Source organism: Streptomyces sp. MUM 2J (genome assembly GCF_022414535.1).
Lineage (GTDB): Bacteria > Actinomycetota > Actinomycetes > Streptomycetales > Streptomycetaceae > Streptomyces.
Genome location: NZ_JADWYM010000005.1, coordinates 113,263 through 224,114 on the forward strand (window position 1 = coordinate 113,263; position 110,852 = coordinate 224,114).

115 protein-coding genes and 1 tRNA gene (2 of these 116 only partly in view) are annotated in these 110,852 nt (G+C 71.2%); 49 read left to right on the forward strand and 67 right to left on the reverse strand.

The features are described 5' to 3' along the window. From I3F54_RS06900 to I3F54_RS06925, 6 genes are all read right to left on the reverse strand, one after another. A protein-coding gene (locus I3F54_RS06900; RefSeq protein ID WP_240117720.1) for a substrate-binding domain-containing protein crosses the window boundary here: on the reverse strand, positions 1 to 469 show its 5' end (the start). 638 nt of this gene lie to the left of the window's left edge; the window shows 469 of its 1,107 coding nt (coding positions 1-469); its start codon is at positions 467 to 469; the stop codon falls past the left edge of the window. A 489-nt stretch (positions 470 to 958) separates the two neighbouring features. Next, positions 959 to 1,432, reverse strand: coding sequence for a heat shock protein transcriptional repressor HspR (locus I3F54_RS06905; protein ID WP_240117721.1), 474 nt, complete (start codon positions 1,430 to 1,432; stop codon positions 959 to 961). A gap of 5 nt (positions 1,433 to 1,437) precedes the next feature. Then, positions 1,438 to 2,604, reverse strand: coding sequence for a molecular chaperone DnaJ (dnaJ, locus tag I3F54_RS06910; RefSeq protein WP_240117722.1), 1,167 nt, complete (start codon positions 2,602 to 2,604; stop codon positions 1,438 to 1,440). Between the two features lie 39 nt (positions 2,605 to 2,643). Further along, on the reverse strand, positions 2,644 to 3,294 hold the full coding sequence (grpE, locus tag I3F54_RS06915) for a nucleotide exchange factor GrpE (RefSeq protein ID WP_240117723.1): 651 nt from the start codon (positions 3,292 to 3,294) through the stop codon (positions 2,644 to 2,646). Beyond that, complete coding sequence (gene dnaK / locus I3F54_RS06920) at positions 3,294 to 5,138, reverse strand: molecular chaperone DnaK (protein WP_240117724.1); 1,845 nt, start codon at positions 5,136 to 5,138, stop codon at positions 3,294 to 3,296. The genes grpE and dnaK overlap by 1 nt, the downstream gene beginning before the upstream one ends. A 94-nt stretch (positions 5,139 to 5,232) precedes the next feature. After that, complete coding sequence (locus I3F54_RS06925) at positions 5,233 to 6,276, reverse strand: MraY family glycosyltransferase (RefSeq protein ID WP_240117725.1); 1,044 nt, start codon at positions 6,274 to 6,276, stop codon at positions 5,233 to 5,235. A 212-nt stretch (positions 6,277 to 6,488) separates the two neighbouring features. On the opposite strand from I3F54_RS06925, the gene I3F54_RS06930 reads away from it, so the two are divergent. After that, complete coding sequence (locus I3F54_RS06930) at positions 6,489 to 8,795, forward strand: (Fe-S)-binding protein (protein ID WP_240117726.1); 2,307 nt, start codon at positions 6,489 to 6,491, stop codon at positions 8,793 to 8,795. Positions 8,796 to 8,978: 183 nt separating this feature from the next. Here the strand turns inward: I3F54_RS06930 and I3F54_RS06940 are convergent, their stop codons facing one another. Next, a complete protein-coding gene (locus I3F54_RS06940; RefSeq protein ID WP_240117727.1) occupies positions 8,979 to 9,950 on the reverse strand; it encodes a linear amide C-N hydrolase in 972 nt (323 codons plus the stop codon). Between the two features lie 65 nt (positions 9,951 to 10,015). Here I3F54_RS06940 and I3F54_RS06945 point away from each other — a divergent pair, with 65 nt between their 5' ends. Then, positions 10,016 to 10,213: a hypothetical protein gene (locus I3F54_RS06945; protein ID WP_240117728.1), complete on the forward strand. Its 198-nt coding sequence runs from the start codon at positions 10,016 to 10,018 to the stop codon at positions 10,211 to 10,213. A gap of 160 nt (positions 10,214 to 10,373) precedes the next feature. Here the strand turns inward: I3F54_RS06945 and I3F54_RS06950 are convergent, their stop codons facing one another. After that, a complete protein-coding gene (locus I3F54_RS06950; protein WP_240117729.1) occupies positions 10,374 to 10,700 on the reverse strand; it encodes an antibiotic biosynthesis monooxygenase in 327 nt (108 codons plus the stop codon). 223 nt (positions 10,701 to 10,923) lie between these two features. Between I3F54_RS06950 and I3F54_RS06955 the strand changes: the two genes are divergently transcribed. Beyond that, entirely contained in the window at positions 10,924 to 11,994 is a 1,071-nt protein-coding gene (locus tag I3F54_RS06955) for a YIP1 family protein (protein ID WP_240117730.1), read from the forward strand. A 449-nt stretch (positions 11,995 to 12,443) separates the two neighbouring features. Here the strand turns inward: I3F54_RS06955 and I3F54_RS06960 are convergent, their stop codons facing one another. The 13 genes from I3F54_RS06960 to I3F54_RS07020 form a co-directional block, all read right to left on the reverse strand. After that, the gene (locus tag I3F54_RS06960) at positions 12,444 to 13,865 is read right to left on the reverse strand and encodes a recombinase family protein (RefSeq protein ID WP_240117731.1); all 1,422 of its coding nucleotides are present in this window, start codon (positions 13,863 to 13,865) and stop codon (positions 12,444 to 12,446) included. Between the two features lie 123 nt (positions 13,866 to 13,988). Continuing rightward, complete coding sequence (gene repSA, locus I3F54_RS06965) at positions 13,989 to 15,386, reverse strand: replication initiator protein RepSA (protein WP_240117732.1); 1,398 nt, start codon at positions 15,384 to 15,386, stop codon at positions 13,989 to 13,991. Further along, complete coding sequence (locus tag I3F54_RS06970) at positions 15,383 to 15,688, reverse strand: SpdD protein (protein ID WP_240117733.1); 306 nt, start codon at positions 15,686 to 15,688, stop codon at positions 15,383 to 15,385. Before I3F54_RS06970 ends, repSA begins: the two co-directional genes overlap by 4 nt. 24 nt (positions 15,689 to 15,712) lie before the next feature. Further along, on the reverse strand, positions 15,713 to 15,868 hold the full coding sequence (locus I3F54_RS06975) for a hypothetical protein (RefSeq protein ID WP_240117734.1): 156 nt from the start codon (positions 15,866 to 15,868) through the stop codon (positions 15,713 to 15,715). A 15-nt stretch (positions 15,869 to 15,883) separates the two neighbouring features. Beyond that, positions 15,884 to 16,066, reverse strand: a complete 183-nt coding sequence (locus I3F54_RS06980) for a mobile element transfer protein (RefSeq protein ID WP_240117735.1) — start codon at positions 16,064 to 16,066, stop codon at positions 15,884 to 15,886. After that, positions 16,066 to 16,248, reverse strand: coding sequence for a hypothetical protein (locus I3F54_RS06985; RefSeq protein WP_240117736.1), 183 nt, complete (start codon positions 16,246 to 16,248; stop codon positions 16,066 to 16,068). The genes I3F54_RS06980 and I3F54_RS06985 overlap by 1 nt, the downstream gene beginning before the upstream one ends. A 16-nt stretch (positions 16,249 to 16,264) precedes the next feature. Then, on the reverse strand, positions 16,265 to 16,945 hold the full coding sequence (locus I3F54_RS06990) for a DUF2637 domain-containing protein (protein ID WP_240117737.1): 681 nt from the start codon (positions 16,943 to 16,945) through the stop codon (positions 16,265 to 16,267). An 85-nt stretch (positions 16,946 to 17,030) separates the two neighbouring features. After that, positions 17,031 to 18,398, reverse strand: a complete 1,368-nt coding sequence (locus I3F54_RS06995; RefSeq protein WP_240117738.1) for an FtsK/SpoIIIE domain-containing protein — start codon at positions 18,396 to 18,398, stop codon at positions 17,031 to 17,033. A gap of 5 nt (positions 18,399 to 18,403) precedes the next feature. Beyond that, on the reverse strand, positions 18,404 to 18,751 hold the full coding sequence (locus tag I3F54_RS07000; RefSeq protein ID WP_240117739.1) for a hypothetical protein: 348 nt from the start codon (positions 18,749 to 18,751) through the stop codon (positions 18,404 to 18,406). A gap of 178 nt (positions 18,752 to 18,929) precedes the next feature. Continuing rightward, positions 18,930 to 19,751 carry an integrase gene (locus I3F54_RS07005; RefSeq protein WP_240117740.1) on the reverse strand — a complete coding sequence of 274 codons (822 nt, stop codon included), beginning with the start codon at positions 19,749 to 19,751 and terminating at the stop codon, positions 18,930 to 18,932. Beyond that, positions 19,748 to 20,599: a sigma-70 family RNA polymerase sigma factor gene (locus tag I3F54_RS07010; protein WP_240117741.1), complete on the reverse strand. Its 852-nt coding sequence runs from the start codon at positions 20,597 to 20,599 to the stop codon at positions 19,748 to 19,750. The genes I3F54_RS07005 and I3F54_RS07010 overlap by 4 nt, the downstream gene beginning before the upstream one ends. A 175-nt stretch (positions 20,600 to 20,774) precedes the next feature. Next, complete coding sequence (locus I3F54_RS07015) at positions 20,775 to 21,176, reverse strand: ATP-binding protein (protein WP_240117742.1); 402 nt, start codon at positions 21,174 to 21,176, stop codon at positions 20,775 to 20,777. 97 nt (positions 21,177 to 21,273) lie between these two features. Beyond that, a complete protein-coding gene (locus tag I3F54_RS07020; protein ID WP_240117743.1) occupies positions 21,274 to 22,101 on the reverse strand; it encodes a helix-turn-helix transcriptional regulator in 828 nt (275 codons plus the stop codon). A gap of 983 nt (positions 22,102 to 23,084) precedes the next feature. Between I3F54_RS07020 and I3F54_RS07025 the strand changes: the two genes are divergently transcribed. Further along, positions 23,085 to 23,252 carry a hypothetical protein gene (locus tag I3F54_RS07025; protein ID WP_240117744.1) on the forward strand — a complete coding sequence of 56 codons (168 nt, stop codon included), beginning with the start codon at positions 23,085 to 23,087 and terminating at the stop codon, positions 23,250 to 23,252. A gap of 515 nt (positions 23,253 to 23,767) precedes the next feature. After that, the gene (locus tag I3F54_RS07030) at positions 23,768 to 24,823 is read left to right on the forward strand and encodes an HNH endonuclease (RefSeq protein ID WP_240117745.1); all 1,056 of its coding nucleotides are present in this window, start codon (positions 23,768 to 23,770) and stop codon (positions 24,821 to 24,823) included. 259 nt (positions 24,824 to 25,082) lie between these two features. Here the strand turns inward: I3F54_RS07030 and I3F54_RS07035 are convergent, their stop codons facing one another. Both I3F54_RS07035 and dcd read right to left on the reverse strand, forming a co-directional pair. Continuing rightward, entirely contained in the window at positions 25,083 to 25,592 is a 510-nt protein-coding gene (locus I3F54_RS07035) for a phosphoribosyltransferase (protein WP_240117746.1), read from the reverse strand. 8 nt (positions 25,593 to 25,600) lie between these two features. Further along, a complete protein-coding gene (dcd, locus tag I3F54_RS07040; RefSeq protein ID WP_205386557.1) occupies positions 25,601 to 26,176 on the reverse strand; it encodes a dCTP deaminase in 576 nt (191 codons plus the stop codon). Between the two features lie 574 nt (positions 26,177 to 26,750). Between dcd and I3F54_RS07045 the strand changes: the two genes are divergently transcribed. After that, positions 26,751 to 26,824: transfer RNA gene (locus tag I3F54_RS07045), tRNA-Gly, on the forward strand. A 79-nt stretch (positions 26,825 to 26,903) separates the two neighbouring features. Here the strand turns inward: I3F54_RS07045 and I3F54_RS07050 are convergent. From I3F54_RS07050 to I3F54_RS07105, 12 genes are all read right to left on the reverse strand, one after another. Continuing rightward, positions 26,904 to 27,191, reverse strand: a complete 288-nt coding sequence (locus tag I3F54_RS07050) for a DUF6221 family protein (RefSeq protein ID WP_240117747.1) — start codon at positions 27,189 to 27,191, stop codon at positions 26,904 to 26,906. Next, positions 27,184 to 28,371: a site-specific integrase gene (locus I3F54_RS07055; protein WP_240117748.1), complete on the reverse strand. Its 1,188-nt coding sequence runs from the start codon at positions 28,369 to 28,371 to the stop codon at positions 27,184 to 27,186. Before I3F54_RS07055 ends, I3F54_RS07050 begins: the two co-directional genes overlap by 8 nt. Further along, positions 28,371 to 28,583 (reverse strand): excisionase family DNA-binding protein, encoded by a 213-nt coding sequence (locus tag I3F54_RS07060; protein WP_240117749.1) that lies wholly within the window; start codon positions 28,581 to 28,583, stop codon positions 28,371 to 28,373. Before I3F54_RS07060 ends, I3F54_RS07055 begins: the two co-directional genes overlap by 1 nt. Further along, positions 28,580 to 29,896, reverse strand: coding sequence for a replication initiator (locus tag I3F54_RS07065; protein WP_240117891.1), 1,317 nt, complete (start codon positions 29,894 to 29,896; stop codon positions 28,580 to 28,582). Before I3F54_RS07065 ends, I3F54_RS07060 begins: the two co-directional genes overlap by 4 nt. 116 nt (positions 29,897 to 30,012) lie before the next feature. Beyond that, positions 30,013 to 30,261 carry a SpdD protein gene (locus I3F54_RS07070; RefSeq protein ID WP_240117750.1) on the reverse strand — a complete coding sequence of 83 codons (249 nt, stop codon included), beginning with the start codon at positions 30,259 to 30,261 and terminating at the stop codon, positions 30,013 to 30,015. 14 nt (positions 30,262 to 30,275) lie between these two features. After that, positions 30,276 to 30,470, reverse strand: a complete 195-nt coding sequence (locus tag I3F54_RS07075) for a hypothetical protein (RefSeq protein ID WP_240117751.1) — start codon at positions 30,468 to 30,470, stop codon at positions 30,276 to 30,278. Between the two features lie 10 nt (positions 30,471 to 30,480). After that, positions 30,481 to 30,672: a mobile element transfer protein gene (locus tag I3F54_RS07080; protein ID WP_240117752.1), complete on the reverse strand. Its 192-nt coding sequence runs from the start codon at positions 30,670 to 30,672 to the stop codon at positions 30,481 to 30,483. Beyond that, entirely contained in the window at positions 30,672 to 30,872 is a 201-nt protein-coding gene (locus I3F54_RS07085; protein WP_240117753.1) for a hypothetical protein, read from the reverse strand. Before I3F54_RS07085 ends, I3F54_RS07080 begins: the two co-directional genes overlap by 1 nt. A gap of 18 nt (positions 30,873 to 30,890) precedes the next feature. Continuing rightward, on the reverse strand, positions 30,891 to 31,538 hold the full coding sequence (locus I3F54_RS07090; protein ID WP_240117754.1) for a DUF2637 domain-containing protein: 648 nt from the start codon (positions 31,536 to 31,538) through the stop codon (positions 30,891 to 30,893). Beyond that, positions 31,538 to 31,744, reverse strand: coding sequence for a hypothetical protein (locus tag I3F54_RS07095; RefSeq protein ID WP_240117755.1), 207 nt, complete (start codon positions 31,742 to 31,744; stop codon positions 31,538 to 31,540). The genes I3F54_RS07090 and I3F54_RS07095 overlap by 1 nt, the downstream gene beginning before the upstream one ends. A gap of 81 nt (positions 31,745 to 31,825) precedes the next feature. Continuing rightward, entirely contained in the window at positions 31,826 to 33,217 is a 1,392-nt protein-coding gene (locus tag I3F54_RS07100) for an FtsK/SpoIIIE domain-containing protein (protein ID WP_240117756.1), read from the reverse strand. 5 nt (positions 33,218 to 33,222) lie between these two features. After that, positions 33,223 to 33,573, reverse strand: a complete 351-nt coding sequence (locus I3F54_RS07105; RefSeq protein ID WP_240117757.1) for a hypothetical protein — start codon at positions 33,571 to 33,573, stop codon at positions 33,223 to 33,225. A 337-nt stretch (positions 33,574 to 33,910) separates the two neighbouring features. Here I3F54_RS07105 and I3F54_RS07110 point away from each other — a divergent pair, with 337 nt between their 5' ends. Continuing rightward, positions 33,911 to 34,153 (forward strand): hypothetical protein, encoded by a 243-nt coding sequence (locus I3F54_RS07110; RefSeq protein ID WP_240117758.1) that lies wholly within the window; start codon positions 33,911 to 33,913, stop codon positions 34,151 to 34,153. 39 nt (positions 34,154 to 34,192) lie between these two features. Here I3F54_RS07110 and I3F54_RS07115 read toward each other — a convergent pair whose 3' ends face one another. The 3 genes from I3F54_RS07115 to I3F54_RS07125 form a co-directional block, all read right to left on the reverse strand. Next, positions 34,193 to 34,921, reverse strand: coding sequence for a GntR family transcriptional regulator (locus I3F54_RS07115; RefSeq protein WP_240117759.1), 729 nt, complete (start codon positions 34,919 to 34,921; stop codon positions 34,193 to 34,195). 89 nt (positions 34,922 to 35,010) lie between these two features. Beyond that, complete coding sequence (locus I3F54_RS07120; RefSeq protein WP_240117892.1) at positions 35,011 to 35,394, reverse strand: ATP-binding protein; 384 nt, start codon at positions 35,392 to 35,394, stop codon at positions 35,011 to 35,013. 334 nt (positions 35,395 to 35,728) lie between these two features. Next, a complete protein-coding gene (locus tag I3F54_RS07125; protein ID WP_240117760.1) occupies positions 35,729 to 36,469 on the reverse strand; it encodes a GntR family transcriptional regulator in 741 nt (246 codons plus the stop codon). Positions 36,470 to 36,549: 80 nt separating this feature from the next. On the opposite strand from I3F54_RS07125, the gene I3F54_RS07130 reads away from it, so the two are divergent. Beyond that, positions 36,550 to 37,653 (forward strand): DUF1152 domain-containing protein, encoded by a 1,104-nt coding sequence (locus I3F54_RS07130; RefSeq protein ID WP_275675802.1) that lies wholly within the window; start codon positions 36,550 to 36,552, stop codon positions 37,651 to 37,653. 250 nt (positions 37,654 to 37,903) lie between these two features. Here I3F54_RS07130 and I3F54_RS07135 read toward each other — a convergent pair whose 3' ends face one another. The 11 genes from I3F54_RS07135 to I3F54_RS07185 all read right to left on the reverse strand — a co-directional run bounded on the left by I3F54_RS07135 (position 37,904) and on the right by I3F54_RS07185 (position 51,118). Continuing rightward, a complete protein-coding gene (locus I3F54_RS07135; protein WP_240117761.1) occupies positions 37,904 to 39,553 on the reverse strand; it encodes an AAA family ATPase in 1,650 nt (549 codons plus the stop codon). After that, the gene (locus I3F54_RS07140) at positions 39,553 to 40,062 is read right to left on the reverse strand and encodes a hypothetical protein (protein ID WP_189931141.1); all 510 of its coding nucleotides are present in this window, start codon (positions 40,060 to 40,062) and stop codon (positions 39,553 to 39,555) included. The genes I3F54_RS07135 and I3F54_RS07140 overlap by 1 nt, the downstream gene beginning before the upstream one ends. A 683-nt stretch (positions 40,063 to 40,745) precedes the next feature. Beyond that, complete coding sequence (gene rplS / locus I3F54_RS07145) at positions 40,746 to 41,087, reverse strand: 50S ribosomal protein L19 (protein WP_240117762.1); 342 nt, start codon at positions 41,085 to 41,087, stop codon at positions 40,746 to 40,748. A 93-nt stretch (positions 41,088 to 41,180) separates the two neighbouring features. Beyond that, positions 41,181 to 41,669, reverse strand: coding sequence for a hypothetical protein (locus I3F54_RS07150; protein ID WP_240117763.1), 489 nt, complete (start codon positions 41,667 to 41,669; stop codon positions 41,181 to 41,183). Between the two features lie 1,133 nt (positions 41,670 to 42,802). Beyond that, positions 42,803 to 43,174 carry a hypothetical protein gene (locus I3F54_RS07155; RefSeq protein WP_240117764.1) on the reverse strand — a complete coding sequence of 124 codons (372 nt, stop codon included), beginning with the start codon at positions 43,172 to 43,174 and terminating at the stop codon, positions 42,803 to 42,805. A gap of 272 nt (positions 43,175 to 43,446) precedes the next feature. Next, complete coding sequence (locus I3F54_RS07160) at positions 43,447 to 45,480, reverse strand: TerD family protein (protein WP_240117894.1); 2,034 nt, start codon at positions 45,478 to 45,480, stop codon at positions 43,447 to 43,449. A gap of 575 nt (positions 45,481 to 46,055) precedes the next feature. Then, positions 46,056 to 46,793 (reverse strand): SUMF1/EgtB/PvdO family nonheme iron enzyme, encoded by a 738-nt coding sequence (locus tag I3F54_RS07165; RefSeq protein WP_240117765.1) that lies wholly within the window; start codon positions 46,791 to 46,793, stop codon positions 46,056 to 46,058. Between the two features lie 340 nt (positions 46,794 to 47,133). Continuing rightward, positions 47,134 to 48,351, reverse strand: a complete 1,218-nt coding sequence (locus I3F54_RS07170) for an FG-GAP-like repeat-containing protein (RefSeq protein ID WP_240117766.1) — start codon at positions 48,349 to 48,351, stop codon at positions 47,134 to 47,136. A gap of 186 nt (positions 48,352 to 48,537) precedes the next feature. Further along, the gene (locus tag I3F54_RS07175) at positions 48,538 to 49,212 is read right to left on the reverse strand and encodes a response regulator transcription factor (RefSeq protein ID WP_240117767.1); all 675 of its coding nucleotides are present in this window, start codon (positions 49,210 to 49,212) and stop codon (positions 48,538 to 48,540) included. After that, positions 49,209 to 50,366 (reverse strand): sensor histidine kinase, encoded by a 1,158-nt coding sequence (locus I3F54_RS07180; protein ID WP_240117768.1) that lies wholly within the window; start codon positions 50,364 to 50,366, stop codon positions 49,209 to 49,211. Before I3F54_RS07180 ends, I3F54_RS07175 begins: the two co-directional genes overlap by 4 nt. Positions 50,367 to 50,464: 98 nt before the next feature. Further along, complete coding sequence (locus tag I3F54_RS07185) at positions 50,465 to 51,118, reverse strand: hypothetical protein (protein WP_240117769.1); 654 nt, start codon at positions 51,116 to 51,118, stop codon at positions 50,465 to 50,467. A 270-nt stretch (positions 51,119 to 51,388) separates the two neighbouring features. On the opposite strand from I3F54_RS07185, the gene I3F54_RS07190 reads away from it, so the two are divergent. Further along, positions 51,389 to 51,916, forward strand: a complete 528-nt coding sequence (locus I3F54_RS07190; protein ID WP_240117770.1) for a hypothetical protein — start codon at positions 51,389 to 51,391, stop codon at positions 51,914 to 51,916. Here the strand turns inward: I3F54_RS07190 and I3F54_RS32345 are convergent. Beyond that, entirely contained in the window at positions 51,843 to 52,145 is a 303-nt protein-coding gene (locus tag I3F54_RS32345; RefSeq protein ID WP_374205867.1) for a replication initiator, read from the reverse strand. The two genes, I3F54_RS07190 and I3F54_RS32345, sit on opposite strands and share 74 nt — an antisense overlap. A 52-nt stretch (positions 52,146 to 52,197) precedes the next feature. On the opposite strand from I3F54_RS32345, the gene I3F54_RS07200 reads away from it, so the two are divergent. Continuing rightward, on the forward strand, positions 52,198 to 52,980 hold the full coding sequence (locus tag I3F54_RS07200) for a hypothetical protein (RefSeq protein WP_240117771.1): 783 nt from the start codon (positions 52,198 to 52,200) through the stop codon (positions 52,978 to 52,980). Positions 52,981 to 53,111: 131 nt separating this feature from the next. Here the strand turns inward: I3F54_RS07200 and I3F54_RS07205 are convergent, their stop codons facing one another. After that, positions 53,112 to 54,320 carry a glycosyltransferase gene (locus tag I3F54_RS07205; RefSeq protein ID WP_240117772.1) on the reverse strand — a complete coding sequence of 403 codons (1,209 nt, stop codon included), beginning with the start codon at positions 54,318 to 54,320 and terminating at the stop codon, positions 53,112 to 53,114. A gap of 479 nt (positions 54,321 to 54,799) precedes the next feature. Here I3F54_RS07205 and I3F54_RS07210 point away from each other — a divergent pair, with 479 nt between their 5' ends. From I3F54_RS07210 to I3F54_RS07275, 14 genes are all read left to right on the forward strand, one after another. After that, positions 54,800 to 56,248: an NAD(P)-binding protein gene (locus I3F54_RS07210; RefSeq protein ID WP_240117773.1), complete on the forward strand. Its 1,449-nt coding sequence runs from the start codon at positions 54,800 to 54,802 to the stop codon at positions 56,246 to 56,248. A gap of 280 nt (positions 56,249 to 56,528) precedes the next feature. After that, a complete protein-coding gene (locus I3F54_RS07215; protein ID WP_240117774.1) occupies positions 56,529 to 56,849 on the forward strand; it encodes a DUF427 domain-containing protein in 321 nt (106 codons plus the stop codon). 105 nt (positions 56,850 to 56,954) lie between these two features. After that, complete coding sequence (locus tag I3F54_RS07220) at positions 56,955 to 57,527, forward strand: SRPBCC family protein (protein ID WP_240117775.1); 573 nt, start codon at positions 56,955 to 56,957, stop codon at positions 57,525 to 57,527. Positions 57,528 to 57,693: 166 nt separating this feature from the next. Next, positions 57,694 to 58,149 carry a MauE/DoxX family redox-associated membrane protein gene (locus I3F54_RS07225; RefSeq protein WP_240117776.1) on the forward strand — a complete coding sequence of 152 codons (456 nt, stop codon included), beginning with the start codon at positions 57,694 to 57,696 and terminating at the stop codon, positions 58,147 to 58,149. Positions 58,150 to 58,220: 71 nt separating this feature from the next. After that, positions 58,221 to 59,861, forward strand: coding sequence for a radical SAM protein (locus I3F54_RS07230; protein WP_240117777.1), 1,641 nt, complete (start codon positions 58,221 to 58,223; stop codon positions 59,859 to 59,861). Then, positions 59,858 to 60,661 (forward strand): class I SAM-dependent methyltransferase, encoded by an 804-nt coding sequence (locus I3F54_RS07235; protein ID WP_240117778.1) that lies wholly within the window; start codon positions 59,858 to 59,860, stop codon positions 60,659 to 60,661. Before I3F54_RS07230 ends, I3F54_RS07235 begins: the two co-directional genes overlap by 4 nt. Positions 60,662 to 60,781: 120 nt before the next feature. Continuing rightward, positions 60,782 to 60,928 carry a hypothetical protein gene (locus tag I3F54_RS07240; protein ID WP_240117779.1) on the forward strand — a complete coding sequence of 49 codons (147 nt, stop codon included), beginning with the start codon at positions 60,782 to 60,784 and terminating at the stop codon, positions 60,926 to 60,928. Positions 60,929 to 61,116: 188 nt separating this feature from the next. Continuing rightward, positions 61,117 to 61,836: a Crp/Fnr family transcriptional regulator gene (locus I3F54_RS07245; protein WP_240117780.1), complete on the forward strand. Its 720-nt coding sequence runs from the start codon at positions 61,117 to 61,119 to the stop codon at positions 61,834 to 61,836. An 88-nt stretch (positions 61,837 to 61,924) separates the two neighbouring features. Continuing rightward, positions 61,925 to 62,515 (forward strand): redoxin domain-containing protein, encoded by a 591-nt coding sequence (locus I3F54_RS07250; protein WP_240117781.1) that lies wholly within the window; start codon positions 61,925 to 61,927, stop codon positions 62,513 to 62,515. Positions 62,516 to 62,522: 7 nt separating this feature from the next. Continuing rightward, entirely contained in the window at positions 62,523 to 63,365 is an 843-nt protein-coding gene (locus tag I3F54_RS07255; RefSeq protein WP_240117782.1) for a cytochrome c biogenesis CcdA family protein, read from the forward strand. A gap of 160 nt (positions 63,366 to 63,525) precedes the next feature. Further along, a complete protein-coding gene (locus I3F54_RS07260) occupies positions 63,526 to 64,545 on the forward strand; it encodes a chitinase (RefSeq protein ID WP_240117783.1) in 1,020 nt (339 codons plus the stop codon). A gap of 214 nt (positions 64,546 to 64,759) precedes the next feature. Beyond that, positions 64,760 to 65,098: a MerR family transcriptional regulator gene (locus tag I3F54_RS07265; RefSeq protein ID WP_240117784.1), complete on the forward strand. Its 339-nt coding sequence runs from the start codon at positions 64,760 to 64,762 to the stop codon at positions 65,096 to 65,098. A gap of 231 nt (positions 65,099 to 65,329) precedes the next feature. Further along, positions 65,330 to 65,533 (forward strand): cold-shock protein, encoded by a 204-nt coding sequence (locus I3F54_RS07270; protein WP_240117785.1) that lies wholly within the window; start codon positions 65,330 to 65,332, stop codon positions 65,531 to 65,533. Positions 65,534 to 65,763: 230 nt separating this feature from the next. Continuing rightward, positions 65,764 to 67,305 (forward strand): DEAD/DEAH box helicase, encoded by a 1,542-nt coding sequence (locus tag I3F54_RS07275; RefSeq protein ID WP_240117786.1) that lies wholly within the window; start codon positions 65,764 to 65,766, stop codon positions 67,303 to 67,305. A gap of 58 nt (positions 67,306 to 67,363) precedes the next feature. Here I3F54_RS07275 and putP read toward each other — a convergent pair whose 3' ends face one another. Further along, entirely contained in the window at positions 67,364 to 70,960 is a 3,597-nt protein-coding gene (gene putP / locus I3F54_RS32350) for a sodium/proline symporter PutP (RefSeq protein ID WP_308373211.1), read from the reverse strand. Between the two features lie 299 nt (positions 70,961 to 71,259). On the opposite strand from putP, the gene I3F54_RS07290 reads away from it, so the two are divergent. Continuing rightward, entirely contained in the window at positions 71,260 to 72,261 is a 1,002-nt protein-coding gene (locus I3F54_RS07290) for a TIGR00341 family protein (RefSeq protein ID WP_240117787.1), read from the forward strand. 198 nt (positions 72,262 to 72,459) lie between these two features. On the opposite strand, the gene I3F54_RS07295 is transcribed toward I3F54_RS07290, so the two are convergent. Together I3F54_RS07295 and I3F54_RS07300 are read right to left on the reverse strand one after the other, a co-directional pair. Then, positions 72,460 to 73,821: an anaerobic sulfatase maturase gene (locus I3F54_RS07295; RefSeq protein ID WP_240117788.1), complete on the reverse strand. Its 1,362-nt coding sequence runs from the start codon at positions 73,819 to 73,821 to the stop codon at positions 72,460 to 72,462. Positions 73,822 to 73,933: 112 nt separating this feature from the next. After that, positions 73,934 to 74,347 (reverse strand): hypothetical protein, encoded by a 414-nt coding sequence (locus I3F54_RS07300; protein WP_240117789.1) that lies wholly within the window; start codon positions 74,345 to 74,347, stop codon positions 73,934 to 73,936. Between the two features lie 198 nt (positions 74,348 to 74,545). Between I3F54_RS07300 and I3F54_RS07305 the strand changes: the two genes are divergently transcribed. Beyond that, positions 74,546 to 75,901: a cation:proton antiporter gene (locus I3F54_RS07305; RefSeq protein WP_240117790.1), complete on the forward strand. Its 1,356-nt coding sequence runs from the start codon at positions 74,546 to 74,548 to the stop codon at positions 75,899 to 75,901. A gap of 222 nt (positions 75,902 to 76,123) precedes the next feature. Continuing rightward, on the forward strand, positions 76,124 to 78,478 hold the full coding sequence (locus I3F54_RS07310; protein ID WP_240117791.1) for an arylsulfatase: 2,355 nt from the start codon (positions 76,124 to 76,126) through the stop codon (positions 78,476 to 78,478). 140 nt (positions 78,479 to 78,618) lie between these two features. On the opposite strand, the gene I3F54_RS07315 is transcribed toward I3F54_RS07310, so the two are convergent. Together I3F54_RS07315 and I3F54_RS07320 are read right to left on the reverse strand one after the other, a co-directional pair. Beyond that, complete coding sequence (locus I3F54_RS07315) at positions 78,619 to 79,860, reverse strand: hypothetical protein (protein ID WP_240117792.1); 1,242 nt, start codon at positions 79,858 to 79,860, stop codon at positions 78,619 to 78,621. Continuing rightward, positions 79,857 to 81,560: a serine/threonine-protein kinase gene (locus tag I3F54_RS07320; protein WP_240117793.1), complete on the reverse strand. Its 1,704-nt coding sequence runs from the start codon at positions 81,558 to 81,560 to the stop codon at positions 79,857 to 79,859. The genes I3F54_RS07315 and I3F54_RS07320 overlap by 4 nt, the downstream gene beginning before the upstream one ends. 356 nt (positions 81,561 to 81,916) lie before the next feature. Between I3F54_RS07320 and I3F54_RS07325 the strand changes: the two genes are divergently transcribed. Beyond that, positions 81,917 to 82,291 (forward strand): metalloregulator ArsR/SmtB family transcription factor, encoded by a 375-nt coding sequence (locus I3F54_RS07325; RefSeq protein WP_240117794.1) that lies wholly within the window; start codon positions 81,917 to 81,919, stop codon positions 82,289 to 82,291. 110 nt (positions 82,292 to 82,401) lie between these two features. Here the strand turns inward: I3F54_RS07325 and I3F54_RS07330 are convergent, their stop codons facing one another. Beyond that, complete coding sequence (locus tag I3F54_RS07330; RefSeq protein WP_240117795.1) at positions 82,402 to 83,241, reverse strand: aquaporin; 840 nt, start codon at positions 83,239 to 83,241, stop codon at positions 82,402 to 82,404. Between the two features lie 85 nt (positions 83,242 to 83,326). After that, positions 83,327 to 83,641 carry a metalloregulator ArsR/SmtB family transcription factor gene (locus I3F54_RS07335; protein ID WP_240117796.1) on the reverse strand — a complete coding sequence of 105 codons (315 nt, stop codon included), beginning with the start codon at positions 83,639 to 83,641 and terminating at the stop codon, positions 83,327 to 83,329. Between the two features lie 169 nt (positions 83,642 to 83,810). Between I3F54_RS07335 and I3F54_RS07340 the strand changes: the two genes are divergently transcribed. The 3 genes from I3F54_RS07340 (at position 83,811) to I3F54_RS07350 (ending at position 85,988) form a co-directional block, all read left to right on the forward strand. Further along, on the forward strand, positions 83,811 to 84,233 hold the full coding sequence (locus I3F54_RS07340; protein WP_240117797.1) for an arsenate reductase ArsC: 423 nt from the start codon (positions 83,811 to 83,813) through the stop codon (positions 84,231 to 84,233). A gap of 421 nt (positions 84,234 to 84,654) precedes the next feature. Continuing rightward, positions 84,655 to 85,239: a sigma-70 family RNA polymerase sigma factor gene (locus I3F54_RS07345; RefSeq protein ID WP_240117798.1), complete on the forward strand. Its 585-nt coding sequence runs from the start codon at positions 84,655 to 84,657 to the stop codon at positions 85,237 to 85,239. Then, positions 85,236 to 85,988 (forward strand): anti-sigma factor domain-containing protein, encoded by a 753-nt coding sequence (locus I3F54_RS07350; RefSeq protein ID WP_240117799.1) that lies wholly within the window; start codon positions 85,236 to 85,238, stop codon positions 85,986 to 85,988. The genes I3F54_RS07345 and I3F54_RS07350 overlap by 4 nt, the downstream gene beginning before the upstream one ends. Positions 85,989 to 86,082: 94 nt before the next feature. On the opposite strand, the gene I3F54_RS07355 is transcribed toward I3F54_RS07350, so the two are convergent. Both I3F54_RS07355 and I3F54_RS07360 read right to left on the reverse strand, forming a co-directional pair. Then, positions 86,083 to 86,430 (reverse strand): hypothetical protein, encoded by a 348-nt coding sequence (locus I3F54_RS07355; RefSeq protein ID WP_308373213.1) that lies wholly within the window; start codon positions 86,428 to 86,430, stop codon positions 86,083 to 86,085. Beyond that, the gene (locus tag I3F54_RS07360; protein WP_240117800.1) at positions 86,427 to 87,023 is read right to left on the reverse strand and encodes an RNA polymerase sigma factor; all 597 of its coding nucleotides are present in this window, start codon (positions 87,021 to 87,023) and stop codon (positions 86,427 to 86,429) included. Before I3F54_RS07360 ends, I3F54_RS07355 begins: the two co-directional genes overlap by 4 nt. Positions 87,024 to 87,258: 235 nt before the next feature. Here I3F54_RS07360 and I3F54_RS07365 point away from each other — a divergent pair, with 235 nt between their 5' ends. The 5 genes from I3F54_RS07365 to I3F54_RS07385 all read left to right on the forward strand — a co-directional run bounded on the left by I3F54_RS07365 (position 87,259) and on the right by I3F54_RS07385 (position 91,563). Beyond that, on the forward strand, positions 87,259 to 88,923 hold the full coding sequence (locus I3F54_RS07365) for a molybdopterin-dependent oxidoreductase (protein WP_240117801.1): 1,665 nt from the start codon (positions 87,259 to 87,261) through the stop codon (positions 88,921 to 88,923). Positions 88,924 to 88,990: 67 nt separating this feature from the next. Then, a complete protein-coding gene (locus tag I3F54_RS07370; protein WP_240117802.1) occupies positions 88,991 to 89,647 on the forward strand; it encodes a fasciclin domain-containing protein in 657 nt (218 codons plus the stop codon). Positions 89,648 to 89,850: 203 nt separating this feature from the next. Further along, positions 89,851 to 90,354 (forward strand): Asp23/Gls24 family envelope stress response protein, encoded by a 504-nt coding sequence (locus tag I3F54_RS07375; protein WP_240117803.1) that lies wholly within the window; start codon positions 89,851 to 89,853, stop codon positions 90,352 to 90,354. 69 nt (positions 90,355 to 90,423) lie between these two features. After that, the gene (locus tag I3F54_RS07380) at positions 90,424 to 90,612 is read left to right on the forward strand and encodes a hypothetical protein (protein WP_240117899.1); all 189 of its coding nucleotides are present in this window, start codon (positions 90,424 to 90,426) and stop codon (positions 90,610 to 90,612) included. A 24-nt stretch (positions 90,613 to 90,636) separates the two neighbouring features. Further along, positions 90,637 to 91,563, forward strand: coding sequence for a YihY/virulence factor BrkB family protein (locus I3F54_RS07385; protein ID WP_240117804.1), 927 nt, complete (start codon positions 90,637 to 90,639; stop codon positions 91,561 to 91,563). Between the two features lie 49 nt (positions 91,564 to 91,612). Here I3F54_RS07385 and I3F54_RS07390 read toward each other — a convergent pair whose 3' ends face one another. The 3 genes from I3F54_RS07390 to I3F54_RS07400 form a co-directional block, all read right to left on the reverse strand. Beyond that, the gene (locus tag I3F54_RS07390; RefSeq protein WP_240117805.1) at positions 91,613 to 92,185 is read right to left on the reverse strand and encodes a dihydrofolate reductase family protein; all 573 of its coding nucleotides are present in this window, start codon (positions 92,183 to 92,185) and stop codon (positions 91,613 to 91,615) included. A 317-nt stretch (positions 92,186 to 92,502) separates the two neighbouring features. Further along, positions 92,503 to 93,006 carry a MarR family winged helix-turn-helix transcriptional regulator gene (locus I3F54_RS07395; RefSeq protein ID WP_240117806.1) on the reverse strand — a complete coding sequence of 168 codons (504 nt, stop codon included), beginning with the start codon at positions 93,004 to 93,006 and terminating at the stop codon, positions 92,503 to 92,505. Between the two features lie 231 nt (positions 93,007 to 93,237). Then, entirely contained in the window at positions 93,238 to 94,680 is a 1,443-nt protein-coding gene (locus I3F54_RS07400; RefSeq protein WP_240117807.1) for an MFS transporter, read from the reverse strand. 277 nt (positions 94,681 to 94,957) lie between these two features. Between I3F54_RS07400 and I3F54_RS07405 the strand changes: the two genes are divergently transcribed. Next, positions 94,958 to 95,188 carry a hypothetical protein gene (locus I3F54_RS07405; protein WP_240117808.1) on the forward strand — a complete coding sequence of 77 codons (231 nt, stop codon included), beginning with the start codon at positions 94,958 to 94,960 and terminating at the stop codon, positions 95,186 to 95,188. Positions 95,189 to 95,312: 124 nt separating this feature from the next. Continuing rightward, complete coding sequence (locus I3F54_RS07410; protein ID WP_240117809.1) at positions 95,313 to 96,857, forward strand: LCP family protein; 1,545 nt, start codon at positions 95,313 to 95,315, stop codon at positions 96,855 to 96,857. An 89-nt stretch (positions 96,858 to 96,946) separates the two neighbouring features. Here the strand turns inward: I3F54_RS07410 and I3F54_RS07415 are convergent, their stop codons facing one another. Together I3F54_RS07415 and I3F54_RS07420 are read right to left on the reverse strand one after the other, a co-directional pair. Further along, positions 96,947 to 97,303, reverse strand: coding sequence for a metalloregulator ArsR/SmtB family transcription factor (locus I3F54_RS07415; RefSeq protein ID WP_240117810.1), 357 nt, complete (start codon positions 97,301 to 97,303; stop codon positions 96,947 to 96,949). Between the two features lie 165 nt (positions 97,304 to 97,468). Further along, entirely contained in the window at positions 97,469 to 97,924 is a 456-nt protein-coding gene (locus tag I3F54_RS07420; RefSeq protein ID WP_240117811.1) for a tellurite resistance TerB family protein, read from the reverse strand. A 411-nt stretch (positions 97,925 to 98,335) separates the two neighbouring features. On the opposite strand from I3F54_RS07420, the gene I3F54_RS07425 reads away from it, so the two are divergent. The 10 genes from I3F54_RS07425 to I3F54_RS07470 all read left to right on the forward strand — a co-directional run bounded on the left by I3F54_RS07425 (position 98,336) and on the right by I3F54_RS07470 (position 107,335). Next, positions 98,336 to 100,030, forward strand: coding sequence for an FAD-dependent monooxygenase (locus I3F54_RS07425; protein ID WP_240117812.1), 1,695 nt, complete (start codon positions 98,336 to 98,338; stop codon positions 100,028 to 100,030). Positions 100,031 to 100,174: 144 nt separating this feature from the next. Further along, positions 100,175 to 100,894, forward strand: a complete 720-nt coding sequence (locus I3F54_RS07430; protein WP_240117813.1) for a hypothetical protein — start codon at positions 100,175 to 100,177, stop codon at positions 100,892 to 100,894. Positions 100,895 to 101,077: 183 nt separating this feature from the next. Continuing rightward, on the forward strand, positions 101,078 to 101,758 hold the full coding sequence (locus tag I3F54_RS07435; RefSeq protein WP_240117814.1) for a class F sortase: 681 nt from the start codon (positions 101,078 to 101,080) through the stop codon (positions 101,756 to 101,758). Positions 101,759 to 101,955: 197 nt separating this feature from the next. Next, complete coding sequence (locus I3F54_RS07440; protein WP_240117815.1) at positions 101,956 to 103,107, forward strand: SchA/CurD-like domain-containing protein; 1,152 nt, start codon at positions 101,956 to 101,958, stop codon at positions 103,105 to 103,107. An 80-nt stretch (positions 103,108 to 103,187) separates the two neighbouring features. Further along, positions 103,188 to 103,598, forward strand: a complete 411-nt coding sequence (locus I3F54_RS07445; protein WP_240117816.1) for a cupin domain-containing protein — start codon at positions 103,188 to 103,190, stop codon at positions 103,596 to 103,598. Further along, complete coding sequence (locus tag I3F54_RS07450) at positions 103,595 to 104,863, forward strand: beta-ketoacyl synthase (RefSeq protein ID WP_240117817.1); 1,269 nt, start codon at positions 103,595 to 103,597, stop codon at positions 104,861 to 104,863. The genes I3F54_RS07445 and I3F54_RS07450 overlap by 4 nt, the downstream gene beginning before the upstream one ends. Continuing rightward, a complete protein-coding gene (locus tag I3F54_RS07455; RefSeq protein WP_240117818.1) occupies positions 104,860 to 106,107 on the forward strand; it encodes a ketosynthase chain-length factor in 1,248 nt (415 codons plus the stop codon). Before I3F54_RS07450 ends, I3F54_RS07455 begins: the two co-directional genes overlap by 4 nt. A gap of 135 nt (positions 106,108 to 106,242) precedes the next feature. Next, a complete protein-coding gene (locus I3F54_RS07460) occupies positions 106,243 to 106,500 on the forward strand; it encodes an acyl carrier protein (protein WP_240117819.1) in 258 nt (85 codons plus the stop codon). A 1-nt stretch (position 106,501) separates the two neighbouring features. Then, positions 106,502 to 106,981, forward strand: a complete 480-nt coding sequence (locus I3F54_RS07465) for an SRPBCC family protein (protein WP_240117820.1) — start codon at positions 106,502 to 106,504, stop codon at positions 106,979 to 106,981. Between the two features lie 21 nt (positions 106,982 to 107,002). Then, positions 107,003 to 107,335 carry a TcmI family type II polyketide cyclase gene (locus I3F54_RS07470; RefSeq protein WP_240117821.1) on the forward strand — a complete coding sequence of 111 codons (333 nt, stop codon included), beginning with the start codon at positions 107,003 to 107,005 and terminating at the stop codon, positions 107,333 to 107,335. Between the two features lie 88 nt (positions 107,336 to 107,423). Here the strand turns inward: I3F54_RS07470 and I3F54_RS07475 are convergent, their stop codons facing one another. Further along, the gene (locus I3F54_RS07475) at positions 107,424 to 108,419 is read right to left on the reverse strand and encodes a methyltransferase (protein ID WP_374205872.1); all 996 of its coding nucleotides are present in this window, start codon (positions 108,417 to 108,419) and stop codon (positions 107,424 to 107,426) included. Positions 108,420 to 108,494: 75 nt separating this feature from the next. Then, positions 108,495 to 109,583 carry a nitrous oxide reductase family maturation protein NosD gene (locus I3F54_RS07480; protein ID WP_240117823.1) on the reverse strand — a complete coding sequence of 363 codons (1,089 nt, stop codon included), beginning with the start codon at positions 109,581 to 109,583 and terminating at the stop codon, positions 108,495 to 108,497. A 378-nt stretch (positions 109,584 to 109,961) separates the two neighbouring features. Between I3F54_RS07480 and I3F54_RS07485 the strand changes: the two genes are divergently transcribed. After that, positions 109,962 to 110,852, forward strand: the 5' portion of a protein-coding gene (locus I3F54_RS07485) for an alkaline phosphatase (protein WP_240117824.1). It continues 777 nt past the right edge of the window; the window shows 891 of its 1,668 coding nt (coding positions 1-891); its start codon is at positions 109,962 to 109,964; its stop codon lies off the right edge, out of view.

Genomic DNA, 110,852 nt, shown 5'->3' on the forward strand with positions numbered 1-110,852 from the left:
GGGAGCGCGCCTGGACCTCGCCGACCAGCTCGTTGTCGAAGGAGACGTACGCGTCGATCGGACCCTCGGCGAGCCGGTCGTAGGCGATGACCGGAATGCCCGCCTCCTTGGCCTTCTTCACCATGCCGGCGACGGCGTGCGAGTCGACCGCGTCCAGCAGGATGACGTCGACCTGGTCGTCGATCATCTTCTGTATCTGGCTGGCCTGCTTGTCCGCGTCCTGCTCGGCGTTGGCGTACTCCACCTTGCCCTTGTTGCTGGTGAGCGAGGCGACCTTGGCCTTGATGATGGGGTAGTCGAACTTGTCGTACCGGGTGTTGACGTTCTCTGGCAGCAACAGGCCGACCGTGACGTCGTCGCCCTTGGTCGGGCTCGCATCCGCCCCGTCGCTCGTCGCGTTCAGCACGCCGCAGCCGGCGAGCGAGAGGGTCATGGTGGATGCGACCACGGACAGGGCGATACGGCGCATTCGGGGACTCACTTCAGGTACGTGACGGCGGGGCGCGCGGCGCGCCCACGTGACTGAAAAGACAACGCGGCGACGCCGTCCGGCGTCAAGACCAAGCACTTAACGAGATAACAACATCACGCTCCGCTTCACGCGTGAAGACCCCGCAGAGACGTGTGAAACCAGGTTTGGCCTGCTCTTTACCACCAGTCCCCTCGCTTGCGTGTGGTGACCGCATGCGGGGCCCGCCCCCGCTGCGACCCGACCGGAGGACCGTATGAACCCGGCCAGAATCGCGACGGTCGTGGCGCTCGCCACCACGGGCGGACCCGGAACCTCCCCGACGGCGAGAGCCTCCGCCACGCGGTCGTCCCCGCCGACGAGGACGGCAACGCGCCGGACCCGTCCACCGGAGCCGTGCGGGCACCGGCAACAGGAGAGGCCCGCGGGTTCGTCGAACCCGCGGGCCCTTCCGGAAGGTGCGCGCGGCATCACGCGGCTGACGTGGCGTCAGTCGGTGGGTGGCTGCTGCCGCTTGGGGCGCCACACCACCAGGGCGCTGGTCTGCTGGACCTCCTGATAGGGAACCAGGTCACGGCGGTAGGAGGCGTGGACCGCGGCCTCCCGCTGCTGCATCGCCGCCGCCGCGCCGTCCAGGGCCGACTGGAGTTCGGCGACACGGGACTGCAGGGCGGCGACCTGGTTCTCCAGTTCGATGATCCGCTTGATGCCGGCGAGGTTGATGCCCTCGTCCTGCGACAACTGCTGTACCTGGCGGAGGAGTTCGATGTCGCGGGCCGAGTAGCGGCGCCCCCGGCCGGCGGTGCGGTCCGGGGACACCAGACCCAGCCGGTCGTACTGGCGCAACGTCTGCGGGTGGAGACCGGAGAGCTGGGCCGCCACCGAGATGACGTAGACCGGGGTGTCCTCGGTCAGCTGGTACGGCGGAAACCCCCCGCGCTGGCGGGGACGACGGCCTTCCATCTCTCTCAGTCTCCCTTCGCGGCCTCGAACAGCTCCGCACGCGGGTCCTCGCCCGCGGTCGCCTCGCGATACGCCTCCAGTGCGTCACGAGCCTTCCCCGACAGGTCCCCCGGAACACTCACCTCGACGGTGACCAGCAGGTCACCGCGCGTGCCGTCCTTGCGGACCGCGCCCTTGCCCCGGGCGCGCATGGTGCGGCCGTTGGGGGTGCCGGGCGGCAGCTTCAGCGTCACGGCGGGTCCGCCGAGGGTCGGCACCTTCACCTCGCCGCCGAGCGCGGCCTCGGCGAAGGTCACCGGGACCGTCACCGTGAGGTTGTCGCCCTTGCGGCCGAAGACGGGGTGGGTGGTGACGTGGACGACCACGTACAGGTCACCCGCGGGGCCGCCCCGCTCGCCCGGCGCGCCCTTGCCGCGCAGCCGGATGCGCTGCCCGTCGGAGACCCCGGCGGGGATGCGCACCTGCATCGTGCGGGACGACTTGGCCCGGCCGCTGCCCTTGCAGACCTCGCAGGGGTTCTCCGCGATCAGGCCGCGCCCCTTGCAGTCCGGGCACGGGTCGGTCAGCGAGAAGCCGCCACCGGTACCGCGCGCCACCTGCCCGGTGCCGACGCAGGTCGGGCACACGCGGGGCGTGCCGTTCCTGTCGCCGGTGCCGGAGCAGGCCTTGCACGGTGCCTGCGAGGACATCCGCAGCGGGACCGTGGCGCCCTCGATGGCCTCCGTGAAGGAGAGCGTGACCTCGGACTCGATGTCCTGACCGCGACGGGGCTGGGTGCGGGTGGTTCCGGCACCGCCCCGGTTGAACAGGCCTCCGAAGACGTCGCCGAAGCCGCCGCCCGCGGTCTGGGGGCCGCCACCGCCCCCGAAGAGGTCGCCCAGGTCGAAGTTGAAGGAGCCGCCGCCCCCGCCCGGACCCGGGCGGAAGCCGCCGTTGCCGAACAGGGCGCGGGCCTCGTCGTACTCCTTGCGCTTCTTGGGGTCGCCGAGGACGTCGTTCGCCTCGGAGATCTCCTTGAAGCGCTCCTCGGCCTTGGCGTTGCCCTTGTTGGCGTCCGGGTGGAACTCGCGGGCGAGCTTCCGGTACGCCTTCTTGATCTCGGCCTCGGTGGCGTCCTTGGGGACGCCGAGGACCTTGTAGTAGTCCTTCTCGATGAAGTCCTTGGTACTCACCCTCGACGTCCCTCCTTCCCCTCGTTGACGGTGATCGCGTCAGCCCTCGTCCGGGCCACCGTTCTCCTTGTCCTCGGCCGGCTCGGACTCGGACTCCTCGGCCTTGACGGTCTGCGTGCCGGGCTGCGGTTCGGCGACGGCCACCCGCGCGGGGCGGATGGTGCGCTCACCGATGCGGTATCCGGGCTGCAGGATCGCCACGCAGGTCGTCTCGGTGACGTCCGGCGCGTACGAGTGCATCAGTGCCTCGTGGATCGTCGGGTCGAAGGGCTCGCCCTCCTTGCCGAACTGCTGGAGCCCCATCTTCGCCGCGACGGTCTCCAGCGACTCGGCGACGGACTTGAATCCGCCGACCAGTTCGCCGTGGTCCCGCGCGCGGCCGATGTCGTCGAGCACGGGCAGGAGCTCGGTCAGGAGGTTCGCCACGGCGATCTCCTTGACCGCGATCCGGTCGCGTTCGACGCGGCGGCGGTAGTTCTGGAACTCGGCCTGGAGCCGCTGGAGGTCCAGGGTGCGCTCGTTGAGCGCGGTGCGCACCTGGTCCAGCTGGGCCACCAGGCCCGCGTTCTCGTTCGCGTCCCCGGCCGGGGCCGCCCCCTCCTCGGGAGCGGCCTTCGACTCGGCGTCGTCAGCGGTCGCGCCGGAGGGGACGTCGGGCTTCTCCTCGAAACCCGGGGTCTCCTCCGTCATTACGCGGCACCGTCCTTGCGCTCGTCGTCGACGATCTCGGCGTCCACCACGTCGTCGGCGTCACCGGCGGGCGCACCGCCCGCGGCACCGCCGGCGGCGCCCTGCGCGGCCTGGGCGTCGGCGTACATGGCCTGGCCCAGCTTCTGCGAGACGGCGGCGACCTTCTCGGTGGCGGTGCGGATCTCGGCGGAGTCCTCGCCCTTGAGCTTCTCCTTCAGCTCTCCGACGGCGGCCTCGACCTCGGTCTTCACCTCGCCGGGAACCTTGTCCTCGTTGTCCTTGAGGAACTTCTCGGTCTGGTAGACCAGCTGCTCGCCCTGGTTGCGGGCCTCGGCGGCCTCGCGGCGGCGGTGGTCCTCCTCCGCGTACTGCTCGGCCTCCTGGCGCATGCGGTCGACCTCGTCCTTCGGCAGCGAGGAGCCGCCGGTGACGGTCATCTTCTGCTCCTTGCCCGTGCCCAGGTCCTTGGCGGTCACGTGCATGATGCCGTTGGCGTCGATGTCGAAGGAGACCTCGATCTGCGGGACGCCGCGGGGGGCCGGCGGCAGGCCGGTCAGCTCGAACATGCCGAGCTTCTTGTTGTACGCCGCGATCTCGCGCTCGCCCTGGTAGACCTGGATCTGCACGGACGGCTGGTTGTCCTCGGCCGTCGTGAAGATCTCGGACCGCTTGGTCGGGATCGTGGTGTTGCGCTCGATGAGCTTGGTCATGATGCCGCCCTTGGTCTCGATGCCGAGGGACAGCGGGGTGACGTCGAGCAGCAGGACGTCCTTGACCTCGCCCTTGAGGACACCGGCCTGGAGCGAGGCGCCGATGGCGACGACCTCGTCCGGGTTCACGCCCTTGTTGGCCTCCTTGCCGCCGGTCAGCTCCTTGACGAGCTCGGCGACGGCGGGCATGCGGGTCGAGCCGCCGACGAGGACCACGTGGTCGATCTCGGACAGCTGGATGCCGGCGTCCTTGATGACGTTGTGGAACGGCGTCTTGCAGCGCTCCAGCAGGTCCGCGGTCAGCTGCTGGAACTGGGCGCGCGTGAGCTTCTCGTCCAGGTGCAGCGGGCCCTCGGCGGAGGCGGTGATGTAGGGCAGGTTGATCGAGGTCTCGGTGGACGAGGACAGCTCGATCTTGGCCTTCTCGGCGGCCTCGCGGAGGCGCTGGAGGGCCATCTTGTCCTTGGACAGGTCCACGCCGTGGCCGGCCTGGAACTGCTTCACCAGGTAGTCGACGATGCGCTGGTCCCAGTCGTCACCACCGAGGTGGTTGTCACCGTTGGTGGCCTTGACCTCGACGACACCGTCGCCGATCTCCAGCAGCGAGACGTCGAAGGTACCGCCACCGAGGTCGAAGACGAGGATGGTCTGGTCGTCCTTGTCGAGGCCGTACGCCAGCGCGGCGGCGGTCGGCTCGTTGACGATGCGCAGGACGTTCAGGCCCGCGATCTCGCCGGCCTCCTTGGTGGCCTGACGCTCGGAGTCGTTGAAGTACGCCGGGACGGTGATGACCGCGTCGGTCACCTTCTCGCCCAGGTAGGCCTCGGCGTCCCGCTTCAGCTTCTGCAGGATGAACGCGGAGATCTGCTGCGGGTTGAAGTCCTTGCCGTCGAGCTGGATCTTCCAGTCGGTGCCCATGTGGCGCTTCACCGAGCGGATGGTCCGGTCCACGTTGGTGACCGCCTGGCGCTTGGCGACCTCGCCGACCAGCACCTCGCCGTTCTTGGCGAAGGCGACGACGGACGGCGTGGTCCTGGCACCCTCGGCGTTGGTGATGACGGTGGGCTCGCCGCCCTCCAGAACGCTGACGACGGAGTTAGTCGTGCCCAGGTCGATGCCGACCGCACGTGCCATGGTTGATTCCTCCAGCTGACTTGAGTGGAACAGGCTCAAGTGTGCACGACTGTCCCCGCTCGGTCAACAGACCTGAGTCAACTGCACTCAACTCTTATCCGTTCCTTACGCGCAATGGGGCTTCGACCTGCGGAGATGCGGCCGGCGCGGGCACCCGCGGCTGCCGACGGGGCCCGTACGGCTTGACGCGCAGCAGCCCGCCCACGACGGCGAGGACACCGCCCGCCACCCAGAACGCGGCCCCGGCGCCGACCCAGCCGCAGTGCACCAGCACCCCGGCGAGCACTCCGCCCGACGCCCCGGCGCCCAGCAGGACGACCACGCCCCGCGGGGCGACGCCCAGCCGTCGCAGCCGGTGCGCGAGATGGTCGGGTCCGCTCTGCAGCAGCGGCCGTCCGGCCCGCCGGCGGGAGACGACGACGAGGACGACGTCGGCGACACCGAGCGCGGCGAGCGAGAACAGCACGCCCGCGGTGGGGGCCGGGCCGTACCCGGTACGGGTGAGGACCGCCGCCGAGGCGAGCACGAAGCCGGTGAACAGTGCCCCGCAGGCGCCGAGCCCGGTCCGCGCGGGAGGCCAGTTGTGCATGAGGAACCCGATGAGGGCCGCCGCCAGCACGCTCAGCAGGACGGCGAGTCCGTCCCTCACCTCCACCGCCGCGCAGGCGCCCGCACCGAAGGCGGTGACCGCACCGACGGTGCCGGCCAGGGCGTCCGCGTGGTCGAGGGAGCGGAACGCGAGGGTGGCGCAGACGACCCAGCCGACCGCGAGCAGCCCGCCGACCGGGCCGGTCTCCCCGAACGGCACCACACAGGCCGCCGCCACCGCCGTACCGGCCGCCAGGAAACGCACCCTGAGCCGCCACACGTCCGCGGCGAGCCCGAGGGCCGCGAGGGCGGTCCCGGCGACCAGCAGGGAACCGATCCCCTCCCCGAGACGGGCGACCCCGCCGAGGTGACCGGCGACGGACACCAGGCAGGTGGCGAGGACGACGGCGGCGCCGCCGAGCAGCGGCAGGGGCCGCGCGCGACCCCGGCGCGCGGTGACGCCCAGCCGGAGGGCGGGCACACGGAGCAGGGCGGCGAGGGCGGCGGAGAGTACAAGGGCGGCGGTGGCGGCGGCGATCCCGTAGAGCACGGATATAAGTTAGTGGCGAATGTACCAATTTCATGCGATTAACACGAACGGGACGCCGCCACCTCGAACCGGGCGCCATGAGGTGACCCTCAGCGACACAGATCACCGCACGCCTGGCTACAGTGCGGCGAAGGATGCAGGTAGTCTCGTACGGACTGCATAAGTTACCGCTTAGTAATGTCGCTCGACTCGAGGCCGCCTCAGGAGCCCCAATGCAACTCGCCGCGATCATCGTGTCGCTGGTCCTGATCGTGGTCGGCGCGGCACTGTTCGGCCGCGCCCTCCTCCAGATCTGGAACTTCATGCGGCTCGGCCAGCCCGTGCCCGCCGGTTCCCGGACCGACAACCCCGCCCAGCGCACCGTCACCGTGATCAGGGAGTTCCTCGGTCACACCCGGATGAACCGCTGGGGTCTCATCGGTGTGGCGCACTGGTTCGTGGCAGTGGGCTTCTTCTCGCTGCTGCTGACGATCGTCAACGCCGTCGGCCAGCTCTTCCAGGCCGACTGGCTGCTGCCGGTGATCGGCGACTGGACGCCGTACAACGTCTTCGTCGAGTTCATCGGCACGATGACGACGCTCGGCATCCTCGTCCTGATCGTCATCCGCCAGCTCAGCAAGCCGAACAAGCCCGGCCGCAAGTCCCGCTTCGCCGGCTCCAACTTCGGCCAGGCCTACTTCGTCGAGGCCGTCATCCTCATCGTCGGCGTCTGCATCTTCATGCTGCACGCCCTGGAGGGTGCCCAGCACCACGTCGACGGCTACGAGGCCTCCTTCTTCATCTCCTACCCGGTGGTCGACCGGCTGGAGGGGACGGACCTCTCCACCCTCCAGAACCTCACCTACTTCTTCGCCGGCCTGAAGATCGCCACGTCGTTCATCTGGATGATCACGGTCGCCCTGAAGACCGACATGGGTGTGGCCTGGCACCGGTTCCTGGCGTTCCCGAACATCTGGTTCAAGCGCGAGGCGGACGGCGGCACGGCGCTGGGCGCGCTCCAGCCGATGACGTCCGGCGGCGAGCCGATCGACTTCACCGACCCGGGCGAGGACGACGTCTTCGGCGTCTCCCAGGTCGAGCAGTTCTCCTGGAAGGGCCTGCTGGACTTCTCCACCTGCACCGAGTGCGGTCGCTGCCAGTCGCAGTGCCCCGCCTGGAACACCGGCAAGCCGCTCTCCCCGAAGCTGCTGATCATGTCGCTGCGGGACAACGCCCACGCCAAGGCGCCGTACCTGCTCGCGGGCGGCGGCAGGACGATGGAGGGCGAGGAGAAGGCGTCCGAGGAGCAGCTGGCCGGTGTGCCCGCCGCGGCGCTGGCCGAGGCGGAGCGCCCGCTGATCGGCACCGCCGAGGAGAACGGCGTCATCGACCCGGACGTCCTGTGGTCCTGCACCACCTGCGGCGCCTGCGTCGAGCAGTGCCCCGTCGACATCGAGCACGTCGACCACATCGTCGACATGCGCCGCTACCAGGTCATGATCGAGTCGGCGTTCCCGTCCGAGGCGGGCACGATGCTCAAGAACCTGGAGAAGAAGGGCAACCCCTGGGGCCTGGCGAAGAAGCAGCGCCTGGAGTGGCTCAAGGAGGTCGACTTCGAGGTCCCGGTCGTCGGCAAGGACATCGAGGACCTCTCCGAGGTCGAGTACCTGTACTGGGTCGGCTGCGCCGGCGCCCTGGAGGACCGCGCCAAGAAGACCACCAAGGCCTTCGCCGAGCTGCTGCACATCGCGGGCGTCAAGTTCGCGGTCATGGGCGGCGACGAGAAGTGCACCGGTGACTCCGCCCGCCGCCTGGGCAACGAGCCCCTGTTCCAGGAGCTCGGCATGGAGAACGTGATGGCCCTGAACACGGCGTTCGGCGAGGAGCTGGACGACGAGGGCAAGGTCACCGAGGAGTCCCGCAAGCCGAAGGCGGCGAAGAAGATCGTCGCCACCTGCCCGCACTGCCTCAACACCCTCGGCAACGAGTACCCGCAGCTCGGCGGTGACTACGAGGTCATCCACCACACCCAGCTGCTCCAGCACCTCGTCGACGAGGGCAGGCTGATCCCCGTCACCCCGGTCGAGGGCATCATCACCTACCACGATCCGTGCTACCTGGGCCGCCACAACAAGATCTACACGCCGCCGCGCGAGATCATCGGCAAGGTCCCCGGCCTGCGCAACGAGGAGATGCACCGCCACAAGGAGCGCGGCTTCTGCTGCGGCGCCGGCGGCGCCCGGATGTGGATGGAGGAGCGGATCGGCAAGCGGATCAACAACGAGCGCGTCGACGAGGCCCTGTCCCTCAACCCGGACATCGTCTCCACCGCATGCCCGTTCTGCCTGGTGATGCTGACCGACTCGGTCAACGGCAAGAAGGCCGCGGCCGAGAGCGGCTCCGCCACGGGCGTCACGGCGAAGGAGTCCATCCAGGTCGTCGACGTCGCCCAGCTGCTGCTGGACTCCGTCAGGACGCCGGTCGATCCGGCGGGGGAGTCGGAGACCGAGCCGGCGCCGGAGCCCGAGCCGGTGCAGTGACGGCAGCCTGACGACCCCGCCCCTCGTACACGACGGCGCCCCCACCGGCAGGGGGCGCCGTCGTGTACGAGGGGCGAGCGGGGCGGGGACCGGCGGGGGCAACGGGCGTCGTGCGGGGCCGGGGGGCGACGGGGGGCGACCGGCGGGCACGGCGGCCCGCGCCGGGGGCGCGACCGGCCTGCCTCAGGCCAGGAAGGTGAACGGCTCCCGCGGCCGGAACTCGGCGGAGACCTCCCCGGCGAGCCCGTCGCGGGCAACGTCGACCGCCATCACCTCTGCTCCGGAAGCCAGATCCACCTTGTCGAGGTCCACCCACACCACCGACGGCTCGACCGTCGACTCGAAGTAGTAGCGCTTGGCGTCGTGATCGGCGATCGCGCGCCACAACGTGGCGGAGATGTTGGGACGATCGGGGTCCTCCATGCCCAACGGCACGCCTATCGCCCGCATCTGGGAGAAGACCGACGCCACCGCCATCCTGCGGTCCTCGTACTCCGGAGAACTCCTGAGGTTGTAGCTCAGGCGGACGAACCGGTCCGCGGCGCTGATCGTTCCCGGCAGCATGCGGTTCCCGCCGATCAGATCCCAGTAGGCGTTCAGGGCGAGTTGCTGGTCGTACACCGGCGAGTTGGTCATCACGCGGTACTCCGGACCGTGGTGGACGACCGGGTGACCGTCGAGGTACTCGATCACCGCGCAGTCGCCCGAGGGGTCCGACAGCGCCAGGTGCACCAAGGCCATGCGGCCGTTCGGGAGCACCGGAGCGACGATGCTGAACGGGTCCCCGCGCGTCGCTTCCACGGCCTCCGCGACCGTCGCGAAGTTGTCGAGGTAGTACTGCGCCCACCCCCCGATCGAGATCGTCGGCTTGCCGTGCGCACCCGGCTCCCCGTACTCGGACTCGGCCAGATACAGGATGTTGCACACCAACCCCGACGCATTCATCCCGTCGGACGACGCCGCCCCGTAGAACGACGTCACGACCGATCCGAACCTCGACGTCCAGCCGACCGGGCTGCTCCCGGCGCCGCCGTCGCGTTGCATCCCGGCCGGGAAGACCCACAGCGCCGTCTCGGCCGACGGATCGTTCCAGTCCATTCCGCGGCCCGTGATGAACGTGCCGGTGCCCGTGCGATACGTGATCTTGGAACACATGCCGTCCTCCGCTCTCCCCGCTCGACAAGGGTCCTGTCACCAGCCAGGAGGGAGACTCTTCGGCCGTGCCACAGCCCATGGGCCGTCCCGAGGCGGGGCGGCCGGCACCCGTGTGGCCCCGGCTACTCACGGTACGCCGCGGCAAGGAATCCGCCATTCCGGTAGCCCGGAAGTCCCGTTCGAGGTCGACCCCCAGCGCCTCGATCGAGGACATCCCGGTCTCCCGCACCACCCTCGTCGGCCGGCTCTCCCCGGCCACCTGACGGCGTCCGGGCCCCCGAGCACGGCAGACACGAGGACCTCCGGTGCGGTGGGCGGCTGAGCCGCCCACCGCACCGGAGGTCCTCGCCAGGGTCAGGACCCGTTCCTGCCGACGGCGTTCGCCGTCAACCGCTCCAGGCCCAATGCCGGCCGGTACTGGATCTAGGCCTTCTTCGGCTCGGCCTGCTGCACCACCTCGAAGGACCACAGCGTCGAACCCGAGGCGGCGGGCTTCGGCTTCTCCCCGCCCTCCCCGCCGCCCTGGTGCGCGGCCTTCATCGGCCCCTCCATCCACGCCTGGAAGGACTCCTCGTCCCGCCACCGCGTGTACACCAGGTACTGGTCGGTGCCCTCGACGGGGCGCAGCAGTTCGAACCACTCGAAGCCGTCGGAGCTCTCCACGGTGTGGGCCCGCGAGGCGAACCGCTTCTCCAGCACCTCCCGCTGCTCGGCGGGGACGGCCAGCACGTTGATCTTGACTACGCTCATGGCCCCATCCTGTCGTACGGGTCATCAGGACCGTGTCAGTGGCCTGCCGGCGCATCGGCGCGGAGGCCGGGGGGAGGGGCTGCCCGGGGCGCGGCCGGGACGGCGGGACGCATCGCACCGGCGGACCCGTCGGGCGCGCGCCACCACCGCCCACCCACCCGGCGGGAGCCCTCCCCCTCACCCGCCACCGATACGCCCCCACGGGAAACACCCCCACCAGGGCATGTCACAGGTCCGCAGCAAAGCCGTCCCCGGAAGCCACGGCCCAGCACATCACGCTCCGGAAACAGGTACGTTCGAGAGCGTGGCAGGATTCAGGATCGGACGCGGCGGTCGTAACGACCGCGCCGCACAAGCGCGACCGCAGCACCCCCCGTACGGGCAGCAGGCACCGCAGGGACCGTCGCACGGCTACCCGCAGGCGCCGCAGCACCCGCACCCGCAGGGTCGGCAGCGCCCGCAGTACGGCGGCGCCGCCCCCGGCGGCTATCCCGGCGGTCCCGGCTACGGCGGCAACGGCAGCGGCAACGGATACGGCGGCGGCCAGGACGAGCCGGAGTACTTCGGGGGCGACCCCCGGTACGCGCCCGGCCCGGCCGGCACCCCCGACCCGTACGCGGCGAACAACCCGGGCCACACCCAGGCGTTCTCGATCGACGACCGGGCCCCCTACGACGACGACGGCTACGGCGACGGCTACACCCAGGGCGGCACCTACCAGGCGGGGGCGGCCGCCCCGCCCGGCCCGACCGGCCCGCGCCTGCACTGGAAGGAACTGCTGAAGGGGATCGTCCTCTCCCCCGACCGGACATTCCTGCGCATGCGCGACTACACGATGTGGGGCCCGGCCCTGATCGTGACCTTCCTCTACGGCCTGCTCGCCGTCTTCGGCTTCGACGGGGCCCGCTCGGACGCCATCAACGCCACCCTGGCCAACGCGATCCCGATCGTCCTGATCACGGCCGTCGCGATAGTGGTGTCGGCGTTCGTCCTGGGCGTCGTCACCCACAGCCTGGCACGCCAACTGGGCGGCGACGGTGCCTGGCAGCCCACGGTGGGCCTGTCCATGCTGATCATGTCCCTCACGGACGCCCCCCGCCTGGTCTTCGCGATGTTCGCGGGCGGCGACGCGACCTTCGTCCAGGTCCTCGGCTGGGTGACCTGGGTGGCGGCGGGCGCCCTGCTCACCCTGATGGTCAGCCGGTCCCACGACCTGCCCTGGCCGAAGGCGCTGGGCGCCAGCGCGATCCAGCTGATCGCCCTGCTGTCGATCGTGAAGCTCGGCACGTTCTGACCCCGTCCCCCGCACGCCACGGAAGAGGCCCCCGGCCGCGCCCCTCGCCCCGCGAGACCGGCGCACCGGGGGCCTCCCCGGGCCGGTGTCATGGCCTGCGCCGGGCCCCGCCGACGGAAGATACGTGACATGCCGGCGGGCCGTCACTGTCCGCCACGAGGGGGCCGTCGGCGGGACGGGCCGCGGCGGCACCGTCGACCCGGCTCACCGCCCTCCGCTCCTCACCCCGACGTCATCCGCCGGTCAGAGCGCTTCCTTGTTCGCCCTGGGCGCGTCTCCCGACCTGTGCACGGGCGGCAGGACACTCCAGACGCCGTTGACTGGATGAGGGTAGTTCCGCAGGTACCTTTACGCAGGTCAACGCGGTAGCCAGGGCAGACGCACGGAAACGCGAGGCCGGCGGATGCTCAGCCTCGCGTTCTGGGGTGCTGGTGGGTCACTCGTTGCGGTCAGCGCCACACGGGCTCGATCAAACTCGGGTCGAACCGGCGCTTCCCCCTCCCGGCGGGATGTATGAGAACCGTCGACAGGCTGTGCAAGATCAGGGCTTGCTGACGCTCGATCGGGAGAGACCGGAAGTCCTCGTTGCTGTCGACGGTCAGTGTGGCCGGCTGCCGCCGATCCTTGCTGTGCCGTGCCCGTTCCAGTTTCAACTCGTCACGCCGTCGCTCCAGGTCGGGCAGGAGCTGAAGCAGGGTCGAGACGGTGATCTCCTTGACCTTTGCAGCCTGTGTCAAGGCAGAGATGTCCGCCTCAACATCAGCAAGTGCGGAAGCGTTCGGCCACGGCTCATCCCCTTGCACTGTGGTGCTTGCGGCCCTCTCTCGCTGCTCAGCCAGAACGAGGCTGATCACGAACTCGTCGACGGATTCACCAGCTCGTCCTACCTTCCCGCAACCACCGTTCACCACGGAGCACTGATAGCTGAAGGTAGAACCCTTGGAGTTCGCATTCCGTCGCCTGTTGATCTGCCCTCGAATCTTGGCGTGACAGAGTCCGCAGCGAGCGATCCCGGACAGCAGATACTTCCGCGCCAGCGAACGGCCGGGGAACTTCTGCTTACGCTCTGCAACCACAGCGCACACCGCTTCCCATTCCTCAACGGTGTTGATCGTCTCCCACTGACCGATGACCGGCTGTCCGTCATCATCGAGAAGGATCTCGCCCCGATAGGTGCGGTAACCGCACAGCCGCGGGTTGGTCAGCATGCGCTCGACCAGATGGTGAGGGAGCCGCGTGGTGCCCTCACGGGGATGTGCGAGGCCCCGGCGCTGCCAATCCGTCCGGATGGTGCCGATGCGAACACCGGCCAGCAGTTGACTCTGCGCTGCACGGATGTGCTCTGCGGCAACAGGGTCGACGGTCCGACCGTCTGACTGCCAGCCATAGGGGGCCGGCCCACCACTGGACTTGCCCTGTCGTGCCAGTTCGAGGTGCTTGCGCTGGATACGACGGGACGCGTCGTGAGACGACTTGTTCGCGAACGCCACCATCACACGGGCCATGGTGCGGCCGTCGGCCGCACCGAGGTTCACGTCGTTGGTGACGGTGGCGAACACCCGTCGCTTGCGCTCGTCAAAGAGATCAATGAGACGTTCAAGATCCTTGGGCTGACGCGCGAGCCGATCGAGGTCGTAGGCCACGACACCATCAATCAGCCCATTCGCCAAGTCGCTCAGCATCAGCTCGAACTCAGGCCGCCGGACATTCCGCTTGTACGCGGAGACGTCGTTGTCCTCGTAGACCTTGGCAACCGCCCATCCCCGAAGGTCCGCAAGACGCTCGCAGTCCTCACGTTGGCGTGCGACCCCAAGACCATCACCCTCGTCATCCCGCGAGATGCGCGTGTAAACCGCAACCCTGAGCGCCACCGCTAGGCCCTCCCCTGGAGAACGAGTAGGCGATGCACCCACTCCTCATCCCTCGTCGGCGCATGGCGAAGGTGCTTCGCGATCCATTCGTCCTTCGACATCACAGGCTCACGCTTTGCGGGCTCAGCCCTGCGAGACATCCGAGTCACCCCCATCCCCGTCGGCGAGCGCTTCGCGGGCGGTCTCGCGGTTGAGTTGGATATCGCGATGGATGTTGGCGGCGAGCCAGGATTCGCCGGGGGTGTGGCCGTGTCCGGCGTAGGTCCAGTGGGCGAGGGTCAGGGTGGTCGCCTCCGCGGCGTCGGGGTCGGGCAGGCCGAGGGCTTCGCGCTGCTGCTGAGCGCGGTAGTCGGCGCGGACCTGGCGGAGGGCGCCGAGGGTGGTGGAGTAGCGGCGGGAGCGGGTGGAGAAGTGGCCGCGGAAGCCGATCATGTGGGCCCAGTCCCGGAGCTTGCGGTCCGGGTAGAGCGGGTGGAGGTCGAGGCAGGCTTCGATCAGGTGGCGGGGGTGGTCGGCGATGTCGAGGAGGTCCAGGGCCTCCTTGTTTCCGACGCGGCGGTCGACGGTGCCGGTGGTCTCGGCGGCTTTGGTGGCGTACTTGGCGACGTAGGAGGCGACGGCCTGTTCCGTGATCTCCTCGCCGTCGCCGAAGGCGCCGATGGGCTGCACGTCGAGTTGGGCGCCCCAGCGCAGGGTTCGGGCGGGCTGGTCACCGGCCGGGGGCACGTCGACCGCCACGCGGGCGGCGGCAGCCTTGATCGCGTCGGTGAGGAGGTCCAGGGTGGCCCAGGTCGGGGGTGGGGAGTCCGGTCCCTCGGGGCCGTCGAAGCGGATGACGGCATGGAAGTGGACGGCCCCGCGCTTCTGGTACTCGGCGACCTTGCCGAAGGAGACGCGGGACTGTTCGCGGGCGTCCTTCTGCGTGAGTCCGGCCCGCTTGGCGATCTCCCGGCGCAGGTAGATCGTGAAGTACCGCCAGAGTTCCGAAGCGTGGTTGTTCCACAGCACGGCGGCGGCGTAGTCGTACGTCTCCGGATCAAGGGGAGTGCCGAGTTCCGGGGCGTCCTCGGCGTGGCGGGTGCCGCAGCGGCAGGGCCGGTTCCCCGGACGGTTGTGGACCGGCCCGAACGACGGGGCGGTCAGGGTGGCGAACACCCGGGGGTGATCCCGGACGGTGTCCGGGGTGCCTTTGACGGGGTCGCCGACCAGGCCTGCGCGGATCAGGTGGTAGGTGTCCCCGGCGTAGGTCCAGGCGCATGAGGGGCAGCGGGAGGCGCGGCGGTTTCCGCAGGCGATGCGGAGACGGCGGCCGGGTTCGCTGTCCGTGGTGTAGCTGTGCAGGACCCGGCCGGTGGCCCGGTCACGGGTGACTGTGGAGCCCTGGAGGTGGATCGGGTTGGAGCAGCCGCCGGTGCGGCGGATCTGGTCCTGCATTCGGTCGAAGCCGGGGGAGCCGGCCAGCCTCAGCAGGTCGGCGAGGGTGGCCGGGTCCAGGCCCGCCACGACGGCGGAGTCGGTCACGCCCGGTTCTCCTTGAGGATCGAGCGGATGACCACGGCGCAGACCGTCACGGATGCGGCGGTGACGGCGACCGCGAGGAGCATGGAGACCAGGACCGCGCCCACGACCAGGACCACGGCGCCGCCGCCGGCCACCAGGGCGAGCGTGCTGCCGGCGGTGAGCCGAACGGTGGGCCGGTCGGCGGAGGGTGCGGCCGGAACCGGGGTGTGCGCGGGGGCGTAGGGCACCGGGGTGTAGACGGGGGGAGCCGTGGGGGTGGGAGCCGGAGCGGTGTCCTGGGGCGGGTACTTCGGGGTGAACACGCGGGTGATCCTTTCTGCGGGCGATCAGTCGAGGAGCGCGGCGACGACAGGGGCGAGAACGCTGTGCGCGACGAGGTAGCCCCCGAGGAGGAGCAGGGCGACCAGCCAGCGCGGCGGGCGGGCGAGCTGGACGCCGAGCACGGAGACGACGAGCACGACGAACCAGAGCGGGACGTTCATGGCGGTGATCTCCCGTCAGGCCTTGCAGCGGTGGGTGCGGGCGGCGAGTTCGGCAGCGGCGCGGCTGTCGTACTCGGCGGAGAAGTCGCAGTTGGGTGCCGTGCAGGCGGCGAGGTGGCGGTGACGGCCGCGGGCCAGGAAGGAGGCGACCTGTACCGGGCCGATCCGGCGGACGTTGCGGAACCTGGGGCCGGTCATCAGTGGGCGTCCTCTCCGGTGAAGTCGCGAACGTGGTCGGCGAGCCACTGCCGGATCTCGGGCTGTTCGGCGTCGGTGGCCTGGTTGATCGCGGCCTCACCGAGGGCGAGGGCATCGACGAGCCGGTTGCGGCGGGTCAGCTCTGCGGCGTGCTCCAGGGCCGAGCGGATGGCGGGGCGCATGGCGTTCGTCTCCCTGTCAGAGGTGGGCGGCGACGGCGGGCGTCATGGACGGAGGCAGGCCGAGCCGGACGCGGACGACGTCGGGGTCGGCGGGATGGCCGGTGGTGGCGTGGTGCTCTGCCGCGAGAGCGCGGACGCGGTCGACGAGGGCGGGCGGCAGAGCGACGACAGGAGCCGGGGGCGGGGTGGTTGCCGCGTCGGGAGCAGCGGGAGGTGGCGAGGCCGGGAAGGCGTCACGCTGAGGTTCGTCGACCGTGGGCGGAGCGGAGGGCTGTTCGGCGTCCGGGGCCGGGGACATCGAGGCCGAAGGCTTCTCAGGAGTTCGGGGCTCGTGGGCGAGGAGCGTTCCGCCGAAGAAGGCGACGGCCGGCCACCCCGCCACCACCACGCGAAGCGACGCGGGGACACGGTCCAGGTCGAGGAGGCCGGCCGTGGCCACGTTGGCGCCGAGGGACGCGGATAGGGCGACCAGGAACCACAGCCGCGCTCCCCCGGCCGGTTGTCCGGCACGCTGATGTGCGCGCATCCGGCGCCAAGCGGCGACCAGCAGCAGGTCGACGCTGACCGGGTAGGCCCACGCCTTCCAGCCGCCCTGTCCTGCCGCCTCCGCAAGGTCGTGCAGGTGGGCGAAGGACAGAGCGCCGGCGATGACGGCCTGGACGATCACGGCGTCCACGCGGGCGAGGCGGGCAGGCATCGGCTCGTCCTCCTTCCGGTTCGAGGCATGGGAGGGGTAGGGACGTGGCGCGAGGCGGTCACGCCGACCGTGGGAACAGAGGTGGTTACTCGGCCGCCGGGCGCACGGTCGGTGCGGCGCCGGCGACGGAGGCCGGTCCGGCAGGCTCGACGGCGACGGCGGGCCGGAAGGCGTCGAGCCGGGGAAGTTCCGGCACGAGGGCGGAGGTTGCGCCGCAGACGGCAGCGGCCTCGTCGAGGGTGAGATGCGGCGAGCGGGCGCGGGCCCAGCCGCCGGAGGAGTCGCCGACGACGGCGACACCGGGACGCTCCGCGGGGATGGCGGTTGCGGCGAGCGCGGCTTCAGGGGAGATGTCGGCGAGCGCCATGTTCGCCGAGGACTCGTCGTTCACGCGGTGGCAGATACGGCCGGTGAGCTGGGCGCGGAGCATGGTGGCGCCCTTGCCGAGTTCGGAGCCGAAGCGCTGCCCGCACACCTCCAGGTAGATGCCGGCCGCGCGGCCGAGCTGGGCGATGCGGATGAGCTTGGTGACCATGGCGTCACGTCGCTTCTCGTCGTCCCGGCTCGCGGCGAGGAAGAGTTCCGCCACCTCGTCGACGACGACCACGACCGGAACGGGCCGTACCTTCTCGGGCAGCCCCCACACGTCCGAGGTGAGGACGGTGTCCGGTCCGACGGCGGAGCTGAGTCCGATCAGCCGGAACCGCGCCTCCATCTCCTCCAGCAGTGCGTCAAGGAGTTCGTCGGCCGGGTCCGGGGAATCGGCGAGCGCCGACAGGCGGGGCGCGAACGGCGCGAGTTCGACGCCCCACTTGCAGTCGATCCCGACAAGCACGACCGGTTGGCGAGCGAGGCCGCAGAGCAGGTTGCGCAGGTACACCGACTTGCCGGACTGCGTTGCACCGAGGATGAGTTCATGCGGCACGGCCCGGAAATCCCGGACATGCCACCGCCCGTCGTCACGCAGCGCCAGCGGTAGCGTGAGCAGGTCCCCGCCCTTCAGCCGCCGCGGAGGACGCCGCACGTCCGCGAGCACATCCCAGCCGATGAGCCGCAGTTCGAGCCAACCGGGCTTGGTCGGCCGGATGTGGACGGCGTGAGCGGCCCACGCATGCCGCAACCGGTCGGCCGAGGCAATGAAGTCCTCCGGTGCCTGCCCGGCCGCCATCCGAAGCCGCATGACGAGTCCGGACCCGGTCGGCAACGGGAACGACCGACGGGGCGGAACAGGAGCCGCTTCGCGCCCGATCAGCCGAGCCGTGGCCCGGCGGACGGCCGAGGCCGGGACCGTCAGGCCGCAGGCGTCCATCGTGGCCCGGTAGGTGGTGACCACGCGCAGCGCGACCAGCGGATACCCGACGAGCCACCAGAACACGACCGGCATACGCCGACGCAGCAGCAGCGCGACGAGCGCCACCAGGCACAGCACAAGGGTCCACACGGTGTCGGCCACGGCGCTCAGCCCTTCACCGACGCGGGAGCGGTGACCATGACGGCGTCCGCCCGGTAGGCGATGCCGTGACGCATCCGGCCGCCGAACTCGCTCTCCCACGGACGGGCGACCAAGCCGGACAGAACGACCGGCACACCCATCACCAGGCCCTCACCGACACCCGCCTCCGGAACCGTCACCTTGATCATGTCCGAACCGCCCTGCGCGATGAACACCAGCTCCAGGACCATGAGCCGCTGGTTCGTCACCGGGTCCACGGCCACTTCGCCGGTCTGACGGTCCTTCACCTTCACCTCGGGCAGCTTGGTGACGAGCAGCGTTGCGGCCGAGGCGTCTACGGGGATGACACGCATTTCCTGAACCTCACTGGTAGGCGGCGCCCTGTTGAGCCCCGCTCGAACTGGATACCCCCCTAGACAGCGCAGGGAGTGGCCACCCCAACTGCCTAGGGGGGTTGACACCAACAGTAAACCGACGCCCCGTCAACTGTCTAGGGGGGTATACGGGCGAGTCTCGGGCGGCAGGTACGAGCTACGGAAGCACGCAGTGAAGGACGGTGGCGTCGTCGTGCGCCTTGCCACGCGGCCAACGTCGCCCCTCAGGGTCGCCAGCCTCCGCTTCTCGCACACGGCGGATCAACTCAGCTGGACCGATAGAGCTGAGCACTACCAACGACTCTTCCCAGCCAGCGAGTTGGAAGCGGTCGACGAGCCGCGTCGCGCCGTCGGTCAGCAGCGTCACGGAGGCCAGTGAGGCCAGCGGCACCGTACCGGTGACGGCATGATCGGCCGCCCGCGGATCAGGCCCGGCGATCCAGAAGCCGCCCGGCCGGTTCCGGAGCCCTGTCAGGGCGTCGCGGTACTCGGCCAGGGCGGCGGCATGTTCGGGCGAACCCGTCGGCAACGTGTCCACTGCTCCGCGCAGTCGCTTGCCGACCTCGTCCAGGCGCCGATCGGTGACGACGGTCGCGCCCCCGCTCACATCACCCAGCAGGAGGGACGAGTCTCCGAGAACGAGGTATTCCAGGACCCCCGCACGGGCGCGTGCGACGACGACGGTACTGGTGGGACTGGCCCGATGGACCAGGTCGCAATCGTTCTCATGCAGGGACCGGACAGCTCGGATCGAGTCGGCCAGGCACTCGTGCAGGGGCCGGGCGGCACGCGTTGTGAGGGCACTCAGCAGCAGCCCGCCCAGTGTCGAGGAGAACCAGGCGACGCCATGCGAGCACCCGGTTTCCGCGCCGGCCACTCCCGCGCCGTCCAGGAGCACAGCAGCACCGGGAGCAGCGGCGGCGAAGTCCTCGTTCTCACGGCCCGGTTCGGCGGGCTGCGAGTCGAGAGCGACCCTCACGCCGTCGACTCCTCGTCGTGCCGGTAGAGGGGCGTGAGCAGTTCGACGGATCGCGGTTCGCTGGTCTCGGGGTCGTACTCGACGCCGACCAGGGTGGAGAAGCGATGCTCGCCCACCTGTCCCCACAGGGCGTTCAGGTCGGAGGCGAGCAGTTGCACGACGCCGAGCGAACCCTGCGTGTGGATACCGGCGATCGCGAGCAACGAGCCCTTGCCGTCAGGCCGGAGCAGCCGACCGACATACCCGACGTCGAACGACCGTGCCGGATCGCTGTCCTGCCCGGACCGGTACACGGTGCCGGTTCGCCGGTCGATGAGCGTCCACGGCCCGTCTTCCGCCTGCTCCCAGTGCAGTACGGGATCCTGGGCGTAGGTGTCCCACATCTGCTGAGACATGCGCGGACCGCAGACGACGATCAGGCCGTCACGGTTGAGGTCGATCTCACCGCTCACCGGCACGTGTTCGGAGGTGACGTCGAGGCCGTACGATCGCGCGAGGCCTTCCAGGCCCTTGCCGGAGCTGACGTCGTCCACGGCGACGACCGTGCGCCCACGCGCGTCATCCCGCCGCAGTGGAGTCGCGATGGTGACCGCTCCCCGCCCGAAGAAGGCACCTTCCGGCGCCGGGCCGGTGTGGCGGATCTGGTGGATTCGTCCGCGGCTCAGGCCGGCTTTCGTCGCGATCTGCGCGTACGACAGCCCTTGCGCGTGGAGATCTTGAACCACACGGCGACGAAGCCGGGCGAGTTCGGTCACCTCCTGCTGCGCGTCGGCCAAACGGGTCGTGACTTCCCTCAGGAGCAGGTACGGGTCCTCGATGGCCATGATGCGCTGCAACTCGTCCGACATGACTTCACCTCCTAGCAGTAACCAGGAGTCTAGGGCCCTAGACAGAACAGGCGCGAGATGCCGTCCGGATCGGACACCGATCACGTAGAACCCAGCCCTGCGACGAGGCACACCTTTGGGGCTCACTCTCCGACGCCCGCGCGGCAGCCATGGATCGCCATCGCGCGGCGCACCCTCACAGGCCCACCCGCGCCAGGTCCGCCCAGACACAGCGCCCGCCGTCGCGCCGATCCTTGACGCCCCAGCCCTTCGCACAGGCCGAGACCAGCATCAGCCCACGGCCGCCCCGATCCAGCGGAGCGTTCACACTCCGCACCATGGGCTCGTCGTCGCCGCCCTGGTCGACGACCTGAATGCGTACGAAGTCGTCGGTGAAGCCGACGATCACGAGGAACCATCCCCGGTACCAGCCGCTACGCGTGTGCCGTACGGCGTTGGCCGCCAGCTCGCCGACTACGAGTACGGCGTCATCGACGAGGGCGGAGGCCTCCCCCTCAAGCAACGCGGCGACGAAGTGACGAGCTTCGGCCACTTGCCAGGCTTGACCAGGGAAGATGCGGGACCACTTCTTGGGCATGCGGAACACTCCTTCGCGTCTAGGGGGCTAGACGGTGCAGTGAGCAGAGTATTCCTGTGCGTGGCCAGCAAGCCAGGCATCATGAGGAATTATTCCTCTATCGAGTGGTCGGGCCGCCCAGATCCCGGAAGTCCTCCATGACCCGGAGCAGCAGTTCCCGCACGTCAGACCCGAAGATCGCCGCCTCTTCGAAGCGAGTGAACGTGTCCTCGTACGCGGCGACTTCCGCGGAGCCGTCCAGTACGCGCTCACCGCGGAACGTCTCGACGACCACCGCCGCCTGATCGCACAGGGTGAACCCGTGACGAGGCATGACGGGCACGGCGCGGCTCCAGGGGATGACGCCGAGCCGGACCGTGCTCAGACTCTCGACAGCAAGCAGCCGGTCAAGCTGGGCGAGCATCAGCGCAGGACTGCCCGGCCAGGTGCGCAACACACCCTCCGTCAGCACGAACACCGACTCGCGCCCAGGCTCGTACAAGAGACTCTGCCGCTCCACACGAGCAGCGACCGCGCGGCCGACGCCTTCAGGAGTGGAGTCCGGCGCACTGTCGAAGACGTGCCGGGCGTACTCCGCACTCTGGAGCATGGCTGGCAGGACCACGCATTGAAAGGAACGGATCAGCCCAGCGGACCGCGCCACCTCGTCAAGGGGTGTCCCGTAGGGAACCTCAGTGCTGGGCGTCTCGACAGCATGCGGTGCGGCTTCCACGGCGACCAGGAGGTCACGTACTTCCCGGGCGGTCGGCTCGTCGAGGCCGAGAGCACGAGACAGTCGGCCCAGGACGTCGGTACTGGGGACCATCCGACCGGTCTCCACCTTCGACACGGTCGGTTGGCCGACCCCGGCCCGCTGCGCCAGCAAGGCACCAGTCAGACCAGCCTCGGTGCGTAGTCCACGAAGACGCGTCCCGAGCGCCTTCATCCGATCCTGCCGCTCACTCCCCATAACCAGGGTTCTACACCACGAGGCAGCGGACACCAGAGGCCTGAAGGGCGATGACCATCCGATCCTGACGCCCCAACGTGATCACCTGTTACAGGTTTCCCTACCTCATCAAGGGCCCGCGCGAGGCGCGGGCTGGCCCCTGGGCCCGGCCCCCACACGCCTACGGCGCAGGGGCCGGCCCCTGGGGCCGCAGCGAACTACGGCCCCATGAGTCGAGCACCGCATAGCGCGACCACGGTCAAGACGATGCCTCCGGCGGGGGATCGGCCGGCACCGGGATGGAGGGGGCGCCGTTCCCGGGTGCAGGTCCGTAGGGGCGTGCGCGGGGTGCTCCCATCCCGTCCACCATCGACCCAGGCAGAGCCGAGCGCACGTGGTTCAGGGCGTCAAGGTCGTTCGTACAGTGGCGCGCTCCACCTTGACGCCCTGAACCACGCCCGCTCCACGGTGTGTGGGTCGACGGCGGACGGGATGGGAGCTGGGGAGGGTGGTGGTGATCGGCAGATGAAGCCGACCCGCCATCAGATTAAGTGACCTTCATCACGCCGCAAATCAGAACAAACACCCCATAGAGCCACGCGATACATCCATATCACCGGCGATGACAGTGCAACTTGTCGGCGACGTGTGGTATGGACGCAAGTCGTTGCAGGTCAGCGAGGTGACGCTGGTTTGCCAAAGTTGGCCTTAGTTCTACTTAGTTCTACATAGTTCGACTCGGCCGCGAGGTCGAGGACAGGTAGATGAGCGAAGGTGACGGGCACCTGCTGTCACGCGCGTGCCATACCTTTGGAGTGCCAAGACCGAAGGGCGCGCCCGCCTTTGGGAAGAGGTACCGGGCGCGCCCTCCTGACAACCAAGGAGGACGTATGCCCATCCCGGGCCCCGGTGGACTGTCGGTACTTGACACCCACCTGCTTCAAACTGTCGCATGCGGGACTCACAGTCGCAAGAAAATCATGATCTCGCTCGCCGTGGTCATGGCATGCGTGATCAATGCCGACGCGGTGACTACCCTGCTTCGCCAAGCTACATGGTTGATGGTCACGGTGATCATTTTGATCGTCGTGCAGGCGATCACTACGCGCCTCCCGCAGCCGGGTACCGTGCCCGTCGCGCTTACCTGACACAGCCAGCGCCGCGCACGACCGGATGCAAATCAGCCCCCAGCGGCTGGAAGACCGTCGTCAGGCGGGCCCCTCCAGCCGCCAGGGAGCCATGATCGACCTGCTGGCACCCGACTCAACGTTGCGAGTAGCACGGGGCGCTACCTTCAGCGGATGAGCGGCGGCCCGAGGAGTGCTCTCCACACGCCCGCACAGAGGCCCAGGAGTTCACCGCCGAACTCTGAGGCCATCCGAGTGCCGCGAGAGCGGCAGAGGCGAGCCTGTGCCCTCTGCGTGCCCGATGTCGGGGTATGGAGAGGGCAACAGCGGGGAGCTGCGGGGACCGAGCAGAGGATGCGCAGGTCAACGTCTCGCCAGGTCAGGTCACATACGCATACGCGATCTTCCAAACTGGTGCTCCAGGCCCGAGAGAAGTCCCGCCATCTGAAGAAGGTCGTCTGACCGCACGGTCGGGGGACCTCTGATCTTCTCGACATCCGGTCATGACTGTCCGTGGCCGCTCGTACGCTTCCGTCATGCGCAAAGGTGCGATCACACGGGATGCTGTTCTCAAGGCCGTCACCGAGTACGACGAGATGGGCCGGTTAGAGTTTCTGGCGAGGTACCACTTCGGCGAGGCCCGCTCATACCTGCTCCTGCACGAGGGGCGAGAGTACGACTCGAAGGCCATAGCCGGGGTTGCGCACAAGTGGGATCACGGACGCGCGCTGCTGCCGGAGGAGTTCAGCGGAGGGAAAGACCAGGCCGCGGCATGGCTCCAACGAGCCGGCTTCGAGGTCAAGGCTGTGAAGAACCCTGACTGGGCCCGCGACGAAATCATCCTGGCCTGCCATCTCGTGATGGCCAACGATTGGAAGGGGCTAGACGCCAACGACCGTCGAGTTATCGAGCTGTCCGACCTCCTGCAGCTCATGCCGATCCATGCTGAGGCCGACCGCAACGAGACGTTCCGCAACCTCAACGGGGTGGCCCGCAAGACATTCGACATCGCCACACGTCACCCGGACTACCAGGGCAAGCCCACCAAGGGTGGCGCCCTCGATGTCGAGGTACTGCACGAGTTCCTGGCGAGGCCGACCGAGATGACCGAGGTAGCCCAGCTCATCCGGCAGGGCATCACCGCGGGAGACCTCCAGGCGCTGCCGCTGGACGATGACGAGGGCCTGGACGACTACAGCGCGCCCGAAGGTCGGCTGCTGATGAGTCGGCACAAGCGCCGGGAGCGGAACAAGGGCCTGCGGAAAAAGAAGATTGCCGCCGTTCTCAAGCAGGGCGGAGCGCTGTCCTGTGAGGCATGTGGTTTCGACTTCGAAGAAGTCTACGGTGACCGCGGCAGCGGCTACATCGAGTGCCACCACGTTGTACCCCTGCATGAGGCAGGCGAAGGCCGCACTAAGCTGAACGATCTTGCGCTCATCTGTGCAAACTGCCATCGCATGATCCACCGCCGTGCCCCTTGGCCGACTCCAGAAGGACTGCGGAACATCATCATGAGCCGCCGGGACACCGCGGCACACATCCCCGCCCAGAAGAACGCAGACGCCGCAGAGCCCGCCAACGACCGAGCGTAGCCCTCCAAGGTCCGTTCCCCACCCGTGCCCGATCGAGCGGGAAGCCAGGGGGATTCGCGGCCAGGTTCGGAGAACCGACACGAGAACGACCCCCGACCGTCAACCCAGGTCAGGGGCCGTTCTCACTGCTCAGTGAGCGGAGGCGCTGGGATTTGAACCCACGGTGACATCGCTGCCACGACGGCTTTCAAGATTGCTCACTCTGCTCTCAACGTCTGCGGGGACCGCTCTCTCGCGAGGTTCGCAGCGAAGCCGCAGGTCAGAGCGCTTCCTTGTTCTCCTTCGGCGCCTCACCCGACTTATGTACTGGAGGCAAAACACTCCACGGGAAGTTGATCCAGTCGTCGGTCCGCTTCCACACGTACTCGCACTTCACCAGGGACTGCGACTTCTCGTACACGACGGCCGAGCGGACCTCGGCGACATGGTCGAGGCAGAAGTCGTGGACGAGCTTGAGTGTCTTGCCGGTGTCGGCGACGTCGTCCGCGATCAGCACCTTCTTGTCGGTGAAGTCGATGGCGTTGGGCACGGGCGCGAGCATGACCGGCATGTCGAGGGTGGTCCCCACGCCGGTGTAGAACTCGACGTTGACCAGGTGGATGTTCTTGCAGTCGAGGGCGTAGGCGAGCCCACCGGCCACGAAGACGCCGCCCCGGGCGATGCTGAGCACGACATCGGGCTGGTAGCCGTCGTCGGCGATGGTCTGGGCGAGTTCGCGGACGGCCGTCCCGAAGCCCTCGTAGGTCAGGTTCTCCCGGACGGCGTTCATCTGGCCGCTCACACCTGGGTCCGGTGGAAGTTGATGTAGGAGCGGGACGCGGTCGGGCCGCGCTGCCCCTGGTAGCGGGAGCCGTACCGCTCGCTGCCGTACGGGGACTCGGCGGGTGAGGTGAGCCGGAACATGCACAGCTGGCCGATCTTCATGCCGGGCCAGAGCTTGATGGGGAGCGTGGCGAGGTTGCTCAGCTCCAGGGTGACGTGGCCGGAGAAGCCGGGGTCGATGAACCCCGCGGTGGAGTGGGTGACCAGCCCGAGCCGGCCGAGGGAACTCTTGCCCTCCAGGCGGGACGCGAGGTCGTCCGGAAGCGTGATCACCTCGTACGTCGAGGCGAGCACGAACTCCCCGGGGTGCAGGATGAACGGCTCGTCGCCCTCGGGCTCGACCATCCGCGTGAGGTCGGCCTGCTCGACCGAAGGGTCGATGTGGGGGTAGCGGTGGTTCTCGAACACGCGGAAATACCGGTCGAGACGCACGTCGATACTCGACGGCTGCACCATGGATTCGTCGTAGGGGTCGATCCGAACCCGCCCGGCGTCGATCTCGGCCCGGATGTCCTTGTCTGAGAGAAGCACTCCCCGAGGATACGCAAGGCGTGCGGAGCCCCGACAATCGCGACGGCTCCGCACGCCGTTGATCTTGTCTGCGCCGCAGCCGCAGGCCGGGGCCGGCGGCTGTCCGGCCGCGGCTGCGGCGCCTGCTGCCGCTACCGCTTCTCGAACGTCACCGGCACCGCACTGCGGAGCCGGGCGCAACGAGGACACCGCACGAGCCGGCCGGGCCCGAGTCGCTCGGCCTGCTGCATCGGGAACGAAGCGGTGGTGAACACGTGCCCATCGGCACAACGGACGACGGTGCGCTCCATCAAGTCCTAGAGTCCCTTCCCCATAAGCCGCGTCACGTCTGGCTGGGATGCCGTGACGACGACCGCCACATTACGGGATGAAAGGGACGACCCTCCAGGCGGCACTCCGACCCGTCCGGCCCCTCTCGAAGGCCTCCACCGTACGCCCCAACTCCGGTCCCCCGCACCCGGATCCCACCCCTCACCACGCACCGGATCCCCGGACGCGAACAGCGGGGGCCGGCGATGGGGTACAGTGGGCGACGGTTCCGACACCGAGCCGAATCGGCCGGGCGGGAACTTACGCGGGTGTAGTTTAATGGTAGAACATCAGCTTCCCAAGCTGAGAGCGCGAGTTCGATTCTCGTCACCCGCTCCACGCGAAACCCCCAGGTCAATGACCCGGGGGTTGTTTGTTGTCTGGACCAATGCAGGGTGCGCGCACCACATCCGCACCATTACGGCCCGCTGCCTTCTCCATGCCCCGTCCAGGGCCGCCACTCCTCGCGGTACTCGGGATGCTCGGCGTACGACTGCGCAAACACGCGAAGGGTGTACTCAAGACCGGCGAAGCGCGGGTCCGTGGGATCCATCACCCTGAAGTCCCGCGCCAGCATGTCGACCAGGTCGAGCATCGGCAGATGGCTGTCGAGGAGAGCCTCGCCGCCGAAGGCGTGGGCCACGTAGGCATAGGCGTGGTTGTCCTCCTCGTTGCGCGCACGGAGGAACCTCAGAAGGTCATCCATGGGCCCATCCTCGCGCGCTGTGCGCATCGTCGCCGACCCGCTCGACCGCATCTCCGCTTCGGCCCTTCGCACGTTCGGTGCGCACCAGGTCGTCGAGGCCCGCCGCTACGTCACGCTGCCGCTCCTCGTCGGAGTGCTGGTAGATCAGCGCGGCTTTCTCCGAAGACTGGCCGGCGCGCACCATCGTGTCCTTGAGGGTGGCCCCGGACCGGGTCGAAAGAGTGTGCCCGGTGTGACGAAGGTCGTAGAAGCGGAAGCCGTCCGGCAGACCCGCGACCGTACGCGCTCGACGCCATTTCCGACCGAAGGACGTCCGGCGGAACGGCGCCCCCTTCTCTCCGACGAAGACCAGGCCGTCCGGGCCCTTCTCCGCGTACCAGGCGAGGTGCTGCCGCACCTCCTTGCGGAGAAAGCCCGGGAGGACGACGGAGCGAACACCCGCGTCGGTCTTGGTCTCCCCCGGGGCCCGCCGCCCGTTCGTCCGCTCCGGCTCGGCGACGCGGACACGGATCACCAGGTTGTCGAGATCGACGTCCCGGCGGCGAAGGCCGGCCAGTTCCTCTGGGCGCATCGGACCGTAGGCGCCGAGGTAGACCATGAGGCGCCAGCGAATCCCGACCGCGTCCGCGAGTGCGTCCACCTGGGCCACGGTGGCAATGCGTCGTTCGGCAGCAGCCTCCTTGCCGCCGCCCTTGATCCGGCAGGGGTTGCGGGTGATCAGGTCGTCATCGACGGCCGTTTCGAGAATGGCCTTGAGGAGGCGGTACGACTTGGCGACGGCCGTCTTGGCACCGGTCGCACGCAGCCGCTCAGCCCGCCATTCCCGGACGCGGGGCGCGGTGATCTCATCCAGGTCGAGCGACCCGAAGGCCGGGAGGATGTAAAGCCGCAGCAGGTGCTTGTAGAGGTCGACCGTACGCACGGCCAACTCCCGCTCCTCCACCCACTTCTCGGCGTACTCGCGGAAGCCGACCGTCCCGGCGTCGGGTGCGCGCCAGTCACCACGGCTGAGGTCTGCCTCGACCTGGGACAGCCAGATCTCCGCGTCCCTCTTGGTCTCGAAGGTCTCCTCAGCGCGGATGCGCTCACCGTCGGGCCCGAGGTAGGACGCCGTCCACCTACCCGAGCGGTACTGGCGTACGGCACCGAAGCGCCTGCGCCGGCCCTTCTTGTTGGCCATCAGGCAACCCTCCGGAAGGCCGTACGGCGGAGCCGGATCGGCTGGACGGTTCGGGCATCGATGTACTCCTGAACCGCGCTCTCGGGGATGCGGACGTGTCGACCGACCTTCACGTAGCGGATGCGCCGTTCCTCGATGAGCCGCCGCGGGAAGCGGGGCGAGGTGCCGAGCAGTTCGGCGACCTGGTCGACGGACAGGTAGCGGTCGGTCATGTGGTGGGTTCTCCTTCCGTTCCGGGGGCGGGTTCAAGGGATGCGGACAGCCAGGCTTCGCCGTCGGTGAGGCCGGTTCCGGCGAAAACCCAGTGGGCGAGGACGAGCGTGGTTTCGCCGTTCTCCGGGACGGCCGGAGCGGCTTGGGCGCGGCGCCATGCGGCGCGGGCGTCGCGGAGGGCGCCGAGGGTGGTGGAGTAGCGGCGGGACTTGGTGGAGAAGTGGCCGCGGAAGCAAAGCATGTGGGACCAAGCCCGCAGGCGGAGGTGCGCCAGCTCGGGACGGGCGCCAAGTGCCCACGCGGTACGGATCAGGCGCCGGGCATGGTCCGTGATGCGAGCGTGTGCCAGCTCGGCGAGGAAGCGGATCGGGCGGTCCAGGGTGCCGGTCGCGGTCTCGGCGCCCTTGGTGGCGTACTTGGCGATGTACGCGGCCACCGCCCGCTCGGTCAGCTCCTGGCCGCTGTCGAAGTCCGCCGAGCGGATCGTACGGACGTCGAGTTGACGGCCGAAGGTGAAGGTGTGGGCACGGCCGTCGAGCTCCGGTCCGTCGACCCGGGCAGCGCGGGTAGCCGCGCGGATGGCGTCGGCGAGCAGTTCGCCTGTCGCCCAGGCCGGGGGCGGAGTGTCGCCACCTTCCGGGCCGTCGAGGCGAATGACCGCGTGGAAGTGGACGGAGCCCCGCTTCTGGTACTCAGCGACCTTGGCGAAGGACACGCGCGCGTGGTTGCGGAACGCCCGTTGGGTGAGGCCGGCGCGCTTGGCGACCTCTCGGCGCAGGTAGATCGAGAAGCGCCGCCACAGGGCACCCGCGTGCGCGTTCCAGAGGACCGCGGCTTCGTAGTCGTAGGTGTCGGGGTCGAGCGGGGTGCCGAGGGCGTCGTCGTCCTGGGCGTGGTGAGTGCCGCAGCGGCAGGCGCGGCCGTCGGTGCGGCGGTTGTGGACCGGGCCGAAGCCGGGGGCGGTGAAGGTGGCGAACACGCGCGGGTGGGTCGCGACCTGGTCGGGGGTGCCCTTGCCGCCGCGGAGTCCGGCGGTGATCAGGTGGTAGGTGTCGCGGCGGTAGGTCTCGGCGCAGCCTGCGCACCGGGTGGCGCGGCGGTTGTTGCAGCGGACGAGCAGTTGGCCGGCCGGGAGGTCGGCCGAGTCGAGGTGGTGCAGGACGGCGCCGATCTCGCCGGTCGTCGTGTCGACCGCGTACTCGGTGCGGTGGCCGTCGAGTCGGATGGGGCGGGTGCAGCCGCCCAGTGTGGAGAGTTGGCGGGCCAGTTCGGGCAGGGAGCCGAGGGAGGCCAGCGCGGAGAGTTCCGCCAGCGGGGGCGGAGTCTGCCGGGTGATGATGGGAGTTCCTTTCGGCTGTTTCGGCGGTCGGGAGGGGTGGCCCCGGGGCGGCGGGATGCTTGGCGGCTTGTTGCCGCCCCGGCGGCCGGTCAGTGCTTGTTCGCGCCGTTGACGAGGGAGCGCAGGACCACGGCGGCGATGGCCACGGAGACGGCCGAGACGGCGACCGCCGCCAGGAGCGCGGTGAGGACGACGCCGATGACGGTCACGGCGACGACCGCGCCCGCCCACGGGGCGAGGGAGCGGCCGACCGAGGGCACGGGGGTGTGGCCGGGATGGGTGCTGACGATGTTCGAGACGGGCGGGGCCGGGGCGTCGGGCAGCTTGGGACGGAGCACGGTGTGCCTCCTTGTCAGTCGTGGGTGCCGTTGACGACGTCGACGCCGGAGCGGGTGCCGGAGTCGATGGCCGGGGCGAGGAAGGTCCGGGAGAGCAGGAAGCCGAACAACGCGATCACGACGACGAGCCAGACGCGGACGCCGAGGAACTTGACCGCGCCCCAGGCGACGAGGCCGAGGACCAGGACGAGCGGCAGCGAGACGGTCACGGGATCTCCCTCAGCGGACGCGGCAGCGGTGGGTACGGGCGGTGAGTTCGGCGGCGGCGCGGTTGTCGTGGTCGGTGGAGAAGCCGCAGCGCGGGGCGGTGCAGGCGGCGGTGTGCTTCTCGCGGCCCCGGCCGTCGTAGTAGGTGCCGACCTGGACGGGGCCGATGCGGACGACGCGGCGGAAGCGCGGGGTGGCGGGCATCAGGGGAGCTCCTTGGGAGGCCGGTGGTTCTCGCCGGTGAAGTCGGAGACGTGGTCGCGCAGCCACTGCCGGATCTCCTCGCCCTCGTACGCGTCGGCGGTGAGGATCACGGGTTCGGCGATGAGCATTGCCTCGGTGAGGCGGTTCTGACGGGTCAGCTCGGCGGCGCGGTTGAGCGCGCGGAGCGTGGACGGGCGCACGGTGGGATGTCCTCCGGGTCAGGAGAGGTGGGCGGTGATGGCTTCGGCGAGCGGAAGCGGGACGCCGAGGCGGGCCCGCAGGGTCGAGGTGTCGATGGCCGCGCCGGTCCGGGTGCGGTGTTCGTCGGCGACCTTGCGGGCGAGGGCGATGAGTGCGGGAGGAACGGGTGTGGTGGCCGGGGCGGGAAGGGAGGCCGGGACCGGGGAAGTCGTCGGGGACGGTTCGGGAGCCGGGGCGTTCGACGGCGCGGGATCGTCGCCGTCCTCCAGGGCGGGAGCCGGTGCGGGCTCCCGGGCGGGCGTGCGTGCGCCGTGGGCGAGCAGGGTTCCGCCGAGGAAGGCGACCGCGGGCCATCCGGCGACGAGGATCCGCAGCCAGTCCGGTACGTCGCCCAGGTCGAGGAGACCGGCGGTCGCGACGTTCGCCCCGAGCGAGGCGGCGAGGGCGACGGCGAACCAGGACCAGGCGGCCGGCTTCGGCCCGCCGCTACGGAGCCGGTGCCAGGCGGCGACGAGGAGCAGGTCGACGGAGACCGGGTAGGCCCATGCCTTCCATCCGGTCTGACCGGCAGCGGCGGCGAGGTCGTGCAGGTGGGCGAAGGACAGGGCCCCGGCGATGACGGCCTGGACCAGGACCGCGTCCACACGCGGAGCGGGGCGGGCCATCAGGACGGCTCGCTGGGGTAGTCGGGGCCGCCGTCGGGGTCGTATCCGGGAGGGAGGACACCGGGCGGGGGCTCCGGCAACGAGACCGCGAGGGACGGGCCCACCGACTCGATGAAGTCCTGATCGGCCTGTGCGGTGTCGGCGTAGAGGGCGAGTTGACCCAGCAGGAGCACCGTTCGAGCGAAGTCCTCACACTGCGGGCACATGGTGGGTGATCTCCCTTCTTCGGGGATGGAGGGGGTAGGGACGTGACGCGTGAGGCTGCGCCGGCCGTCGGGCGGGAGCGGCTATTCGGTGGCCGGGTGCGTTGCGGTGGCCGGGTGCGTTGCGGTGGCCGGCCGGGGAGCCTCTACCGGCGTGGGTGGCACGTACGGACGGAACGGAGCGAGCGCCGGTACGTCGGGGGCGAGGTGTGCCGTCTCCCGGCAGGTGGCCGCCGCTTCGGCGAGGGACACGTACGGGGTGCGGATGCGGGTCCAGCCGCCGGAGGTGTCACCGGCCACGGCGAGACCGGGCCGCTCGGAAGCGATGGCGCAGGCGGCGAGGGCGGCATCAGGGGCGACGTCGCCGAGGGCCATCTTGGCGGAGGGTTCGTCGTTGACGCGGTGGCAGACGCGCCCGGTCAGCTGAGCGCGGAGCATGGTCGCGCCCTTGCCCAGTTCGGCGCCGAAGCGCTGCCCGCACACCTCCAGGTAGATACCGGCGGCACGTCCGAGTTGAGCGAGGCGGATGAGCTGCGTGACCATCTCGTCGCGCCGCTCCTCCTCCTTCCGCGAGGTGACGAGGAAGAGTTCGGCCACCTCGTCGATGAACAGCACGATGGGCGGGGGACGTTCGCCGTCGGGGAGCCCCCAGATGTCGGATGCGACGAGTTCGTCCGGGGTACCGGGCGTGATGCCCTGACGGGCCTTGATCAAGTCGTAGCGGTCCTCCATCTCCTTCACGAGTACGGGCAGCAGCTCGGCCGCTTCCTCAGGGTCCGTCGCCAGGGCGGACAGCCGTGCCGAGAACGGAGCCAGTTCGACCCCGCGCTTGCAGTCGATGCCGGCCAGGACCACGGGCTGGGCCGCCAGACCGGTCACCAGGCTCCGCAGGTACATGGACTTGCCGGACAGCGTGGCGCCGAGGACGAGTTCGTGCGGGACGGCGCGGAAGTCGCGGACGAACGCGGTCGCGTCCTCCCGCAGGGCCACCGGCGCCCGCAGCAGCCCGGATTCCGTCCGGCGCGGCATCCGCACCTTCCGCAGCACGTCGAAGCCGACGAGGCGGAGTTCCACGACACCGGGCTTGACGTCCTTCACGTACACGGCGTGAACGCTCCAGGCGTGCCGGAGGCGTTCGGCCGCAGCCGCCACGTCCGCCGGTTCCTGGCCGGGCGCCAGCCGCAGCCGGACACGAAGGCCGGTGGCGGTGGGACGGATCAGGCCTCGCCGGGGCGGGACGGGCCGGATCTCCCGACGCGTGGTCGCCCTCACGGCGAGGACCCGTAACCGGGACGGTTCGGTGGTCAGGCCGCAGGCGTCCATGGTCGAGGAGTACGAGGCCAGCAGTCGCGCCACCGACACCGGCAGCCCGACCGTGGCCCAGTACGCCGCCGGATGAGCGCGCCGCGCGTAGGCCGCGCCGCCCATCGCAACGAGCGACCCGCCCAGCTCGGCCCATGTCACCAGGTCCGTCATGCCGGTCAGCCCGCCTGGGCCATCGGGAAGGCACCCGGTGCGACGGCGGTCGCCCGGTAGGCGATGCCGTGTCGCTGCTGGCCGTTGAAGACGCTCTCCCACGGGCGGGCCACCAGTCCCGGCAACGAGACGGGGGCACCGACCGTCAGCCCCTCCGAGACGCCGCTCTCAGGGACGGTCACCTGGATCAGCGCCGACTCTCCCTCGTCGATGTAGACGACGCCGACGGTCATCAGTGCCTCGCCCGTCGCCGTGTCCTTGGCGATCTCACCGGTCTGCCGGTCACGCACCTTGGGCGCCGGAGCCTCGGTGAGCAGGATCGTCGCGGCCGAGGCGTCAATGCGGATCACACGCACAGGAACTTCTCTCCTTCTGAGTCGACCAACCCATCACCTGACAGGTTGACTTAGCAAGTCCGAAGCTAAGGATGCCGAGTTGACTTGTCAAGTGGCTTAGCGTGACCAACGAGCGCGAGCGGCGACGGAAGCGCACCATGAAGCCAAGCTGCGCAGAGGAGGGCGCGACATGGCCGGACAAGACCGCGCTCAGGAACCACAATCATGGGGTCCACGGAACTCCCAAGGGTCCGCGCCCCCGCCGAACGCGTGGTCGGCACCGCCGCCTGGATCTCCGCCTGACAGCCCCTATCAGGGCCAAACCCCAGCCCGGCCGAAGAAGCGGCGCCGCGTCTTCTTGTGGATCTTCCTCGCCATCCAGATCCTGTTCCTGATCTGGGTGATCACGGGCGCCGCGAGCGGCAGCGGCACGCCCGAGGAGTGCCGCGGTCTGACAGGTGACAACCTGAAGCTGTGCGAGGACGCGAACGACGTCGGCACCACCATCGGTGTGGGACTCGTCATCGGCCTATGGGCGGCCGTCGACGTCATCCTCGGTTTCACGTACGTGGTCTACCGACTCGCCACCCGCCGCTGTTGAGGCAGGCCATCGCAACCGAGCAGAGCACGGCCCGTAGGTTCAGGTAAGCCGGTAGGTGTCTTCAAGCTCCTGCCGATCGGCAGGGAGGAGCAGTTCGGAGACCTGCAACGCCTGGCCCGTGGCGTCGCAGCCGATGACCAGGACGCTCAGGACAGGCAACCCGGCAGGCAGGCCCAGGAGATCCGCCTCGCCCGCATCGGGCAGGCGCGCCGAGACCCGCTCCGTGACGTGGTCGAAGCGCACCTTCTTCCGCGCCTCCAGGTGGTCGCGGACACTGCCGCTCAGGACCGCCCGACTCTGCAGGTCGGTCCCCTCCACCAAGCCCGCGGGGAAGTACGACGAGACCAACTCGATGGCTTCGCCCTCCTCCTCCGCCAGGAAGCGGCGCATGAGAGCCGTGGAGCGCTGCGGCAGACCCAGCGCGGCGGCGACCCGGGCGGGGACAGGGACTTCGCCGACTTCGACGAGGCGCCCCGGCGTACCGGACTCCTCACGCTCCAGCGCCTCACGGCCGCGCCGGTCCTTCTGCTCGACGACGGCCGGGCGCCCGCGCACGAGGGTGCCGTACCCCTGACGGGACTCCAGCCAGCCGTCCCGCTTCAGCAGCTCCAGCGCACGCACGACGGTCGGGCGGGACATCCCGAAGGCCTGCACCAGCTGGTTCTCGCTGGGAACGCGAGTGCCGGGCGGGTACGTGCCGTCCTCGATGCGCCCCTGGATCGTCTGCGCGAGGCGCACGTACTTCGGTGGCTCCACCTCATATGCCATGAACGCCGCCCGTCCCGATCAGCCAAGTCAACTGGTCAACCAGACTAGCGACACTTGCACATCCGCAGTAGCCGCGGAACAGGACGCCCTCAGCCCTGCCAGGCATCGTCCATCACGAAGGACACGACGGTGCCGCCCAGCGCGCTGGGCCCCGAGTGCCACGAGTCGGCGATGGAGTCCACCAGGAGGAGGCCACGCCCGTGTGCATCGTTGGCTTCGGGTCGGCGCATCCGCACGCCGGCCGGGAACCCCGGGTTGTGCACCTCGACGCGGAGCGAGGTGCCCTCGCGGAACCATTCCACGCGGACCACCCAGGTGTCGTCCGACCGCCCGCAGACGATGGCGTTGGTCACCAGCTCCGAGATCATCAGCGCGCAGTCGTCGATCGAGCAGAGCGGGTTGAACGGGGCGATGAACTTCCTGAACCAGCGCCGGGCGATCGGTACGGAGTCCGGTAGGGGGTGGAGCGTCATCGCTCCGAGGAAGACCGGACCGGGATCGCTGTCGCGTTTGTGGATGATGACGCCCATCCGTGCTCACTCCTTGCCGGTGCCGTCGCAGTCGAGGCACCGCCGCTTCGATGTGGCACGGGCACGGTCGTTGACGTTGGAGAGCGCCAGCGCGGTACGCGTGCTGACGCGTTTCCAACCACGCCCCCGGCATCCCCGGCAGGCTAAGCGCGCGTCTTGCTCCGGCCGCTGGCTCGTCACACCGTGCCCCCTTCCAGTGGAGTGGCCTTAGCCACTTACTGGATGGTGGCATTAGCCACTTGGAGTCCGCAAGCAGTTCGGCCCAACTCGCGGCGCGTCAGGTGAGGGGGTAGCCCTGCTCGAACGCCCAGCGGTGCGGCGGGTACGTGGCCTCAGCGAACTCCAAGGGCCGGTCCTGGAGGTCGAAGACCACGTGGTGCACGATCAATACCGCTGATCCCGGCGGTAGTTGCAGGTCGGCAGCCTCTTCCTCGGTCGCCGCGCGAGCACACATGCGATCTTCCGCGTAGCTCCCCTGCCGTCCCGTCATCCTCTCGACGTACATGAGGGTGCCCTCTTGAATGCGCTCAGGATCCATGAGCTTGGGAGCCCTCTGCCCGATTTCCGGGGCGAACCACGAGGTGGACAGCGTGATGGGGCCGTCCTGGTTGTTGGTCACACGCCGTCGGTGCACCGCCCGCCGCTCCTTGACCAGCCCCAGCGCCTCAGCGACATGGTCGGGAGCCTCCAGCCAGCCGGCCGACGTGATGACGGCGTACTCGCCGGGGGTATAGATCTTCCCCGTCTGCCGCGCCCGCCCGTACAACTCGCGTGCGCGGCGGTTGACTTCCAGGCTCCGCACGTAGGTGCCGGACCCCTGCCGTTTCTCGACCAGGCCCTGATGGCTCAGCGCCTCCAGCGAGCGCGCGGCGGTGGGCCTGGACACCTTCCAGTCGGCCGCCAACTGCCGCTCTGAGGGCACTTCGTCCCCCGCACGCAGGTCCCCCCGAAGAATCTGATCGCGGATGTAGTGAGCGATCTGCAGATACTTCGGCTGCGCCTCTTCGATCTGAGGCATGCTCCCTCCCTGTCCAAGTGGCTATGGCCTTTAGCCACTATAGGGTGAGTGGCCAACCCCCGAACCCGTACTCTGTCCGCATGACGCGGTTGATCGTCGCAGCAGGAGGAGGGGGCGACGCAGTCGCCGCCGCCATGCTCCACGCCGCCCTCTACGGCGACGAGGACCGGGCGGTGATCCTCACCTACGCGTGGGACCGCCTGCTCATCGATCCTGTACCAGGCCCCCGAGGCCCCGAAGACTTCACCGGGCTCACGGCCCTCACCCCGGCCGTGTGGTCGGTGCCGGCGAGCGCAACCCCGATCACCCCCAGCGGCTCCACCCTCCCGCGTCTCGCGGCGGAGCTCCCCCACACCCTGGCCCTGCTCGACCCGCATCAGGGCGCCAAGGGCGTCGTACGCCAACTGGAAGAACTGATCAACCAGTTGGCGCCGGCCTCCATCGACCTCCTGGACATCGGGGGCGACATCCTGGCCCAGGGCGACGAGCCGACGCTCAGGAGCCCCGTGGCCGACGCGATCGCCCTGGCCGCCACATGCCAGCTCAGCGCACCCGTACGCCTCCTCGTGGCGGGCCCAGGCCTGGACGGCGAACTCTCGGCAGACGACCTGCGCCCCCTACTGGGACCTCTCGTCCACACCTTCACGGCGAAGGATGCGGAGACGATCGCCACGGTCCTGGAATGGCATCCCTCCGAGGCAACAGCCATGCTCACGGCAACCGCACGAGGCGTGCGGGGCACCTGCGAGGTACGCGACGCCGGCCTCCCCGTCCCCCTCACCGAGGAAGGCCCCCGCGTCCACGAGGTGGACCTGGACGACGCGCTGAGCCGCAACAACCTCGCCCGCGCCATCACGGCCACCACCAGCCTGGACGAGGTGGAGGCACATAGCCGCGAGGTCTGCGGCTTCTCCGAGATCGACTACGAGCGCAACAAGGCCACCTGGCTCAAGGCCCAACCGCCCGTCACGCTCGACGCCGCGATCGTGCTGCCCCGGCTCGATGCGTTCGAAGCGGAGGCACGCAGCCGCGGAGTCACCCACACGACCTTCCGCCGTCTCACCGAAGCACTGAACCTCAACGGCTCACAGCGCGACCCCTTGCGCCGCCTACTCATCAACAGCCGCCCGGAACAGCACGACACACCCCTGTGGCGCATCACAGCACCCGACGCCACGGACTGAGTTACAACTCTCTTCACGGGTTCAAGGCGGCTCGCTCCGCTCCCCGCGCGCGGCCCGGCCCCCGGCCGGGCCTGCGCTCCTGCCTCCGTCCCGCTCCAGCCCGGCCGGCGCCCGTGCCGCGCTCAGAGCGATCAACCATGAGATGCCGAAGCAGGGGTTCATCGCGGCTGGGGCGGTCGGCTACACGGCTTTGCGCAGCCACTCTGGCGCGTGCCTCGAAGATCACGGCCCCAAAGTCGTTCTACCGACCTCACGCCGTGTTCAGGCCCGCATGCCGCCCAAGTGCTTCCAGATCGAGTACAGGCGATCGCCGCAACTCGTCTCGGAATAGAGTGCTCTTCAATTTCCTGAGCGTATTAGCCTTGCCGCTCAACCTAAAAGTCCATTTGCCGTCCTCGAGGTCAAGTACGTGCAGCCCCCGCTTCAAGCGCACATCTGAGTACTGACTTAGGTCGAGAATGTACGCCTCATACTTGACTCCCTGGCGGTGCTGGTCTGAGAGCGTAGCCTGAATCAGATGCGCAAACCGGAGGTCAACGAGGCGTGCAAGAGTCTCATAGGCCGGGAGGGATTTTTGGGCAACATCGACGCGGAAGTAGGTGTACCCCTCTCCCCGAACATACGACGAAAGGTATTCGAGAGCCGAGGTCAAAGAATCGGCGTTATCTGCAGAAACATCCTGCTCTAGATCTCTCAATTTTCCTCGCGCCGCCTTACCGGCGGCATCTGCGACGTCTTCCTGTCCGACCTCCCGAGCGTTAGTCCGGGATCTAGCTGCCACGATCGAAGAGGCGAAAAGGTTCAAGTAATCCCTAGGTACACCACCTGAACCGAGAATCAGCCTGCCAAGCGCCGCATTACGGGTGATACTCGACGGCTTAGCGATCCCCACAGTTTCCGTGTAGTTCGTAAGCACGGACTCCAAGAACCTCTGCGTGGCCTCAGGATCTTCCAAAGTCACGTCCAGATCGATCTTGGATGCGTCATGCGGAATTTCAATGCCGATATGCGAGGATGGCTCGAAAGGCCGCGTCAAGCGTTCGATGCTCGCAACCTTCAGCCAGCCATCACAGTCGCGCAGCATGCTAGTCAAGTAGTCAAGCAGATGCGGTTGCGCGGAGATGGGAAAAAGGTAGAAGTCATCGAGATACAGGTACAGGCGAACGATCCCCGCTCGCAGGACTGTCCGCAATCCCCTATTCAGATCAGCGATGGTTTCGCCGAGCTCTGCATCTCCTTCAGTGGCCCGGAGAGATGTGACTTTCTCGCCGAGATCCTTTAGGCGAGCGAAGGAATCACCCTGGGAAGTGCCTGCGTGCTGAATCAAGGAGGTTAGTACAGTCTCCGCAATCATAAGGAAAGCGGAAGATGAGTTCATTAGCCGCAGGGTGTGGGCATTCATCCACGCCGTTACGTGCCCTTCTCTCTCGGCGAGACGCTTAGCCTCAAGAAGGAGCGCGGTCTTCCCTACACCACGTCGACCGTAGACGAGGTGGTGACGTGACGCACCAATAGCGGCCAGACTAGCCCGGGGATCTTCCATGTACTTGAGACTGGGAAGTGCGTCAGATGTGCGCGACCTAGCTTCCAACAGCTGGATCAGCTGGTCAACTTTTGAAGAGGCGAGGACACTCTTTGGCGTAGAGACCAGAGGCTTTTCAACACTGGTACGGTGCGGCCTAAAGGTGACAGCGAGAGATTCATTTTCCGTATCGTGGACGGAATTTAGTTCTTGCTCAATAGGTCCAGCCAGACTCTGCGCTGCTGCTATCGAGTCTTCGTCCACCCAAACAAGAAACCATCGTTCGCCAGGAAATGCCCTTTCCTCAACACGCACGATGGGGATGTCTGCATCGTCAAGTACCCGAGCGATTCGGGCTTCGTAATCACTTGCCGACATCAGATATATCCGTTCGTCAGGGCGAAAGATTCGCACATCTGGACAAAGTTGGCCGCTGTTGCTGAAAGTGCACGAGCATCGTTTTCCCAATCGGATTCGTTGATTGGGTAGATGTCATAATCAGCCTGATTGCGCAGCAGGCGGGCATCCACGAGTTCAGCCTCACGCAAGACCGGGCTATCGATGCCCGCCGGGAGATTCCGCGGAAGGATGTTGTGGCGCTCGTGATCGTCACCTTTAATTTCCGCGAAAGCGATGGCGCGCGCCGCTTGATACATTGCGTAGTAGAAACGACTGATGGCCGATCTGTATTGTGTCGCAAAAAGTAGAGCGTCACCCGCTCGGAGATGCCCTCCCGCTAGAAGCAGACGATCCGAGACGATCTGCTGCAGCAGTTGAGCCGTGGGGAACGGATATTTGCTGCCACCTACTGGAAGTGCCGATATTGTCGCACTCTTGCTGGTGGAAATGTGCAATAGCATTTGATCGGCAAGCGTGACTGTTGGCATGTAATCTGCGCTACCCCCTGCGGAACCCTGGCCAGCGCCACAAGGGTGGTCGGCCCCGACAACGTTCCACACTACCCACCAATCGATTGGCTCACCCAGTGTTTGCGGGATGGCTTGTAGAAGGTGCGTGCGTCACAGGGACCCCACGTCGTTCAACGAGCGCCTGCACTCACCGCACCACCCCAGCCGAGGGCCCGCGCACCCGTCCGTCACGGGCCGGCCGTCGCGGCTTACTCTGGTCGACGACACAAGCCAGTAGCGTGGCTGAGGTCGGTGGGGGTGCAGCGAGGCATACGCGTGCGTGGTCGGTCGACGCACCCGCCGTCGTGGCTGACTGTCGTCGGCTGAGGCTCAGACACTCCGGGGCCCAGCTCCGCCAAAGGACGTTCGAGGCGAAGAGGCCGTGCCATTCGCGTGCCAGATCCTGCGGGGAACCACGGGAACTTGCCCCGGGTGCGACCAGGACTCCAACATCGCTCCGCCGCAGTTCACTGCTGCAACCGCGGCCAAGAGACCCGAGCCTCCCAAGCTGAGGACCTTGGAGGCGAACAGCTCCAGGTTGCCTTCACTGGCCGGCCGTCGCGGCTTGCTCTAGTCGACCGCACCGGCATCGTTGCTGAGCCCGGCGGGATACTGCGACGGGCGCCCCGGAAGATCCGACGGACCGTCATGAAATGCCGAGGTTAACGATGCTTCGGTTTCTCCTTGATCTTCGCGGCCTTGCCGCGGAGCTCACGGAGGTAGTACAGCTTGGCGCGGCGCACGTTGCCGCGGGTGACCAGCTCGATCTTCTCGACGATCGGGGTGTGCACCGGGAAGGTGCGCTCGACGCCGATGGAGAAGGAGACCTTGCGGACCGTGAAGGTCTCGCGGACACCAGCGCCCTGGCGGCGGATCACAACGCCCTTGAACTGCTGCACACGGGAGCGGTTGCCCTCGATGACGCGGACGTGGACGTTGACGGTGTCACCTGGGCGGAAGGCCGGGACATCGGTGCGCAGTGACGCGGCCTCGACCGCCGCCATCAAGTGTCCGGCACTTGCCTTGCGCGGAGGTGTTGCCCCTGGAGAATGCGGGATGCCGTTCGGCACTGGACCTTCCTTAAACGATGGCCACTTCTATCTCAAGAGTGCGTTGTGCTTTTGGACGTATCTGATGTAGCCCTGAATGGCGGCCCATACAGTCACTGTTTCGACCGCCAGGAACGCAAGCATCACAAAGATTCCCAACACCAGAGACGCCGAAAAATAGTCGAGCGTCACGCGAAGCATGAGGGGGATGGCGGCAAGAGAGGAGTTCCCCCAGAATTGATGGTACCTGTACTGCTCGTCGACGATTGTGCGAAAACCTTCATGTCGATTACCGCGATGAAGATTCCTGTAGAGGTTGGCGGCAGGTCTATGACTCTTGCAGATTTTCTCCTCGTACAGGAGGGCTCGAATTGGGGTGAGGGTAAGCCCAACAGCAAGTGAAGCCATGAGGAGCAAAAGAAAGAGGCCGATATTAGAGCCGGAAGTCCTGAATGTCTTGAAGGTTTCCGCAGCCTGGTGGTTCCAAAGACTGAATCCGTAAAGCCCAATTAGCCCCGGCAAGAAGAATGCAATCAAGAGGCCAAATGTCGTCACGGTGAAGTCTTTTGCTTGCCCCATTCGCACTCCGCTAATGTTGGCTAGTCCTCGCGCGGTTGGACGTCTGCGCCATTATAAGAAGACGACAATCGATGATGCGGGAGCGACATCAATTGTTGGTCCTTCTGGGCTACTGATCGATGTTCTTTAGGTACCGCGACCAGAGCGGCTGGCCCGCGGTTGCACTCTTCCAAGTCGGCGCTCGGCGTACCGCCACGCGATGCCCCCTGGCCAAGCCTCGGGCGACTGGCCGAGGCATAGCCGTAGGCGGTGGGACCATAACGGTGAGTGCCTATATACGTGGCAACAGCGACGTGCCATGGCAGACCGCCACAAGGCCACCTGAGGGGGGCGCCCACTATCGCCCTGATCAGCGTGCTTGTAGTTGTAGCGGCAACGTCGTGGCGACGGAGAGCCCCAGCGATCCTGGAGCGCCAGGAGCAGCAGGCCGCCGTACAGCAGCCGGGTACCGCAACCACAGCAACTACTACCGACTGGTAGCAGCCCCCAGGGCCTCTAGGTCAGCCGGAACGACCCGCGTTGACCGGTCTCTGTAGAGCTACAGATCAGAAGGGTGCGGCCGTGGCTACCCAGCACGGCCGCACCACAAGCGCACCAGATCCAGCGGGGAACAGCGGGGCATCACGGTGAAAGCAGCCGAGCCTGGGTAAGGCAGCACCCCGGCCGTCTGACCAGGTCAGCGCCGGAACCAACCCCAAATGATCGCAGCTTCCCAAGCTGAGAGCGCGAGTTCGATTCTCGTCACCCGCTCCACGACAAAGGCCCAGGTCAGAGACCCGGGCCTTTTTGCTGTGCGGTTCCCCTCAGTCGTCGCGTGCCAGATCCGTGCCAGATGCTTGATCATCCGGCTTCCGTGCCACGGAGCGGCGAGCCTCCTTCAGGCGCGTTCGGGCGCCGCTCCCCCCTCCCTCAACCGCACAGCCAAGCGGCGAGTTCGACGCCGAAGACCGGCAACGGCATACCGACGGACCACAGAGCGGGACGAACGAAGCCGAGCCGATCAGCCTGCCCTTCCCCGAAGAGGAAAGCGGTCAACGGTCTGCCACGACGGCCGCTGCTTCGCCGTCCCCTACCGGTGCTACGGCTCGGGGTTACTGGGTACCGGCGTCGGCCCTGTGCAGCATCTGGGCCAGCAGCAGGGCGCCTCCGGTCGCTGCCCCTACCGCTCCCGCAGCCAGGAAACCGCGAGAGGAGCGCCAGGACAGCACCGACCACCGCGAATGCGCGGAGAACAACGATCCTGTACTCAGCCACGACCCGGTTGAGATCAGCGAAAGGGAGGAACCGATCGAGCCGACCGACAGGGCACTTCCGATCGAGCCGACCGACAAGGCAGAACCGACGGAACCCACGGAAAGCACCGATCCTGCTGAGCCGATCGACAACACGGAGTTCTGTGACCACAACGACAGCACCGAACCAGAGGGGGTACGACGGATCGACCGTACGGACAGCTTTGTCATGAGGCCATTTTGCCCTTTGATCGTGCCGTCTCGGGAGGTTGTGGACGGATATGTCGGGTCTCAGGGTGAGGGCCTTCCGGCATCGGCTCGCCGCGTGGTCGGGGTGGTCGACGCCGAGAGCGCCGACGCCTCATCCCACCAGGGGAGGATTAAGGCAGGCTCCCCCCAACGCCACCGTCCCAGTCTCCGCCTCAGGCCCGAGAGCGCGGCAGGCCCTTGGGTACGTAGTTGCAGGTGAGTGGCATCGGCGTGCAGTCGACCAAGGCCCGGCTTCATCGTGTCTCAGCGCGTTCCTTCGAGGATGCTCGCCGGGGCGTCGGGCGGTCCAGGTGGACCAGCACGGTGGTGTAGAAGCGGTGTACGGCGTCGTCGACGCTGCGGATGAAGCCGGACTCGGCGTTCCCGCGGCTGCTTCCCATCCCTTTGAACAGGGACAGGCGGAAGCCGGTGATCTGGGTGGCGTTGTTCTTGGGCAGCATGTCCGCCGGCTCCGGGCGGAGCCGTTCCAGCGTGCCTCGTGGGCCGCCGGCTTCTCCTTCGACCAGGGTTTCGATGTGGAGGTCTGCCGGTGCCTCGGTCAGGCGGCGGATGAGGCGTTTGGCCCAGGTCAGGGGGTAGCCCTGCTCGGGTGCGGGGATCTCGACGGAGGTGCGGAGCTTGCTGGTGCGCAGGTCGGCGCTGACAGTCAGGGTTCCGGGCGCGCCCTCGATCCGGAGCTCCGCCGGGAGTCTGCCATCGAGGCAGAGCTGATCGGCAAGGCGGTCCCGGCGCGCTTTCGGATCCGTTCCCCGCTTGGCGCGCTGGACCGGCAGCACCTTCTGTCCGAGTTCGCCGCCGAGGCTGAGGCAGATCTGGCGGATGAGCTGTTCCCAGCTCTCGACGACGTTCAGGGTGCGCGGGTCGCCCTGGCTCAGGGTTTCGTCGTTGATCCCGTTGCGTACGGGGACCCAGGACGCGCCCATGTTCTGGAAGCCGTGACAGCCGGAGTTGTCGTGCTGCAGGTAGTACAGCAGTTCCCGGAGCAGCCAGGCGTGTGCTTTGTCTGCGACGCCTTCATGCCGGATCAGCGTCTGCGCCTGGTAGGTGACTTCGGCCCACGACAGGTGCCGGAGCGCCACCTTGTGCTTGCGCCGTCCGTCGATCTTGACATCGACGAGTGGGCTGCCCTCCAGGGCGACCTCGTTGGACAGCGTGATCACGGCCTCGTAGCCCCGGCGTGCGGCTATGTCCATGTACGCCTGCACCTGGTCGGGCTTGAGGTCGTTGCCGTTGGTCTTGGTCTCCACCAGGGCCGTCCACAGCTTGCCGGCCCGCTCGACGCGGATCACTCCGTCGGGGCGTCTTGGGGTGTCGCCGTGCGGCAGGGTGACCTCGGTGAACGTCTCCATGCGGCCCGCCGGCGCTCCGAAGGGCGCGGTGAGGCGCCTGCCGAACTCCGGAACCTGGGCCATCACCGACAGCAGTACCGACGTGGCGCGCGTTTCGCGGTCCCGGTCGCTCTTGAGCGCCGACACCGGAAAGAGCCTGGCCCGTGTCCAGGAATCGTTGTCCGCCAGAGACTTCCTGGCCACCCTGGGCAACGTGACCTTCTTCTTCGCGGTGCGAGGCCGTGCCGCCCTCTTCCTCGGCTCATCCTCTTCGGCAGCCGGGCGGGGAGACGGAACCGAGTTCAGGGTGGCTTGCGGCTGCGGCTCCGCAGTCGGAGTCGGGGCGGTGGTATCGGTCCGTTCGAAGCTTTCCGAGCCGCTCGGCGCTTCCTCTGCGCCCGCGTCGTCCTCGATGTCGACCCCGAAGTCCGTTGCCAGACCGGCCAGCCCACAGTCGTAGCCCTGTCCGACGGCACGGAACTTCCACTCGTCCCCGCGCCGGTACAACTCGCCGAAGATGATCGCGCTCACGGTGTCGGCGTCATCGATGGCGAAGCTGAGGAGGTTGTCGCCGCCCGCGTCGGCCAACGTCACCTTCAGGTCTTCCAGTTCCCCGAAACCAGCGCCGTCGTACCGGCTCGCCGCCACGACGATCCGGTCGATGACGGGAGAGACAGCGGTCAGGTCGAAGCTGATCCGGTCTTCGTCGCCGTTCTCCGACGGCGTCTTGCCCAGCAGCTGCACGCTCCCGTCGGGAGCCACCGGGTTGTTGTAGAAGTAGAAGTCCCCGTCGCTGCGGACCTTGCCGTTCGCATCCAGCAGCAGGACGGACACATCCGCATCGCCGTCACCGGTCGGACTGACCCAGCTCAAACTAGCGATCACCGAACCAGCATTCTCACTCAGAGCCGCCAGTGCCACGTTCGACCCCTTGACCATCTCGCGCACAAAGCCCCCCAAATCCCGCACTCCGGGCACGCAGCCATCCCCGCCCCTGCCCCCCACCCACGCCAACATGTGACGTACGGCACAGGGAGACTGTAGTACTCAAGGGCGAGCCCATGGGGCCGTCCTGCACATCGCTCGACCTGCCTGCCGACGCTGCTCCGCCGTCTCGCTTTCCGTCTCGTCCAGCCCCGTTCACCGTCGCTCACAGGGGCCCGGAACCGAGACCGGACGGCCGGACGGCCTCGCTTGAACGCAGGTGAACACCCCTGCGCATAGCCCGTCACCCCGCCACCACAGTGGGAAAGCGTGTTGGCGGTGCGAGCTTCAGCCGGTGTCTGGCCGTGCCGGGTCCGGCTGAATCCGCCGGACGCCGGTGCACGCAATCAGCATGCTGCCGTCCTCATCGAGTGTTCGACGGCGATCGCCTCGGAAAGCGAGTGCAGGCCAGCGAGAACACAGCGTCCAGGGAGCGAGGGAGGTCTTGGAGGTGAGCCTCCGAGGCTGGTGTGCCGTCGCGGCCGGGCTCCGCGACCTGCCCGCCCTTTGCCTCCGTGCTCGGCATGTCCCTAACTGGTCGGCACGGGTGCGACCGGGCGGACCGCGGTGAAGTTCTGGAACTCATAGCGGGTGGCGGAGAGCAACAGCAGCCACTCGTCGCAGCCCTGCCACGGAGAGAGATCGCCGGCGCCTCCGCGCACCACCCGCGGTCCGTCCCCCGTGCGGGGGTGCGCATTCGCCGGTGCATCCGTGAAATGCGGGATCCACACGTCAGCGCAGACTTCGTTTGCCGACCCCATCGCGGCCAGTCCGAAGCCGTTCTCAGCCGCGGCAGTGCGTTCCTCGTCGGCGAAGTCGTCGAGCACCTGGTCCTCGTCCGGCCTCCTGTCCCCGCGGAAGGTCAGAGTGGTCGTACCCGCCCGGGCCGCATACTCCCACTCCGCCTCGCTCGGCAGCCGGAACGGCAGCGTCCCCAGTAGGTCGTCCAAGTCGTCCTCGAACCGGGCCGTACTCGAATCCGATGCGGTGAGGCTGTCCTCGTACTCGGGCAGCCAGTGCCGTGCTTGTGCCACCGTGAGCGGATGCCTGGCGATCAGGAACGGCTCGACCCGCACTTCCCGCACCGGCCGGGCCTGGACAGCACCGACGAAGAACGCCTCAAGGCCGTCATCGGCGCCGTCGGCCCGCTCTATCGCACGAACCGCGTCCAGTTCCGCGTCGGACAAACCCATCCGGAACGTCCCACCGGGAACAGCCCGGAAGATCACCTCGGAAGGGATGTGCCGCCAAGCCGGTCGTCCGGCCACGATCTCCTGAGCCCACATGGTGCCGGACGCTAGCAGCCGCGCATCCCGGACGGCGCCCGGGAAGGGAGTATGGACAACCGACCACCTCCTGGACGCCGCAGCTCTGCACCACTACCGCACCGGACAGAGCGGGAAACAGCGGGGAACCACGGTGAAAGCCGACGGCACCGGCGAGAGTGCAGGTCAGCCAGGATCGTGGTGGACAACGCCTCCACCGGCGTCACCACCGACATGGCCGCCTCCTACGGCGTCCGAGTGATCGGCGAGACCGTCCGCAACATCAGCCGGGTACGCAACACCGCTCAGGTCCCTTTCGTCCGGCCTCGCGGGCGGGCTGGGGTCAGAAGGCGCCGTTCAGGCCGTACCAGTCGTCGCCGACGACCACGCCGGGGGCGATGTGCCCCGTGCCGCGGCCCTCGTACACCAGCTGGCAGCCGACACCGCGGCACTCCTCGGCCACGAAGTCGGCCTTGGTCGCGGTCACGAGGTCGGGGTGGCCGTCGGCGTTGACGTCACCGGCGGACAGCAGCACGTTCATGGTGTTCCAGCCGCCGGTGCCGATGAGGACACGGCTGGTGAGACCACCCGAGCCGGTACCGGGGTAGAACCACAGCCTGCCGGTGGAGGCTTCGCGGGCGTAGAGGTCGGGGTGGCCGTCGCCGTTGGTGTCGCCCATGCCGACCAGGGCGTTCATGCTGTTCCAGCCGCCGGTGCCGATCAACTTCCGGCTGCCCAGGCCGCCGGAGGCGGTGCCCGGGTACAAGTACAGCTTGCCGGTGGACTTCTGCACCGCGATGAGATCGGAGCGTCCGTCGCCGGTCAGGTCACCGAAGGCGGTGACGTGGGCCATGCCGTTCCAGCCGCCCGTCCCGATCAGCTTCCGGCTGCCCAGGCCACCGGTGCCGGTGCCGGGGTACAGCCACAGCTTCCCCGTCGACGCCTCACGGGCGATCACGTCCTCGCGGCCGTCACGGCTGAAGTCGCCGTGCCGCGTCAGGGCACTCATCCCGTTCCAGCCCCCGGTGCCCACCATCCGCCCCGACAGGTCACCGGGCAGGAACCACAGGCGGCCGGCCGTGTCACGCACCAGGACGTCGGCACGGCGGTCGCCGTTCAGGTCCCCGAAGTCCGCCTTCCCACCCGCGGGGGAGGCGTACCAGCGCGGGTAGGCGGGCTTGACGCACTCGCGCGCGGTGGAGACGAGCGCCACCGAGCCGACTCTGCCGCCCGCGTGACCCCACTCCGTCCCCTTGGGGTCGGGGTCCCACACGTACGTGGGCCCCGAGAAGTTCGCGTCGTCGTACAGGCAGGCGAACTTCGAGGTGTGGTTCACGACCGCGTGGAACGCGTTGTCCCAGCTCCCGAGCGACGACAGGTCGGTCCTGGTCTTGAACATGGTGCCGGTGCCGTCATCGGTCTTCCAGGCACAGAAGTAGCCCGACGGGCAGTCCGCGACGGCCGCCTGTGCGGGGGCGGCCCCCGCGCCGAGGAGACCGAGGGACGTGAGCCCCAGCGTCGTGGCCAGAGCCGCCACCCGCCGGAGCAGGGTTGAACGCATAGCTGTCTTTCCCCTCCCTGGAGCGGCGCGGAGAACGCTCGACGCGCCGCGCAACGAACCTATCGCGCCACCATGATCATGCCATTCGGGGGTCGACAGCTGCCGAGCCCGCGTTGTGTGACTGCCCGAACACCTGCGGGAGATCGACGCGGCCGTGCTGCCGGAGTCCGTGTGCACCGGGTCGCGTCAGCCCAGGCCGTGGTCGCGGGCGTAGCGGGTGGCGGCGACGCGGTCGCGGGAGCCGGTCTTGGCGAAGATGCGGTTGATGTGGGTCTTCACGGTGTTCCGGCTGAGGAACAGGGCACCGGCGATCTCGGAGTTGGTCATGCCCTGTGCCACGAGGGTGAGGATGTCGGTCTCGCGGCGGGTGAGTCCGTCGGGGGGTGTGTGGTCGGTGCCGGCCGGTGGCCGTGGCGGGGCGGGGGTGCCGGCTGCGGCGAGCAGGGTGGCCTGGACCTTGGGGTCGAGGACCGACAGACCTGCGGCGGCACTGTGCAGGGTGCGGGCGATGTGCAGGCGGTCGGCGTCCTTGGTGAGGTAGGCACGGGCTCCCGCTCGCAGCGTCTCCAGGACGGAGGTGTCGTCGGCGTAGGTGGTCAGGACGACGACGGCGACCTCGGGGTGCTCGGCGGTGAGGCGGCGGGTGGTCTCGGTGCCGTCGAGGACCGGCATGTGCAGATCGAGCAGGATCGCGTCCGGGTGGTGCTCGGCAACCTGTTCGAGCGCCCGCCGGCCGTCGGCCGCGGAGCCGACGACGTCGATGTCCGGGAGGAGGTCGAGCATGAGGACCAGCCCTTCCCGGACAGCAGCCTGGTCGTCGGCGACGACCACCCGCAGGGGCGGGCCGACGGGGGTGCTCATCGCGGCACCTCGGCGCGCACGCGCCACTGTCCGTCCCGTACACCTGCGTCAAGGGTGCCGCCCAGCAGCAGGAGGCGCTCGCGCATCCCGGTCAGTCCGTAGCCGCCGTCGACGGTGGCGAACCGCGGCTCGCCGTCGGTTCGCCGGGACAGGGGGTTGTCGACGGTGAGTGCCACGTGATCGTCCTCGTAGGTCAGGGTGACGGCCACCGGCTGTGCGGGGGCGTGCTTGGCCGCGTTGGTCAGGGCTTCCCGCGCGGTACGGAAGAGGGGGAGCGTCTGGTCCGGGGAGAGGGGCGCGGGCTCGCCCTCGACGGTGAGCCGTACGAGGACGCCGTGCCGTTGTCGGTGCGTGTCCGCCGCCGCGGCCAGTTCGACGTCGAGGGGTGCGACGTCGGAGCGCAGGGCGTGCACGGCGCGGCGCGTCTCGGCCAGTCCGTCGGCGGTGAGCCGCCTGGCCTCCGTGAGCAGGGTGACGGCCCGGTCGATGTCCTGATGGTTCGCCAGGAGAGCGCCGGCGGCCTGGATCTGGATGCTGAGGGCGCCGAGGGAATGGGCGAGTACGTCGTGGATCTCGCGGGCGATGCGGGTGCGTTCGTCCAGGACGGCCGTACGACGTTGCTCGGCGCGCAGCAGTTCGGTCTGGGCGAGCAGCGCGGCCGACTGCTCGGCGCGTATCCGGTAGGCGCGCCGGTTGTGACTCACGATCAGTGCCATGGCCACGAGCACGGGATAGCCCAGGGCGGTCGCGCGACTTGCCCCGGCGGCCAGCACGCCCGCCTCGACGGCCGTCACCGTGCAGCCCGCCACGGTCCAGCCCACCGCGATGGTCGACTCGACGCACAGGTCCGCGACGAAGATCAGTGAGAGTCCGACGAGGGCGTCGGCGTTCGGGAAGACGCTGGCGTATCCGCAGACGACGGCCGCGGTGCCGAGCAGGGTCGTCAACCACGGCGGGCGCCTGGCGCGCTGCGCGCCGAGGTCGTCGACGGGGCTGCCGGTGCGCCACCACAGCAGCATGGCCAGGCCGCTGAGCACGTAACCGACGACGCCCACGGTCACGGCCGGGCTCAGGGCGGGGGCGTGCGTGTAGGTCTTCAGGCCGATGAAGACGTACGCGCCGGCTCTCAGCAGCCATGACACCGTACGCAGCACGGGCGCAGGATACCGAGCCGCAGGCGGCTCCTCCGTGCGGACCGTTCCTTCACCGTCCGGTGCGGGAGGCACGGTCCGGTCCGCCGGGGGACGGCCGGTCAACACGAACCCCGGCCGCCCCGCCCGTAACCGCTCCCGTGCTCGGAGGCGTTGCGGGGGGCCGTGGGCGCGGGGTGCTGGGCGGGATGCCGTGTGGCGTACTGGGCGGGCCGCCGGTCAGCAGCAGCCCCGCCGACCACTCCCGCCAGGGCGTCTCGTACGTCGAAGGGGCGGCCGTCCTTCTCCGGGGCGAACGGTACGCCGGAGGCGAGGGCACGCGGTGTGACGACGGCGGCCTGACCGAGGCGGTTGACGCCCAGCAGGAACAGGACGGGAGCGGTGGAGCCCGCCACGTGAGCGTCGAGCGTCACGGCGACGACCGTCATCCCGACGCGCGAGACCACCAGTGCCGGCCAGAGCCAGAGCCCGCGCACCGGCATGCGCGTCCACAGCACGCCCTCGTGCGGCTCCAGCCGCAGCAGCGCCCCCTGGGCGGCGCCGATCCCGGCCGCGATGACCGCGTCGATGACGATGCACGCGTAGTCGGCCGTGGCGGGATGGTGGCCGTGCTCGCCGAGGCCGATGAAGCCGACCACGGTGATGACGGCGGGCAGCAGGATCAGCCGTTTGCCGCGCAGTGGCTCCCCGCGGAGCTGACGCGCGATCACAAGGATCACGATGACGATCGCGGCCGGCACCTGCAGCAGGTTCACGTGAGGACTCCCGTCGGCATACATCGGATCGGACGCCTGTCGGCACTCCCTGACGCTAGGCAGCGGTGCGGGCCGGTGCGTCACCCCGCGGGGTGACGCACGGGGTGATCTGCGGTGAGGCCGATGCGCGTGTCCGGTACCACGGGACGATCGGAGGGATCACCCCGGACGTCACCCCCTGCTGCGGCGCGCGGGAACGCCCGTCGGCGCGAATCTGAGGAGGTCGGCCGGGAACTCCGGCGAACCGTCCACCGAGAGGCTCGCGCTGCCATGTCCGCCCTCACCCAAGCCGTGATCATCAACGCCGCCGTCCTGATCGCAGTCCTGGAGGCGGACCTCGGCCCGCACCGAGAGATCGGGAGGATGCGGATCCTGCGGCCGCTGCTGACGACCGCCGGGATCGTCCCGGCGTTCGTCCGGAGCCCGGCCACTCACGGGTCGGGGCTGGTGCTCGAAATCGCCCTGGCCGTCGTGGGGCTCGCCGTCGGGCTGCTGGCGATGAACTTCACCACGGTCTACCGCAGTCCGAGGACGGGCAAGCCGGTCAGCCGGGCGGGCTCCGCCTACGCGGCGCTGTGGATCGGGGTGGTCGGCGCGCGGACCGCCTTCTCCTACGGCTCGGTGCACTGGTTCGGCCCGCAGTTGGGCCGCTGGACGGCCGACCACCGGGTGACCGGCGAGGCCCTCGCCGACGCGCTGCTGATGATGGCCGTGGCGATGACACTCATCCGCACCATCGGACTCGCGGCCCGGGCCGCCGCGGTCGGCCGCCAGGCACGGACCCCGGTTGCGCAGTAGCCGATCCGCCGCCCGGAGCACTTCGCCCCGGGATGCCGCAGGCTGCCGCCGATCGGCCGCCGTGTGTCTCGGCCGGACGGGGGCGGCGGTTGTGGGCCGGGCCGAAGCCGGGAGGGGTGAGGGTGGCGAACACGCGCGGACGGGTCGCGACCTGGTCGGGGCTGCCCTTGCCGCCGCGGAGTCCGGCGGTGGTCAGGTGACGTCCCGCTCGCCTTCCTCTGCCGTCCACCGGCCACGGAGCCGCCGGAACCGCCTACGGGGGCTGACTCTAGGCTCGACGCGTGGACCACGTCACCCTCGCCTGCGCCGTGCTGCCCCTCACCGCCGTGCTGTACGGGCTGCGCGTCCTCGGCCGCCGGCGTGACCGGGCAGCGGCCGAGCACCGTGCCGCCGCACTCCGCGCGGACCCGTATCGTGCGGCCGCCGACCGCCGGTGGGCCGAGGACGACACACAGGCCGCCGCTGCCCGTCTGCTGCTCGACGGGCTCGCCACCGTCGACCACCGGGCCAATCTGGGCCTTACCGCATCCGGCGCGGACCCCGCGCGCAGCGCAGGACACCCGCTGCCCGATGCCCTGCTCACCGCGCTGCGCCGTCGCACCGTGCCCGCCACCCTCGGCAGGATCGAGTTCCGTGACACGGCCTTCCGCGCCGCCAGGGAGGAGTTCCACACAGCCTGGAGATCCGGCCTGCCTCGATCAGGCCGGGGCCGCGGCTGTTTCACCGCTGCCTGGGTGCTGCTGTTCGCCGGGGAGACTTCGTTCACCGTGGCCGCGCTGTTCGGCAGCGCACCTCGTGGCCCGGTCCAGTGGGCGGCGGCCGCCGCCACCGGCTTTGCCCTGTTCGCACAGCTCGCCTGGATCAACGGGTACGGCCGCCAGGACGTTCCGGCAGCCGGGAGTGAGCCCCGTGCCGAAGGGCGGGCCCGGACGGCGCTGCACCCGGCACTCGTCGAACTGGCCTCGCGGGACCCGCAGAGCCGGGACCGGCTGAGGGCGAGCAGGCGCCGGGACCGTGGGCGACGGCCGCGCGGTCGCAGCGCCCCTTCGGCGCCGGGCACCTGAGATGTGGTGTTCGGCGGTCTGACCGCTGCGGGGCGGCGACGCGGCCGACCAAGCCCTGCTCGAAGCCGTCAACGCCACCGGCTGCGTCTTCCCCAGCGGCGCCGGTGTCGACGGGGAGCCGTTGCCGTGCTTCACGAGACCGAGCCGATGTGGGCGAGCAGCGCGGCGGTGCCGTCCTCTGCGGCGATCCCGCGGGCGAGTTCGGCCGCGCGGCGGCGGTGGGCGGGCTCGGACAGGCAGGCCGTGATGGCGTCACCGAGGACTTCGGCCGTGAGGTCCTGGAACGGCACGGACCGCGGGGCGACTCCCAGCTCGCACAGCCGAGCCGCCCAGAACGGCTGGTCGGCCATGACGGGGACGGGCACGGCGGGCACGCCGGCCCGCAGTCCGGCCGCGGTGGTGCCCGCCCCGGCGTGGTGGACGACGGCGGCGGTGCGCGGAAACAGCCAGTCGTGCGGGACGTCGCCGACGGCCAGGACGTGGGCGCCGGAGCCGCTCAGACCGGCCCACCCCGCCTGCACCACGGCGCGCACACCTGCCCGCTCCACCGCCGCGGCCACCAGCTCGCTGAGCCGTTCCCCCTGCCCCGCCGCCATACTGCCGAACCCGATGAACACCGGGGGCGGACCGGTCTGGAGGAAGTCGACCAGTTCGGCCGGGGGATGCCAGCCGTCCGGGCGCGCGGGCCACCAGTAGCCCCCCACTTCGGCCCAGGACGGCCAGTCCTCGGGGCGCGGCACCACCAGCGGGCTGTAGCCGTGGAAGGCCGGCCGGATGTCCACCGGTGCCGGGGGCGCTCCGGCGGGCAATCCGAGTCGGGCGCGCAGCCGGGTGACGGCGCCCGCGAAGGTCCCTTCCGCGCGCCTGAGCACGTCCCGGCCCGCCGCGAGGTTGTCCTCCGGCCCCGCGCCGTCGGTGCTCCGTGCGTTGGGCAGCGGGAACCGTCCGGTGGCGAACGCCGGTACCAGGTACGTACCGGCGACCGGGACGCCGAAGGCTTCGCCGGCCGTCCGGCTGAGCGGTGCCGTGCCGAAGGCCGTGAGCAGCAGGTCGGCTCCGCCCGCCACGGCCTCCGCCACCCCATCGGCGAGGCCGTCCGCGTACGCCCTCGTCAGCGCCCGGCTCTCCTCCCGCGACGTCGCCCGGGCCCAGTCCAGGATCAGCTTCTGCGGGTCTCCCGGCACGGGCCGGTGGTCGAGACCGCACCCGGCGACGAGTGCCTCGAAGGACGGATGAGCGGCCACGGCGACCTGATGGCCCGCGTCCGACAGGCGCCGCCCCAGGCCCGTGTAGGGTGCCACGTCGCCCCGTGAACCGGCGCTGATGATCAGAATGCGCATGGCGCGATTCTCCTCGGCGCATGCCGTCCGGCCGCCGTTTCCCGCCGCGGGGATCCCCACGGGCACGCTCCCCCCGTGATGGTGGGCACCCGGCTCGACCGGCGCGGCCGTTCGCTCCCCACGGCGATTGAGCATCTGTCGCAATCAGGAGTCCCGGCACTGTGGCATCTGTCCATGGTGCGGCGGAGGACTCGCTCCTACGTTGTGGGAACCTGCGGTTCTGCGCCGGGTGATCCCCCGCGTTCCGCCTCCGCCGCGCGACGGCCGCACCTGGACATCGCCCACGGTCGAACCGGCGTGCCGGGGGCCGCCCCGGCCCCCGAGGCGCCTGCCGGCCGCCCCGGCGAGGTGAGCAACCTCCCCGGGAGCCACCGGGCCCCGCCGACCCGGCTTCCCGCGGGTTCCGCTCCGGCACCGGGTCACCTGGGCCCGGTGCCGGAGCCCTCACCGCCCCGATCCTCCTGAAAGGTGGCCGAAGGTTGACCACGTCGAGCACAGGGACTTCCGGCAGCGGGGCACCGCTCCACGCCCCCTCGGCAGGGCAGCACATAGTGATCGTCGAGGACGACGAAGCCCTGGGCCGGGAAGCCGCGGAATGCATCAGCCGCTGGGGCAGCACGGTTCACCGTCTGTACCGCCCGGACGACGCCGCCCTGCGGCGCCGGCTCCAACAACCCGTCGACGGCATCGCCATGGTGACCCGCGACGACATCGTCGCGCTGCGCTACGCCCTGCTCGCCGAACACCTCAGGCCCGGCATCCGCCTGGTGGTCACTCTCTTCGACCGCACCGTCGCCGACGAGGTCTCCCGGACGATTCCGAACTGCAGCGTGCTCAGCATCACCGACACGATCGTCCCCAGTCTCCTGGCCAGCTGCCTCGACCCGCGGTACGCCGTGCTCCAGACCACCGGCTCCGGCGTCGTCGGCGTGCCGCGGCAGGGCAGCCCGGCGGCCGTCGAGCACGTGTCCCGGCGGTCTCTCACCGCAGCGCCCAAGCCCCGGCCACGCGCCGGCGTCACGACCTGGTTCCGCTCCCTCGACATCTCCGCCCAGGCCCTGGTCGCCGGCTTCACCGGGCTGCTGCTGGCCCTCGCCCTGGACATACTGCTCGGTGTCTCGGTCCTCCACGAGCACGGGTACGACGCCCTGTGGAACGCGGCACGCGCCCTCACCACCATCGGATCCTCGCCCGCCGCGGAACACGGCCCGGCCTGGTACAAGGTGCTCTCCGCCCTCTCCATGCTGGCCGTGCTGGCCCTCGCCGCGCTGTTCACCGCCGGCCTGGTCGACCAGCTCACCGGCCGGCGCATGACCAGCATCCTGGGGGCCCGTTCCATCCCACGGCGCGACCACGTCATCGTCGTCGGTCTGGGACAGGTGGGGCTGCGCCTGTGCGCCCAGCTGCGCGATCTCGGCATCAAGGTCGTCGCCGTGGAACGCAACCCGCAGGCCGGCTGTGTCCCCCTGGCGCGTTCCCGCGCCATCCCCGTCGTCCTCGGCCGCGGCGGAGACCGGTTCCTCCTGAACCGCCTGGGCGTCCGGCGTGCCCGTGCCCTGGCAGCGGTCGGCTCCGACGGCCTGGAGAACATCGCCGTGGCGGTCACGACCCGGGCGGTCGCCCCTCGGCAGCGGATCGTGCTGCGGGCCGGAGGCGACGAGGTCACCGCCGATTCGCAGTCGCTCTTCCGCATCGGCGCCGTCTGCGACGTCACCGGCATCGTGGGCGCGTCCGTGGCGGCGTCGGTCCTCGGCACCACACCGCTCAGTGTGTTCCTCACCGAACGGCACACCTGCGCCCTCTTCCCCGACGAGCAGGTGATCGACCTCGGAACATGGGATGCGGGCCACCACCGGCAGACCGGGCCCGCCGGGGGAGACACCGAGGAGGGCACCGAGGTGACCGACGGCGTACCGGTCCGCCCGTGACCGGAGAAGCGGACGGCACGCGGGAGAGCTCTTTGCGGAAGTGGCGCCCCACCCCGTACCGCGGGCGCCGGCGTGGCTGTCCGCGGGAGACCGGTGGAGCGGGCCGCCACTCCCCGTCCGGCCGGCCGCACCGACGGGTAGGTGTGCGGCATCCCCGTGGGTCGGCGGGTCGGGCAACCGCGCCGACGGTGAGCGCGCTCACCGAACCGGCCGGCCGGGCCCGCCTAGCGTGAAGGCTCCCGGGGGCGTCCCGCCCCCGCTCACGGTGAGGAGCAAGGCCATGCTGCGTGCGGTGTGGAACGGAAGGGTGATCGCGGAGTCCCCGCGCACGGTGATCGTCGAGGGCAACCACTACTTCCCGCCCGAGTCGCTGCACCGCGAGTACGTGACCGAGAGCCGGAGCAGGTCGCTGTGCTTCTGGAAGGGAGTGGCCCGCTACTACAGTCTCGACGTCGACGGGCTGACGTATCCGGACGCCGCCTGGTACTACCCCAAGCCCAGCCCTCTGGCCCGGAGGATCAGGGACCACGTGGCGTTCTGGCCGGGCGTGAGGGTGGAGGGCACGCCGGAGCCCAACGCGCTCGGTGAGCGCGCTCGCTGATCGGCGGGCACGCCCGGCCCGGTGCCGCACCAGGCGGCGTTCGCCCCGTCGCGGCACCAGCGCCGGACCGCAGGACGGCAACGGACGCATGGAGAGGTCGGGGCGATGGTGTGGATCGGTGCGCTGGCGGCGGTGACCGCGGCCGGCACGGGCGCGGCGGCCGGGTACCTGGGGCTGGTGACCGGCGCGCTGCCGCTGGATATCGGGGTGGGCCGGCGCACCCGCCTGCTCGGCCCGCGAAGCGTCGACATCGCCGCACCGCGCGATGTGGTCTTCGACGTGATCGCCCAGCCCTACCTCGGCCGGGCGACCCGGGCCATGCGCGAGAAGGTCACGGTGCTGGAACAGGGCAGCGACCTGGTGCTCGCCGCGCACCGCACCCCTGTCGCCGGTGGGCGGCTGACCGCGACGACGGTGGAGACCGTGCGGTTCACCCACCCCGAGCGGATCGACTTCCGCCTGGTACGCGGGCCCGTCCCGGCGGTCACCGAGACCTTCGAACTCACCGAGGAGCAGACGGGGACGCGGCTCGTGTACCGCGGCGAGCTGGGGACCGACCTGTGGAGGCTCGGCCGGTGGTGGGGCGATGTGGTGGCCCCGCGCTGGGAGGCGGCCGTCGGGGCCACGCTGACCGCGGTCGGGCAAGAGGCGGAGCGGCGCGCTTCCCGCGCCGGATGAGCAAAGGTCCGGCCGACGTCGCCGGCGCCGCCGGTACCGATCCCCCGGGACACGGGCTCGCGCGGCGGCCGGCACCGCTTCGCCCTTCGGCCGTGCCGGGTGCGGGATGGTGGTTCGGTGAGCGCGCTTACAGTTCCCGCCCTTCCCCGGAGCCTACGGTCGGATCATGGTGCTGAGGATCGTGCTCGGGGTGGTGTACACGGCGATGGGCGTCGCCCAGCTCGCCTCCTTCGGGCACATGCCGCGGATCCTGTCCGCGTACGGGCTGGTGACCGGCGGTGCCGCGGCCGTGCCGGCCGTGGCGCTGATCGCAGGCGAGCTGGTGTGCGGAACCTGGTTCCTGGCCCGCCCCCGCTCGGACGCCCTGGCACCGGTGTGGGTGTACACGGCGGTCTCGGTGACGTGGACGGTGCTGGCCGTGCAGGCGTACGCGCGCGGGCTCGCCGTGGCCAACTGCGGCTGCTTCGGGGTCCACCTGACGCAGCGGCTCAGCTGGTTCGTGCTGCTCCAGGACGCCCTGACCCTGCTCTACGCCGCCTTGCTGTTCCGCTCCGCCCGCACCGCGGCCCCGCCCCCGCACGCCGGCCGGGAAGCGGTGCGGGGCGGCACCGGCATCGCGTGAGCGGCGCGCGGCATCCCCGATCGTGACGACGCCCGGTAAGCGAACGCAGGCCATCCATGGAGGAGTTCCGCGTGACCCAGACACCCGTACCCCGGCGCAAGGTGGACCGCGACGAGGTGTTCGTGGAGTTCACCAGGTCCATCTGCCCGCTGTGCAAGGCACCCGTCGACGCTCAGGTCAACATCCGCGACGACAAGGTCTACCTGCGTAAACGGTGCGGTGAGCACGGGGAGTTCGAGGCGCTGGTCTACGGGGACGCCGAGGAGTACCTGTCCTCGGCCCGCTTCAACAAGCCCGGGACCATCCCGCTCGCCTTCCAGACCGAGGTGAAGGACGGCTGCCCGAGCGACTGCGGGCTGTGCCCGGAGCACAAGCAGCACGCGTGCCTGGGCATCATCGAGGTCAACACCGGCTGCAACCTGCACTGCCCGATCTGCTTCGCCGACTCCGGCCACCCGCCAGGGGCGTCCCCCCGCCCGACCGGAGCCGGGAGCGGGGGAGGCTACTCCCTCACCCACGAGCAGTGCGCGGCCATGCTCGACGCCTTCGTGGCGTCCGAGGGCGAGGCGGAGGTGGTGATGTTCTCCGGCGGGGAGCCCACCATCCACCGGCACATCCTCGACTTCGTCGACCTGGCCCAGGACCGCCCGATCAGGAACGTCACCCTCAACACCAACGGCATCCGCCTGGCCACCGACAGGAACTTCGTCGCCGAACTCGGCCGGCGCAACCAGGCGCCGGGCAGGTCGGTGAACATCTACCTGCAGTTCGACGGTTTCGACGAGCGCACCCACGTGTCGATCCGGGGACGGGACCTGCGGACGTTCAAGCAGCGGGCGCTGGACAACTGCGCCGAGGCGGGGCTGACCGTCACGCTCGTCGCCGCGGTCGAGCGCGGGCTGAACGAGCACGAGCTCGGGGCGATCATCGAGTACGGCATCGACCACCCCGCCGTCCGCTCGGTGGCGTTCCAGCCGGTCACCCACTCGGGCCGGCACGTGGAGTTCGACCCGCTGAACCGGCTCACCAACCCCGACGTCATCCGTCTCATCGGCGAGCAGCGCCCGGACTGGTTCCGCAAGGGCGACTTCTTCCCGGTGCCGTGCTGCTTCCCGACCTGCCGCTCCGTCACCTACCTGCTGGTGGACGGCGAACCGGGCGACCGCGTCGTCGTCCCCGTCCCGCGGCTGCTGAACGTGGAGGACCATCTCGACTACGTCACCAACCGGGTCCTGCCCGATGCCGGGATCCGCGAGGCCCTGGAGAAGCTGTGGTCGGCCTCCGCGTTCATGGGCACCGCCACGACCGCGGAGAAGCTGCGGGCCACTGCCGAGGCCCTGGACTGCGCTGGGGCAACCTCCCACGCCTTCGGCGGCGGGGGAGCCTGCGGCATCGACCTGCCCGAGGCGGTGAAGGACCTCGACGACAAGGCGTTCATGATCGTCGTGCAGGACTTCCAGGACCCCTACACCCTCAACGTCAAGCAGTTGATGAAGTGCTGCGTCGAGGAGATCACCCCGGACGGGCGCCTCATCCCCTTCTGCGCCTACAACTCCGTCGGCTACCGCGAACAGGTCCGCGCCGAGATGTCCGGCACCCCCGTCGCCCCGGTCGCCCCCAACGCCCTGCCGCTCGCCGACCGCCTCACCACGACGCCGTACGGCTCGATGACCGCGAACACCCCCGGTGGAGAAGGGAAGCTCCCGTCATGACCCAGCCGCCCGGTGACGAGGATCTGAAGGCGTGCTGCGCCGCCGCGTACGGCTCCGACATCGTCGCCCTGCTCCTCGGCGAGTCGTACCACCCCGGCGGCACCGCCCTGACCCGCCGCCTCGCCGACGGCCTCGGCCTGGCCCCGGGTGCCCGGGTCCTCGACGTCGCGTCCGGCCGCGGCACCACCGCCCTGCTGCTGGCCGACGCCTACGGCGCCGAGGCCGACGGCGTGGACTACGCCCCGGCGAACACCGCCCTCGCCCAAGGCGCCGCCCGGGCGGCCGGCCTCACCGACCGGGTGCGGTTCACCACCGGGGACGCCGAGCAACTGCCGTGTCCTGACGGTCTCTTCGACGCCGTGGTGTGCGAGTGCGCCCTGTGCACCTTCCCCGACAAGGCGCGCGCGGCAGCCGAGTTCGCCCGGGTCCTCCGACACGGCGGCCGCCTCGGCATCACCGACGTCACGGTCGACCCCGCCCGGCTTCCGCCCGCCTTGTCCGGCCTCGGCGCCCGGATCGCCTGCATCGCCGACGCCCGGCCGCTCCGGGAATACGCCGGCATCCTGGCCGGCGCGGGCCTGCGCACGCTCCGTACCGAGCGCCACGACCGGGCGATGCTGCGGATGATCGACCAGATCGAGGCACGGCTGAACCTGCTGCGCATCACGGCCCCGGCCCGCCTCACCGGGGCCGATGTGGACCTCACGGCGGCGCCCGCTGTCCTGGAAGCCGCCCGTACGGCGGTCGCGGACGGCGTGGTCGGCTACGCGCTGCTGATCGCCGAGCGCATGCCGGAGTAAGGGGCCGGACGTCAAGGAGACTGCGGCGGGAGTGCGTGCCGGGCGCCGCGACGGGGCGAACGTCGCCCCTGGCGTCGGCGGCGCGACCACGAGAACGACCCGACGGATGGGACGATCACCATGTCCAACAGGGGAATGCCGGTCTTCGAGTGGAGCGACGTCACGTCCTCCAGCCTCGGAGCCCACCTCGTGTCCGGCCTGCTCGCCGGCGCCACGTTCGCGTCCGCCGCCCGGGCGGCGGACAAGCGCACCGGCCCGGTCCGATGAACAGCGAGGCGCCCGCGTCCCCCCTCGGCCCGGCAGACCTTCCGCCGGGCGCGGCGCCACGCCGCACCGGCCCGGACGGCGGCACGGTGCCCTACTGTCTGGCCAACGGCGCCGAGGCGCTGGCCAGCCCGGCGTGGGGCGCCGCACCACCGCCGTGGGCCCCTGGACGACGCGAGGAGACACACACCATGACCGACGCCGCAGCAGGCGGCAAGGACGCGGAGCGGACCTGGTGCCTGGCCGAGGTCGACATCTTCTGCGACCTGTCCGAACAGGAGATGGAGGCCATCGCCACCGCGGCGCCGATGAAGACCTACCAGACGGGCGAGATCCTCTACGCCCCCACCCAGCCCTCCGAGGTGCTGTTCATCCTCAAGAAGGGCCGGATCCGCGTCTTCCGGGTCTCCGCCGACGGCCGGGCACTGACCACCGCGATCATCTCCCCCGGCACCATCTTCGGTGAAATGGTCCTGCTCGGACAGCACATGTACGACAACTACGCCGAAGCCCTCGACGACGCCGTCGTGTGCGTCATGAGCCGGGCGGACGTCCACCGGCTGCTGCTGGCGGACGCCCGCATCGCCGCGCGGATCACCGCGATCCTGGGCCGCCGTCTGGCGGACCTCGAACAGCGCCTGTCCGACAGCGTGTTCAAGACCGTCGCCCAGCGCATCGCCACCACGCTGACCACCCTGACCAGCGCCCAGCCCCCGGCGAGCCCCCTGCGGCCGGTCGGGCGCCACCCGCAGATCGCCCTCACCCACGAGCAGCTCGCCGCGCTCGCCGGGACCTCGCGCGAAACGTGCACCAAGGTACTGCGCGACTACGCCGACCACGGCCTGCTCCGTCTGGCCCGGGGCCGCATCACCGTCCTCGACCCCGAGCGGCTCAAGGACGCCGCAGGCTGACGTCACCGATCCGTAAGGCTCCCGTCCGCTGCCCGCCCGAGCCGCCGCCACTACTCTCGCAGGCGGTCCCGACCCTCAGGAGTCCTCCTTGCGCGCCCGTATCCTCCTCCCGGCCGCCCTCACCGCCGCCCTCCTCACGCTTTCCGCATGCGGCGCGGGCAGCGGCTCCGCGTCCGCCGGTGACACGGGCGCCGCCCCGTCGAACGCGTCCTCCCCCGCCCCGTCGCCCACCCGCTCCCACGACAGCGGCAGCGGGTCACAGGGCGCACAGGTCCCCGAGGCGCTGAACTTCACCGCCACCACCGTGGACGGCAGGTCCTTCGACGCGAAGACGCTCGCGGGCAAGCCCACCCTGCTGTGGTTCTGGGCACCGTGGTGCCCCACGTGCAAGGGCCAGGCCGCCGAGACGGCCAAGGTCGCCGCCGCCTACCGGGGCAGGGCGAACGTCGTCGGCGTGGCGGGCCTGGACGGGAACGCCGCCATGCGCGACTTCGTCACCGACACGGGCACCGGTTCCTTCCCCCACCTCTCCGACGAGAAGGGCGAGGTGTGGAAGCGCTTCAGGATCACCCAGCAGAGCTCCTACGTGCTCCTGGACCGCACCGGAGACACCGTCTTCGAGGGCGTGCTCCCCGGCGGCAAGGGGCTGGCCGAGAAGATCGCCGCCCTCACCGGCTGAGCCCGCCATGGCCGACCTGCCCCTCGCTCTCGCGCTCGGCGCCGGGATGCTCGCCGCCGTCAACCCGTGCGGCTTCGCCCTCCTGCCCGCCTACCTCTCGCTGCTCGTCCTGGGCGACGACAGCCCCAGCCGTACCGTCGCCGTGGGCCGGGCGCTGACCGCCACGGCGGCGATGACCGTCGGCTTCGCCGCCTTCTTCGCTGTCTTCGGACTCGTCATCCAGCCCGGCGCCGGCCAGGTCCAGCAGCACCTGCCCTGGTTCACCATCGCCTTCGGCCTGCTCATCACCGCCGCCGGGGCATGGCTCCTCGCCGGCCGCCAACTGCCCACCATGGCCCCGAAACTCCGCCGCGCCCCCACCGTCACGCGCTCCGTGCCCTCGATGGCGCTGTTCGGCATGGCGTACGCCACCGCCTCCCTCGGCTGCACCATCGCCCCCTTCCTGGCCATCGTCGTCTCCGCCTTCCGCAGCGGCTCCGTCACGGAAGGCGTCACCCTGTTCACGGCCTACGCCGCCGGGATGGGCCTGATCGTCGGCGCCGCTTCCCTGACCGTCGCCCTCACCCGCACCACGGCCGTCACCCGGCTGCGCCGCCTCGGCGCGCTGGCCCCGCGGCTCGGCGGCGGTCTGCTCCTCCTGGTCGGCGCCTACGTCGCCTACTACGGCTGGTACGAGATCCGCACCCAGCGCGACCCCGCCACCGCCGACCCCGTCATCGACACCGCGGCGAGCATCCAGCGAGCCGCCGCCGACGCCCTGGACTCGGCCGGACCCGCCGTGATCGGCACGCTCTTCGCGCTCCTGCTGCTCGCTACCCTGCTGATCCGGCACCGCGGGCGATCACGGTGACCCCCGGCAGGAGGGGCGGGAGGGCGGGAGGCCATCGCCCTGTGCATTCGAACACGTCGTGCGAATGTCGTCCGTGCGACTGACGCAGTTGTGGATGATGGGGCGTCCGGAGCGAACGCCCTCGCCCCGGAGGAAACATGACGAGAGCGAGCGCACGCGCATGAGACGTTCCCTGAAGCCGGCTGTCGGACTCACCTGCCTGGTGACACTGGCCTGCGGGGGCTGCTCCTCGGGCGGGACCGGCTCCACCGCGGCCGGCGGGGCCCCTGCCGCCGACGCGTCCGCCCCGTCGCCCGGCACGCCGTCGGCGCCGTTCACGCCGTACGTCAGCGCCACGACGGCCACGGACACCGACGCGACCGGCTCCCCGTCGACGTACAACCTGGAGTTCGTGCTCTCCGACGGCAGTGGCTGCGAGCCGAAGTGGAGCGGCACCTACCCCGTGGGCGACCCCGCGGTGAAGTCGAGGATCTCGGCGCTGAAGGAGTCCGGCGCGACGGTACGCGTCTCCTTCGGCGGAGCGGCCGGCACGGATCTGAGCCGGACCTGCGACAGCGCCGCCGCACTGGCCAGGGCGTACGGCAAGGCCCTCGACGCGGCGGGGGCGGCCCGGGCCGACTTCGACATCGAGGGCGAGGCGCTGACCGACTCCGCCTCGACCGAGCGGCGTTCCCGGGCTGTCGCGATCCTCCAGAAGGAACGCACCGACCTGGAGGTCACCTTCACGCTCCCCGTCTCGCCCTCCGGACTGACGGACGACGGCCTGGCCGTCCTCGGCTCCGCGAACGACAACGCCGTGACGGTCTCCGCCGTCAACATCATGGCGATGAACTACGGCACCTCGTACACCGGCGACATGGGCGACTACGCGCTCTCCGCGGCGAAGGCCACCCACGGCCAGCTGAAGGACGTCCTCGCGCTCTCCGACGCCAACGCCTGGCACGGCCTCGCGCTCACGGCGATGATCGGCGTCAACGACGTCCCGGGCGAGACGTTCACGCTGTCCGACGCGGCCGACGTGCGGTCGTTCGCCGAGGAGAAGGGCCTGGCCTGGGTGTCGATGTGGGCGACCTTCCGGGACCGGCAGTGCGACGGTGGCACCTCGTCGGGCGGCGCGCGGTCCGACTGCAGCGGGGTGGACCAGGCGAAGGGGGCGTTCGCCAAGGCCCTGGCGGGCTGAGGCGCCCCGCTCGGCGGCCACCGCTTCCCGAACGGCACCCGCCGGCCGGGCCGGCCGGCGAACCGGGCGGGCGAGGAGGAAAATCTGTCATGGCGAGTCCACATCTCCTTGCCTGCCGGAGTTAGGGTTGCCCACGACGCGGATGGTGCCGACTCCTCCGAGGACCGGCACCAGGCACGCCCGGGCCCCCGCCGCGTCCCCGAACGAAGGTGCCATGCCAGCCGAGAACGCCCGCGTCGCCGGCAACCTCGACGATGACGACTATCCCGCCTACACCATGGGGCGGGCCGCTGCCGCACTCGGCGCCACGCCCGCCTTCCTGCGTGCCGTGGGCGACGCCGGCCTCGTCACCCCGCTGCGATCGGAGGGCGGCCATCGCCGCTACTCCCGAAGCCAGTTGCGGATCGTCGGCCGGGTCCGGGAGCTGGTCGACCAGGGCACTCCCATCGAGGCCGCGTGCCGCATCATCTCCCTGGAGGACCAGCTCGACGAGGCGCTCCGCCTGAACCGGGAAATGCGCCGGAAGCTCGCCGACCGAGGCACGGATACCTAGTCCCGCCGGTACAGAAATGCTGACGCCGCCGAGGTCGGAATTGCCGGACGCCCATGAAAACACGCGACCGTTTCCACCCGACCTGTGTTAGCGTAGCGGCAGTTGCAGTTTTGGTTGCCGGAGATTATTTCTTTCCAGAGCTTTCCGGGTCTTTCCGGAGGGGTGATCATCGCGGCGACTCGGACCCGTAAAGTGCGGAGTTCGGCACTGCCCCCCAAGGGAGATTCAAGTATGGCATCTGGCACCGTGAAGTGGTTCAACTCGGAAAAGGGCTTCGGCTTCATCGAGCAGGACGGCGGCGGCGCTGACGTGTTCGCCCACTACTCGAACATCGCCACCACCGGCTTCCGTGAGCTTCAGGAAGGCCAGAAGGTGACCTTCGACGTCACGCAGGGCCACAAGGGCCCGCAGGCGGAGAACATCGTTCCCGCCTGACGCTGACGCGCAACACTGCGAGCCACGCTCGCACAGCATGTGGCTGGGGCCCGCGCTCATGGGTGCGGGCCCCAGCCATTGCTTTTCCCTTTTCCGGGCAGACAGCCGTACCGGCTTCACCGCACGAGGCCCGGCGATTCTTTTTCCTTCGGCTCATTCTTGCGAATCCTCGCGCGGCCGTCGCCGCCGGACGGAATTCCTCGATACGCCGCGTCGAGGAAGGTTCCTCCATGAACCGCACCAGCCGCGCCGGTCGCACCGGCGGCGACTCCCGTGCCTCCGGTGGCTCCGGCACCTCCGGTGACTTCCGAGCGGACAGGAGGTCCGCGCGCTCGACGGGCTCCGCTCCCGGCAGCCGCCGCACACAAGGGGCGGGCGGCCAGGACCCCCGCCGCGGCACCGGACGAAGGAGCGGCCAGGGCGCACGTTCCACCCCGCGCCCGCAGGAGTTCGCCCTGCCGGTCACCCGCACCGAGCCCCTGCCCGCGGTCAGGACCTTCGGCGAACTGGACATGCCGCCACGACTGCTGACCACGCTCGGCGCCGGCGGTCTGAACACGCCCTTCCCCATCCAGGCGGCCACCCTGCCGAACGCCCTGGCCGGCCGGGACGTCCTGGGCCGGGGCCGCACGGGTTCGGGCAAGACACTCGCCTTCGGGCTGCCGGTGCTCGCCCGTCTGGACGGCCGGCGGGCGCAACCCCGGCAGCCGCTCGCCCTCGTCCTCGTACCCACCCGGGAACTGGCCCAGCAGGTCACCGACGCGCTCACCCCCTACGCGCGCGCCCTCCAGCTGCGGATCGCCACCGTCGTGGGCGGCCTGGCGATCAGCCGTCAGGCGACGGCGCTGCGCGGCGGCGCCGAGGTCGTCGTCGCGACGCCCGGACGGCTGAAGGACCTGATCGAGCGGGGGGACTGCCGGCTGGACCAGGTCGCCGTCACCGTGCTGGACGAGGCCGACCAGATGGCCGACATGGGCTTCATGCCCCAGGTGACCGCGCTGCTCGACCAGGTCCCCTCCCGCGGGCAGCGGTTGCTGTTCTCCGCCACGCTGGACCGCAACATCGACCGGCTGGTGCGCCGCTACCTGCACGATCCCGTCGTGCACTCGGTCGACCCGCCTGCCGGAGCGGTCACCACCATGGAGCACCACCTGCTCCACGTGCACGAGGACCACAAGCACACGGCCGCGACCGAGATCGCCGCGCGCGACGGACGCGTGATCATGTTCCTGGACACCAAGCACGCGGTGGACCGGCTCACCAAGCACCTGCTGTCTGTCGGGGTACGCGCCTCGGCCCTGCACGGCGGCAAGTCCCAGGCGCAGCGCAACCGCACACTCGCCCAGTTCAAGGACGGCCACGTCACGGTCCTGGTGGCCACCAACGTCGCCGCGCGCGGCATCCACGTCGCGGGCCTGGACCTGGTGGTGAACGTCGACCCGCCCGGTGACCACAAGGACTACCTCCACCGCGGCGGCCGTACCGCGCGCGCCGGCGAGTCGGGCACCGTCGTCACCCTCGTCCTGCCCCACCAGCGGCGCGCGGTGGACCGGCTGATGGCCGATGCCGGTATCACCGCGCACACCGCCCGGATCCGTCCCGGCGAGGCCGAACTGCATCGCATCACGGGCGCCCTGACACCCTCCGGCGTTCCGGTCACCCCGGCCGCACCGGCCGGCGGGCACCGCGAGGGCGACGGATCCGCCGCACGGAACCGCAGGGGCCGGAGCGCCGCCCGGACACGTCGCTCCTCCCGGAGGAACAACACGTAGGGCGAGCACGGGACAGCCCGGCCCGGCCACCGTCCGCACGGCGCGGCCGGCCGGCGGGCTACTCCACCGCCTCCGCGACGAGCGCCTCGGCGGGGATGACCTGTTCCGTCCAGATGGTCTTGCCGGTCGGCGTGTAGCGGGTGCCCCAGCGCTGGGCGAGCTGGGCCACGATCAGCAGGCCGCGCCCTCCCTCGTCGGTGGTGCGGGCGTGGCGCAGGCGCGGGGAGGTGTTGCTGGCGTCGGAGACCTCGCAGATCAGGCCGCGGTCCCGGATCAGGCGGAGCCGGACCGGTCCGGAGGCGTGGCGGATGGCGTTGGTGACCAGTTCGCTGACGATGAGCTCCGTGGTGAACGTCAGCTCGTCCATGCCCCACTCGGTCAGCCGGCGGACGGCGAGGGTGCGGGCCTCGGCCACGGCGGCCGGGTCGCTGGGCAGGTCCCAGGAGGTGACCCGGTCCGTGGCCAGGGCGTGGGTCCGGGCGAGGAGCAGGGCCGCGTCGTCGGCCGGCGGACCCGTCATCAGGGTGTCGACGGCCTTGCTGCCGATCTCCTCCAGCGTCGGTCCGGGCGCCGTCAGGGCGTCGCCGAGGCGGGAGAGCCCGACGTCGATGTCCCGGTCGACGCTCTCGACCAGACCGTCGGTGTACAGGGCGATGAGGCTGCCCTCGGGCAGTTCCAGTTCGACGGAGTCGAAGGGCAGGTAGCCGAGGCCGAGGGGCGGTCCGGCGGGCAGGTCGAGGACCTCGGCCTCGCCGTCCGGGCCGACGAGCACGGGCGGGAGATGTCCGGCGCGGGCCAGCGTGCACCGCCTGCTGACGGGATCGTAGACGGCGTACAGGCAGGTGGCTCCCATGAACGCGGCACCCACGGTCTCGGCCCCGGCCTCCGCCGCTTCGCTGCCGTCGGGCGACCCGATGAGGCCGATGACCAGGTCGTCCAGGTGGGCCAGCAGTTCGTCGGGGGGAAGGTCCAGGTTGGCGAGCGTGCGGACCGCGGTGCGCAGGCGTCCCATGGTGGTCGCGGCGTTCATGCCGTGGCCGACGACGTCCCCGACGACCAGGGCGACGCGGGCTCCGGAGAGCGGGATGACGTCGAACCAGTCGCCGCCGACTCCGCTCGGGGCGTCCGCCGGGAGGTACCACGACGCCACGTCCAGGGCGGACCCGCCGGTCAGCTTCTGCGGGAGCAGCGAACTCTGCATGGAGCGGGCCGCGGTGCGCTCGCGGGTGAAGCGGCGCGCGTTGTCGACGCACACGGCGGCGCGGGAGACGATCTCCTCGGCGAGGCGCACGTCGTCGTCCTCGAAGGGTGCCGCGCGCCGGGACCGGGCGAAGGTCGCCACCCCCAGCGTGACGCCGCGTGCCCGGACGGGGACGACCATCAGCGAGCGGAAGCCGAAGTTGCGGATGGCGGCGCCCAGGGAGTGGTCCTCGGTCGTCCAGGCGCTGGTGGCGGGGTCCAGGGTCCGTTCCACCAGGGTCCTGCTCTCCAGCAGGCAGCGGGTCACGGGGGACGAAGGGGCGCGCCGTACCGCCTCCCCGACGGCCAGGGTCGCCTCCGGGCAGTCGCCACGCACGGACTGCTGGCCCGCGCGGCGGATCACGGGCGTCATGTCGACAGGGCCGGGAGCGGGCTCCTCCCCCCGCATCACGGTGTCCAGCAGGTCCACGGCGACGAAGTCGGCGAGGGACGGCACGGCCTCGTCGGCCAGTTCCTGCGCGGTCCGCGTCACGTCCAGCGTGCTGCCGATCCGGGCACCGGCGTCGTTCAGCAGGGCGAGGCGTTCCTGGGCCCGCCAGCGCTCCGTGACATCGATGATCATGTACCAGATGCCCACCAGCCGGTTCTGGCGGTCCGTCATGGCGAAGAAGGACGCGGAGTACGCCCGCTCCCGGGAGGGGTCGGAGCGGCTGGCGCCGCGGAACTCGTGGTCCATCACCGGCTCCCCGGTCCGGAGAACCGACCGCATCCGCTCCTCGAACGCCCGCGCGTCCTGCCCGGGCAGGACCTCCCCCACCTTCCGTCCGAGCCGCTTCTCCAGCGGGACCATCTGGTCCAGCGGCCTGTTCACCCAGACGTAGCGCAGGTCCAGGTCCAGGACGGCGATGCCGACCGGGGCCTGGGCGAGGAACGGGGTGAGCATCAGCTGGTTCACCCCGCCGCCCGGCATCCGCCAGAAGGCCCGTTTCGGCGGCCGGCCGACGAACCTGCCGAAGACCAGCGCCGCGACGGTGGCGACCAGCACGCCGGGGACCATCTCGTAGATGCCCGACTCGAACGGCCCCAGCACGGGGTTGAGCCGCTTCCAGAGCAGCACCGTGGCCGCCCCCGACACGATCCCGGCCATGGCCCCCGCCCAGGTCATGCGCGGCCAGTACAGCGAGAGCAGGACGACCGGGCCGAAGGCGGCCCCGAAGCCCGCCCAGGCATAGGCGACGATGCTCAGCAGCCCGTCGGCTCTGAGCGCGATCACGAAGGCGACCACGATGACCACGACGACGGAGCCCCGGCCGACCCACACCAGTGCCTTGTCCGAGGCGCGCCGGTTGAACAGGGCGCGGTAGAAGTCCTCGGTGAGCGCCACGGACGACACCAGGAGCTGGCTGTCCGCGGTCGACATGATCGCGGCCAGCACGGCGATCAGCATCACCCCGGCGATCCAGGGGTTCAGCAGGGTCCGGCTCAGGACGATGTACACCGTGTCCGGGTTGGTCAGGGGCGTGTCGAGGCGCGCGATCCCGACGAGGCCGACCAGTGTGGCGCCGCCGAGCACGACGATGACCCAGCCGGTTCCGATGCGGCGGGCGGCGGGGATGGAGCGGATGCTGCGGATGCCCATGAAGCGGGCCAGGATGTGCGGCTGGCCGAAGTAGCCGAGGCCCCAGGCGAGCAGGGAGACGATCGCGACGACACCGAGCGGCCCGCCCGGCGACCACTGGCCGCCGGAGTAGCCGACCTCGGTGCCCATGTCCAGTAGTCCGGGCGTCTTGGCGTCGAGGGCGTCTCCCAGGTCGCCGAAGCCGCCGAGGGCGGCGATGCCGGTCAGCGGGAGCACGAGCAGGGCCAGGAACATCAGGGAGCCCTGCATGACGTGCGTGAGGCTCACGGCGAGGAACCCGCCCAGGCAGGAGTAGATGACGATCACCAGGGCGGTCAGGGTCACCCCGAGGCCGAAGCGGATGTCGAAGACGTTCTTGAACAGCAGCCCGCCGGCCACGAGCCCGCTGGCGACGTAGACGGTGAAGAACACCAGGGTGACCGCGGCCGAGGCCATCCTGAGCACCCGGGTGCGGTCCTCGAACCGCTGCTCCAGGTACGCGGACAGACTCACGGCGTTTCCGGCCCGCTCGGTGTAGGTGCGCAGCCGCGGGGCGACGAACAGCCAGTTCAGGTAGGTACCGACGATCAGTCCGACGGCGATCCAGCTCGCGCCGATGCCGGCCGCGTACACCGCTCCGGGCAGGGCGAGGAACAGCCAGCCGGACATGTCGGACGCGCCTGCGGACAGGGCGGCGACGACCGCGTTGAGCCGGCGGCCTCCCAGGGCGAAGTCGGCAAACGTGTGCGTGCGGGTGTACGCCCAGACACCCGTTCCGATCACAGCGGCCACATACACCAGGAATGTGGTCACGATCGGCGCGCTCAAGTCGAACATATGTCCTCGCCTGCGAGGCTCATGCGTGCCGGCGCGGCCGTCGGCGCGCCGAGCAGCGGTGTGCCCGGCGGTACAAATCTACAGAACCAGGTCGTCGGGGTGCGACTCGTCGGACGGTGCAGCCGCTGCGACGCCCGATTCAGAGGCCCGCGCGGTCCAGGGCGCTCGGCGACTGCCGGTATCCCGTGCTGGTGTACGTGGCGCCGGACCACGGGGGCGGCCGCGCCCGGGGCGCCACACCGGCCCCTGCGGACGTGTCGTGCCCGTCGCGGCGCACCCGCCCGTGCTTACGTGAGGGCATGCTCAGCGCAGTGCGTGCCCTTGTTCTGCCGGATTCCCAGCGCCGTTCGCTGGATGATCTGGCGCAGGACCTGGACCTGTCGTCAGGGGACACCAGGTCCAAGCGCTCGGCCTTCTGGACGATGCTGACGCTGTCGTCGGTCATCGCGGTCGGCGGGGTGCTGACGGACTCGACGGCCACCGTGATCGGGGCGATGATCATCGCCCCGCTGTCGACGCCGATCATGGGCATCGCCCTGGCGTCGGTGCAACGGCGACGGATCGGAGCGGTCGCCGTCGTCCTGTCCGCGTGCACCCTGGTGATCGCGGTCGGGCTGATCTTCTCGCTGGTGCTGCCCAGCGACTACGACCTGCTCGCCAACAGCCAGATCTCGTCGCGGACGTCACCGGGGCTGATGGACCTGGTCGCCGCGCTGGCCACCGGCTTCGCCGGTGCGGTGGCCCTGGCCCGGCGCGATGTCGCCGCCGTGCTGCCGGGAGTCGCGATCGCGATCTCCCTCGTGCCGCCGCTCGTGGTGGTGGGGGTCTGCCTGGGACGTCTGTCCGGAGTGCTCGCGCTGGGCGCCCTGGTGCTGTTCGTGTCGAACCTGTTCGCCCTGGTCTTCGGCGGCATGGTGGTCTTCGCCGCTCTCGCCTACCGCGCCAGCACCGGGCGGGTGGCCGGGCGGCCGGCCCGGCGGGCCTACGCCGGCATGGCCCTGCTCTTCATCGTCGTGTTCGTGCCGCTGGCGGCCAACACTACCCTCACGTTCCTGATCAACACCTGGACCAGCCGGGCCAAGACCGCCGCGGAGGAGTGGCTCGCCGACTCTCCGGGGGCGGAGGTCACGAGTGTCGACGCCAAGTCGCAGACGCTGTACATCAACGTCCGCGTCCCCGGGGAGCTTCCACCGGTGCAGACCCTCCTCGACGATCTCCAGGGCCAGATCCCCAACGGCATCCCCGTCGTGGTGGACGCCACACGCGGCCGGCGCGTCGAGGCCGGAACGGTCGGCGGCTGAGCGGCGCACGAGCCCCGGCGGGTGCGTCCCCGGGGCCGCCACGCCCGGGACGCCGGGACCCCGCCCGGGAAGGACGAGCGGGGCCGCTCCCGGTCGGCGGGGCGACCGGGAGCGGCCCCAGGGTCCGGCCGGCGGGCACCGAGGGGGACGGGTCCGGGCGGTCCGGACCAGCGAGGCGGCCCGGCTGCCCGCCGGCTGCTACGGACCGGTCGCCGTGACCGGACGGCCGTGGCAGCGTGCCCACTTGCGTCCGCCGCCGCACGGGCAGGGCGCGTTGTGCGGCCGGTCCGCGTCCTCGGACGCGTACCGGCGCATGATCAGCGCGGGGGCCAGCCCCTGCCGCAGCAGCCCCGCCATCGTGCGCATCGGGGCGTCGACGTGCCGGAAGAACGCCTTGAAGCCGGCGCACAGGTGGTTGAGGCCCGGCTCCCCATCCGGGGTGGTGTCGAAGCGGTCCTTGGGGCAGCCGCCGTGGCAGGCGAAGCGGACGTCGCAGCCGAGGCAGTACCGGGGCAGCGTGTCGTACTTGTCCTGGCCGAACGTCCGCTGCTGTGGTGAGTCGACCAGCTCCAGCAGGTGCCGCTCGCCGATGTTGCCCAGCAGGTGGCCGGGCTCGACGAAGTGGTCGCAGGAGTACACGTCGCCGTTGTGCTCCAGGGCGAGAGCGCTGCCGCAGGTCTGGGAGTGGACGCACAGCGAGGGCTGCTCCCCGTACCAGTTGGCCAGCGCCACGTCGAACATCTGGACGTGGACCCGGCCGACGTCGTGGCGTACCCAGTCCTCGAAGACGTCGATCAGGAACCGGCCGTACTGCTGCGCGGTCACCGACCGGTCGGTGACGCGGTCGCCCTGCTGGCGGTAGAGGGGCCGCTCCTCGGCCCGGGCGCCCCAGCCGTCGTTGGCCAGGGGCAGGCCGTGGGCGGTGGTGCGCTCCACGATCGGGATGAACTGCATGTGGGCGGCACCGCAGTCGTCCCGGAGGAAGGCGTACACCTCGCGGCCGTGCCCGGCGTTGGCGTCGTGCAGGGTGGTCAGCGCGTTCCACTCCACGCCGTGCTCGCGCAGGTGGTCCAGCCCGCGCATGACGCGGTCGAAGGTCGGCCTGCCGCCCTTGTCGACCCGGTGGGCGTCGTGCAGTTCGCGGGGGCCGTCGACGGAGAGGCCGACCAGGAAGTCGTTGTCCCGGAAGAAGCGGGCCCACTCGGCGTCGATGAGCGTGCCGTTGGTCTGGATGGTGTTGACGATCCGCTGGCCGGGCCGGGCGTGGCGGCGCTCGTACTCCAGGGACCTGCGGAAGAAGTCCAGGCCCATCAGCGTCGGCTCACCCCCCTGCCAGGCCACCGTGACCTCGGGTGCCGGGCCGTGCGCCTCGATCAGCTGCCGGATGTAGGCGTCGAGCAGTTCGTCCGCCATGCGGAATCTGCTGCCCTCGTACAGCAGCTCCTTGGACAGGAAGAAGCAGTAGGTGCAGTCCAGGTTGCAGATCGCCCCGGCGGGCTTGGCCAGCAGATGGAACGGCCGGCGCCGCACGGCCGGGGCGGGCGGGTCCACGGTGCTCATCGCCCCAGGATCGGGGGCGGACGGGCGTCCGGCGTCACTCGGCACGGGTGACGCCGGAAGGTTCCCCCGGCCGGCACTGTCCTGCCGGCCGGGGACCCTCGGCCCGTTCGGGTCACGGTTCCCGCGGTACGACGCACAGGGCCCAGATGACGAAGGCGTAGAACGCGATCAGGGTGAGCGCCCAGAAGGGGTAGTACGGGATCGACAGGAAGTTGGCGATGATCAGCAGTCCGGCGATGCCGACGCCGACGACCCTGGCCCAGGTGGAGCGCTGGAAGAGGCCCACGCTCACGATGACGGCGACGACGCCGAGGACCAGCTGGATCCAGCCCCAGCTGGTCAGGTCGAACTTGAAGATGTAGTTGGGCGTGGACACGTAGACGTCGTCGTTGGCGATCGCCATGATGCCCCGGAGAAGGTCCAGGATGCCGGCGACGAACAGCAGCACGGCGGCGAACATCACCAGTCCGCCGGCAGCCGCCTCGGCCGTGTCCGAACGGCGGTGGGGGGTCATGCTCGTGGTCATGGTGGAACCTCGCTTCGTCGGTGAGCGGCGACGCCCGGCTCTGCTTCCCCCAGCATGAGCGGTCACCGCGGACCGGTGATCACCCGTGGCGGGTGATGTCCGTGAGGCGGACCGCTGATGCCCTTGAGCCCGGGGACCGGCCGGAACGCTGGGCGCGGGCCGGGTGCGCGGGAGCCGGATGCCCGGAGATGAGCGGATATGAGCGGTGAGGCCTGGACCGGGGTGGCGGTGGCGGGAGTCACCGCCGCCTACGCGCTGTGCTCGCGGCGGCTGGCGTCGACGCCGGTGTCGTCGGCGATGGTGTTCACCGGCTGCGGGGTGCTCCTGGGGCCCGCCGTGCTCGGCGTCATCGAGCCGGCGGGCCACACCGGGCCGATCCTGACCCTGCTGGAGTCGGCCCTGGCTCTGGTGCTGTTCACCGACGCCATGGCGGTGCGCCGCCGTGACCTGCACAGCGGCGGATTCCTGCCGGCCCGGCTGCTCGGCATCGGGCTGCCGCTGACGATCGGGGCCGGGTGGCTGCTGGCGTGGCCGCTGCTGCCGGGGCTGACCGTGTGGGAGCTGGCGCTGGTGGGCGCCGTCCTCGCGCCGACGGACGCGGCCCTCGGCAAGACCGCCATGTCCAGTCCCCGGCTGCCTCCGCTGGTGCGGCAGGGGCTCAACGTGGAGAGCGGGCTCAACGACGGCATGGTGCTGCCGTTCTTCCTGCTCTTCCTGGCCGGCATCCCGGGCTCGTCCGCCGCCGGGGAGGGCGCGGTGGGTGTCTTCTGGCGCGCGCTCGTGCTCAGCACGGCGCTGGGTCTGCTGGCCGGGGCGGGCGGCGGGCGGTTGCTGTGTTCCGCACGGGCCCGGGGATGGGTCACCCCGGAGTGGGCACAGCTGTTCGTCCCGGCCGTCGCGACGGTGGCGTACTGCCTGGCCGTCGTGACCGACGGCAGCGGCTTCATCGCGGCGTGGGCCGCCGGCTTCGCCTTCGGCCACGCACTGCGCCACGACACCCACCGGCCGGCCGACGCCACCGCCTCCGGGACCGCGCCCGCCGCCTCCGGTACGGGACCGGCCGGCGCGCCGCCCGGGCAGGACGCCCACCCGGCCGACTTCGCCGAGCACCTCGGCGGCCTCCTGACCTCGGTCAGCCTGCTGGTCTTCGGGGCGGTGCTGCTGGGTCCGACGCTGGAGGACCTGAGCTGGCGGGTCGTGGGCTACGCGGTGCTGAGCCTCACCCTCGTCCGGATGCTGCCCGTGGCCCTGGCGCTCGCCGGCAGCGGTCTCAGACCGCCCACGGTGGCGTACATCGGCTGGTTCGGGCCGCGGGGGCTGGCGTCCGTCGTGCTGGGGCTGCTGGTCGTGGAGGAGCAGGTCCACGGGGCGGGGCTGCTGGGCCGGGTGGTGGCGGCGACCGTCGGCCTCAGTGTGGTGCTGCACGGTGTCTCGGCCGTCGCCCTCGCCGACCGGTACGGCCGGTGGCACGAGAGGGCGGCGGCCTCGGGCCGGAAGCTGCGCGAGGCCATGCCCGTGCAGGAGCCCGCGCCACGCCGGATCGTCGCCCGGTGAGGCCGCACGGCTCCCCGGCGTACCGGGTTCCGGGTGCCGTGGCGCGGTGGGCCGTGCGGGTCACCCGTGCCGGGTGAGGCGGACGGGACCGGCCGACGCGACCGTGGAACGGCGACCGGCCCTTGCCGGCCGGGGACTCCCGGGGACTCCCGGCAACGGGAACCCTTCGACGGGCGGGAACGTCCTGTCCGGCTCCGCAGCAGGCGTGCAGAGGGGAATGTCATGGCCAAGCCGTTCAAGGGAAAGATCGCCCTCGATGTCCGTGACTCGCAGCCGGACTGGGAACCGTTCCTCGCGCCGAGGGCACCCGGGAACGCCCCGAACGTGCTGGTGATCGCCTGGGACGACGTCGGCTACGGGACGATGGACTGCTTCGGCGGGCCGGTGCGGACACGGGCGATGTCGCGGATCGCCGACATGGGCGTGCGCTACTCCAACTTCCACACCACGGCGCTGTGCTCGCCGACCAGGGCGTCGCTGATGACCGGCCGGAACGCCACGTCGAACGGGATGGCGACGATCGCCGAGTTCAGCGCCGGATTCCCCGGGATCTCCACCCGCATCCCGTTCGAGAACGGGTTCGTCTCGGAGGTCCTGTCCGAACACGGCTACAACACGTACTGCGTCGGCAAATGGCACCTCACCCCCGGCGAGGAGACCAACATGGCCGCGTACAAGGGGCGCTGGCCCCTCGGGCGCGGCTTCGAGCGGTTCTACGGCTTCCTCGGCGGGGAGTCGAGCTGCTGGTACCCGGACCTGATCCACGACAACCACCCGGTGGCGCCGCCGGCCACGCCCGAGCAGGGCTACCACATCGCCAAGGACTTCTCCGACAAGGCGATCCAGTTCATCCGGGACGCCCGGTCCGTCGACCCGGACAAGCCGTTCTTCATGTACCTCTCGCTCGACGCGGCCCACGCGCCGCACCATGTCTTCAAGGAGTGGGCCGACCGCTACAAGGGCGTCTTCGACGAAGGGTACGAGGCCATGCGGCCCGGGATCCTGCGCCGCCAGAAGGAGCTGGGCCTGCTGCCGGAGAACACCGAGCTCTCCCCGATCAATCCGCACGGCGAGCCCGCGGCGACGGGGCCGGACGGCCAGCCCTGGCCCCTGCTCGACACCGTCCGGCCGTGGAACGAACTGAGTGCCGACGAGCAGCGGTTGTTCATCCGGATGGCGGAGGTCTTCGCCGGATACGTCTCCTACAGCGACGACCAGCTGGGCCGCGTGCTCGACTTCCTGGAGGAGACCGGCGAACTCGACGACACCATCATCGTGGCCGTCTCCGACAACGGCGCGAGCGGCGAGGGCGGACCGGACGGCACGTTCAACGAGTGGCGGTTCTTCAACGGGCTGAACACGCCGGCCGAACTGTCGCTCGCCCACCTCGACGAGCTCGGCGGCCCGTCGTCGTACAACCACTACAACACCGGTTGGGCCTGGGCGTTCGACACGCCCTTCCCGTACTGGAAGCGCTGGGCGGGCTACGAGGGCGGTGTCGCCGACATGTGCATGGTGGCCTGGCCCGCCGGGATCGAGGCCCGCGGAGAGGTGCGCCAGCAGTACATCCACGCGGTGGACGTCGTGCCGACCCTGTACGACCTGCTCGGCATCGAACCGCCCGAGACGCTCAAGGGCTATCCGCAGAGTCCGATGGAGGGCGAGAGCTTCCGGGCCTCGCTGACCGACCCCGAGGCACCGGGGCGGCAGACCCAGTTCTACGCGATGCTGGGGCAGCGGTCGATCTACCACGAGGGGTGGCTGGCCTGCACGGTCCACCCGCCGCTGAGCGGCTGGGGCGACTTCACCCACGACGTGTGGGAGCTGTACGACCTCAACACGGACCGCGCCCAGTCGCACGACCTGGCCGAGCGGGAGCCGACCCGGCTGGAGACCCTCAAGAGCCTCTGGTACTACTACGCGGGCATCTACAACGGGCTGCCGCTGGACGACCGCACGGCCCTGGAACAGGTGCTGGCCGACCGCCCGAGCGGTGCGCCCGAGCGCGACCGGTACGTGTACTACCCCGACTCCGCGGCGGTGCCCGAGCAGTCCGGTGTCGTGACCAGCGGCAGGTCGTACACCATCGCCGCCGGCGTCGACGTCGACTCGGCCGACGCCGAGGGCGTGCTGTACGCCCACGGCGGGGTGGCGGGCGGCCACAGCCTCTACGTCAAGGACCACCGCCTGCACTACGCGTACAACTGGGTCGGCACCGACCTCCAGGTCGTGGACGGCGACCGGGAGATACCGCCGGGCAAGCACCTGCTCGCCGCCGAGTTCGCGGTCTCGGGCCGCAGCACCGACCCGGCGATGCCCGGCGCGACCGGCACGCTCACCCTCTTCGTGGACGACCAGGAGGTCGGCAGCCACGACATCGTCACCCAGCCCGGCAACTTCTGCGTGGTCGGGGACGGGATCTGCGTGGGCCGCGACGACGCCTCACCGGTGACGCCCGACTACGAGCAACCCTTCACGTTCACCGGGGGCACGATCGACAAGGTCGTCGTCGACGTCTCGGGCGAGCGCTACGTCGATCACGAGGCGCAGGTGCGCGGCTGGTTCATGATCGACTGATCGGCCGATCGACGGCCCGTGGCCGGTCAGCCGGCCACGGACGCCCCACCGAGCGCCGGAGAGTGGCGGGACGGGGCGTGGCGTGATCACACGCCTCACGTCCGATCCGGCGGACCGGCGGACCGGCGGACCGGAAACGGTCAGGGGCAGGTGTACGAGAGGTCGACCGTGACCGTGCGGCTGTTCGGGGAGACGAGGTGCAGTTCCGCCCTCGCCGTGTGGCTGCCCGGGCCCTGGAAGGTCCACAGCAGGTGGAGGCGCGCCTGTTCCTGCCCCCGGGTCATCACCTCTTTCAGCACGTCGGAGGTGGTGCCGTCGCTTCGGACCCAACGGTAGGAGAGGGTGCCGGGGCGACCGTCGGTGGTGACGAGGCCGACGACGTCCGCGGTCTCGTCGCACCCCAGGACCGCCGGCTGCGCCGTCACCGACACCGCCCGCACCGCGACGGACGGGCCGAGGCGCTGCCAGGCGAGGAACGCGAGGACCAGCAGCAGCACCAGGGCCGGCAGGGCGTGTCTGCGCAGCCGTCGGCGGGAGGGCGTGGGGGCCGGGGGCGCGACGGTGGGAAGCGTCCGGTGGGTGCGGTGCGCGTCCGCCGCGGTCACGCCGGGTCCGAAGCGCAGCACGGTGCCGTCCGTGCGGTCGGGTGCGATCGGTGGCACCGGCTCACCGAAGGCCCCTTCCTCGGGCGGCTGTTCGAGCGTCTCCTCCCGCTCGGGGCGCTGGATCCAGTGGCTGGCCAGCACGGTGGCGCTGTACTCGGCGTCCTCGTCCCCGGAGGGCGGGCCTGCGGGCACCCGGTCGCCGGTGCCGGGCTCTCCCTCGGGAACGGTGTCGCCGTCGGTGGTCCGGGGTCCGGCGGGGGTGGATGCATCGGCGACGGGGGCGTCCCCGACCGCGGCGGCCGGGGCGAGCACCCGGGTCGCCTCGTCGGCACCGGTGACCGCGGGAGCACCGGCGGGGGCGAGCACCTCGGTCGCCTCGTCGGCACCGGTGGGAGCCGGGGCGCTGCCCTCAGCGGCGGCGAGCACCTGCGTCGCCTCACCGCCGTCGGACGAAGACAGCACCTGCGTCGGCTCACCGGCATCGGCAGGGGCGAGCACCTGCGTCACCTCGGCATCCCCGGCAGGGACGAGCACCCGGGTGTCCTCGGCACCATCAGCCGCAGCAGGGACGAGCACCTGCGTCGCCTCACCGCCGTCGGACGAAGACAGCACCTGCGTCGGCTCACCGGCATCGGCAGGGGCGAGCACCTGCGTCACCTCGGCATCCCCGGCAGGGACGAGCACCCGGGTGTCCTCACCGCCGTCGGACGGGGTGAGCACGCGGGTCGCCTCGGCGGTGTCGGCGGGGGCGGGAACGCGGTCGCCCTGACGCGTCATCGGATATCACACTGCCTGGTCAGAAGCTGCTGCGAGGCTCCGCCGTCGGCGGACGCCGGGGTCGTCGTGGCCCGCACCGCCCAGTAGCAGGCCTTGCTCCGGAAGGTGTGGTCGACGGTGAGCGTGTACTGGGTGGCGCCGCTGCGCTCGAAGGTCTGGGACGCGCCGTCCGGGGTGCCCAGCTGCTCGGCGTAGTTGCCCGTGAACCAGGAGAGGGTGACGGAGATCGGTCCGGTGCCGTCGGTGCTGATGGTGACGGTCGCCGTGGCGGTCGTCGGGCCCGTCTGCCGGAAGACCGACACCGCCACCTTCCGCACGGCGGGAGGAGTGGGCCGGGCGGGAGGCGTGGAAGGGGGCGTCGTCGTGATGGGGGGCGTGCCGGGGGTCGTGGTCCCGCCCGTGGGCGTCGGTGTGGCGGGGACCGGGGGCGCGACGGTGGGACCGGGCGTCGCCGGGCCGGTCGGCGACGGGTCGGCCGACAGGGTCGGCGTCGGGGACGACGTCGAGGCCGAGGGGGACGGCGAGGCGGACGCGGAGGGGGACGGCGACGGGGACGCGGTGGCCGTGGCGGTGGGGACCGCCGGTGACGCACCTGGTCCGGCACTGGTGGTGGCCAGGGCCTGCGCCGTCTGCTGCACGTCGGACCCCGGGGTGCGGGGCAGTCCGTAGGTCAGCAGGACACCGAGGAGGACGACGGCGGCCGACACGAGCATCCCGGTCCGGCCGGGCAGCCAGGACTGCCACCCGCCGTGGCCCGGCCTCGGGCCGACGGGCACCGGCTCGCTGCCGAAGACCGTGCGGGCGGTGTCGGTGGCGGTCCCGGAGCCGAAGCGGGCCGAGGGCAGCAGCAGCGGCAGCAGCGCCACGAGCGCGGCGAGCCGGCCCCGGCCACGTTCCTCCCAGTCCGGTCCGTAGGCGGCGCCGGCGACCGTCTCCAGTTCCGTGACGAACAGCTCGGCCTGCGCGGGACGCTCCGCCGGGTCCTTGGCCAGACCACGGCGCACCAGCTCCCGCACCGGCTCGGGGGCCTCCGCCACCGGGACGGGCGCGTCGACGTGCTGGAGCGCGAGTTCGGCGATGTTGGCACCCGCGTAGGGCTTGTGGCCCGTGAGGCACTCGAAGAAGGTGGCCGTGGCCGCGTACACGTCGGCGGCGGGCGAGGCGGGCGCGCCGGTCCACTGCTCGGGGGCCATGTAGGACGGGGTCCCCGCCACACCGGCGGTGGTGCCCGCGTCCACGGCGATCCCGAAGTCGACGAGCTTGGACGATCCGTCCGGCAGGACCAGGACGTTCTCCGGCTTGTAGTCGCGGTGGACGACGCCGAGGCGGTGGGCGTCGGCGAGACCGAGCAGGGACCCCTTGAGGAGGACGAGCGCGGCCTCGGGCTCCAGGGGGCCCTGGCCGGCCAGCAGGGTTCGCAGGGAGACACCGTCGACCAGTTCCATCACGATGGCGGCGCCGTCGGGGCTCTCCACGTACTCGTACAGCCCGGTGACGTGGGGGCTCTGGAGTCCGCCGAGCAGCCGTGCCTCCGCCCGGAACTCGTGCACGAAGCCCGGCCGGGTGCGCAGTGAGTCACTGAGGTACTTCACCGCGACCGGGACGCCGGTCTCCTCGTGCACGGCCAGCACGACCCGCCCGCTCGCCCCGGAACCCAGTTCCAGGGACTCGGTGTATCCGGGCACCGCCCATGTCGTCATCCCAACCCCCAAAGCCGCCTGCCATCGGAGCCGCACTGTCTCCCGAGCGTCCGGGCCACGCGTGAGGAGACACATTTTCGGTCACGGCGGTTGCGGCACGGTACCCAGGGACGAGAACGGTGCGAAAGCGTTGCACTCCCCCCGGCGGCGACCGGCCCCCGGCCGCCGTCCGGATCCCTCCTCCCCGTCGGGCCCGTATCGGGCCGGGCCCGGCCCGACAGGTTCGGCGGCCCCGCGGTCGCCGGCGGGCCCCGCGGCGACGGAGCAGACCTGCTCGTGACCGGTCATCGCCGGGGACGGCCCGACGGTGGGCCCGGCGGAGCCCCCTTTGCTTCGACGCGTGCCAACATAGACACATGTCGAACACCAAGGCGCTGCCGCTGATCGAGTCCGGGCCGGGGGACGGGGCACCGTGCTGCCCGCCGCTCACCGAGCGCCCGTTCACCGCCGACGAGGCCGAGACCGCCGCACGGATGTTCAAGGCGCTGGGAGACCCGGTCCGGCTGCGGCTGTTCTCGGCGGTCGCCTCGCACGCGGGCGGGGAGGCGTGCGTGTGCGACATCTCCGACGTGGGCGTCTCGCAGCCGACCGTCTCCCACCACCTGAAGAAGCTCAAGGAGGCCGGCCTGCTCACCTCCGAGCGGCGCGGCACCTGGGTGTACTACCGGGTCGAGCCGTCGGTGCTGGCCACCATGGGCGGACTACTGGGCGTCACGCCCTCCCCGGCCTGATCCCGGCGCGGGCCGGCGGCCCCCGGCGCGGCGGGCCGGGAAGCGGCGCAGCACGGGCCGGGAAGCGGCCGGGTGCCTGCCGTCACCGGGTGACGGCCGGGTGCCTGCCGTCACCCGGCTCGGCGCTCGCCGCCCGTCCGGTCCGGCGGGAAGACCAGTGCGACCAGGGCCAGGCCGAGCACACCGCCGACGACCTGCATGCCGACGAACCCGGCGACCGAGCCGGGCGCGATGCCCGCGAACGTGTCGGTGAAGGCGCGGCCGACGGTCACCGCCGGGTTCGCGAAGGACGTGGACGACGTGAACCAGTACGCGGCACCGATGTAGGAGGCGACCGCGACCGGGGCGAAGCGCAGGCGGTCGGTGCGGGCGAGGCCGAAGATCAGCATCACCAGGCCGGCCGTCGCCACCACCTCGCCCAGCAGCAGGTGCCCGGCGGAGCGGTCGTGGGCGGACCAGCGCACCAGGGGTTCGCCGAACATCGCGTCCGCGAGAACGGCCCCCATGACGCCGCCGGCCGTCTGCGCGGGGACGTAGACCGCCGCCTCCCGCAGCGTGACCCCGGCGCCTCCGCGGCGGGCGGTCCAGCACTCGGCGAGCGTCACGACGGGGTTGAAGTGTGCCCCGGAGACCGGGCCGAGGAGCAGGATGAGCACCCCGAGCCCGAAGACGGTGGCCGTGGAGTTGGCCAGCAGCTGAAGGCCGACGTCGCGGGTCAGCTCGGTCGCCTGGATGCCGGAGCCGACCACGACCGCGACCAGGGCGGCGGTGCCGACGAGTTCGGCCGCGACGCGCGCGACCAGCGGCGGGCGCGATGCTACGGCACCCCGCGCGGCGGCCGCCGGGGCGGACTCACCCGGCACGGGGGCGGCCTGGGCGGGGACGGCCTGCGCGGGGGCGGCGGCTGCCGGGGGCGTCGGTCCGGTGGTGCTCTCGGGGGTGGCGGTCAACGCGGAACTCCTCGGTGTGTCACCGGGTCGGCGGAACGACGAAACGACGGGGCGGCAGGACGGCAGGACGACGGCGCGGCCGGCATCAGGGGCAGGACCGTTTGACGTCGCTCTCGGCGGTGGCGCGCGCGGTCTCCGCGAGCGCGGCGAACCGGCCGGCGAGCGCGTCGATGACCTCCGGCCTGAGCCGGTAGTACGTCCACCGCCCGCACGGTTCGGTCTCGACCACCCCGGCCTCGCGCAGGACCTTCAGGTGGTTGGACAGGTTGGTCTGCCGGGCACCGGTCTCCTCCACCAGATGTGTGGTGCAGAGGGTCTCCCGGGCGAGCAGGGACACGATCCGGAGCCGGAGCGGATCGGCCAGAACCCTCATCAGATCAGCATCGACTGACGTCAGCATGGACTGATACTGTCACACCGCACGCCCGCCTCGCACACCGCCCACCGACAAGGCCCTCCCGGCGTACGGATTCCCGGCGGCCGGGAGCCCGACGGCCCGGGCGGTGCCCGCTCGGGAGGCGGCGCCGCCCGCCCGTGCCGCCGCGTACCGCCCAGCGAAGGAAGAACCGATGCCCTCCTCCAGCCCGCTCGCCTCCGTGCTGTTCGTGTGCGTCCACAACGCCGGCCGCTCCCAGATGGCCGCGGGCTTCCTGCAGCACCTCGCGGGCGACCGGATCGAGGTCCGCTCCGCCGGATCCCTGCCCGCCGACCGGGTCAACCCCGCCGCGGTCGAGGCCATGAAGGAGGCCGGCGTCGACATCGCCGCCCAGCAGCCCAAGGTTCTGACCACCGAGGCCGTCCAGGCGTCGGACTACGTCATCACCATGGGCTGCGGCGACGCCTGCCCCGTCTTCCCGGGCAAGCGGTACCTCGACTGGGCGCTGGAGGACCCGGCGGGCAAGGGCGTCGAGGCGGTCCGCCCCATCCGCGACGAGATCAGGCGACGCGTCGAGGCCCTCGTCGCCGAGATCGACGCACAGCGGGAGGTGTGACCGGTCCGGACCCGCACCACCGCCTGCGCCGGGCCCACGCCACGCCCGGCGCACGCCGCCTGCCCCGGCACACGCCGCACCGCTGCCCGGAGCGTCAGCAGCTGCCAGCACCCCGCCCCGCGCGCCGCGCCCCCGCGCACGCCACGTTCCGGCCTGCGCCTCTCCCCCTCACCCGCCTCCTCCCTCGCACGCTGCCCCGCCCCCTCGCGGAATGCGCGGCGCCCCGCAGCCCGGTGCCGCGCGCCCCCTGTCCCCGCCCGCGTGCGCCGCACCCTCGCCACGCAGCACCGTGCTCCGGGCACGTCCGGCGCAAAGCGCCTCGCGCCCGTGGAGACCTGGGATTTCATGGCCGCCAGGACCAATCCGCGGCCGGACCGGGAACGGATTACGTCCGGAGATGTCCCGACCCCGGAGGCCCCCTGTGAAAGAAGCCGTGTACATCGGCGGCAACCCCTCGTCCGAACCGGATCTCCAGGAGCTGGTGGGCCGGGTGGCGCTGGGCGACGAAGAGGCGTTCGCCTCCGTGTACGACGCCGTCGCGGGCCCCGTTCTCGGGGTGGTGCGCGCCGTGCTGCGGGACCGGGCGCAGTCGGAGGAGGTCACCCAGGAGGTGCTGGTGGAGGTCTGGCGCACCGCACCCCGCTACCGCCCCGACCGGGGGACGGCCGTCAACTGGATCCTGACGCTGGCGCACCGCCGTGCGGTGGACCGGGTGCGCTCCGTGGAGGCCGCCGCGGCGCGGGACCACCAGGCCGCGCTGCTGGCACGGACGCCCGAGTTCGACGAGGTCACCGAACAGGTCGAGGCCCGGCTGGAGCGGGAGCAGGTGCGGCGCTGTCTGCGCACACTGACCGAGATCCAGCGCCAGGCCGTCACGCTCGCCTACTACCGCGGACTGACCTACCGCCAGGTGGCCGAGGCGCTCACGCTGCCTCTGGGCACCGCCAAGACCCGGCTGCGGGACGGGCTCATCCGCCTGCGCGACTGCCTGGGGGTGACCGCGTGACGACCGCCGATCTGCACCGCATGACGGGGGCCTACGCGCTGGACGCGCTGCCCGGCGAGGAGCGCGCCACGTTCGAGCGTCACCTCGCGGCCTGCGAGCCGTGCACGCAGGAGGCCGCCGAACTGTCCGCCACCGCGGCCCGTCTGGGACTGGCCGTCACGGTGACGGCCCCGGCAGGCATGCGCGAGCAGGTGCTGCGCCGGATCACCGCCGTGCGGCAGCAGTCGCCGGGCCCGCTCACGGCGGCCCGCCCGGGACGGACCCGTCTGCGGGTCCGGCGACTGTCCCGGTGGGCGCTGGCCGCCTGCCTCGCGGCGGCCGCCGCGCTCGGCGGGACCGCGGTGTGGCAGCACCAGCGGGCCGAGGACGCGCTCCGTCAGGAACGCGCCGCGGAACGGCGGACGGACGAGATCGCCGCCGTGCTGGCCGCGCCGGACGCGCGGGCACAGGCCGCCACGCTGGACGGCGGCGCGACCGGGACGGTCGTCGTCTCCCGCAGCCGGGACGAGGCCGTGTTCGTCGTCGCGGGGATGGAGCATCCGCCCGGCGGGAAGGTCTACGAGCTGTGGTTCGACGACGGCGGCACCATGCGGCCGGCCGGGCTGATGGACCCCTCCCGCACCGACCAGGCCGTCCTGCTGCGCGGCGCCGTCGACGGTGCCTCCGGCATGGGCGTCACCCTCGAACCGGCCGGCGGCTCGGCCCGGCCCAGCTCCGAACCGATCGTCCGGCTCGCCTTCCCGGCCTGACCCGGGGCCGGGCGGTCGGACACGGAGACGCGCGGCGGGCCGCGCGGCCGCACACACCGAACCGTTCCGCGAGGTCGGACCAGGCCCGTGACCGTCACCGCCCCCCGGGGGGCGGGCCGTTCGGGGAACCGGGTGGCCAGGTGGCGCTCAACGGCCGTCCGGGGCGCAGTTCGAGACGGACGACTTCCATGACCCGCCGGGTCAGGGCGGCCGCGTCGGTGGCGGGAGCGTCCGCCTCCTCCTCGCGCAGGCCGAGCACGGCCGACCCCAACCGGTCGAGCCCGCGTACCGCCTGCCGGCAGTGCGGGCAGCACCGCAGGTGCGGGTCGTCCGCCTGCTGCTCCCGGTCGTCCCAGACCCGGGACAGCAGCCGTCCGCACGGCAGTTGCTCGTCGTCGTCCTGGGGCGAGGGATCGTTCGGCGGGTCGGTGTGAGCGGTCATCGCCAGGCCCCCAGTGCTTGTGTCAGACAACGGCGGGCGCGGAAGACACGGGCGCGGACGGCCCCCAGGCTGATGCCGACCGTGTCCGCGATGAACTCGTAGGAGCGACCGTCCAATTCTCGCAGGACCCAGCAGGCGCGCTGCTCGGCGGACAGCAGGTCGAGGGCGTCACGCAGCTCGCGGACCGCGTCACGGGCCTCGGTGATGCGGGCCGGGGAGGCCGCGTGCTCCGCGGCCGGCAGCTCCCCCGCCAGCTCCAGCGACGCCACGGGCCTGCGGCCCCGCAGCACGTTCAGGCAGCGGTTGGTGACGATCCGGTACATCCAGGTGCCGAAGGACGACCGCCCGTGGAAGTCCGGCAGCGCCCGCCAGGCGCTGATGAAGCCGTCCTGCACCGCGTCCTCCGCCTCGGTCCGGTTGCCGAGCAGCCGGGTGGCCAGCCGGATCAGGGCCGGCGCATGACGTTGCAGGAGGGCGGCGAAGGCGTCCTCGTCCCCTTCCGCGGCCCGGACCACGAGCAGGGAGTCGTCCGTGTCCCCGGCCACGTCGCCGTCGGCCCCGGGCGGTGCGGTCTGTCTGCGGGCCCCCGCCACTGGGCGGCTCCTCTCGTGCGGTCTCTCAGGCTCGGACGCCTGCGCTCCCTGTCTGTTACGGACGACTTCGCCGTAGGGTCAACGTCCGGATGCCGCCGCCGGCGACCCGACCGGGCGGAAAGGCGGCGGAAATGCCTTGTCCGTAGCAAAGGCGCGCGCGGATTGGTCTGAAGAACGATGTCGCCCGATCGAGCGCACGACCAATCCACCGGACATCCGGTCCCGGATTCCCCACGTGACCGACGAGGCGAAGAGAACGCGCGATTCCCGTGACCGGCCCCGGGCGGCGGCGGGCGCGCTCGCGGGTGCCGTGGCGGGCTTCGCCGCGCTCACCACGGCCGAGTTGGCGTCGGTGGCGGTCCGTCCCCAGGCGGGTCCCGTGGTGGCGGTGGGCGGGGCGGTCATCGACCGCACACCGGCCGCCGTGAAGGAATGGGCGATCCGGAATTTCGGCACCGACGACAAACTCGTCCTGCGCATCGGAATTCTCATCGCACTGGCGCTGTGCGCGGCGTTTCTGGGAATGGCCGCGCCGCGGTTCCCGCGCGCCGCCGCGGCCGGTGTCGTCGCGTTCGGCGCGGTGGGGGCTGCGGCGGCCCTCGGCCGGCCCGCGGCCGACAGCCCCCTGGACGCCCTGCCCTCCCTGGTCGGGGGGATCAGCGGGGCCGCGGTGGTCCTGCTCCTCGCGGGCCGCCTGGCGACCCGTGCCCCGGCGGACGGCGCACCGGAAGGAGCGGAGGTCACTGCGGGCACGGAGGTCGCTGCGGGCACGGAGAGTTCGGACAGTGGGCCGCCGGAGGCGCGCACCGGCTGGGACCGGCGCGGCTTCGTGCTCGCCACGTCCGCCGTCGCCGCCGTGTCGGCCGGCGCCGGAGCGCTGGGCCGGGTGCTGAACACGGCGAGCGGCAGCGGCGCGGTCGCCTCCCGCGACCGGCTCGCCCTGCCGGCGCCCGCCTCGCCCGCACCCCCGGTTCCCCCGGGCACCGCGCTGCGAGTCCCCGGGGTCACCCCCTTCATCACCCCGAACGCGTCCTTCTACCGTGTCGACACCGCCCTGGTCGTACCGAAGGTCGATGTCGCGACCTGGCGGCTGCGCCTCCGCGGCGAGGGCGTCCGGCGTCCGGTCACGCTGTCCTTCGACGACCTGCTCCGGCGCGATGCGGTGGAGCGCGACATCACGCTGACCTGCGTCTCCAACGAGGTCGGCGGCCCGTACGCCGGCAACGCCCGCTGGCTGGGCGTCCCCCTGAGGGAGTTGCTGGCCGAGTGCGGTGTCGAGCCGCCCTCGCGCGGTGGCCCGGCCGACCAGCTGGTGGCCCGCTCCGTGGACGGCATGACCATCGGCACCCCGGTGGAGGACGTGATGGACGGCCGCGACGCCCTTCTCGCGTTCGGGATGAACGGCGAACCGCTGCCGTTCGCGCACGGCTTCCCCGTCCGCATGGTCGTGCCCGGCCTCTACGGCTACGTCTCCGCCTGCAAGTGGATCAAGGACATCGAGCTGACCACGTTCGACTCGTACGACCCCTACTGGGCCGAGCGGGGCTGGGCCCGCCGCGCCCCGATCAGGACGCAGTCGCGCATCGACACCCCCAAGCCCTTCGCCCGCCCGGCGGCCGGCACGGTCATGGTCGCCGGGGTCGCCTGGGCCCAGCACCGCGGCATCGACCGGGTGGAGGTCCGCGTCGACGACGGGCCCTGGCGGACCGCCCGGCTCGCGTCCGAGGACAGCCGCGACACCTGGCGCCAGTGGTCCGTCCCCTGGCAGGCCACCCGGGGCAGCCACACGCTCACCGTGCGCGCGACCGACCGTACCGGCCGGGTGCAGACCGACAGACGCACCCGGCCCCGACCCGACGGCGCCGCCGGACGGCACTCCGTGGTCGTGACCGTCGACTGAACCCCGAGCCACCTTCCCCGTCCGAGCGAGTGCAGCCCCCGGCTGCCGTCATCACAGGAGAGAGATCATGAACACCCGTATCCGCCGTACCGCCGTCGCCCTGGCCGCCGCGGCCGTCCTGCCGCTCGCCCTCACCGCCTGCTCCGACGGCGGCAGCGACTCCGCCGCCTCCGGCAGCTCGCCGAAGGCGTCCGCCTCCGCCGCCGCGGACGACGCCGCGGAAGGCGCCGGCAGCTCCTCCGGGGCCGGCACGCCGTTCGGGCCGGCCTGCTCCGCGGTGCCCACGACGGGTGCCGGCTCCTTCGACGGCATGGCCCAGGACCCGGTCGCCACCGCCGCGTCCAACAACCCGGCGCTGTCCACGCTGGTGACCGCCGTGAAGAAGGCGGGTCTGGTCGACACCCTCAACAACGCCCGGGACATCACGGTGTTCGCGCCGACCAACGACGCCTTCGCCAAGATCCCGAAGGACACCCTGGACAAGGTCCTCAACGACAAGGACCAGCTGACGAAGATCCTCACCTACCACGTCGTCGGCCAGAAGCTCACGCCGCAGGACCTGGAGAACGGCTCCTTCGAGACGCTGGAGAAGTCCAGGCTGACCACCTCCGGCTCGGGCGGGTCCTACACCGTCGACGACTCCGCCAAGGTGGTCTGCGGCAACGTCAGGACCGCCAACGCCAACGTCTACGTCATCGACTCGGTGCTGATGCCGGCCTCGTGATGGAGTGACGGGAGCGGGCAGGGGGGCCGGGGCCGTGAGGGCCCCGGCCCCCTTCGGCGTTTCCGGGACCGGTCCGGCGTTCCGGCGGGCGATTTCGGGGCACCCGCGTCACAACCGCCGCCGCAGCGGGTCCGAAGAAAAACCGGCCCCGCGCCGATGAGGCGGGCGGGAACCGGGAACGACTCCAGAGAGAGGAAGATGCCATGACCACGCAGACCGCAGCCGTCGCGAAGGACGCGTCGGCACCCCGGGGCGCCGGGACGGCACAGGGTACGACGGCGGTCTCCGGAGGCGTCTCCGGAGCCGACCAGCCCGCCGCGAACCGCGGCAGGACGTCGATCGCCGATCTCGTCGTCGTGAAGGTGGCGGGCATCGCCGCCCGTGAGATCCCCGGCGTGTACGACATGGGCGGCGGGCTGTCGCGCACCATCGGCGCCGTCCGGGACCGCGTGCCGGGCGGGCGGCCCAACGTGGGTCGCGGGGTGAAGGTCGAGGTGGGCGAGCGGCAGGCGGCCGTCGACCTGGACCTCGTCGTCGAGTACGGGGTGCCCGTCAGGGACGTGTCGCAGGACGTGCGGGAGAACGTGATCGCCGCCGTCGAGCGCATCACCGGTCTGGAGGTCGTCGAGGTGAACATCACCGTCAACGACGTCCGGCTGCCCGACGAGGAGGAGCCCTCGGCGGGCGACGGGTCCCGCGTGGAGTGAGGGCGCCCTCGGCGAACAGGACGAGGCGGGAGCGGGCCCGGGTCGGAGGTGGGCGGAGGTGAGCGGACCGTGAGGAGCACACCGTTCGTGGGAATGGTGGCGGGAATGGCACTGGCGTTCGCCGGCTGGTTCGGCGGGTTCGGCGCCTTCCTGCTGGTGGGCGCGCTGGGCGCGCTGGGCTGGGCGGTCGGCCGCTGGATCGACGGCGGGGGCCGGGCGCAGGACGTACGGGACCTGTTCGAGCGGGGCCGCCGATGACCGCCGCCGCCCACCGCGGGCCCCGTGGCCGCTGACCCGTACGCGGGCGAGTCCCGCCGCCCCTTGCGCCGTACCGCCCGGCTCAGGCCGCCCGCCACCTGGTGGCCGGCCCTGCGGCGCACTCCGGTGTCCCTGTGGAACGACGACGTCTCCGACTACGCGGCGGCGCTGACGTACTACGCGCTCCTGGCGGTGGTGCCGGCGCTGCTGGTCACCGTCCTGGCGTTCGGCATGATCAGTCCGGGTACGGCGCGGCAGTTCGTCACCCAGGTGACCGCGTACGCGCCCGCGGAATCGGCGGCCGACCTGCACGCCGTGCTGTCCCGGGTGCTCGACGCGGGCGGGAGCGCGTGGCCGCTGCTGGTGGCGGGGGCGACCAGTGCGCTGTGGTCCGCCTCCAGCTATCTCGCCGTCTTCCGCCGCGCCCTGCACCGCATGCACCGCCTGGAGGACCGGCGTTCGCCCTGGCGCAAGGCGCACCGGATCGTGCTCACCGCTCTGGCCCTGCTGGCGCTGCTCGTGGCCGGCTCGCTCGCCCTGCTGCTCACCGGGCCCCTGGCCGAGGCGGCGGGCCGGGCGCTCGGCGTGGGCGAGACCGCCGCGGTCGCGTGGTCGGTGCTGCGCTGGCCGTTCCTGCTGTGCCTGGTGGCACTGCTGGTGGTGGTCCTCTTCCACACCGGGCCCGTTCCCGCGCGCCGGCGCCTGCACAGCCTGCCCGGCGGGGCGCTGGCCGCCGCGCTGTGGCTGGTCGTCTCCACGGGGTTCACCCTGTACGCGGCCACCCTGAGCGCGTACAGCAGGGTGTACGGCTCCCTCGCCGGCGTCGTCGTCTTCCTCGTCTGGCTGTGGCTGTCCAACCTGGCGCTGCTCTCCGGGGCGCAGTTCACCGCGGAGCTCGGCAAGGACGCAGCCGGTCACAGCGGCGGGACGTCGCCGGCCGAGGAGGCCTGAACCGGCCGAGGGTCCGAAGGCCGCCGGGGTCGAGGATGCGGCTGCGGGATCAGCGGACGACGTCGAAGACGTTCTTCTGCACGCCGTTGCCGTAGGCCTCGTGCTCGACGAGTTCCAGCTTCTGGGCGTCCTTGTCGGTGGCGCTGAACAGGCGCTTGCCCGCGCCGAGCAGCAGGGGGAAGACGAGCAGGTGGTAGCGGTCGATCAGGCCGGCGTCCGAGAGGCTGTGGTTGAGGGCGGCGCTGCCGTGCAGGATGATCGGCCCGCCCTCGGTCTCCTTCAGCGCGGCGACCTCGTCCAGGGAGCGCAGGATCGTGGTCTCGCCCCAGTTCCGCACCAGGTCCCCCTCGGTCAGGCTGGTGGAGACGACGTACTTCGGCATCGCCTTGTAGTCGGCGAAGTCCGCCATGTCCGGCCACACCGGGCTGAACGCCTGGTAGCTGACGCGGCCCAGCAGCATCGCGGTGGCCTCCTGCTGCTCCCGGCCCTTGATCTCGAAGGCCTCGGGGAGGAACTCGGTGTGCTGGAAGGTCCACCCGGAGTTGCGGTAACCGGGCTCGCCGCCCGGTGCCTCCACGACGCCGTCGAGCGAGACGAAGGCGGTGCTGATCAGAGTGCGCATCTCGGTACCTCGGTATCTCGTTGGTGACGGCACGACGGTTCCGGTGGTGCGGGTCGCCCCTGCCCACGCCCTTGCCGTGCTCCGCTGCCGTATTCGACTGCCGAGCACGGCGGAACTCATCGGTCGCGTGCACCCGGAGCACGGTGTGATCATCGCAGACCCTCCGCGGCCGCCCCGCTGCCCGTGGCGGGACGGTGCTGCGCCAGGCACCGGGCCGCCCGAAACGGCCGGTGAGCCGGGCGGGCCGCTCAGGGGGAGCCGGTCCGCCCTCGGAGTTCGAGCGGGGCGTCGGCGCCGTGGCCGCACCGCCTGCCCCGTCACCCCTCTGCGGCCGGTTCCCCGAGGTGTTCGGCCAGCTGGAACAGGGCGGGCAGCGCATGGGTGATGGCCGCCCGGGAGCTGTCGTCGAGGGCGGCGAGCGCGGCGTCGATACGGCGCTCGTGGGCGGTGGTCCAGGCCGCGAGCTTCTCCCGGCCGGCCTCGGTCAGGGTGACGACGGAGGCCCGGCGGTCGGCGGAGTCGACGTCCCGCGCCACCAGCCCGGCGTTGATCATCTGCCCGACCAGGCCGCTGACGGTGCTCGGGGCCAGCCGCCGGCGGGCGGCCAGGTCGCTGACCCGGGCGGGCGAGTGCTCGCCCAGCACCTGCAGCAGTTCCACCTGCGCCATGGGAAGGGTCTCCCACGGGTAGTCGGTGCGGATCGAGGAGCGCAGCGCACGACGCAGCCGGGTCACCGCCTCGGTGAGCAGACGGGCCTCCGGCTGGTCTCCGGCGGGACCGGCGGACCGGGCGGGAACCTCGGTGCGGGACTGCGCAGACATGGACTCAGCGTAGTGCGGCCCTCCCCCACGCGGTCCGACCGTCCGCAGCCCGGACACCTCGCGCCCGGCCCTGGCCGACGCCGGGCACCCGGACGGGCCACGGCCCGCCCTGCGCCCCCTCGGCGCAAGCGCGAACGCCCCGCGCCCGACCGGCAGGGCACGACGCTCCGGCCCACCCGGAACACGGCGCCCGGCGGGAGCGGGGTGCCCCCGGCATCCGCCGCGGCGGACCTACGCGGCGGCCCGCTCCCCGCTCGGGCTCAGCCACGCCGAGGCGACCGCCACGGCCGAGGCCGCGACGAGGACGGCCGCCGCCCACCGGGCCCCTGCCTGCGCTCCGCCGCCCACCAGGTGCAGCGCCAGCGTGACCAGGGCGACACCGAGCGCCGTGCCCAGGCCTCGGGTCATGTTCACCAGCCCGCCCCCGGTACCGGAGGAGCGCGCCGGGATCGCCCCCATGATCATGGCGTTGTTGGCCGGGGTGAAGGTGCCCAGCCCCACGCCCGTCAGGACCAGCACCGGGACCAGCCCGCCGGCTGTCAGGGGGACGACCAGCAGGGCGGCCAGGGCCAGCGTGAACACGACGGAGCCGGCCAGGCAGCGTCCGCGGTCCGGCAGCCCGCTCGGCAGCAGCCGGTCACCGCCGGTCGCCGCCAGCGCGAACCCGGCGGGCAGCGCCGTGAGGACGAGTCCGGCGGTCAGCTCCGAGGCTCCCCGCGCCGTGAGGACGACCGGCACCAGCACCAGCGGCCCGAACAGCACGAGGTATCCGCTCAGCGCCCCCAGGAGCCCGGACGCCACCGCCCGGCGCCGCAGCAGGGCCAGGTCCAGCAGCGGCGCGGCGGCCCTCCGCTGCCGACGCACGAAGGCCCGGCCCGTCCCGGCCGCCACCGCGAACAGCAGGACCGCACCCCAGCCGGGCACGGCCAGCCCGGAAGCGGCCGACACGCCCATCAGGGCACTCGTCGTCGCCGTGGCGAGAAGGGCCAGGCCGGCCCAGTCGAACCGCGCCACCGCGGTGCGCGCCCGGGTGCGCGGCAGCAGATAGTGCCCGGAGACCAGCGCGACCAGACCGACGGGCACGTTCACCCAGAACACCCAGCGCCAGCCCAGTGTCGACACCAGGGCCCCGCCCACGGTCGGCCCCAGCGCCAGGCCGAGCGCCTGAGCGGCGGCCTGGACGCCCAGCGCACTGCGCATCCGCTCGCGCGGGGCACTGGTGGTCACCAGCGCCACGCTGTTGGCCTGCATCAGGGCCGCCCCGGCCGCCTGCACCACCCGGAAGGCGACGAGCGCGAGCAGGGACGGGGCGAGGCCGCAGGCGGCGGAGGCCAGGGTGAACACGGCGAACCCGTACAGGTACAGCAGCTTGCGGCCGTACGCGTCGGCGAGCCGTCCCGCGGGCACCAGCAGGGCGACGAGCGTGAGCAGGTACGCCAGCGACACCCACTCCACCGCCGCCAGCGAGGTGTGGAACTCGGCGCCCAGGCTGCCGTAGGTCAGCGTCACGATGCTGGCGTCCAGTTGCCCCATGAAGGCGCCGAAGCAGACCGTCCCCACGGCCAGCCACCAGCTGCCGGGCCGCGACCGTATCCCCTCGGGCCGGGGGCGTTCCGCCGTGAGCAGCCGGGTCCAGCGCCTGCGGGGCGCGGGGGAAGTCGTAGGCGTGGCCATGTCCCCACGTTATATCGGACACCGAAATATTTGGCCAGCGTCCTATCTCGGGACCCCGGCTCCCGCCCTCACCGCGACGGCGCGCAGGCCGGCCGTGAGCACGACCGCGCGTCCAGCGCCCACGCGGAGGAGGTCGGCGCCACGTCGAACGAGCCGTCCGGGCTCCCGGTGGACAGGAGCAACGCCGGGGCGCGGGCGCGACGTTGCGGCGATGCGCGGTCCTCGCGTGAGCCGGCTCACACGCTGGGGATAGTTGCGCGACCTTTAAACTATCCGGGTGACGACGACCGACGTGACGGGCTGGGAGACCGCGGTTCTCGACGGCGGGCCGGCGAGCGGACTGCGCATGAAGGTCTCCGGCCGCCCCCGGGTGATCCAGGTGACCTGCCCGTGCCGGATCGAGGGCGCGCCGCCCGGGGTGCGTGCGGACGCGGTCCACGTCTACCGCCGCGACTACGGCGTGACCGAGGAGCCGCTCAGGTACGGCTTCGACATCGCCAGCCCGTGAGTTCCGGGCCGCCTTCCGGCATGCGGGATGCCCGTCGGGCCCGTGCCGCCCCGTGCGACGACTACAACCTTTGGGTGCGCTCAGCCGTCCCCTCCACAAGTGCAGGACGGACGAGAGCGCCTCGATGACCACCACCAGCGAACAGCCCACAGCTTCCCGGCACCGGCGGCGGGTCGACCCACCCGGCCGCGACGGGTCCCGCGGCAGCGGTACGGGCCGCGAACGCAAGCGACGCCCGCTGCGGACAGCGCTGCTCGTCGCGCTCGCGCTGGTCGTGCTCGGCACGGCCGGGCTCGGCTGGATCTACCTGAAACTGAACGGGGACATCACCACCTTCGACGGCGACGGATTGTCCAGGAACCGTCCGGAGGCCGGCTCGTCCAAGGGCCAGAACGTCCTCGTCATCGGGTCGGACGCACGCAACGACGGCAACAGCGCCCTCGGCGGCGGCGACAAGACCGACATCGGACGTTCCGACACCGCGTTCCTGCTGCACGTCTACGCGGATCACCAGCACGCCATGGCGGTCTCCTTCCCCCGCGACTCGCTGGTCGACATCCCCCCGTGCAAGCTGCCCGACGGCAAGTGGACCAAGGAGCAGCAGCACGTCATGTTCAACTCGGCCTTCTCCGTGGGGGAGACCGAGAAGGGCAACCCGGCCTGCACCCAGAACACGGTCGAGGCGATCACCGGCATGCGGGTGGACCACACGATCGTCGTGGACTTCAAGGGCTTCGCGGCGCTGACCGACGTCGTCGGCGGGGTGGACGTGTGCCTGCCGAACGACGTGTACCAGGGGGACCTCAACCCCAGGCGCGCCACCCGGGGCGCCGTCCTCTTCCACAAGGGCGAGCAGAACGTCTCCGGGCAGAAGGCCCTGGACTACGTCCGCCTGCGGCACGGCATCGGCGACGGTTCCGACATAGGACGGATCAAGCGCCAGCAGGCCTTCGTCGCCAGCCTGATCAAGCAGATCAAGAGCGACGGCCTGACCACCACCAAGCTGCTGCCCCTCGCCGAGGCCGCGACCGGTTCGATGACCGTCGACCCGGGGCTGGGCACGGCGGACAAGCTGATCTCCTTCGCGCTGTCGCTGAAGAAGGTCGACCTGCACAACACCAAGTTCGTCACCGTCCCGTGGCGGTACGAGGGCGAGCGCATCGCCCTCGTCGAGCCGGACGCCTCCGAGCTGTGGGCGGCCCTGAGGGCCGACCGCACCGTCGACGGAGCCGACGCCAGCGGCGCCGGGGGAAGGGCCTCGGCCTCCCCCGCCGCGTCGCCGGCCCCCGGCGCCACGGTCTCCGGTGACGGCATCGCGGTCGCCGTGTACAACGGCACGACCAAGGGCGGACTGGCCTCGGACGCCGCCTCGCTGCTCACCGCGCACGGCTTCACGATCACCGGGACCGGGAACGCGCGCAGCCAGGACCACGCCACGACCGTGATCCAGTACGGGCCGGGCAAGGAGTCCGAGGCCCGGACCGTCGCCGGGCTCTTTCCCGGAGCCGAGCTCCAGTCGATCGGCGCCGCGCGGGTCAACGTGGTGGTGGGGCAGTCGTACACCCTGTCCGCCGGTGCCTCACCCGTACCCACCGCCGTGCCGTCGTCGGTCGCGGACAACGCCCGTTCCGCCGACGACGACGTGTGCTCCAACCTGTCGTACGGCTGACCGGGACCGGCCGGCCGTAGGGGAGGGTGCGGGACCGGTCCGGCCGGAACGGCAGCGGTGTGCCCGCCGCCCCGGACGGAGCGGCCCGGTCAGCCACCGGCCGCGCGCAGGGGTTTCGCCGGGTCCGCGGGTGCGCGGGCGGTGAGCTGTCCGACCATCACCCGCACGACGGTCACCATGCCGGGGTCGTGGACGAAGTAGATCTGCCGCCGGCCCTCCCGCCGGGAACCGACCAGACCGGCCAGCTTCAGCTTCGCCAGGTGCTGGCTGACCGCCGGCAGCGCTCCGCCGACCCGGTCGGCGAGCCGGCTGACGTCGCTCTCGCCCTGGGCCAGCGCCCACATGATGTGCAGGCGGGCCGGAGAGGCGAGCAGTCCGAACGCGGCGGCCGCCTGGGCCAGGACCTCCGCGGACGGGTCCCGGTCACCACCGACGCTCTCCGCCACAGTCCTCTCCCGATCCACCCGGATCCCAGCCGACGCCCCTGCGGCCACCCAGTGTAGGTGCCGCCCGGTCGCACGGCACCGGGCCGTTCGGGCCCTCCTCGGGCCGGCCCGAACGGTGCCCGCGCGCCGGGCGGCGGCGCGCCGCGCGACCGCCGCGGGGCGGTCTCAGAGGTCGAACTCGTGCGGCGGCAGCTCCAGGGCGAAGCAGGCGTCCCGCACCACGGCCCGCTCGGTGGCGTCGAAGTCGCCGTCAGCGCCGCCGATGACGATGCCGATCTGGATGACGGCGCGGGCCTCCGCGGGCTTCTTCTTCGCCTTGGCGACCTCCTGGAGCACGCTGACCCGGCCGAGGTCGAAGTCGGCGGTCAGCTTGTTCAGGTTGTCCTCGAAGCGGCGCTGGAGGTCGGCTGCGGGGAAGTTCTGCAGCACCTCGTTGCCGGAGATGAGCTGCGCGACCCGCTGCCGCTCGGACGGGTCGATCTTCCCGTCGGCAGCCGCGACGAGCGCGCACATGGCCATGCTCGCGTCGCGGAACGCGCCGCTCTTCAGGTCGTTCTTCTTCGCCACCAGCTGCGTCTGCATCTGCGACGCCGAATCCTTGATGCGGTCCCACAGGGCCATGCCGACTCCCATCGCTTCGGGGCAGCCAGGTCGCGCACGGGCGAGCCGGGCGGCCGGTTCACTTCCACCCTGCTGCGCAGGACAACAGGATCACCGGGTCCACCTCGGGTGGACCCACCACGGTCAACGTCCCACGGAACGACGCCGTTCCCACGGAACGACGCCGTTCCCACGGACCGGCGCGTCCCCCCGGCGGGACCGGCGCATCACCCCCGGCCGGTTCGGCCGGCACGTCGCCCGGGTGCCGCGGACGGCCGGAGCCGCGGGCACTGCGGCGTCCGGCGCAGCCCCCGGTCCTCAGGACCGGTGAAGCGGGTGAAGCCGTGAGGCCACCCTCGCCGGGCGGGGCATGGATGGAGATCCCCGGCCGGATACCGCCGTGCCGGTGAACGCGACGCCTGGAGGCGAGTGATGAACGAACGAGCCGAGCCGGCCGAACCGGCCGAAGCGACACAGCACAGAGTTCCGGTCCTCATCGTCGGCGGTTCCCTGGTCGGCCTGTCGACCTCGCTGTTCCTCGGCCGGCTGGGCGTACCGCACCTGCTGGTCGAACGCCATGCGGGGACCTCCCACCACCCCCGCGGACGAGGCAACAACGTCCGCACGATGGAGCTGTTCCGGGTGGCCGGAGCCGAGCCGGCGATCCACCGGGCCGCCGCCACCCTCGCCGGCAACCACGGCATTCTCCAGGCACCCACGCTCGTCGGCGACGCGGGCGAGTGGCTGTTCCGGGAGATCGACCCGGGCGGCGGCCTGGCCCGCATCAGCCCGAGCTCCTGGTGCCTGTGCAGCCAGAACGACCTGGAGCCGGTCCTGCTCGACCGGGCCGCCGCGCTCGGCGGCGATCTGCGCTACTCCACCGAGCTGCTCTCCTACGAGGCGCACGCGTCCGGTGTCACCGCGGTGGTCAAGAGCAGGAAGACCGGCGAGCACACCACCGTCCACGCCGACTACCTGGTGGCTGCCGACGGCCCGCGCAGCCCCGTCCGGGAGCAGCTCGGCATCGGCCACAGCGGCCCGGGCGAGCTGTTCCACAACGTCAGCGTCACCTTCCGGTCCCGTCGGCTCGCCGACGTCGTGGGCGACCGCCGGTTCATCGTCTGCTACCTGACCAGCCCCGGCGCCGACGGCGCGCTGCTGCCCGTGGACAACCGCGAGCACTGGGTCTTCCACGCCCCCTGGCACCCCGAACAGGGCGAAACCCTGGAGGAGTTCACCGACGAGCGGTGCGCCGAGCACATCCGCCGCGCGGTCGGCGTGGCGGACCTCGACGTGGAGATCACCGGCAGGGCCCCCTGGCACGCCGCCCAGCGCGTGGCACGCAGCTACGGCTCCGACCGGGTGTTCCTGGCCGGCGACTCCGCGCACGAGATGTCCCCCACCGGCGCCTTCGGCTCCAACACCGGCATCCAGGACGCCCACAACCTCGCCTGGAAACTGGCCGCGGTGCTCGGCGGCTGGGCCGGGAAAGGGCTGCTGGAGACGTACGACGCCGAACGTCGGCCGGTGGCCGAGGCGACCAGCGCCCGCGCCGCCGCCCGGTCGGCGGAACACAGCCACCCCGGTTTCGCCCCGCCGCCCGGCGCCGGCAGCGGTCCGCAGCGTGGCATCCTCAACGTGGCCCTCGGCTACCGCTACCCGCGCGGCGCCGTCGTCGGCGCCGATCCCGCGGCGCCGGTGGTGCCCGAGCGCCTCGGCCTCACCGGGGAACCCGGCAGCCGGGCACCCCACCTGTGGGTGCGTCACCAGGGCGGCCGGCTGTCCACGCTCGACCTGTACGAGCGCTCCCTGGTGCTGCTCAGCGACGCCGACGAGGGGCGGGGCTGGCACCGGGCCGCGCTGCGCCTCGCCGAGGAGTTGTCGCTGCCGCTGGTCTCGCACCGGTTCGGCGCCGGCGCCGACGGGGGGCTGGTGCCCGAGGAGGACGTGGACTGGGCCGAGTGCCACGGGACGCCCCGGACGGGTGCCGTGCTCGTCCGCCCGGACGGTTTCGTCGCCTGGCGGTCGCCGGCCGCGGATGCGGACCGGGGCCGGGAACAGGTCGCGGACGCGGAAGCGGAGTCGACGCTGCGTCATGTCCTGACCACCCTTCTGGACCTGTCCTGAACGGCGTGGCGCGCGACGGAGTCACCCGCCTGAGCGTCCCGAGTGGTGGCGCGCGACAGGCTGGCTGACGGTGGTTCACATCGGGGCCGGGTCATTTCAGCTGACGAAGAGCCAGCTGCCCGGCCTTGATGGAAGGAACCTCAGATGCGCTCTGCTCGCATGCTCCTGGCCACGGCGGCGGCCTCTGCCGCCCTCGCTCTCGGCGCCTCCGGCGCCTACGCGGCCGGAGGCGACTGGAACCACGACGACTCCTCCTCCAGCAGCGACTCCTCGCACGGCAAGGAGCACGGCAAGGACTACGAGAAGGACGGCCCGCACGGCGGCATGCACACCGGCGGCGGCGCCCTGACCGCGCTCACCTCCGGCAGCGACTCCTCGCACGAGAAGGACCACGGCAAGGAGCACGGCAAGGAGCACGGCAAGGACTACGAGAAGGACGGCCCGCACGGCGGCATGCACACCGGCGGCGGCGCCCTGACCGCGCTCACCTCCGGCAGCGACTCCTCGCACGAGAAGGACCACGGCAAGGAGCACGGCAAGGAGCACGGCAAGGACTACGAGAAGGACGGCCCGCACGGCGGCATGCACACCGGCGGCGGCGCCCTGACCGCACTCACGGCCGACGACTGGGGCACGGCCCGCGACCCGAAGTACGACCCGGAGACCTACAAGGACAAGGGCGACTCGGGCAGCGGCGAAGGCTCCTGGAGCAAGGAGCACGACGCGCCGCACGGCGGCGTGCACACCGGCGGCGGCGCGCTGGCCGCACCGTCGGTGACCGCGGGCGGGCTGGCCGTCCTGGGCGTCGCCGGCGCCGGCCTCTACGTCGCCCGCCGCAAGAGGACCGCAGCGGGCGTGGCCTGACCATGTCGTCCGACATAGCCGCCGGGGCCGCCACGAGCGCCGTGGCGGCCCGGCCGGTGATCCCCATCCCCTTCCCGGGCTCTCTCTCCGGGCGCCCACCCCCCTCCCGGGCCCCGCGAACCCTCCCCCGGCGCCCTCCCCGGGCGTCCCCTCCGCTGCCGCGTCCGAATGAGGTGGTTCTCGATGGCAGCCCCCGCTTCCCCCGACGCCGGCGGTGAGCCGGTGTCGACCGAGCGTCGTTCCCGCATGAGCCTGGCCATGGTGTGCGCGGCGGGCCTGCTGGTCCTGACGGCCGTCCGGTTCGGCGGCCACGAGCCCCCGCCGGCCGTCCCCGACAGCGCGCCCCGGCCCCCGGCCGCCGGGCAGAACATCGTCCCCTCCGCCGGTACCGCGGCCGGTACCGGCCGCGGCCTGCCCCGTTCGGCGCCGGTGCGCCTGGTCATCCCGAAGATCTCGGTGGACGCCCCCTTCACCACGCTCGCCCTCGGCGCCGACGGGCACCTCCAGCCGCCGCCGGCCCACGACACCAACCTCGTCGGCTGGTACGGCGAGGGCGCGTCCCCCGGCGAGCGGGGCACGGCGATCATCGCCGGGCACGTCGACACCACCACGTCCGCCGCCGTGTTCGCGAACCTCGGCGAGCTCCGGAAGGGCGACGTCTTCCGCGTCGAACGAGCGGACGGCCGCACGGCGACCTTCGCCGTCGACGACGCGGAGTCCTTCGCCAAGGACGACTTCCCCGACGAGCGGGTGTACGGCGACAGCGACCAGGCTCAGGTCCGCCTCATCACCTGTGCGGGCGACTACGACCACACGGTCCGGGACTACACGGAAAACCTGGTGGTCTTCGCCCATCTCCTGTGACACCCCCTCTCCACGGTCACCCGCGCAGTTCCCACGAGTCGCGCGCTTCCGGGGACGGGCACAGGATCGAGCCACGCAGCCGTCCGCGGCCGACCGCAGCCGACCGGGTTTCGCGGCCGTCATGGCGCGCGGCCGTCGCTGCCGCCGCCGCACCGCGGCCGGCGCCGCCCCTCCCCCTCGAAGGAGATGTCCGCAGGATGACCACCACGTCCTCAGCCCCCTCAGACCTGCTGACCCGCCAGGTGTCGCAGCGCGTCTCGCAGTCCGTCTTCGACGGCTCCCGCCTCCGTGTCGTCCTCCTCGTGGACGTCTACGACGGAGCCCAGCAGCAGTTCCTGGAAGCCTACGAACAGCTGTGCAACCAGGTCGCGTCGGTCCCCGGGCACGTCAGCGACCAGCTGTGCCAGTCGATCGAGAACCCCTCCCAGTGGCTCATCACCAGCGAGTGGGAGAGTGCCCCGCCGTTCCTCGCCTGGGTCAACAGCGAGGAGCACGTGCGGATGGTGGAGCCGCTGCACAGCTGCGTCCGGGACACCAGGTCACTGCGCTTCAACATCGTCCGGGAGACCGGCGGCCCGGCCGCGGACGCCACCGCCGGCGACCGTCGCCTCCAGGCGTCGCCGCGGATCGGCGACGGCGTGATCCGTCACGCCCTCACCTTCACGGTCAAGCCCGGCAGCGAGGAGGCCGTCGCCAGGATCCTCGCCGGCTACGCCTCCCCCGAGCCGAAGGTCGACAACACCACCCGGCTGTGCCGCACCTCCCTGTTCATGCACGGCAACCGGGTGGTCCGCGCCATCGAGGTGCGCGGCGACCTGCTGGCCGCGCTGCGCCACGTGGCCCGGCAGCCCGAGGTGCGGGCCGTGGAGGAGGCCATCAACCCCTACCTGGAGCAGGACCGGGACCTCGACGACCCCGAGTCCGCGCGGGTGTTCTTCACCCGGGCGGCGCTGCCCGCCGTCCACCACGTCACGGCGGAGCAGGACGACCCGCAGGCCGAGCGGCACGCCCTGTACTACCCGGCCCGGCCCGGACAGGGCATGCGGCTGGCCGAGTTGCTGGCCCAGCACGACGCCGCGGCGGCGGACGACGCGCACGGCCCCGTCCTGCGCAGCACGATCTTCCAGCGCGACGACGTCGTGGTGCGACTGATCGACGTGCGCGGCGGCCTGCCCGCCGCCGACCCCGTGCTGGCCCTCGGGCTCCCCGACGCCGCGCAGGCGGCGGAGCTGACGACCCTCCTCGCCGACGCCGGCCCGTCCGCGCCGCAGGACGGCGACGTCGCACAGCGGCTGCTGGGCCTCGTCCGGATGACTCCCGTCACCGACCGCCGCTCTCCCGACGCCTGACCGGGCGCCGGGACTCCACCCCCGCGGGGCGGGGGCGGCCAAGGACACACGTCGACACAGCACACGATCGGAGCAACGTCGTGATCACATCCCGTCCCAGAATCGTGGATCTCAGCGAGGTCGAGCCCAACACCCGGCGCGGCGGCGATCTGCGTGCCCTGCTCACCCCCGCCACGGTCGGCTCCACCAGCGGCTTCATGGGGGTGGCCATCATTCAGCCCGGCGACCGCATCGGCGAGCACTACCACCCGTACTCCGAGGAGTTCGTGTACGTCGTCTGCGGGCAGCTGGAGGTGGACCTCGACGGCGAACCGCACCCCCTCCAGCCCGAACAGGGCCTGATGATCCCCGCCCACATGCGGCACCGCTTCCGCAACACCGGCAACGTCGAGGCGCGCATCGTCTTCCACCTCGGCCCGCTGGCCCCGACGCCGCCCGAGGGCCACGTCGACACGGAGGAGACCGGTCCCCTGCCGGTGGCCGGGTCATGACCCGGCGTGTGGCGGTCACCGGCATAGGCGTGGTCGCGCCCGGTGGAATCGGCGCACCGGCCTTCTGGGACCTGCTGGCGAGCGGGCGCACCGCGACCCGCGGGATCACCTTCTTCGATCCGGCCGGGCTCAGATCGCGGATCGCCGCCGAGTGCGACTTCGACCCGGCCGCCCACGGGCTGGACGAGCAGGACACCGCCCGATGCGACCGCTACATCCAGTTCGCCCTGGTCGCGGGCGAGGAGGCGGTCCGGGACTCCGGCCTCGACCTCGCCCGCGAGGACCCCTGGCGCGTCGGGGTGAGCCTGGGCACCGCGGTCGGCGGCACCACCCGCCTGGAGCACGACTACGTGCTGGTCAGCCATGGCGGGCAGCGCTGGGACGTGGATCACGCCCGGGCCGACCCGCACCTGCACCGCGCGTTCGCCCCGAGCACGCTCGCCTCTGCCGTGGCGGAGCGGTTCGGGGCGGGCGGCCCGGTGCAGACCGTCTCCACGGGCTGCACCTCGGGCCTGGACGCGGTCGGCTACGCCTTCCACACCGTTGCCGAGGGCCGCGCCGACATCTGCGTGGCCGGTGCCTCCGACTCCCCGATCTCCCCGATCACCATGGCCTGCTTCGACGCGATCAAGGCCACCTCACCGAACAACGACGACCCCGCCCATGCCTCGCGCCCCTTCGACGCGGGCCGCGACGGGTTCGTCATGGGGGAGGGCGGCGCGGTTCTGGTCCTGGAGGAACTGGAACACGCCCGTGCCCGCGGCGCGCACGTGTACTGCGAGCTCGGCGGCTACGCCACCTTCGGCAACGCGTACCACATGACCGGCCTGACCCGGGAGGGCGTGGAGATGGCCCGCGCCATCGAGACCGCCCTCGACGGCGCCCGGCTCGACCCCACGGCCGTCGACTACGTCAACGCGCACGGGTCGGGCACCCAGCAGAACGACCGCCACGAGACCGCCGCCGTCAAACGGGCCCTCGGCCCGCACGCCTACGACACGCCCATGAGTTCCATCAAGTCGATGGTGGGGCACTCCCTCGGCGCCATCGGCGCGATCGAGGTCGTCGCCTGCGTGCTGGCCCTCGCCCACCAGGTGGTCCCGCCCACCGCGAACTACGAGACCCCGGACCCCGAGTGCGACCTGGACTACGTGCCGCGCACCGCGCGCGAGCGGAAGCTGGACACCGTGCTCTCCGTGGGGAGCGGTTTCGGCGGGTTCCAGTCCGCGGTGGTCCTGACCCGGCCCAGGGAGAGGACACGATGAGCGAACCACATCCGCGGCGCGCCGCCGTCACCGGCATCGGTGTGGTGGCGCCCAACGGAACCAGCACCGAGTCCTTCTGGAAGTCCACCCAGGAAGGCGTCAGCGTCCTGGACCGGATCACCCGTGAGGGCTGCACGGACATGCCGCTGCGGGTGGCCGGCGAGGTCCGCCAGTTCGACGCGCCGGAAGCGGTCGAGGAACGCATCCTCGTGCAGACCGACCGGTTCACGCACTTCGCGCTGGCCACCGCCGACCGCGCGTTGGAGGACGCCCGGCTGGGCCGGGCCGACACCGGCGAGGACCCGTTCTCCGTGGGCGTGGTCACCGCGGCCGGCTCCGGCGGCGGCGAGTTCGGGCAGCGGGAGCTGGAGCAGCTGTGGGGCAAGGGCAGCCGCTACGTCGGCCCCTACCAGTCCATCGCCTGGTTCTACGCCGCCAGCACCGGCCAGATCTCCATCCGCCGCGGCTTCAAGGGCCCCTGTTCGGTCGTCGCCGCCGACGAGGCCGGCGGCCTGGACGCCCTCGCCCACGCGGCACGGGCGGTGCGGCGCGGCACCGGCGTGCTCGTCGCCGGGGCGACCGAGGCACCGCTCGCGCCGTACTCGATGGCCTGCCAGCTCGGCTACGACGAACTGAGCACCGAACCCGACCCGGACCGCGCCTACCGCCCCTTCACCGACGCGGCGTGCGGATTCGTGCCCGCGGAGGGCGGTGCCGTGCTCGTCGTGGAGGAGGAGGGGGCGGCGCGGGAACGCGGGGTGCGGGTGCGGGCGGTCCTCGCCGGCCACGCGGCCACCTTCACCGGCGCCTCCCGCTGGAAGGAGTCCCGGCAGGGGCTGGCCCACGCCATCGCCACCGCCCTGCAGGAGGCCGGCTGCGCCCCGGGGGAGGTCGACGCGGTCTTCGCCGACGCCCTCGGTGTGCCGGAGGCGGACCGGGCCGAGGCGCTGGCGATCGCCGACGCCCTCGGCGCCCACGGCGGGAAGGTGCCGGTCACCGCCCCCAAGACCGGCATCGGCCGCGGCTACTGCGCGGCGTCCGTGCTGGACACCGCGGCGGCGGTGCTGGCGATGGAGCACGGGCTGATCCCGCCCACCCCGAACGTCTTCGACGTCTGCCACGACCTCGACCTCGTGACCGGCCGGGCCCGGCCCGCGGACCTGCGCACGGTACTGGTCCTCAGCCGCGGGCTCATGGGGTCGAACGCGGCACTCGTGCTGCGGCGCGGCGCCGATGTGCCGTGATCCGGCGCCGCGTGACCGGTCGCCCGGTGCGCCGGCGCCGCACGGCCCCACGCCCCGTCAGGGGCACCGCCCCCACCGATCCATCCGACCCGCCAGATCCACCCGATCCACCCACCCACACAGGAGGGAAACCGTATGAGTGACCGCATCACCGTCGAGGAGCTGTCCGAGCTCATGAAGAAGGCCGCCGGGGTCACCGTCGCGCCCGAGGAGCTCCAGCAGCGCTACGACGCCGGCTTCGACACCCTCGGCATCGACTCGCTGGGCCTGCTCGGCGTCGTCGGCGAACTGGAGAAGCGGTACGGCACGCCGATGCCGCCGGACGCGGAGCGCTGCCGGACGCCGCGGCAGTTCCTCGAACTGGTCAACGGCTCGGCCGTGGCGGGGGCGTGACATGACCGGACACACGCAGAACGAGATCACCATCGCCGCTCCGCTGGACCTGGTCTGGGACATGACCAACGACGTGGCGAACTGGCCGCGGCTGTTCAGCGAGTACGCCTCGGTCGACATCCTGTCCGAGGAGGGCGGCCGGACCACGTTCCGGCTGACGATGCACCCCGACGACAACGGCACCGTGTGGAGCTGGGTCTCGGAGCGGGAGGCCGACCGGGACACCCTGACCGTGCGGGCGCGCCGTGTCGAGACCGGACCCTTCGCGTACATGAACATCCGGTGGCAGTACGGCGAGGTGCCCGGGGGCACCCGGATGGTGTGGACGCAGGACTTCTCGATGAAGCCGGACGCACCGGTCGACGACTCCTGGATGACGGACAACATCAACCGGAACTCCAAGGTGCAGATGGCCCTGATCCGGGACCGGATCGAGAAGGCGGCGGCCGAGCAGGGCCTCACGCCGGATCTGGCCGACTGAGCCGCGCGGAGGGACAGGCCCATGCACCACACCCTGATCGTCGCCCGCATGGCTCCGGGGTCCGCCCCCGACATCGCGAAGGTCTTCGAGGACTCGGACCGGGGGGAGCTGCCCCACCTCGTGGGGGTCTCCCGGCGCAGCCTCTTCCAGTTCGATGACGTGTACCTGCATCTCATCGAGTCCGTGGAGGATCCCGCGCCGGCCATCGCCCGCGCGGCCGGGCACCCGGAGTTCCGGGACGTCAGCGAGCGGCTGGCGGCCTACGTCAGCGCGTACGACCCCGCGACCTGGCGGTCCCCGAAGGACGCGATGGCGCACTGCTTCTACCGCTGGGAGAGCGGTCCGACCGGCTGACCCGGGTGTCCGGCCCACCGGCCGCCGGACCCGCCACCGCGGCGGGTGCGGCGGCCGGCGGTGTGCGGCGGCCGGCGGTGCGTGTCGCTCATCCGGGGACCGTGCAGTCGAAGGCGTGCAGGTAGGGGTTGACCGGGCCGACGGCGTCGATGACCAGGCCCGCGCCGGTCAGCCGCCCGGACATGCTCTCGGTGGTGTGCTTGGCGCCGCCGACGTTGAGCAGGAGCAGCAGGTCCATGGCGGTGCTGAAGCGCATCGACGGTGTGTCGTCGACGAGGTTCTCGATGACGACGACGCGTGTCCCGGGGCCGCCCGCCTCGATGACGTTGCGCAGGGTGCGGGCGGTGCTGTCGTCGTCCCACTCCAGGATGTTCTTGATGACGTAGACGTCGGCCCGTACCGGGACGGCCTGCCGGCAGTCGCCGGGAACGATGCTCACCCGGTCCGCCAGCGCGCCGCCCGGCCGCAGCCGCGGGTCGGCGTTGTCCACCACGCGCGGCAGGTCCAGCAGGGCTCCCTGCATCGCCGGGTACTTCTCCAGCAGGCTGGCCAGCACGTGGCCCTGCCCGCCACCGATGTCGGCGACCGAGGTGCTGCCCGTCAGGTCGAGGAAGGCGGCGACGTCCCGCGCGGACTGCACGCTGGACGTGGTCATGGCGCGGTTGAAGACGTCCGCCGATTCGGGGGCGTCCTCGTTGAGCCAGGGGAAGAACTCCTTGCCGTACAGGTCCTCGATGACGTTCCGTCCGGTGCGGACCGCGTCCTCCAGGCGGGGCCAGGCGTCCCAGGTCCACGGCTCGGTGCACCACAGGCAGATGTCGCGCAGGCTGTGCGGGTCGTCCGCGCGCAGCAGCCGGGACATGTCGGTGTGCGCGAACGTCCCGTCCGGTCGCTCGGCGAAGACGCCGTGGCTGGACAGGGCCCGCAGCAGGCGGCGCAGCGGCCGGGGTTCGCTGTGCACCGCGGCGGCGAGGTCCTCCACCGTCGTGGGGGTGTCACCGAGGGCGTCGGCGACACCGAGCCGGGCGGCGGCGCGCAGGGCGGCGGCGCAGGCCGCCGCGAACACGAGCTCCCGCATGCGCATGGCCGGCGGCGGGGCGGCGGCCTGCGGCGTGGGCGGGGCGGTCCTCTCGGGGGTGGTGGTCATTCCTGTCCTTCCTCAGCACAGTCCGGCGGGCAGGGAGGCCCGGCAGGTGTTGTCCTCGAAGGTGTTGCTCCGGCCGGGGTCGGTGTCGACCAGGTCGGCGGGCGCGTTGCCGTCGAGTGTGTTGCCGGTGACGCGGTTGTCGTCGTTGGTGGCGCCGACGAAGCTCTTGAACAGGACGATGCCGCCGGACAGCGGGGAGGTGCCGGCGTTGTCGCGGATCTCGTTGCGGGTGACCAGGGTCTGCTCGGCGCCGGTCAGGACGATGCCGGTGCCCTGGAGGGCGGGCAGCCGGGCGGTCTTGGGGCAGGACCTGTTGTTCCGCACGATGTGGTTGCCGCGGACGGTGAGGTCGCCGGCCTTGGGGGTGTTCTCGTCGCCGACGACGAACACCCCGGCGCAGTTGGCGGTGATGTGGTTGCCCGCGACGGTGAGGTTGCGCAGCCGCCGGACGGTGACGCCGATGCGGTTGCCCCTGAGAAGGTTGTGCTCGACCACCGTGCCGCGGGTGTCCTCGGCGCCTTCCTCGGACCTGACGGTGTTCGCCAGGAACAGTCCGGCGTCGCCGTTGTCCCGGGCGGTGTTGTGGCGCAGGGCGGCGCGGAGGGAGTGCTCCAGGGCGATGCCCCAGACGCCGTTCTCCGCGGCGGTGACGTTCCGCACGGTCAGGCGGTCGGTCGCCAGGGCGAACACGCCGGTCCCGGGGAAGCCGGTGACGGTCAGGTCGGCGACGGTGACGCCCGGCACGGCGCGGTCCTTGGCCCCCATCACGCAGATGCCGTTGCCGCGCGCGGCGCAGCTGCCAGGGGTCATGTCCGTGCCCGGCACGATGACGGTGTGACCGCCGACGCCGCGCAGGGTGAGACCCGGGGTGGTCACCTTGACGCTCTCCCGGTAGGTGCCGGGGAGCACCAGGACGGTGTCGCCCTCCGCCGCGGCGTCCACGGCGTTCTGGATGGACTGCCCCGAACGGACCACGTGGATCGAGGGGACCGGGTGACCGGGGTGGGCCGGGGGCCGGGCGCTCGCGGGGGCGGCGGCACCGAGGCCGGCGACGAGCAGCGCCGCGGTGCAGGCCAGGTAGGCGATTAGTCGCTTCGTCATATTCCGCACGGTATGCATGGTTTGCCCCGCGTCCGCTGCACCACGCCGCCACACACCCCAGGCGCTCACCGTCCGGTGGCACCGCCGACCCGGCCGGCGCCGCCGTCGCCCCGGGCCCTTGCACCCCGGCCGGAGCGGCCCGCCGGCACCGGTAGCCCCGCGCGCGGGGCCCGGTCGCCGCTCCGGTCGCCCGGCGGGTGCGCGACGCGCCGGGTGGCGGCGCGGCCCGGGCCGACGAGGGCCGGGCGACGGAGCGGTGCCCGGCATCGGGGAGACCGCCCCCCCTCTCGTGTGACCGCTGCGGCAAGTCGCCCCACTTGGCAGGTTTTTGTCTGATTAGTATGCGTGGCCGTTTCCCGCCGATCGAGAGGACGTCAGATGGCGCGTACGGGCCACAGCACCGCACCGACCGAGCCCCGGCACCCCTCCCCGCACGACGCGGTGCTGCGCGCCGCAGCCCCGCGCGTCGCCCGCCGCAGATTCCTGACCCTCACCGCGGCGGCCGCGGCCCTCGCCTTCGCCACCAACCTGCCCGCCCAGGGGGCGATGGCGGCACCCCTGTCGAGGACGCGCCGGATCACCGAGGACCCGTTCACCCTCGGCGTGGCGTCCGGCGACCCGCTTGCGGACTCGGTCCTGCTGTGGACGCGGCTGGCCCCCGCCCCCTTCGAGGCGGACGGCGGGCTCGGCGAGGAGCGCGTTCCGGTGCAGTGGGAACTCGCCCTGGACGAGCGCTTCCTCTCGGTGGTCCGGTCCGGCACCGCCACCGCCTTCCCGGAGTACGGGCACAGCGTGCACGTCGACGTCCAGGGACTTCCTCCGGCGACCGTCTTCCACTACCGCTTCCGCGTCGGTTCCTGGGTCAGCGAGACGGGCCGCACCCGCACCGCGCCCGTCGCGGGCGGTGCCGCCACCGGACTCAGCCTCGCCGCGGTCGCCTGCCAGCGCTACAGCGACGGCTACTACACCGCCTACCGGCATCTCGCCCAGGAAGACGTGGACATGGTCCTCCACCTCGGCGACTACCTGTACGAGTACGCCGTCGACTCGTCGGGCGGGGCCCGCGCCTACACCGACGTGCGGCTGCCGTCGGTCTTCAACCGCGAGACCACCACGCTGGCCGACTACCGCATGCGCTACGCCCTGTACAAGAGCGACCCGGACCTGCGGGCGGTCCACGCCGCGCACCCGTTCGTCGTCGCCTGGGACGACCACGAGACCGAGAACAACTACGCCGGCGCCATCGACGAGAACGGCGACCCGCCGGAG

What these genes read in the sequence shown, in the direction of transcription:
- I3F54_RS07125 (WP_240117760.1), bottom strand. Translation starts at nt 36,469, where the DNA reads ATGCCTCAGATCGAAGAGGCGCAGCCGAAGTATCTGCAGATCGCTCAC.
- I3F54_RS07295 (WP_240117788.1), bottom strand. Translation starts at nt 73,821, where the DNA reads ATGAGCACCGTGGACCCGCCCGCCCCGGCCGTGCGGCGCCGGCCGTTC.
- putP (WP_308373211.1), bottom strand. Translation starts at nt 70,960, where the DNA reads ATGTTCGACTTGAGCGCGCCGATCGTGACCACATTCCTGGTGTATGTG.
- I3F54_RS07450 (WP_240117817.1), top strand. Translation starts at nt 103,595, where the DNA reads ATGACCCGGCGTGTGGCGGTCACCGGCATAGGCGTGGTCGCGCCCGGT.
- I3F54_RS07225 (WP_240117776.1), top strand. Translation starts at nt 57,694, where the DNA reads ATGGTGCTGAGGATCGTGCTCGGGGTGGTGTACACGGCGATGGGCGTC.
- I3F54_RS06940 (WP_240117727.1), bottom strand. Translation starts at nt 9,950, where the DNA reads ATGTGTTCCAAGATCACGTATCGCACGGGCACCGGCACGTTCATCACG.
- I3F54_RS07420 (WP_240117811.1), bottom strand. Translation starts at nt 97,924, where the DNA reads ATGGCCCTGTGGGACCGCATCAAGGATTCGGCGTCGCAGATGCAGACG.
- I3F54_RS07270 (WP_240117785.1), top strand. Translation starts at nt 65,330, where the DNA reads ATGGCATCTGGCACCGTGAAGTGGTTCAACTCGGAAAAGGGCTTCGGC.
- dnaK (WP_240117724.1), bottom strand. Translation starts at nt 5,138, where the DNA reads ATGGCACGTGCGGTCGGCATCGACCTGGGCACGACTAACTCCGTCGTC.
- I3F54_RS07135 (WP_240117761.1), bottom strand. Translation starts at nt 39,553, where the DNA reads ATGTCGGCAAGTGATTACGAAGCCCGAATCGCTCGGGTACTTGACGAT.
- I3F54_RS07090 (WP_240117754.1), bottom strand. Translation starts at nt 31,538, where the DNA reads ATGGCCCGCCCCGCTCCGCGTGTGGACGCGGTCCTGGTCCAGGCCGTC.
- I3F54_RS07335 (WP_240117796.1), bottom strand. Translation starts at nt 83,641, where the DNA reads ATGCTGACGTCAGTCGATGCTGATCTGATGAGGGTTCTGGCCGATCCG.
- I3F54_RS07355 (WP_308373213.1), bottom strand. Translation starts at nt 86,430, where the DNA reads ATGACCGCTCACACCGACCCGCCGAACGATCCCTCGCCCCAGGACGAC.
- I3F54_RS07100 (WP_240117756.1), bottom strand. Translation starts at nt 33,217, where the DNA reads ATGACGGACCTGGTGACATGGGCCGAGCTGGGCGGGTCGCTCGTTGCG.
- I3F54_RS06955 (WP_240117730.1), top strand. Translation starts at nt 10,924, where the DNA reads ATGTCACAGGTCCGCAGCAAAGCCGTCCCCGGAAGCCACGGCCCAGCA.
- I3F54_RS07020 (WP_240117743.1), bottom strand. Translation starts at nt 22,101, where the DNA reads ATGAAGGCGCTCGGGACGCGTCTTCGTGGACTACGCACCGAGGCTGGT.
- I3F54_RS07000 (WP_240117739.1), bottom strand. Translation starts at nt 18,751, where the DNA reads ATGCGTGTCATCCCCGTAGACGCCTCGGCCGCAACGCTGCTCGTCACC.
- I3F54_RS07410 (WP_240117809.1), top strand. Translation starts at nt 95,313, where the DNA reads ATGACCACCACCAGCGAACAGCCCACAGCTTCCCGGCACCGGCGGCGG.
- I3F54_RS07395 (WP_240117806.1), bottom strand. Translation starts at nt 93,006, where the DNA reads ATGTCTGCGCAGTCCCGCACCGAGGTTCCCGCCCGGTCCGCCGGTCCC.
- I3F54_RS07390 (WP_240117805.1), bottom strand. Translation starts at nt 92,185, where the DNA reads ATGCGCACTCTGATCAGCACCGCCTTCGTCTCGCTCGACGGCGTCGTG.
- I3F54_RS06905 (WP_240117721.1), bottom strand. Translation starts at nt 1,432, where the DNA reads ATGGAAGGCCGTCGTCCCCGCCAGCGCGGGGGGTTTCCGCCGTACCAG.
- I3F54_RS06990 (WP_240117737.1), bottom strand. Translation starts at nt 16,945, where the DNA reads ATGCCTGCCCGCCTCGCCCGCGTGGACGCCGTGATCGTCCAGGCCGTC.
- I3F54_RS07015 (WP_240117742.1), bottom strand. Translation starts at nt 21,176, where the DNA reads ATGCCCAAGAAGTGGTCCCGCATCTTCCCTGGTCAAGCCTGGCAAGTG.
- I3F54_RS07470 (WP_240117821.1), top strand. Translation starts at nt 107,003, where the DNA reads ATGCACCACACCCTGATCGTCGCCCGCATGGCTCCGGGGTCCGCCCCC.
- I3F54_RS07160 (WP_240117894.1), bottom strand. Translation starts at nt 45,480, where the DNA reads ATGGTCAAGGGGTCGAACGTGGCACTGGCGGCTCTGAGTGAGAATGCT.
- I3F54_RS06930 (WP_240117726.1), top strand. Translation starts at nt 6,489, where the DNA reads ATGCAACTCGCCGCGATCATCGTGTCGCTGGTCCTGATCGTGGTCGGC.
- I3F54_RS07115 (WP_240117759.1), bottom strand. Translation starts at nt 34,921, where the DNA reads ATGGCATATGAGGTGGAGCCACCGAAGTACGTGCGCCTCGCGCAGACG.
- I3F54_RS07440 (WP_240117815.1), top strand. Translation starts at nt 101,956, where the DNA reads ATGACCACCACGTCCTCAGCCCCCTCAGACCTGCTGACCCGCCAGGTG.
- I3F54_RS07095 (WP_240117755.1), bottom strand. Translation starts at nt 31,744, where the DNA reads ATGTGCCCGCAGTGTGAGGACTTCGCTCGAACGGTGCTCCTGCTGGGT.
- I3F54_RS07080 (WP_240117752.1), bottom strand. Translation starts at nt 30,672, where the DNA reads ATGCCCGCCACCCCGCGCTTCCGCCGCGTCGTCCGCATCGGCCCCGTC.
- I3F54_RS07305 (WP_240117790.1), top strand. Translation starts at nt 74,546, where the DNA reads ATGAGCGGTGAGGCCTGGACCGGGGTGGCGGTGGCGGGAGTCACCGCC.
- I3F54_RS07340 (WP_240117797.1), top strand. Translation starts at nt 83,811, where the DNA reads ATGCCCTCCTCCAGCCCGCTCGCCTCCGTGCTGTTCGTGTGCGTCCAC.
- I3F54_RS07465 (WP_240117820.1), top strand. Translation starts at nt 106,502, where the DNA reads ATGACCGGACACACGCAGAACGAGATCACCATCGCCGCTCCGCTGGAC.
- I3F54_RS07260 (WP_240117783.1), top strand. Translation starts at nt 63,526, where the DNA reads ATGAGACGTTCCCTGAAGCCGGCTGTCGGACTCACCTGCCTGGTGACA.
- I3F54_RS07370 (WP_240117802.1), top strand. Translation starts at nt 88,991, where the DNA reads ATGAACACCCGTATCCGCCGTACCGCCGTCGCCCTGGCCGCCGCGGCC.
- I3F54_RS07140 (WP_189931141.1), bottom strand. Translation starts at nt 40,062, where the DNA reads ATGCCAACAGTCACGCTTGCCGATCAAATGCTATTGCACATTTCCACC.
- I3F54_RS07475 (WP_374205872.1), bottom strand. Translation starts at nt 108,419, where the DNA reads ATGCGCATGCGGGAGCTCGTGTTCGCGGCGGCCTGCGCCGCCGCCCTG.
- rplS (WP_240117762.1), bottom strand. Translation starts at nt 41,087, where the DNA reads ATGGCGGCGGTCGAGGCCGCGTCACTGCGCACCGATGTCCCGGCCTTC.
- I3F54_RS07425 (WP_240117812.1), top strand. Translation starts at nt 98,336, where the DNA reads ATGAACGAACGAGCCGAGCCGGCCGAACCGGCCGAAGCGACACAGCAC.
- I3F54_RS07480 (WP_240117823.1), bottom strand. Translation starts at nt 109,583, where the DNA reads ATGACGAAGCGACTAATCGCCTACCTGGCCTGCACCGCGGCGCTGCTC.
- I3F54_RS07275 (WP_240117786.1), top strand. Translation starts at nt 65,764, where the DNA reads ATGAACCGCACCAGCCGCGCCGGTCGCACCGGCGGCGACTCCCGTGCC.
- I3F54_RS07055 (WP_240117748.1), bottom strand. Translation starts at nt 28,371, where the DNA reads ATGGCCAACAAGAAGGGCCGGCGCAGGCGCTTCGGTGCCGTACGCCAG.
- I3F54_RS07215 (WP_240117774.1), top strand. Translation starts at nt 56,529, where the DNA reads ATGCTGCGTGCGGTGTGGAACGGAAGGGTGATCGCGGAGTCCCCGCGC.
- I3F54_RS07430 (WP_240117813.1), top strand. Translation starts at nt 100,175, where the DNA reads ATGCGCTCTGCTCGCATGCTCCTGGCCACGGCGGCGGCCTCTGCCGCC.
- I3F54_RS07025 (WP_240117744.1), top strand. Translation starts at nt 23,085, where the DNA reads ATGATCTCGCTCGCCGTGGTCATGGCATGCGTGATCAATGCCGACGCG.
- I3F54_RS07460 (WP_240117819.1), top strand. Translation starts at nt 106,243, where the DNA reads ATGAGTGACCGCATCACCGTCGAGGAGCTGTCCGAGCTCATGAAGAAG.
- I3F54_RS07310 (WP_240117791.1), top strand. Translation starts at nt 76,124, where the DNA reads ATGGCCAAGCCGTTCAAGGGAAAGATCGCCCTCGATGTCCGTGACTCG.
- I3F54_RS07315 (WP_240117792.1), bottom strand. Translation starts at nt 79,860, where the DNA reads ATGACGCGTCAGGGCGACCGCGTTCCCGCCCCCGCCGACACCGCCGAG.
- I3F54_RS06980 (WP_240117735.1), bottom strand. Translation starts at nt 16,066, where the DNA reads ATGACCGGCCCCAGGTTCCGCAACGTCCGCCGGATCGGCCCGGTACAG.
- I3F54_RS07035 (WP_240117746.1), bottom strand. Translation starts at nt 25,592, where the DNA reads ATGAACGCCGTCCGGGAGAACCTGACCTACGAGGGCTTCGGGACGGCC.
- I3F54_RS07300 (WP_240117789.1), bottom strand. Translation starts at nt 74,347, where the DNA reads ATGACCACGAGCATGACCCCCCACCGCCGTTCGGACACGGCCGAGGCG.
- I3F54_RS06950 (WP_240117729.1), bottom strand. Translation starts at nt 10,700, where the DNA reads ATGAGCGTAGTCAAGATCAACGTGCTGGCCGTCCCCGCCGAGCAGCGG.
- I3F54_RS07325 (WP_240117794.1), top strand. Translation starts at nt 81,917, where the DNA reads ATGTCGAACACCAAGGCGCTGCCGCTGATCGAGTCCGGGCCGGGGGAC.
- I3F54_RS06985 (WP_240117736.1), bottom strand. Translation starts at nt 16,248, where the DNA reads ATGCGCCCCGCCATCCGCTCGGCCCTGGAGCACGCCGCAGAGCTGACC.
- I3F54_RS07375 (WP_240117803.1), top strand. Translation starts at nt 89,851, where the DNA reads ATGACCACGCAGACCGCAGCCGTCGCGAAGGACGCGTCGGCACCCCGG.
- I3F54_RS07455 (WP_240117818.1), top strand. Translation starts at nt 104,860, where the DNA reads ATGAGCGAACCACATCCGCGGCGCGCCGCCGTCACCGGCATCGGTGTG.
- grpE (WP_240117723.1), bottom strand. Translation starts at nt 3,294, where the DNA reads ATGACGGAGGAGACCCCGGGTTTCGAGGAGAAGCCCGACGTCCCCTCC.
- I3F54_RS07240 (WP_240117779.1), top strand. Translation starts at nt 60,782, where the DNA reads ATGTCCAACAGGGGAATGCCGGTCTTCGAGTGGAGCGACGTCACGTCC.
- I3F54_RS07245 (WP_240117780.1), top strand. Translation starts at nt 61,117, where the DNA reads ATGACCGACGCCGCAGCAGGCGGCAAGGACGCGGAGCGGACCTGGTGC.
- I3F54_RS07155 (WP_240117764.1), bottom strand. Translation starts at nt 43,174, where the DNA reads ATGACAAAGCTGTCCGTACGGTCGATCCGTCGTACCCCCTCTGGTTCG.
- I3F54_RS07060 (WP_240117749.1), bottom strand. Translation starts at nt 28,583, where the DNA reads ATGACCGACCGCTACCTGTCCGTCGACCAGGTCGCCGAACTGCTCGGC.
- I3F54_RS07050 (WP_240117747.1), bottom strand. Translation starts at nt 27,191, where the DNA reads ATGGATGACCTTCTGAGGTTCCTCCGTGCGCGCAACGAGGAGGACAAC.
- I3F54_RS07255 (WP_240117782.1), top strand. Translation starts at nt 62,523, where the DNA reads ATGGCCGACCTGCCCCTCGCTCTCGCGCTCGGCGCCGGGATGCTCGCC.
- I3F54_RS07265 (WP_240117784.1), top strand. Translation starts at nt 64,760, where the DNA reads ATGCCAGCCGAGAACGCCCGCGTCGCCGGCAACCTCGACGATGACGAC.
- I3F54_RS07290 (WP_240117787.1), top strand. Translation starts at nt 71,260, where the DNA reads ATGCTCAGCGCAGTGCGTGCCCTTGTTCTGCCGGATTCCCAGCGCCGT.
- I3F54_RS07130 (WP_275675802.1), top strand. Translation starts at nt 36,550, where the DNA reads ATGACGCGGTTGATCGTCGCAGCAGGAGGAGGGGGCGACGCAGTCGCC.
- I3F54_RS06975 (WP_240117734.1), bottom strand. Translation starts at nt 15,868, where the DNA reads ATGAACGTCCCGCTCTGGTTCGTCGTGCTCGTCGTCTCCGTGCTCGGC.
- I3F54_RS07120 (WP_240117892.1), bottom strand. Translation starts at nt 35,394, where the DNA reads ATGACGCTCCACCCCCTACCGGACTCCGTACCGATCGCCCGGCGCTGG.
- I3F54_RS07220 (WP_240117775.1), top strand. Translation starts at nt 56,955, where the DNA reads ATGGTGTGGATCGGTGCGCTGGCGGCGGTGACCGCGGCCGGCACGGGC.
- I3F54_RS07320 (WP_240117793.1), bottom strand. Translation starts at nt 81,560, where the DNA reads ATGACGACATGGGCGGTGCCCGGATACACCGAGTCCCTGGAACTGGGT.
- I3F54_RS07170 (WP_240117766.1), bottom strand. Translation starts at nt 48,351, where the DNA reads ATGCGTTCAACCCTGCTCCGGCGGGTGGCGGCTCTGGCCACGACGCTG.
- I3F54_RS07030 (WP_240117745.1), top strand. Translation starts at nt 23,768, where the DNA reads ATGCGCAAAGGTGCGATCACACGGGATGCTGTTCTCAAGGCCGTCACC.
- I3F54_RS07435 (WP_240117814.1), top strand. Translation starts at nt 101,078, where the DNA reads ATGGCAGCCCCCGCTTCCCCCGACGCCGGCGGTGAGCCGGTGTCGACC.
- I3F54_RS07175 (WP_240117767.1), bottom strand. Translation starts at nt 49,212, where the DNA reads ATGAGCACCCCCGTCGGCCCGCCCCTGCGGGTGGTCGTCGCCGACGAC.
- I3F54_RS07190 (WP_240117770.1), top strand. Translation starts at nt 51,389, where the DNA reads ATGTCCGCCCTCACCCAAGCCGTGATCATCAACGCCGCCGTCCTGATC.
- I3F54_RS07205 (WP_240117772.1), bottom strand. Translation starts at nt 54,320, where the DNA reads ATGCGCATTCTGATCATCAGCGCCGGTTCACGGGGCGACGTGGCACCC.
- I3F54_RS07010 (WP_240117741.1), bottom strand. Translation starts at nt 20,599, where the DNA reads ATGTCGGACGAGTTGCAGCGCATCATGGCCATCGAGGACCCGTACCTG.
- I3F54_RS07400 (WP_240117807.1), bottom strand. Translation starts at nt 94,680, where the DNA reads ATGGCCACGCCTACGACTTCCCCCGCGCCCCGCAGGCGCTGGACCCGG.
- I3F54_RS07235 (WP_240117778.1), top strand. Translation starts at nt 59,858, where the DNA reads ATGACCCAGCCGCCCGGTGACGAGGATCTGAAGGCGTGCTGCGCCGCC.